Source organism: Streptomyces sp. NPDC029674, assembly GCF_044903205.1.
Classification (GTDB): Bacteria; Actinomycetota; Actinomycetes; order Streptomycetales; family Streptomycetaceae; genus Streptomyces.
Genome location: NZ_JBJDPY010000002.1, coordinates 392,531 through 505,038, shown reverse-complemented (window position 1 = coordinate 505,038; position 112,508 = coordinate 392,531). Strand labels below are relative to the sequence as shown.

The 112,508-nt window shown below is 71.7% G+C and carries 101 protein-coding genes, 2 pseudogenes and 1 riboswitch (1 of these 104 cut by a window edge); of the genes and pseudogenes, 38 read left to right on the top strand and 65 right to left on the bottom strand.

What is annotated here, in order from left to right; all coding sequences use genetic code 11:
• The first annotated feature begins 58 nt into the window (after positions 1-58).
• Complete coding sequence (locus ACI2L3_RS06245; protein WP_404751118.1) at positions 59-943, top strand: LysR family transcriptional regulator; 885 nt, start codon at positions 59-61, stop codon at positions 941-943.
• Between the two features lie 111 nt (positions 944-1,054).
• Here ACI2L3_RS06245 and ACI2L3_RS06240 read toward each other — a convergent pair whose 3' ends face one another.
• The 19 genes from ACI2L3_RS06240 to ACI2L3_RS06150 form a co-directional block, all read right to left on the bottom strand.
• The gene (locus tag ACI2L3_RS06240; protein WP_404751117.1) at positions 1,055-1,642 is read right to left on the bottom strand and encodes an HPP family protein; all 588 of its coding nucleotides are present in this window, start codon (positions 1,640-1,642) and stop codon (positions 1,055-1,057) included.
• A 77-nt stretch (positions 1,643-1,719) separates the two neighbouring features.
• Positions 1,720-2,259, bottom strand: coding sequence for a flavin reductase family protein (locus tag ACI2L3_RS06235; protein ID WP_404751116.1), 540 nt, complete (start codon positions 2,257-2,259; stop codon positions 1,720-1,722).
• A complete protein-coding gene (locus ACI2L3_RS06230) occupies positions 2,252-3,799 on the bottom strand; it encodes an amino acid adenylation domain-containing protein (RefSeq protein ID WP_404751115.1) in 1,548 nt (515 codons plus the stop codon). The genes ACI2L3_RS06235 and ACI2L3_RS06230 overlap by 8 nt, the downstream gene beginning before the upstream one ends.
• Positions 3,796-4,794 (bottom strand): hypothetical protein, encoded by a 999-nt coding sequence (locus tag ACI2L3_RS06225; RefSeq protein WP_404751114.1) that lies wholly within the window; start codon positions 4,792-4,794, stop codon positions 3,796-3,798. Before ACI2L3_RS06225 ends, ACI2L3_RS06230 begins: the two co-directional genes overlap by 4 nt.
• Positions 4,791-5,471 carry a 4'-phosphopantetheinyl transferase family protein gene (locus tag ACI2L3_RS06220; protein ID WP_404751113.1) on the bottom strand — a complete coding sequence of 227 codons (681 nt, stop codon included), beginning with the start codon at positions 5,469-5,471 and terminating at the stop codon, positions 4,791-4,793. Before ACI2L3_RS06220 ends, ACI2L3_RS06225 begins: the two co-directional genes overlap by 4 nt.
• A complete protein-coding gene (locus ACI2L3_RS06215) occupies positions 5,468-6,607 on the bottom strand; it encodes an acyl-CoA dehydrogenase family protein (RefSeq protein WP_404751112.1) in 1,140 nt (379 codons plus the stop codon). The genes ACI2L3_RS06220 and ACI2L3_RS06215 overlap by 4 nt, the downstream gene beginning before the upstream one ends.
• The gene (locus tag ACI2L3_RS06210) at positions 6,600-7,787 is read right to left on the bottom strand and encodes an acyl-CoA dehydrogenase family protein (RefSeq protein ID WP_404751111.1); all 1,188 of its coding nucleotides are present in this window, start codon (positions 7,785-7,787) and stop codon (positions 6,600-6,602) included. The genes ACI2L3_RS06215 and ACI2L3_RS06210 overlap by 8 nt, the downstream gene beginning before the upstream one ends.
• The gene (locus tag ACI2L3_RS06205) at positions 7,784-8,035 is read right to left on the bottom strand and encodes an acyl carrier protein (RefSeq protein WP_404751110.1); all 252 of its coding nucleotides are present in this window, start codon (positions 8,033-8,035) and stop codon (positions 7,784-7,786) included. Before ACI2L3_RS06205 ends, ACI2L3_RS06210 begins: the two co-directional genes overlap by 4 nt.
• On the bottom strand, positions 8,035-9,339 hold the full coding sequence (locus ACI2L3_RS06200) for an alanine racemase (protein WP_404751109.1): 1,305 nt from the start codon (positions 9,337-9,339) through the stop codon (positions 8,035-8,037). Before ACI2L3_RS06200 ends, ACI2L3_RS06205 begins: the two co-directional genes overlap by 1 nt.
• On the bottom strand, positions 9,323-10,915 hold the full coding sequence (locus ACI2L3_RS06195; protein ID WP_404751108.1) for a class I adenylate-forming enzyme family protein: 1,593 nt from the start codon (positions 10,913-10,915) through the stop codon (positions 9,323-9,325). The genes ACI2L3_RS06200 and ACI2L3_RS06195 overlap by 17 nt, the downstream gene beginning before the upstream one ends.
• On the bottom strand, positions 10,912-12,093 hold the full coding sequence (locus ACI2L3_RS06190; RefSeq protein WP_404751107.1) for a hypothetical protein: 1,182 nt from the start codon (positions 12,091-12,093) through the stop codon (positions 10,912-10,914). Before ACI2L3_RS06190 ends, ACI2L3_RS06195 begins: the two co-directional genes overlap by 4 nt.
• Complete coding sequence (locus ACI2L3_RS06185; protein WP_404751106.1) at positions 12,083-12,355, bottom strand: acyl carrier protein; 273 nt, start codon at positions 12,353-12,355, stop codon at positions 12,083-12,085. Before ACI2L3_RS06185 ends, ACI2L3_RS06190 begins: the two co-directional genes overlap by 11 nt.
• A complete protein-coding gene (locus ACI2L3_RS06180) occupies positions 12,352-13,095 on the bottom strand; it encodes an alpha/beta fold hydrolase (protein WP_404751105.1) in 744 nt (247 codons plus the stop codon). The genes ACI2L3_RS06185 and ACI2L3_RS06180 overlap by 4 nt, the downstream gene beginning before the upstream one ends.
• Entirely contained in the window at positions 13,092-14,390 is a 1,299-nt protein-coding gene (locus ACI2L3_RS06175) for an MFS transporter (protein WP_404751104.1), read from the bottom strand. Before ACI2L3_RS06175 ends, ACI2L3_RS06180 begins: the two co-directional genes overlap by 4 nt.
• A complete protein-coding gene (locus ACI2L3_RS06170; protein ID WP_404751103.1) occupies positions 14,387-15,691 on the bottom strand; it encodes an acetyl-CoA carboxylase biotin carboxylase subunit family protein in 1,305 nt (434 codons plus the stop codon). Before ACI2L3_RS06170 ends, ACI2L3_RS06175 begins: the two co-directional genes overlap by 4 nt.
• A gap of 8 nt (positions 15,692-15,699) precedes the next feature.
• The gene (locus ACI2L3_RS06165) at positions 15,700-17,031 is read right to left on the bottom strand and encodes an O-acetylhomoserine aminocarboxypropyltransferase/cysteine synthase family protein (protein ID WP_404751102.1); all 1,332 of its coding nucleotides are present in this window, start codon (positions 17,029-17,031) and stop codon (positions 15,700-15,702) included.
• A 55-nt stretch (positions 17,032-17,086) separates the two neighbouring features.
• Entirely contained in the window at positions 17,087-18,229 is a 1,143-nt protein-coding gene (locus ACI2L3_RS06160; protein WP_404751340.1) for a homoserine O-acetyltransferase, read from the bottom strand.
• A gap of 292 nt (positions 18,230-18,521) precedes the next feature.
• Positions 18,522-18,920: an ArsI/CadI family heavy metal resistance metalloenzyme gene (locus tag ACI2L3_RS06155; RefSeq protein WP_404751101.1), complete on the bottom strand. Its 399-nt coding sequence runs from the start codon at positions 18,918-18,920 to the stop codon at positions 18,522-18,524.
• Between the two features lie 38 nt (positions 18,921-18,958).
• Complete coding sequence (locus ACI2L3_RS06150) at positions 18,959-20,356, bottom strand: NAD(P)-binding domain-containing protein (RefSeq protein ID WP_404751100.1); 1,398 nt, start codon at positions 20,354-20,356, stop codon at positions 18,959-18,961.
• 300 nt (positions 20,357-20,656) lie between these two features.
• On the opposite strand from ACI2L3_RS06150, the gene ACI2L3_RS06145 reads away from it, so the two are divergent.
• Positions 20,657-21,040 carry an ArsR/SmtB family transcription factor gene (locus ACI2L3_RS06145; protein WP_404751099.1) on the top strand — a complete coding sequence of 128 codons (384 nt, stop codon included), beginning with the start codon at positions 20,657-20,659 and terminating at the stop codon, positions 21,038-21,040.
• A gap of 54 nt (positions 21,041-21,094) precedes the next feature.
• Here the strand turns inward: ACI2L3_RS06145 and arsB are convergent, their stop codons facing one another.
• Both arsB and ACI2L3_RS06135 read right to left on the bottom strand, forming a co-directional pair.
• Entirely contained in the window at positions 21,095-22,213 is a 1,119-nt protein-coding gene (gene arsB / locus ACI2L3_RS06140; RefSeq protein WP_404751098.1) for an ACR3 family arsenite efflux transporter, read from the bottom strand.
• The gene (locus ACI2L3_RS06135) at positions 22,210-22,518 is read right to left on the bottom strand and encodes an ArsR/SmtB family transcription factor (RefSeq protein WP_404751097.1); all 309 of its coding nucleotides are present in this window, start codon (positions 22,516-22,518) and stop codon (positions 22,210-22,212) included. Before ACI2L3_RS06135 ends, arsB begins: the two co-directional genes overlap by 4 nt.
• Before the next feature lie 345 nt (positions 22,519-22,863).
• On the opposite strand from ACI2L3_RS06135, the gene ACI2L3_RS06130 reads away from it, so the two are divergent.
• Positions 22,864-23,361: an arsenate reductase ArsC gene (locus tag ACI2L3_RS06130; RefSeq protein ID WP_404751096.1), complete on the top strand. Its 498-nt coding sequence runs from the start codon at positions 22,864-22,866 to the stop codon at positions 23,359-23,361.
• A 52-nt stretch (positions 23,362-23,413) separates the two neighbouring features.
• Here the strand turns inward: ACI2L3_RS06130 and ACI2L3_RS06125 are convergent, their stop codons facing one another.
• Complete coding sequence (locus ACI2L3_RS06125) at positions 23,414-24,331, bottom strand: LysR family transcriptional regulator (RefSeq protein ID WP_404751095.1); 918 nt, start codon at positions 24,329-24,331, stop codon at positions 23,414-23,416.
• Positions 24,332-24,494: 163 nt separating this feature from the next.
• Here ACI2L3_RS06125 and ACI2L3_RS06120 point away from each other — a divergent pair, with 163 nt between their 5' ends.
• The 9 genes and pseudogenes from ACI2L3_RS06120 (at position 24,495) to ACI2L3_RS06080 (ending at position 31,965) form a co-directional block, all read left to right on the top strand.
• The gene (locus ACI2L3_RS06120; protein WP_404751094.1) at positions 24,495-25,508 is read left to right on the top strand and encodes a fumarylacetoacetate hydrolase family protein; all 1,014 of its coding nucleotides are present in this window, start codon (positions 24,495-24,497) and stop codon (positions 25,506-25,508) included.
• Positions 25,505-26,485, top strand: coding sequence for a cyclase family protein (locus ACI2L3_RS06115; protein WP_404751093.1), 981 nt, complete (start codon positions 25,505-25,507; stop codon positions 26,483-26,485). The genes ACI2L3_RS06120 and ACI2L3_RS06115 overlap by 4 nt, the downstream gene beginning before the upstream one ends.
• Before the next feature lie 43 nt (positions 26,486-26,528).
• A pseudogene (locus tag ACI2L3_RS06110) lies at positions 26,529-26,939 on the top strand (FAD-dependent monooxygenase); the annotation flags it as partial.
• Between the two features lie 384 nt (positions 26,940-27,323).
• A pseudogene (locus ACI2L3_RS06105) lies at positions 27,324-28,037 on the top strand (FAD-dependent monooxygenase); the annotation flags it as partial.
• Between the two features lie 137 nt (positions 28,038-28,174).
• Positions 28,175-29,182, top strand: a complete 1,008-nt coding sequence (locus tag ACI2L3_RS06100; protein WP_404751339.1) for an amidohydrolase family protein — start codon at positions 28,175-28,177, stop codon at positions 29,180-29,182.
• Between the two features lie 5 nt (positions 29,183-29,187).
• Positions 29,188-30,126 (top strand): VOC family protein, encoded by a 939-nt coding sequence (locus ACI2L3_RS06095; protein WP_404751092.1) that lies wholly within the window; start codon positions 29,188-29,190, stop codon positions 30,124-30,126.
• A 37-nt stretch (positions 30,127-30,163) separates the two neighbouring features.
• Positions 30,164-31,177 carry a fumarylacetoacetate hydrolase family protein gene (locus ACI2L3_RS06090; protein WP_404751091.1) on the top strand — a complete coding sequence of 338 codons (1,014 nt, stop codon included), beginning with the start codon at positions 30,164-30,166 and terminating at the stop codon, positions 31,175-31,177.
• A gap of 102 nt (positions 31,178-31,279) precedes the next feature.
• The gene (locus ACI2L3_RS06085) at positions 31,280-31,570 is read left to right on the top strand and encodes a hypothetical protein (protein WP_404751090.1); all 291 of its coding nucleotides are present in this window, start codon (positions 31,280-31,282) and stop codon (positions 31,568-31,570) included.
• The gene (locus ACI2L3_RS06080) at positions 31,567-31,965 is read left to right on the top strand and encodes a type II toxin-antitoxin system VapC family toxin (RefSeq protein WP_404751089.1); all 399 of its coding nucleotides are present in this window, start codon (positions 31,567-31,569) and stop codon (positions 31,963-31,965) included. The genes ACI2L3_RS06085 and ACI2L3_RS06080 overlap by 4 nt, the downstream gene beginning before the upstream one ends.
• Positions 31,966-32,035: 70 nt before the next feature.
• Here the strand turns inward: ACI2L3_RS06080 and ACI2L3_RS06075 are convergent, their stop codons facing one another.
• The 3 genes from ACI2L3_RS06075 to ACI2L3_RS06065 all read right to left on the bottom strand — a co-directional run bounded on the left by ACI2L3_RS06075 (position 32,036) and on the right by ACI2L3_RS06065 (position 37,978).
• Entirely contained in the window at positions 32,036-33,397 is a 1,362-nt protein-coding gene (locus tag ACI2L3_RS06075; protein ID WP_404751088.1) for a class I SAM-dependent RNA methyltransferase, read from the bottom strand.
• A gap of 132 nt (positions 33,398-33,529) precedes the next feature.
• The gene (locus ACI2L3_RS06070) at positions 33,530-35,599 is read right to left on the bottom strand and encodes an APC family permease (RefSeq protein ID WP_404751087.1); all 2,070 of its coding nucleotides are present in this window, start codon (positions 35,597-35,599) and stop codon (positions 33,530-33,532) included.
• Between the two features lie 60 nt (positions 35,600-35,659).
• Positions 35,660-37,978: an MMPL family transporter gene (locus tag ACI2L3_RS06065; protein ID WP_404751086.1), complete on the bottom strand. Its 2,319-nt coding sequence runs from the start codon at positions 37,976-37,978 to the stop codon at positions 35,660-35,662.
• Positions 37,979-38,165: 187 nt separating this feature from the next.
• Here ACI2L3_RS06065 and ACI2L3_RS06060 point away from each other — a divergent pair, with 187 nt between their 5' ends.
• The 4 genes from ACI2L3_RS06060 to ACI2L3_RS06045 all read left to right on the top strand — a co-directional run bounded on the left by ACI2L3_RS06060 (position 38,166) and on the right by ACI2L3_RS06045 (position 40,253).
• Complete coding sequence (locus tag ACI2L3_RS06060) at positions 38,166-38,516, top strand: ArsR/SmtB family transcription factor (protein ID WP_404751085.1); 351 nt, start codon at positions 38,166-38,168, stop codon at positions 38,514-38,516.
• The gene (locus ACI2L3_RS06055; protein WP_404751084.1) at positions 38,516-38,755 is read left to right on the top strand and encodes a hypothetical protein; all 240 of its coding nucleotides are present in this window, start codon (positions 38,516-38,518) and stop codon (positions 38,753-38,755) included. The genes ACI2L3_RS06060 and ACI2L3_RS06055 overlap by 1 nt, the downstream gene beginning before the upstream one ends.
• 161 nt (positions 38,756-38,916) lie before the next feature.
• On the top strand, positions 38,917-39,585 hold the full coding sequence (locus tag ACI2L3_RS06050; protein ID WP_389316060.1) for a potassium channel family protein: 669 nt from the start codon (positions 38,917-38,919) through the stop codon (positions 39,583-39,585).
• On the top strand, positions 39,585-40,253 hold the full coding sequence (locus tag ACI2L3_RS06045; RefSeq protein WP_362992296.1) for a TrkA family potassium uptake protein: 669 nt from the start codon (positions 39,585-39,587) through the stop codon (positions 40,251-40,253). The genes ACI2L3_RS06050 and ACI2L3_RS06045 overlap by 1 nt, the downstream gene beginning before the upstream one ends.
• A gap of 200 nt (positions 40,254-40,453) precedes the next feature.
• On the opposite strand, the gene ACI2L3_RS06040 is transcribed toward ACI2L3_RS06045, so the two are convergent.
• The 11 genes from ACI2L3_RS06040 to ACI2L3_RS05990 form a co-directional block, all read right to left on the bottom strand.
• Complete coding sequence (locus ACI2L3_RS06040) at positions 40,454-41,182, bottom strand: DUF3159 domain-containing protein (RefSeq protein WP_404751083.1); 729 nt, start codon at positions 41,180-41,182, stop codon at positions 40,454-40,456.
• 3 nt (positions 41,183-41,185) lie between these two features.
• Positions 41,186-41,584, bottom strand: coding sequence for an OB-fold nucleic acid binding domain-containing protein (locus ACI2L3_RS06035; protein WP_404751082.1), 399 nt, complete (start codon positions 41,582-41,584; stop codon positions 41,186-41,188).
• 106 nt (positions 41,585-41,690) lie between these two features.
• Entirely contained in the window at positions 41,691-42,374 is a 684-nt protein-coding gene (locus ACI2L3_RS06030) for a response regulator (RefSeq protein WP_404751338.1), read from the bottom strand.
• Positions 42,375-42,430: 56 nt separating this feature from the next.
• Complete coding sequence (locus ACI2L3_RS06025; protein ID WP_404751081.1) at positions 42,431-44,977, bottom strand: ATP-binding protein; 2,547 nt, start codon at positions 44,975-44,977, stop codon at positions 42,431-42,433.
• Positions 44,978-45,136: 159 nt separating this feature from the next.
• Entirely contained in the window at positions 45,137-45,805 is a 669-nt protein-coding gene (locus ACI2L3_RS06020) for an ABC transporter ATP-binding protein (protein ID WP_404751337.1), read from the bottom strand.
• 4 nt (positions 45,806-45,809) lie between these two features.
• Positions 45,810-46,793 carry an ABC transporter ATP-binding protein gene (locus tag ACI2L3_RS06015; protein ID WP_404751080.1) on the bottom strand — a complete coding sequence of 328 codons (984 nt, stop codon included), beginning with the start codon at positions 46,791-46,793 and terminating at the stop codon, positions 45,810-45,812.
• Positions 46,786-49,542 (bottom strand): hypothetical protein, encoded by a 2,757-nt coding sequence (locus ACI2L3_RS06010; protein WP_404751079.1) that lies wholly within the window; start codon positions 49,540-49,542, stop codon positions 46,786-46,788. Before ACI2L3_RS06010 ends, ACI2L3_RS06015 begins: the two co-directional genes overlap by 8 nt.
• Before the next feature lie 56 nt (positions 49,543-49,598).
• Entirely contained in the window at positions 49,599-52,886 is a 3,288-nt protein-coding gene (locus ACI2L3_RS06005) for an FtsX-like permease family protein (RefSeq protein ID WP_404751078.1), read from the bottom strand.
• A gap of 145 nt (positions 52,887-53,031) precedes the next feature.
• On the bottom strand, positions 53,032-53,814 hold the full coding sequence (locus tag ACI2L3_RS06000) for a DUF3710 domain-containing protein (protein WP_404751077.1): 783 nt from the start codon (positions 53,812-53,814) through the stop codon (positions 53,032-53,034).
• A 1-nt stretch (position 53,815) separates the two neighbouring features.
• Positions 53,816-54,355 (bottom strand): dUTP diphosphatase, encoded by a 540-nt coding sequence (gene dut / locus ACI2L3_RS05995; protein WP_404751336.1) that lies wholly within the window; start codon positions 54,353-54,355, stop codon positions 53,816-53,818.
• Positions 54,356-54,384: 29 nt separating this feature from the next.
• Positions 54,385-54,969, bottom strand: a complete 585-nt coding sequence (locus ACI2L3_RS05990; RefSeq protein WP_404751076.1) for a PaaI family thioesterase — start codon at positions 54,967-54,969, stop codon at positions 54,385-54,387.
• Between the two features lie 58 nt (positions 54,970-55,027).
• Here ACI2L3_RS05990 and ACI2L3_RS05985 point away from each other — a divergent pair, with 58 nt between their 5' ends.
• Positions 55,028-55,480, top strand: coding sequence for a DUF3093 domain-containing protein (locus tag ACI2L3_RS05985; protein WP_404751075.1), 453 nt, complete (start codon positions 55,028-55,030; stop codon positions 55,478-55,480).
• A 75-nt stretch (positions 55,481-55,555) separates the two neighbouring features.
• Here ACI2L3_RS05985 and ACI2L3_RS05980 read toward each other — a convergent pair whose 3' ends face one another.
• From ACI2L3_RS05980 to ACI2L3_RS05965, 4 genes are all read right to left on the bottom strand, one after another.
• Complete coding sequence (locus ACI2L3_RS05980) at positions 55,556-56,497, bottom strand: hypothetical protein (protein WP_404751074.1); 942 nt, start codon at positions 56,495-56,497, stop codon at positions 55,556-55,558.
• Positions 56,498-56,510: 13 nt separating this feature from the next.
• Entirely contained in the window at positions 56,511-56,807 is a 297-nt protein-coding gene (locus ACI2L3_RS05975) for a DUF4193 domain-containing protein (protein WP_055544889.1), read from the bottom strand.
• A gap of 393 nt (positions 56,808-57,200) precedes the next feature.
• Positions 57,201-58,448, bottom strand: coding sequence for a sensor histidine kinase (locus tag ACI2L3_RS05970; protein WP_404751073.1), 1,248 nt, complete (start codon positions 58,446-58,448; stop codon positions 57,201-57,203).
• A gap of 6 nt (positions 58,449-58,454) precedes the next feature.
• A complete protein-coding gene (locus ACI2L3_RS05965; RefSeq protein ID WP_062780089.1) occupies positions 58,455-59,108 on the bottom strand; it encodes a response regulator transcription factor in 654 nt (217 codons plus the stop codon).
• Between the two features lie 311 nt (positions 59,109-59,419).
• Here ACI2L3_RS05965 and ACI2L3_RS05960 point away from each other — a divergent pair, with 311 nt between their 5' ends.
• On the top strand, positions 59,420-59,593 hold the full coding sequence (locus ACI2L3_RS05960; protein WP_361731879.1) for a hypothetical protein: 174 nt from the start codon (positions 59,420-59,422) through the stop codon (positions 59,591-59,593).
• A gap of 87 nt (positions 59,594-59,680) precedes the next feature.
• Here the strand turns inward: ACI2L3_RS05960 and ACI2L3_RS05955 are convergent, their stop codons facing one another.
• Both ACI2L3_RS05955 and ACI2L3_RS05950 read right to left on the bottom strand, forming a co-directional pair.
• Positions 59,681-60,487 (bottom strand): inositol monophosphatase family protein, encoded by an 807-nt coding sequence (locus ACI2L3_RS05955; protein WP_404751335.1) that lies wholly within the window; start codon positions 60,485-60,487, stop codon positions 59,681-59,683.
• 29 nt (positions 60,488-60,516) lie between these two features.
• Positions 60,517-61,644 (bottom strand): ferrochelatase, encoded by a 1,128-nt coding sequence (locus ACI2L3_RS05950; protein WP_404751072.1) that lies wholly within the window; start codon positions 61,642-61,644, stop codon positions 60,517-60,519.
• Positions 61,645-61,829: 185 nt separating this feature from the next.
• Between ACI2L3_RS05950 and ACI2L3_RS05945 the strand changes: the two genes are divergently transcribed.
• Both ACI2L3_RS05945 and ACI2L3_RS05940 read left to right on the top strand, forming a co-directional pair.
• The gene (locus ACI2L3_RS05945; protein WP_404751071.1) at positions 61,830-63,074 is read left to right on the top strand and encodes an MFS transporter; all 1,245 of its coding nucleotides are present in this window, start codon (positions 61,830-61,832) and stop codon (positions 63,072-63,074) included.
• Positions 63,028-64,353: a D-arabinono-1,4-lactone oxidase gene (locus ACI2L3_RS05940; protein ID WP_404751070.1), complete on the top strand. Its 1,326-nt coding sequence runs from the start codon at positions 63,028-63,030 to the stop codon at positions 64,351-64,353. Before ACI2L3_RS05945 ends, ACI2L3_RS05940 begins: the two co-directional genes overlap by 47 nt.
• 21 nt (positions 64,354-64,374) lie before the next feature.
• On the opposite strand, the gene ACI2L3_RS05935 is transcribed toward ACI2L3_RS05940, so the two are convergent.
• On the bottom strand, positions 64,375-65,574 hold the full coding sequence (locus ACI2L3_RS05935) for a hypothetical protein (RefSeq protein ID WP_404751069.1): 1,200 nt from the start codon (positions 65,572-65,574) through the stop codon (positions 64,375-64,377).
• A gap of 481 nt (positions 65,575-66,055) precedes the next feature.
• On the opposite strand from ACI2L3_RS05935, the gene sepH reads away from it, so the two are divergent.
• Entirely contained in the window at positions 66,056-67,156 is a 1,101-nt protein-coding gene (gene sepH / locus ACI2L3_RS05930; RefSeq protein ID WP_404751068.1) for a septation protein SepH, read from the top strand.
• 59 nt (positions 67,157-67,215) lie between these two features.
• On the opposite strand, the gene ACI2L3_RS05925 is transcribed toward sepH, so the two are convergent.
• Positions 67,216-68,043 (bottom strand): sulfurtransferase, encoded by an 828-nt coding sequence (locus ACI2L3_RS05925; protein WP_404751067.1) that lies wholly within the window; start codon positions 68,041-68,043, stop codon positions 67,216-67,218.
• A 444-nt stretch (positions 68,044-68,487) separates the two neighbouring features.
• Here ACI2L3_RS05925 and ACI2L3_RS05920 point away from each other — a divergent pair, with 444 nt between their 5' ends.
• Positions 68,488-69,213 (top strand): VOC family protein, encoded by a 726-nt coding sequence (locus ACI2L3_RS05920; protein WP_404751334.1) that lies wholly within the window; start codon positions 68,488-68,490, stop codon positions 69,211-69,213.
• On the opposite strand, the gene ACI2L3_RS05915 is transcribed toward ACI2L3_RS05920, so the two are convergent.
• The 4 genes from ACI2L3_RS05915 to ACI2L3_RS05900 all read right to left on the bottom strand — a co-directional run bounded on the left by ACI2L3_RS05915 (position 69,196) and on the right by ACI2L3_RS05900 (position 74,607).
• Positions 69,196-69,876: a thymidine kinase gene (locus ACI2L3_RS05915; RefSeq protein WP_404751066.1), complete on the bottom strand. Its 681-nt coding sequence runs from the start codon at positions 69,874-69,876 to the stop codon at positions 69,196-69,198. The two genes, ACI2L3_RS05920 and ACI2L3_RS05915, sit on opposite strands and share 18 nt — an antisense overlap.
• 52 nt (positions 69,877-69,928) lie before the next feature.
• The gene (locus tag ACI2L3_RS05910) at positions 69,929-71,116 is read right to left on the bottom strand and encodes an alkaline phosphatase family protein (protein ID WP_404751065.1); all 1,188 of its coding nucleotides are present in this window, start codon (positions 71,114-71,116) and stop codon (positions 69,929-69,931) included.
• Entirely contained in the window at positions 71,116-71,703 is a 588-nt protein-coding gene (locus tag ACI2L3_RS05905) for a DUF5998 family protein (RefSeq protein WP_362992738.1), read from the bottom strand. Before ACI2L3_RS05905 ends, ACI2L3_RS05910 begins: the two co-directional genes overlap by 1 nt.
• A 69-nt stretch (positions 71,704-71,772) precedes the next feature.
• Complete coding sequence (locus ACI2L3_RS05900) at positions 71,773-74,607, bottom strand: GNAT family N-acetyltransferase (RefSeq protein ID WP_404751064.1); 2,835 nt, start codon at positions 74,605-74,607, stop codon at positions 71,773-71,775.
• A 153-nt stretch (positions 74,608-74,760) separates the two neighbouring features.
• On the opposite strand from ACI2L3_RS05900, the gene ACI2L3_RS05895 reads away from it, so the two are divergent.
• Positions 74,761-75,042 carry an HPr family phosphocarrier protein gene (locus ACI2L3_RS05895; protein WP_404751063.1) on the top strand — a complete coding sequence of 94 codons (282 nt, stop codon included), beginning with the start codon at positions 74,761-74,763 and terminating at the stop codon, positions 75,040-75,042.
• A 127-nt stretch (positions 75,043-75,169) separates the two neighbouring features.
• On the opposite strand, the gene ACI2L3_RS05890 is transcribed toward ACI2L3_RS05895, so the two are convergent.
• From ACI2L3_RS05890 to ACI2L3_RS05875, 4 genes are all read right to left on the bottom strand, one after another.
• Entirely contained in the window at positions 75,170-75,856 is a 687-nt protein-coding gene (locus ACI2L3_RS05890; protein WP_404751062.1) for a GntR family transcriptional regulator, read from the bottom strand.
• A gap of 191 nt (positions 75,857-76,047) precedes the next feature.
• The gene (locus ACI2L3_RS05885) at positions 76,048-76,851 is read right to left on the bottom strand and encodes a M23 family metallopeptidase (RefSeq protein WP_404751061.1); all 804 of its coding nucleotides are present in this window, start codon (positions 76,849-76,851) and stop codon (positions 76,048-76,050) included.
• A 12-nt stretch (positions 76,852-76,863) separates the two neighbouring features.
• Positions 76,864-77,026: riboswitch (cyclic di-AMP (ydaO/yuaA leader) on the bottom strand.
• A 194-nt stretch (positions 77,027-77,220) separates the two neighbouring features.
• Positions 77,221-78,606, bottom strand: coding sequence for a M16 family metallopeptidase (locus ACI2L3_RS05880; RefSeq protein WP_404751060.1), 1,386 nt, complete (start codon positions 78,604-78,606; stop codon positions 77,221-77,223).
• A complete protein-coding gene (locus ACI2L3_RS05875; RefSeq protein ID WP_404751059.1) occupies positions 78,603-79,958 on the bottom strand; it encodes a M16 family metallopeptidase in 1,356 nt (451 codons plus the stop codon). Before ACI2L3_RS05875 ends, ACI2L3_RS05880 begins: the two co-directional genes overlap by 4 nt.
• A 213-nt stretch (positions 79,959-80,171) precedes the next feature.
• On the opposite strand from ACI2L3_RS05875, the gene ACI2L3_RS05870 reads away from it, so the two are divergent.
• A complete protein-coding gene (locus ACI2L3_RS05870; RefSeq protein WP_404751058.1) occupies positions 80,172-82,625 on the top strand; it encodes a DNA topoisomerase (ATP-hydrolyzing) subunit A in 2,454 nt (817 codons plus the stop codon).
• 8 nt (positions 82,626-82,633) lie between these two features.
• On the opposite strand, the gene ACI2L3_RS05865 is transcribed toward ACI2L3_RS05870, so the two are convergent.
• Positions 82,634-83,695, bottom strand: a complete 1,062-nt coding sequence (locus tag ACI2L3_RS05865) for a CobW family GTP-binding protein (RefSeq protein WP_404751057.1) — start codon at positions 83,693-83,695, stop codon at positions 82,634-82,636.
• 328 nt (positions 83,696-84,023) lie between these two features.
• On the opposite strand from ACI2L3_RS05865, the gene ACI2L3_RS05860 reads away from it, so the two are divergent.
• A complete protein-coding gene (locus ACI2L3_RS05860; RefSeq protein WP_404751056.1) occupies positions 84,024-84,578 on the top strand; it encodes a DUF6082 family protein in 555 nt (184 codons plus the stop codon).
• A gap of 291 nt (positions 84,579-84,869) precedes the next feature.
• Entirely contained in the window at positions 84,870-85,109 is a 240-nt protein-coding gene (locus tag ACI2L3_RS05855; RefSeq protein ID WP_404751055.1) for a hypothetical protein, read from the top strand.
• Between the two features lie 71 nt (positions 85,110-85,180).
• On the opposite strand, the gene ACI2L3_RS05850 is transcribed toward ACI2L3_RS05855, so the two are convergent.
• Positions 85,181-86,371 carry a citrate synthase/methylcitrate synthase gene (locus tag ACI2L3_RS05850; RefSeq protein WP_404751054.1) on the bottom strand — a complete coding sequence of 397 codons (1,191 nt, stop codon included), beginning with the start codon at positions 86,369-86,371 and terminating at the stop codon, positions 85,181-85,183.
• A 120-nt stretch (positions 86,372-86,491) separates the two neighbouring features.
• Between ACI2L3_RS05850 and ACI2L3_RS05845 the strand changes: the two genes are divergently transcribed.
• Genes ACI2L3_RS05845 through ACI2L3_RS05830 form a run of 4 tightly spaced genes read left to right on the top strand, consistent with a single transcriptional unit; the run spans position 86,492 to position 91,124 of the window.
• Positions 86,492-87,766 (top strand): citrate synthase family protein, encoded by a 1,275-nt coding sequence (locus ACI2L3_RS05845; RefSeq protein WP_404751053.1) that lies wholly within the window; start codon positions 86,492-86,494, stop codon positions 87,764-87,766.
• Between the two features lie 10 nt (positions 87,767-87,776).
• Complete coding sequence (locus ACI2L3_RS05840; RefSeq protein ID WP_404751052.1) at positions 87,777-88,757, top strand: sucrase ferredoxin; 981 nt, start codon at positions 87,777-87,779, stop codon at positions 88,755-88,757.
• A gap of 28 nt (positions 88,758-88,785) precedes the next feature.
• Positions 88,786-90,426: an ATP-binding protein gene (locus ACI2L3_RS05835; protein WP_404751051.1), complete on the top strand. Its 1,641-nt coding sequence runs from the start codon at positions 88,786-88,788 to the stop codon at positions 90,424-90,426.
• Between the two features lie 20 nt (positions 90,427-90,446).
• Positions 90,447-91,124 (top strand): response regulator, encoded by a 678-nt coding sequence (locus tag ACI2L3_RS05830; protein ID WP_404751333.1) that lies wholly within the window; start codon positions 90,447-90,449, stop codon positions 91,122-91,124.
• 48 nt (positions 91,125-91,172) lie between these two features.
• Here the strand turns inward: ACI2L3_RS05830 and ACI2L3_RS05825 are convergent, their stop codons facing one another.
• The 3 genes from ACI2L3_RS05825 to ACI2L3_RS05815 form a co-directional block, all read right to left on the bottom strand.
• Positions 91,173-92,765 (bottom strand): cation acetate symporter, encoded by a 1,593-nt coding sequence (locus ACI2L3_RS05825; RefSeq protein WP_404751050.1) that lies wholly within the window; start codon positions 92,763-92,765, stop codon positions 91,173-91,175.
• Complete coding sequence (locus ACI2L3_RS05820) at positions 92,762-93,307, bottom strand: DUF485 domain-containing protein (protein WP_404751049.1); 546 nt, start codon at positions 93,305-93,307, stop codon at positions 92,762-92,764. The genes ACI2L3_RS05825 and ACI2L3_RS05820 overlap by 4 nt, the downstream gene beginning before the upstream one ends.
• Positions 93,308-93,496: 189 nt before the next feature.
• Positions 93,497-95,620: a type IIA DNA topoisomerase subunit B gene (locus ACI2L3_RS05815; RefSeq protein ID WP_404751048.1), complete on the bottom strand. Its 2,124-nt coding sequence runs from the start codon at positions 95,618-95,620 to the stop codon at positions 93,497-93,499.
• 443 nt (positions 95,621-96,063) lie between these two features.
• On the opposite strand from ACI2L3_RS05815, the gene ACI2L3_RS05810 reads away from it, so the two are divergent.
• Positions 96,064-96,294 (top strand): hypothetical protein, encoded by a 231-nt coding sequence (locus ACI2L3_RS05810; protein ID WP_362992703.1) that lies wholly within the window; start codon positions 96,064-96,066, stop codon positions 96,292-96,294.
• A 315-nt stretch (positions 96,295-96,609) separates the two neighbouring features.
• Here the strand turns inward: ACI2L3_RS05810 and ACI2L3_RS05805 are convergent, their stop codons facing one another.
• On the bottom strand, positions 96,610-98,268 hold the full coding sequence (locus tag ACI2L3_RS05805; protein WP_404751047.1) for a protein kinase: 1,659 nt from the start codon (positions 98,266-98,268) through the stop codon (positions 96,610-96,612).
• 306 nt (positions 98,269-98,574) lie between these two features.
• On the opposite strand from ACI2L3_RS05805, the gene ACI2L3_RS05800 reads away from it, so the two are divergent.
• A complete protein-coding gene (locus tag ACI2L3_RS05800; RefSeq protein WP_404751046.1) occupies positions 98,575-100,143 on the top strand; it encodes a protein kinase in 1,569 nt (522 codons plus the stop codon).
• A 26-nt stretch (positions 100,144-100,169) separates the two neighbouring features.
• Here the strand turns inward: ACI2L3_RS05800 and ACI2L3_RS05795 are convergent, their stop codons facing one another.
• Positions 100,170-100,592 carry a pyridoxamine 5'-phosphate oxidase family protein gene (locus ACI2L3_RS05795; protein ID WP_404751045.1) on the bottom strand — a complete coding sequence of 141 codons (423 nt, stop codon included), beginning with the start codon at positions 100,590-100,592 and terminating at the stop codon, positions 100,170-100,172.
• Positions 100,593-100,670: 78 nt separating this feature from the next.
• On the bottom strand, positions 100,671-101,333 hold the full coding sequence (locus ACI2L3_RS05790) for a response regulator (RefSeq protein WP_404751044.1): 663 nt from the start codon (positions 101,331-101,333) through the stop codon (positions 100,671-100,673).
• A 381-nt stretch (positions 101,334-101,714) separates the two neighbouring features.
• Here ACI2L3_RS05790 and pdhA point away from each other — a divergent pair, with 381 nt between their 5' ends.
• From pdhA to ACI2L3_RS05775, 3 genes are read left to right on the top strand one after another with little or no spacing between them, the layout of a single operon-like run.
• Entirely contained in the window at positions 101,715-102,914 is a 1,200-nt protein-coding gene (pdhA, locus tag ACI2L3_RS05785) for a pyruvate dehydrogenase (acetyl-transferring) E1 component subunit alpha (protein WP_404751043.1), read from the top strand.
• 2 nt (positions 102,915-102,916) lie between these two features.
• Positions 102,917-103,897, top strand: a complete 981-nt coding sequence (locus tag ACI2L3_RS05780; protein ID WP_404751042.1) for an alpha-ketoacid dehydrogenase subunit beta — start codon at positions 102,917-102,919, stop codon at positions 103,895-103,897.
• A 12-nt stretch (positions 103,898-103,909) separates the two neighbouring features.
• The gene (locus ACI2L3_RS05775; RefSeq protein WP_404751041.1) at positions 103,910-105,346 is read left to right on the top strand and encodes a dihydrolipoamide acetyltransferase family protein; all 1,437 of its coding nucleotides are present in this window, start codon (positions 103,910-103,912) and stop codon (positions 105,344-105,346) included.
• A gap of 66 nt (positions 105,347-105,412) precedes the next feature.
• Here ACI2L3_RS05775 and ACI2L3_RS05770 read toward each other — a convergent pair whose 3' ends face one another.
• Positions 105,413-106,309, bottom strand: coding sequence for a D-alanyl-D-alanine carboxypeptidase family protein (locus tag ACI2L3_RS05770; RefSeq protein WP_404751040.1), 897 nt, complete (start codon positions 106,307-106,309; stop codon positions 105,413-105,415).
• Positions 106,310-106,488: 179 nt separating this feature from the next.
• On the opposite strand from ACI2L3_RS05770, the gene ACI2L3_RS05765 reads away from it, so the two are divergent.
• Entirely contained in the window at positions 106,489-107,217 is a 729-nt protein-coding gene (locus tag ACI2L3_RS05765) for a GntR family transcriptional regulator (RefSeq protein ID WP_404751039.1), read from the top strand.
• Positions 107,214-108,521 (top strand): nitrate/nitrite transporter, encoded by a 1,308-nt coding sequence (locus ACI2L3_RS05760; protein ID WP_404751038.1) that lies wholly within the window; start codon positions 107,214-107,216, stop codon positions 108,519-108,521. The genes ACI2L3_RS05765 and ACI2L3_RS05760 overlap by 4 nt, the downstream gene beginning before the upstream one ends.
• Before the next feature lie 23 nt (positions 108,522-108,544).
• Here ACI2L3_RS05760 and ACI2L3_RS05755 read toward each other — a convergent pair whose 3' ends face one another.
• Positions 108,545-109,369 (bottom strand): maleylpyruvate isomerase family mycothiol-dependent enzyme, encoded by an 825-nt coding sequence (locus ACI2L3_RS05755; RefSeq protein ID WP_404751037.1) that lies wholly within the window; start codon positions 109,367-109,369, stop codon positions 108,545-108,547.
• Positions 109,370-109,504: 135 nt separating this feature from the next.
• Here ACI2L3_RS05755 and ACI2L3_RS05750 point away from each other — a divergent pair, with 135 nt between their 5' ends.
• The gene (locus tag ACI2L3_RS05750; protein WP_404751036.1) at positions 109,505-110,311 is read left to right on the top strand and encodes a carbon-nitrogen family hydrolase; all 807 of its coding nucleotides are present in this window, start codon (positions 109,505-109,507) and stop codon (positions 110,309-110,311) included.
• 321 nt (positions 110,312-110,632) lie between these two features.
• On the opposite strand, the gene ACI2L3_RS05745 is transcribed toward ACI2L3_RS05750, so the two are convergent.
• The 3 genes from ACI2L3_RS05745 to ACI2L3_RS05735 form a co-directional block, all read right to left on the bottom strand.
• Positions 110,633-111,130, bottom strand: a complete 498-nt coding sequence (locus tag ACI2L3_RS05745; protein WP_404751035.1) for an LURP-one-related/scramblase family protein — start codon at positions 111,128-111,130, stop codon at positions 110,633-110,635.
• Positions 111,131-111,175: 45 nt separating this feature from the next.
• Positions 111,176-111,406, bottom strand: coding sequence for a DUF6458 family protein (locus ACI2L3_RS05740; protein WP_404751034.1), 231 nt, complete (start codon positions 111,404-111,406; stop codon positions 111,176-111,178).
• 77 nt (positions 111,407-111,483) lie between these two features.
• Positions 111,484-112,508, bottom strand: the 3' portion of a protein-coding gene (locus ACI2L3_RS05735) for a M18 family aminopeptidase (protein WP_404751033.1). Its footprint extends 274 nt past the window's final position; the window shows 1,025 of its 1,299 coding nt (coding positions 275-1,299); its start codon lies off the right edge, out of view — the gene reads right to left on this strand; its stop codon occupies positions 111,484-111,486.

Here is a 112,508-nt window from a genome sequence, read left to right as displayed (position 1 = left end):
AGAATGGGCCGATATATCAATGGCCGGAGGGGCGACCATGGAAATTACGCTGTACCAGGTGAGAACTTTCCTGGAGGTGGTGCGCACCGGCAGCATCACGCGGGCCGGACGGAATCTGGGATACTCGCAGTCGACCGCGGCGGCCCATATACGCGCGCTGGAATCACAGGTCGGCACCTCGCTCTTCCAGCGCCTCTACCACGGGGTGCGCCCCACGCCGGACGGCGAGACCTTCCACGGCTACGCGGTACGGCTGCTCGGCCTGGTCGACGAGTTGACGACGTCCCTGGCCGGCGGCCGCGAGGTCAGCGGGCGGGTGTCCGTGGGCGCTTCACCGCTCTCCGTCGACCAGGAGCTGACCCGGCTCGTCTGGGAATGCAGATACCGCTATCCGAAGCTGGAGCTCGCGCCGGCGGGAATGGATTCGCAGCGCATCACGGAAGAGATAACCGCCGGACGCCTCGACATGGGCCTCATTCTCGAACCGCCGGACCGCGGCGCGAATGTACCGGCCGGTCTGCACACCGAGGATCTGCGCTCCGTCGACGTGGTGGCGGTGGCCGGACGTGAACTCCTCGGAATACTCGAAGAAAACCGGCTGAGCACCGTGCGACTGCTGCACGTGGATTCCGACGACCAGTCTCTCGGAAGATTCCGGGCGGCCATCGAACGCGCCTACTCGCTGCGTACCGAGTTCATGTCGATAGCGTCCGTGCAGGGCGCGCTCGAACTCCTCCGCAACGGTCCGTGCATCGCGGTCCTGCCGCGGGAATCGGTGGGCCGGGAGTTCGAGAACGGCGAAGTGGGCGTGGTCAAGGGGGTGCCCGGTGAACGCCACGTCGTGCGCATGGTCTGGAACCAGCAGGCCTGGCTCCCGCCGGCTCTCGCGGCCACCCTCGAACTGGCCCGGCGGATCGGCTCACCGGCGGCCACCGTCACCTGATCTCGCCTGGTCCATCGGCCGCCCACACACCGAATCCCGCACCGCGAGTGACGCGGTGCGGGATTCCTGGTTCCTGGGATACGTGAACTGGTTCCTGGACTGGCTCCTGGGCTACCACCAGTAGGACGGGTAGGAGGGTGCGGTCCGGTTCAGGCCCGCCGCCATGCCGATGACGACCAGCACGACCGCCGCCAGGGCCAGCAGCGCCAGGAAGGGCAGCACCGCCGGCTCCGTCAGGACGACGATCACCGCGGTGGCCGCGGCGGGTGAGTGCGGAGTACGCGCCACCACCATCACGCCGAGCGCGAGGCCCCCGGCCACCGCCGCGGCGGCCATCGAGCCACCGCCCACGGCGAGTACGACGAAACCGGTTCCGGCGGAGAGCAGTTGGCCTCCCACGACGCTGCGCGGCTGCGACAGCGGGAGCGCCGGGGCGCCGAAGATCAGCGCGGCACTGGCGGCCAGCGGCGGCACGAGCAGCACCTGATCCGTCAGGGCGCCGAGACCCACCAGGGCCAGCAGCGCGGCCACGGCGCACAGGGTCGCGGGGATCACCCCCTTCCAGGCCGGCCTCGGAGGCGCCTTGCTGGTCAGGATCCTGACCAGCGGGCGGTCTGCTCGGGGGGACGGGTCGACGCCCCGCGTCTCGGTCACGGTTGGGGTCGGGGGTTCGGTCACGGCCGGGGTCTCTGTTGCCATGCGCATGACGCTAAATTCCGGCGGGGCGGCGACAGAAGCAGCACCGCGTCACTTAGTCAGGTCAGTCCGCTAGCAGGTCAGTCCGCAGGCCGCAGCGCGCGCAGCTCATTGCCGTAGTACACGGCCGGGTCCGCCTCGCCCGCCTGCGCCCAGGCGACCGTGCCGACCACGAGCGTGTGGTCGAACAGAGGCACCAGCTCGCGCACCTCGCACACCATCGCCGCGGCGGACCGGCTGAGGACGGGGACCTGGTGCATGAGGTCCCAGCCGACCCCGGCGAACCGTTCGGCCGCCGTACCGGTGGCGAACTTCCGCGTGAGGGCGCGGTCGGACCAGGTCAGCACGTTCACGGCGAAGGAGCCCGCCGCCCTGATGCGGTCCAGGGTGGCGCTCCGGCTGCCCAGGGAGACGAGGAGGCTCGGCGGGTCCAGGGAGAGCGACATGACCGCGTTGGCCGTGCAGCCCACCGGGCCGTCGGGGCCGCTCGCGGTGATGACGGTGACTCCGGTGGGCAGCCTGGAGACGGCGGCGCGGTAGCCGTCCGCGGTGACCGCGTGCGAGGCGTCGTCCAGGAGCGCGAGCGGCGGGCCGCCGGAGACCAGCGCGGGTTCAGCCATGACGGGCCCCCAGGCTCGCGGTCAGGGCCTTCCGGTCGATCTTGCCGTTGGCGTTGAGCGGGAGTTCGGCGAAGACGGCGATGCCGCGCGGCACCATGTACGCGGGCAGCCGCGCCCGCAGCGCGCGGGCCAGGTCGTCCGGGTCGAGGCCGCTCCCCGTGCAGACCGCCTCCAGTACGGTCTCGCCGCCGCGCCCCGCGACCGCGATGACGACCGCGTCGCCCACCCCGGGCCGGGCGCGCAACACGGCCTCGATCTCGCCGAGTTCCACCCGATAGCCGCGCACCTTGACCTGCTGGTCGAGCCGGCCGAGGTGGACGAGACCGGTTCCGGGGCCGGCGCGGCGGACCCGGTCCCCGGTGCGGTACCAGTGCTCGTCGGTCAGCGGCCCCTCACCGTCGTAACTCCGCGCGACCACCGGACCGTCCGGGGCGTACCGCACGAACCGGCCCGCGTTGTCGGCCGGATCGAGGTAGCCGGGAAACCGCTGGGCGCCGCGCACGACCAGCTCGCCCTGTTCGGCGGGCCGGCCCCGCTCGTCCAGGATCCGGTGTTCGAGCCCCGGATAGAGCTGCCCGACGGGGACGGTGCCGTTGCCGGTGACCGGCCACGTGTCGGGGTCGTCCGGGAGCCTGAACTGGGCGCAGCTGATGGTCAGTTCGGTCGGCCCGTACAGGTTCTCCAGCGTGCTGTTCGGCGCCGCGTCGGCCCAGGCCCGGGCCTGCTGCACGGTCAGTGGTTCGCCGCAGAAGAGGCTCCAGCGCAGGGAGGGCAGCCGGTCGGGGCCCAGGGAGCGCATGCGGCTCGCGTAGGAGACCATCGACGGGACGGAGAACCAGTGGGTCAGTTCCTGCCGGGCGGCCCAGCGCACCGGCGCCATGAGGTCCTCGCGGTCCGGGACCACCAGAGTGCCGCCGCCGCCCCAGGCGGTGAACATGTCGAAGACCGAGAGGTCGAAGGTCAGGTCGAAGGTCTGCGAGACACGGCTGCCCGGCCGCACCTCGTACCGCTCCACGACGTGCGAGAGGTACGCGCACACCTCGCGGTGCCTGATCGGCACGCCCTTCGGCCTGCCCGTCGAGCCGGAGGTGAACAGCACGTACGCGACGCCGTCCGGGTCGGCGCGGTACCGCGGCGGCTCCGGCGGGGCGGCGGCGCGCGGCGCCCTCGGGTCGGGCACGAGGACGGGAACGGAGAGGCCGGCCGTGCTCCCCCGCTCCTCGGCGAGTACGAGGTCGAGGCGGCCCGCCGTCACCACGGCCCCGGTGCGGGCCGCCGGGAAGGCGGGGTTGAGGGGGACGACGGTGGCGCCGAGGCGCTGCACCGCCAGGTATCCGGCGTACGCCGTGGCGCTGCGCTCGGCGAGCAGCCCGACCCGGTCGGGCACACCGCCGTGGGCCGCGACCAGTTCGGCGGCGAGGCGCTGGGCCAGCGCGTCCAGTTGCCCGTAGGTCAGGGTGTCCGTGCCCACCTCGAGGGCGGGTTCGTGCGGGTGCGCGGCGACCGACGCCGCGAACCACTCGTACAGGGTCTCCTTCACTGCTGTCCTTCCAGAGGGTGCGGGGGTATCGGGGTCGGGGTCTGCGATGCGTCCGGGAGCGGTGCGAGTGCGTCGAGCAGCCTGTCGAAGGCCGCGCCCACCAGCCCCACGCGCGGGCGTCCGCGTTCGGCGGAGTGGGCCGCGAAGCGCAGGGTGCGGGGCAGTTCGGCCCAGAGGGCGGTCAGCGTGTCCGCGTCCTCGCGGCGCACGGCGCCGGATGCGGCGAGCACGGTCAGCCGGTGGGCGTGGTGACAGGAAGCGGCCCACAGGTCGTCGGCGTACCGGCCGGGCGCCGTGGGGTCGGCGACGAGCACGTCACGGACGTACGAGAGGACGTCGGGCAGGTCGAACAGCCAGTCCCCCTCGTCGGGAGCGGTGGCTGTCGCGGCACCGGAATCGGTCGCCGGCTCCCGCGCCAGCCACCGGTAGTGGCCGGGGGCGGGTACGGGGACGGCGCTGCCCAGGGCGAGCCTGTCCCGCAGCGCGACCTCCGGCGCCGGATCGGGCACCGGCGTGAGGGCCAGGGCCAGTTCGTCATCGTCCAGCCGGCCCACGTAGGGCTCCTGCGGGCCGTGCGGCGTGAGGGCGGTGAAGTGGTCGGCGACCAGCCAGGACGCGTCGCGGCGGTCGTGCAGGAGCAGCCAGTGCGGTGCGTCGGCGCGGCCGTACCCCGGCGACCAGGGCAGGTGGCGCGTGTTCCCGACCGCGAGGACCCGGCCGTGCCGGGCGAGTTCGCGGGCGAGTCCGACATGGGCCTGCTTCCGGCCGGTGGCGCTCCGGTAGGTGAGCGGGCCGAGGCCCGGCGCCGTGTCCACCCGAGTGAGGTGGGAGAAGGCGAGCCGGCCGGGCGGCAGACCGGTGCGGACGGCGAGTCGTACGGAGTCGGCGAAGTGCCGTCGGGCGTCGGGCAGGTCCGCGGACAGGTAGGCGACCAGGTTCGTGGTGTAGCAGCTCAGGCGCGGTGGCGCGGCCGCGAGGGTGGTCGTCGTCATCATCGCTCCAGGTCCGTCTCCAGGTCCGTCTCCGGGTCCGTCTTCAGGTCCGTCTTCAGGTCTGTGAAGGCACAGCTCAGAGGGATCGGCGAGCGGCGCAGGCTCACCCAGCGGTAGGGGCCCCAGCGGCCCCTGGCCCGGCCCGGTTCCACGTCGATCGTCCAGGGGCTGCCTGCGAGCCCGGTGCCCTCCGCCTTCACGCAGGCCTCCTGCACGGTCCAGACGCGGGCGAACTCGGTGGACCTGCCGGGTTCCGGCAGGGCGGACACCTGGGGGGCTCGGTCCCGCAGACACCGGCGTATCAAGGCGTCCGGCAGCCGCTCGGGCGGCAGTTGTACGTCGACGCCGACGCGCCGCCCCGGCCCCACGGCGGCGGCGATGGTGCCGCCGTCGTGGGAGACGCTGATCCCGACGCCGGGGTACCCGTCGAGGACCGGCCGCCCGCGCCGGTCCTTGCGCACCGCCGCGTCGACGAGGTCGGCGCGCACCTGGCGCAGCAGGCGGCGCAGCACCGCCCGGCTCGCGGTGAACTCCTCTGCACGCCAGCGGGGCAGCCCGCGCGCCTGCCGCAGGTCGTCCTCGGTGGGCACGGCCCCGGCGGGGAGGTCGTCCTGCGGGCCGCTGAGCACCCAGGTCCCTTCGGCCACCTCCTCGGCCCGCCAGGCGGTGGTGGCGGTCATGCCCGCAGCCTCTCCAGGAGCGGTTCCGCGCCGTCGGCGACGTTGCCGAGCAGCAGCCCGGTGACGCCGCCGCCGATGCCGAGGACGGCGGCCTCGGCCCGGATCTGCTGTGCGCGGCCGCGCAGGAACCCGTCCGCGCCCTGGAGCTGTGCGCAGCAGGCGAGCACCTCGTCCGCGGCCAGGCCGACGGCGGACTTCAGGAGGGCCGCGGCGGCCAGGTCCTGCTCCTCGACGATGCGTCGCGCGTGCGTCTCGTACAGGGCGCGCAGGCCGGAGACCTTGACCAGGCAGGCCGCGAAGTCGCGGCGCACCACGTCGTTGTGCCACAGGGGTGCGCCGTCGACGCTGCGGTTCTGGAGCACGTCGAGTGTCTGGGCGAGGACTCTGCCGGTGAGGGCGACGGCCCACTGCGCGCCGGCGAGCCGTTCGGTGCCCATGTGCCGGGCGAACGCGGCCATTCCGCGTCCCTGCCTGCCGATGACGTGGTCGGCGGGGAGCCGCACGGAGTCGAACCGGATGTGTCCGGTGGCCGATCCGGTCAGCAGGTCCGTCGCCGCGTCCACGACCTCGACGCCGGGGGCGTCCGCGGGGACGAGTACCCAGGTGAAGCTGGTGAAGTGGCGGCCCGGCCGGTGCCTGGCGAGGACCAGGAGGTGGCCGGCCACGCGGGCTCCGGTGGCCCAGCGCTTCCCGCCGGTGAGGGTCAACTCGCCGTTGGAGAGGGTGACTTCGGTGCCGAGGGCGGCGAGGTCCGAGCCGGGGGCCGCGGCGTCCGTGGCGGCGAGGGCCACGGTCGTCGCTCCCCGCAGCGCCTCCTCGTACACCTTCGCCGCGGGCGATCCCTCGGGCGCGGTTCCGAGCAGGGGTACCGCGCTCGCCGTCTGCACCAGTACGCCGAGGGTGACGCCGTTGTCGCCGCGGGCGTCCGTGGCGGCCAGCAGCGCCCCGAGCCGTCCGGGGTCGGCGACGGGTCCGTCGCGGCCCGTGCGGCGGTAGACCCCGGCGAGGAGACCGGCGGCGCCGAGCGCGCCCCACACCTGAGGGAGCGCGGCGTCCTCGGGCAGCGGCTCCAGGGCCCGCCCGACCGCCGCCCGGAAGCCGTCGCGGAGGGGCGGGCGGGTTCCGTCGTCAGACAAAGCGCACCTCCGGGTCGAGGAGGGCGAGCCTGCCGTCGGCCAGGTGCAGGCGGTCGTTGCTGTAGTTCAGGGCGGCCGAGCGCAGATCGCGCAGCGCCTGTTCCAGGCGGGTCGGCGAGTTCTTGAGGTAGCCGTGGCGCATGCCGACCGCGGTCACCAGTTCGTCGACGGCGCTGTGGCACAGCTCGGCCGCGGTGATCTTGAGGGCGTTGAGCTGGAGCTGCACGCGCGGCACACTCAGGTCCGTGCTGTCCAGGACGGTCTGCTGCGTCCTGAGGAGCAGGGCGTGCACGGTGTCCAGGCGCTGGCGGACCTTCGAGAGCCGGGTGAGCAGCAGTTCGGAGGACAGGTCCGTGCCGCCACGGCCCTGCGGGGAGCGGAGCAGCTTCAGGACCCGCGAGAGCGCTCCGGCCGCCGTGCCCAGCCAGCACGCCGACCAGCCCAGGTGCGCGAGCGGCCCGAACACGGTGGCCGCGACGGTGTGGAACTGCCCGTGCTCGCCGATGACGTGGTGGGCCGGCACGGTGCCGGTCAGCTGGAGCGCTCCGCTGTGGCTGGCCCGCATGCCCAGGGGCTGCCACTCCCCGGAGGGCCGGATGTCGAGCTGTGTCCGGTCCGCGTAGACGAGGGAGACCTGGCCGGGTCCCGTGGCGCCGGGGGCGAGCATGGTGACCAGGAATCCGTCGGCGTGGCCGCCGCCCGTGACGATGGGCGCGAAGCGGTCGATGACGAGGTCGTCACCCGCGCTGGCAAGCGCCGCATGTGAGGTGAGCAGGTGGCCGCCCTTGCCCGCCTCGGTGGTGACCGAGGCGAGGTAGACCTGGCCCGCGGCGATCCGCGGCAGGAGTTCGGCGCGCAGCCGTGCGCTGCCGTGGCGCACCACGGCCTCCGTCTGCTGGCAGTGCATCGCGAAGATCATCGCGACGGAGGTGTCGGCCCTGCCCAGCGTGACGGCCGCCTCGACCAGGTCGGCGACGGTGCCGCCGAGTCCGCCGTACTCCCGGGGCACCAGCAGGCCGAGCAGCCGGGTGCGGCGCAGCTCGGTGAGGGCTTCGAGGGGGAAGGACGCGTCCTGGTCGCGGCGCGCCGCGTGCTCGGCGGCGACGGCTGCCACGGCGGCGACCCGGTCGGCCCACCGCACGTCGGCGTCGGCGAGCTCTTCGATGCCGGTGAGCGTCACGCCGCCACGCCCTGGGCCGTGAGCGCCGCGTCGACCGCCTGCCAGAGGCTGCCCGCCGTGGCGAACGTCGCGTCGTTCATGTCGTCGTCCGGGAGCGTCACGTCGAAGGTGTCCTCGATCGCGAAGAGCAGCTCGATGGCCTGCATCGAGTCGAGTCCCAGATCGCGCAGGGAGGAATCCGCGCCGATCTCGTTCTCGCCCAGGAACTTGAGGAAGGGGGTGAGCAGTTCGACGAATCGTGTGTCCATCAGTCCATGACTCCTTGCCTGATAAGGGTGGTACGGGATATCTCGGGGGGCGTGCCGGGCCGGTCGCTGTCGACCACGGCCTCGGCGGGCAGCGGATGCCCGAGGAAGGCGACGAGGCTGGCCGACAGTCCGTAGGCGCCGACGTTGGGTACGGCGACCAGGTCGTGCGGGCGCAGCGCGGGCAGCCGCGCGGCACGTGACCAGGTGTCGAGGGGGGTGCACAGGGGGCCCGCGACGAGCGCCGTCAACTCCCCTTCTCGCACCGGCTCCTGGGCGGCGACCAGGGTCGGGTTGAGCGGCGGGAGCCGCCGCATCCCCGCCATGCCGCCCAGGTGGTTGATGCCGGATTCGAGGATCACGATGTCCTTGCCGTGCGAGCGCTTGACGTCGAGTACGGCCGTGAGCAGGGTGCCCGCGGTCCCGACGAGGTGGCGCCCGGACTCGAAGACGACCTCGGGGCCGCCGTCGCGCCAGCCGGGTATCTCCTCGTCGAACAGCGCCTCCAGGCGGGGCCGCAGGGCCCGCAGGTCGGGGGCGCGGCCTGCGGTTGCGAAGGGCGCCCCGAAGCCGCCGCCGAGGTCGAGCACTTCGCAGCGCACCCCGTGTGCGGACAGGGTGTCGGCGACGGTCCGCGCGGTGCGCAGGGCGCGGGTGAACTGCGCCTCCAGGGCGTCCACTTCGCCGAGGTTGCTGCCCATGTACAGGTGCAGGCCGACGACGCGCGCGTGCGGCCGGTCCGCGAACCGGGCCGGTTCGGCGAGGACCCAGCCGGCGTCGGCGCCGAACTGCGAGGCCACCCCGGTCATCGCGAGGCCCTGCCCCGGCACCGGCTCGTCGTCGTTGATCCGCAGCAGGCAGCGGGCGGTGGCCCCGTGCTCCCCCGCGAGGCGGCTGAGCTGTTCGATGGCGTGCGGCGAGTCGACGGAGAAGAACCGTACGCCGCGGTCCAGCGCGTCGGTGATCTCCGCGTCACGCTTGCCGGGGCCCGTGTAGAGCACCGTGTCCGCGGCCCAGCCCGCCTCCAGCGCGGCGGTGAGTTCGCCGGTGGAGCACACCTCGGGCCTGGCGCCGCCTTCGCGCAGGGTGCGCAGCAGTGCGGGGTGCGGGTTGGCCTTCAGCGAGTAGTACAGCCCGGTCCGCCCGGGCAGCGAGGCTCGCAGCCGTTCCTGGTTGCGGCGGACTTCGGCGAGGTCGTAGACGTAGGCGGGGGTCGGTACGCCCGCGAGGTCGGCCGGCGGGACGGGCAGCACGGCCGCGCCCTCCTGCGGGGCGAGCCGGGACGGGGCGTCAGCGGACACGGACACGGCCGGCTCCTTCCTCCAGGGCGGCGAGCGCCTTGCGGTCGGTCTTGCCGTTGCCGGTCAGCGGCAGGGCGTCGATGACCAGGCAGTCGCGCGGAATCTTGAACTCCTCGATCTGCTCCCGCATCCGCAGCAGCACTTCGGCGCCGGTGAGGTCGTCGGTGAGGTCGCTCGCGACCTGGACGAAGAGCCGTGCGCCCCGGCCGCCCTCCGGGGCGAGCACGGCCGCGGCCTCCACTCCGGGCACCCGGCGCGCGGCCGCCTCCACCTCGGTGGCGCTCACCCGGAAGCCGTTCGTCTTGTAGATGTCGTCGCGGCGTCCGCTGAAGTACAGGAAGCCGTCCTCGTCGAGCCAGCCGTAGTCACCCGTGCGCAGCTCAGGGAAGAGGCCTTCGGCGCGGTGGAACCGCTGGGCGGTCAGCTCGGGGCGGCGCCAGTACCCGGCCATGACGTGCGGGCCCCGTACGGTGATCTCCCCGATCTCGCCGGGCGGCAGGCGGTGGCCCGCGTCGTCGACGACGAACACCTCGGTGCCCGGCAGCGCCCGGCCGCTCGCACCGGGCCGTACGAGGTCCTCGTCCGCGGGCATGATGGTGGCGCGCTTGCACTCGGTGAGGCCGAACATCAGATGCACTTGGAGCCCGGGGACGGCCTCGCGCAGCGCGGCGAGGGCCTGCTGGGGCATCGCGGCGCCGGTGTTCGTCAGCATCCGAAGGCGGGGGGTGCGGTCCGCGCCGGCCCGGCGCAGCAGCCGGGCCAGGGCGTCGGCCACGGCGGGGACGGCGGGCAGGACGGTCGCTCCGGCGCGCAGCAGGTTCGTCAGGAGCCGCGGTCCGACCTCGGCCGGCCGGCCGAGCCAGAGGTGCGCACCGCTGCTCGTGGCGAGGAAGAGCTGGTAGAGGCCGTAGTCGAAGGACTGCGGCAACGGGCTGTAGATCACGTCGTCGGGCCGGTAGCCGAGCACCTGCTGTATCGCCCGCACGGCGAACACGGCCTGCTGGTGGGTGCTGACCACGGCCTTCGGCAGCGCGGTGGTGCCGGAGGTGTAGATCAGGCAGAAGGGGTCGACGGGCAGCGGTGCGGCCGGCAGCGGGCCGAGCGGTGCCCGCGGGTCGAAGGCGCGGCGGGCGACGTCGTCGGCGTGGTGGGCGCGCACTCCCCGGAGCGTGGCGGCGGCCAGTGACTCGCTGTCGTCGCTCACCAGGAGCGCGGGCTCACAGTCGCCGAGTACGTGGTCGAGGGCCGCGCCGCGCACCTGTTCGTGCAGCAGCGAGAAGGCGACGCCCGCCCGGGAGGCGGCGTACACGAGGACGGACTGCAGCACTCCGGGGCCGCCGGCGATGATCAGGCGCTCGCCCCGGCGCAGCCCCAGCTCGTGGAGCCAGACGGCGAGCCGGCGGCTGGCCGCGTCCAGCTCGGAGTAGCTGACGCGGTGCTCGCCGCTGGTGACGGCGGGGGCTTCGGGGTGCAGCCGGGCCGCGGTGTCGAGCAGTTCGTGCATGGTGGTGGCGCTCGGCGGGGCCGCCTGCGCGGTGGACATCGAGTGGTCCTGCGCGGTGGACATCGAGTGGTGGTTCATCGGCCCTCTCCGTCAAGGGCGAGCGCACGGGGTGCGCCGCCGTCGTTCGATCGATGGATGACGCGGCAGACGGCGTCGACATGGTGCAGGTTCTCGGGGGCCAGGTCGTCGGCGGCGAACTCGATGCCCAGTTCGCTCTCCAGCCGCTCGACGATCTCCACGACCCGGAAGGAGCTGAAGGACGGCACGGAGTCGAAGGCCGCACCGGCGAGCAGGGTGGCCTCGTCGGTGCCGAGCACCCGGGCGGCCGTGGCGGCGACCGCGCGCCGCAGCTCCTCCGGGACGTCAGGGGCCGGTTCCGGTGTCCCGGCGGCCACGGCGACCGGCCCAACCCCCTTGCCGTGCCCGAAGATTCGCAGGTCGGCGTGGAGGAGCGCGGTGAGCCGGCCGGTGAGGCCCTGGGGCTCCGGGCGGCCGCGCTCCACCCTGCGGTGTGCGAGGTAGACCTGCTCGGTCAGCTTCTTCCAGGCCGCGAGATGCCCCGGGAGCGCGTCGCCGTCCGGGAGCCGCCCGGTGTGGCGCAGGTGGGCGGCGTGCAGTTCGCGGTCCCTGGCGAGCAGCCAGGTCTCCAGGGTCAGCTGCCGCAACGCGGCCGTACGGTCGGGGTGTTGCAGGTAGGCGTCGGCGTAGGCATCCACCGCGTGCGGGTCCGCGAAGTCCGCCTCGGGCGTGGCCGCGTCGGGCGGGCCGCCGGGTGCCGCTCCCAGCCGTACCGCCAGCGCGGGGCCGGGGACGGCGGCGGCGAACTCCTGCCGGGTCAGCGTCCACCGGCCCGGTCTGGCGATGCCCCAGGGCGTCTCGTTGTGGTAGCTGTCGCGGACGAGCACGCCGTCCGTACCGTCGTTCTCCAGCAGGAAGCTGTGTTCCATGTGGCGTTGCCGGTAGTACGGCACCCACGGCAGGTGGAAGGCGTCGGCGACGACATAGCAGCTGTCGGCAGGGGTGAGGTCCGCCGCCGAGGAGGCCAGGTACGCCTGGTCCGCCACGAGTCCGAGGCGCCGGGTGGCCTCCGCCAGCTGCGCGCGCACGCCGCGCTCCACCGTCGGAAGCCCCAGCGGCCCCGGCGCGGGCCGGAACCGCAGAGCGGCTCCGAGCAGGAGATGGGTGCCGGCACCGTGCAGCCGGTCGGCGTGTGCCGCCAGGTTGACCTGGAGGCAGTCGAAGAGTTCAGCGTCCATCGCGGGCCCCGGTCAGCACGATGTCGATGAGATCCCGCACCGTCTCGAACCAGCGCCCGACCAGCACGTCGTCCGTGAACTGGACCCCGAGCTCGTCCTCCAGCTCCACCAGCACGCTCAGTACCGCGAGGGAGTTGAGCTGCAGCACCTCACCCACCAGCGGTTCGTCCTCACGGACCGCACCCACGTCGGCCGGGATCCGCTGGGCCAGGATCCGTCGCACGCACGCGGCGACGGAGTCACGCGTCAGTAGGGCGCTCATCGTGTTCCTTCTGGGTCGAGGTGGTGGGCGTCGGGCACGCCGACGGAGGCGTCGACGAAGGTGTCGAGGTGGCGGAGGACCGTGCTCGTGTGGCCGGTGCCGAAGGTCTCGAAGTGGCCGCAGTCCAGCTCGGCCACGGCCAGCCGGGGCGTCCGCCGCCGCCAGTCGGCGATCTGCCGCTCACGCTCCGGGCCCGCACAGGACATGAGCAGCACCGCTCCGGTGTGACGGCTCGTCACCCGGTGGGCGGCGCACGCGTCGAGGTGGGCCTCGGCGGTGCGGCCCGCCGCCTCGGCGGCCGCGGGGCCCATCGGGACCAGCGCGCCGCGTCGGATGTCCGCGAGGAGCCGCTCGCGCGGTTTCCCGTACGCGGACCAGGGTTCGGCGAAGCTGTCGACCATGACGACCGCGGGGGCGGGACCGTCCACGGCGAGCCGGGCCGCGGTCTCCCAGGCGAGCAGCCCGCCGAGCGACCAGCCGACCAGCAGGTTCGGGCGGTCCGGCAAATCGCGGACGAGCCCGAGATAGCGCTCGGTCATGGTGTCGACCGTGCGGTCCGGTTCCTCACCCGGTACGAGTCCCATGGCACGCACCCCGTGGACGGGGCCGCGCCGGGCCAGCCGGGAGAGGAGGGTCACGTACTGGCCGAGGCCACCGCCCGCGGGGTGGAACACGACGGTGTTCAGTGCTCCGGGCCGCCGGCCGAAGGGGGTGAGCACCGGCTGTGCAAGAGCAGTCATACGGCGCTCACCTCCTGCGCGGCGGGAGCCTTCGCGGGCCGCACGGACACGGGCCGCACCTTCAGGAGGATTTCGAGGGCGATCCCCGCGGCGACGGCGAGGGCCGCGTACAGCAGGCCGACTGCGGAGAGCGCCAGGACGTCGAAGAGCGCTCCGGCGAGCAGGGTGCAGACGATCAGCAGGCCGGTGCCGAGCGCGTTGGTGAAGCTGGTCAGCGCCACCAGGTCGGTGGCCGGGCACTTCTGCACGACCTCGCCCTGCGCCGCCGTGAAGGCGAACTCGAAGAGGAAGAGGAAGCCGAAGTACGCGGCGTACAGGCCCCACGGCTGCGCGGTGAGACAGACCAGGAACATCACGGCGGCGGTCAGGGCGTTGAGCGCGAGCCCCTGGTACGTGCGGGCCGTCGTGCGGCGCAGCACCACCGGGACGGTGACCGCGCCGAGGACGAGCGCGATGCCCGCGACGATCTGCAGGTTCATCACTCCGCTCCCGCCCTGCCCGAGCACCCGTACCGGCACCACCGTGCGGGCCGCGCTGTGGAACCCCTGGAACACCCCGACCGCGATGACGAGGTAGACCACCGCGCGGAGCAGTCCGCGCCGGCCGCTCAGCGTGGCCCGGACCTGGGCGGGCAGTCCGCGACGCGTCGCGCCCTCGGCGCGGGGCACCGAGACGGCCGGCAGCCACCGGTAGCAGCAGGCGGAGAGGGTGAAGGTGACCGCGTCGACGGCCCCTGCGGTGACGACCGACACCTCACCGACGAGCAGGCTGCCGAGGACACCGCCGGCCGCGCTGCCCAGGTAGTAGGAGTTGTTGAAGGTGTACGAGGCGAGCTTGAGGTCCGGCCCGTCGAAGAGTTGGCGTGCGTACACCACGCGGGCCGTCTTGGTGATGCCTTCCAGGAGTCCGCGGACCAGGAAGCAGCCGAGCACCGCGACGATCAGGTCCGCGCCGAGGAAGACGCCGATGGCCAACGAGACGGCGGCGCCGCCCAGTTCGGCGTACACGACCGTGCGGCGCAGCCGCGGCCCTTCGCACACTTTCCTGACGACGCCGACCAGCAGGACGGGCAGAATCCACTGGAAGCCGAAGACGGCGGCCGCGCCCAGGCCGGAGCCGCCCTCGGTGAGCAGCCAGGAGGAGGCGGTGAGCAGCAGGAAGAACGTACCGGCGGAGCTGATGAGCATGGCCGCCCAGAGCACCAGGAACCGGCGTGAGGTGAAGAGCGCGCGCCGCGCGGCAGCGGTGTCCGGCGCCGTGTCGTCCGTCGCGTCCTCGGTGGGCCGTGCGCTCATGAGCAGGCCTCCAGCAGGCCGGGAGCCAGCGGCACCATCGGGAAGCCGAGGAGTTCCGAGATCTCCTCGCGCAGCTCCGTGCAGGCCGCCTCGGCGCGCGCGGCGTCCTCGGCGACCACGCGGATCACGCCGTACGTGGTGGTGTTGCCCTCCATGCCGAGCAGGCGGGAGCCGGGGCCGATGCTGGTGGACCCGGAGTGCAGCCGGGGACGGAACGCCTCGAACCAGTCGGCGGGCAGGTCGTCGCGGACGACGCAGTCCTCCTGGGCCGCCAGGAAGGTGTGGCTCGCGGCCGTCTCGACGGGGAAGGGTTCGGGTGACAGCGGCTCGCCGGCGTACAGGTCGACGAGGACTTCGAAGAGGCCGCGGCCGGTCGCCGCCCGGATGACCTCGGGCACGGTGCCGCCCGCGATCCGCGGGTTGACCTCCACCAGGCGGGGGCCGTCCGCGGTGCCGATCACCTCGACGTGGAAGAGGCCCAGGTCCAGGCCGAGCGCCCGGCACGCGTCGACCGCGTAGGCACCGAGTTCCCGCTCGGCGGCCGGTGACAGGCCGCAGGGCACGGTGGAGCCGAGTTCGAGCACCGGGTTGCCGAGGCCCAGCTTGCGGCGCACGGTGACGAGCGGCGTGTAGGTGGTGCCGTCCGTGGCCACCTCGACCGAGTAGAGCGGTCCGACGGCCACTTCCTCGAGGATGTAGCGGTCGTCGAGGTCGACGGCGAACCCCTGCTCCAGGGAGTCGAGGCGGGTGCCCGCCTCCTGGAAGTGACGCTCGATGTCCTGGGGCGACCGGGCGAACGTGGTGACGTTCTTGCCGACGCCGCGGACCGGCTTGACGACGACCGGGTAGCCGATGTCCGCGGCCGCGGCGAGCGCCGCTCCGGCCTCGGTGACCTCGGCGTACCGCACGTTGGGCAGGCCGTGCTCGTCCAGGACGCGGCGGCAGGCCGCCTTGTCGCGTGCGGCGGCCACACCGCGGAGCGAAGGGCCCCGGGCGCCGGTCAGTTCGGCCAGCCGCGCGGCCGTCCCGGCCAGCATGTGCAGGGTGGCTATCACCCCGTCGATGCCGTCAGCGCGCACACCGGCGGCGCGCAGGGCCCGCAGCGCGGCCCGCGGGTCGTGGAGCTCGGTGACCTCGATGGCCCGGTCGGCGAGGGCGCGGGCCCGCGCACGGCTGGCGGGGGTGTGCATGAAGTCGTACCGCGGCGACCACAGGAGGGTGACGGTGTCCCCTCTCTCCTTCGCGTACTCCATGGCCCGCAGGCCCAGGACGCTCGAATCGACAAAGACCAGATGCTGCACGGCTGCCCTCACTGCTTCGTTGCTCGGCCGGGTGCCGAGGTGGCTGCCGCCAGTGCGGTCGCCAGGTCGGATGTGATGTCTTCGATGCCTTCGATGCCGGTCGAGAACCGGATGAGGCCGGGCGCCACTCCCGCCGCCCGCTGCTGTTCGGGGGTCAGCTGGTAGTGCGTCGTACTGGCCGGGTGGATGGCGAGGCTGCGTACGTCGCCGATGTTGGCGAGATGGCTGACGAGTTCGAGCCCGTCGATGAACCGCGCGCCCGCCTCCCGCCCGCCGGCCAGCTCGAAGGAGACGACTCCCCCCGCTCCGCGCGCCAGGTACGTCCGCGCCAGTCCGTGCCAAGGGCTGGACGGCAGCCCGGGGTAGTGGACCGCCGAGACTTCGGGGCGTGCCTCCAGCCAGCGGGCGAGCTCAAGGGCATTGCTCACGTGCCGTTCCATGCGCAGCGAGAGTGTCTCCAGGCCCTGGAGCACCAGGAAGCTGGTGAACGGTGTGGTGGCGGGGCCGAGGTCGCGCAGCAGCCGCAGCCGCAGCCTGCGGGCGTACGCGCCGGGACCGAACTCGTCCCAGAAGCGCAGCCCGTGGAAGCTCGGGTCGGGCTCGCCGTACTTCGGGAAACGGTCGGCGTGCGCGCCGAAGTCGAAGGTGCCGTTGTCGACGACGACACCGCCGATGACCGTGCCGTGCCCGGAGAGATACTTCGACGTGGAGTGCACCACCACGTCGACGCCGTGCTCGGCGGGCCGCAGCAGGTACGGCGTGAGCCCCGTGTTGTCGAGCACGAAAGGCACACCGGCCGCGTGCGCGACATCGGCCACCGCGCGGATGTCCAGGAGATTGTTGCGGGGGTTCCCGACCGTCTCGCCGAACACCACCTTCGTGGTGGGCCGCAGCGCCCGCCGCCACGAGTCGGGGTCGTCGGGATCGTCGACGAACGTCGTCTCGATCCCGTACTCGGGCAGCAGATGGCGCAGCAGGTTGTACGTTCCGCCGTACAGGGTCGCGCTCGACACGACGTGGTCACCGGCACCGGCCAGATTCAGGATGGCCAGGGCAACGGCCGCGTGCCCGGAAGCCACGGCCACGGCGTCGACGGCGCCTTCCAGGGAGGCGATGCGCCGTTCGAGCGCTTCGTGCGTCGGATTCTGGATGCGCGAGTAGATGTTGCCCTTCTCCTCCAGGGTGAACAGGCGCGCCGCGTGGGCGGTGTCCTGGAAGGCGAAGGCTCCGGTCTGGTAGATCGGCACGGCGCGGGCCAGCGTCGTCGGGTCGGGCGCCGTTCCCGCGTGGATCTGCCGGGTCTCGAAGGACCAGGCCTCGGGCGCCATCACTTCCGTCATTGCGTCGTTCCTTGCTCTCTCGGTCCTGCTTGCCGGGGGGCCGTCGGGGGTCCGTTCACCGCAGTGCCTGCCGGATGACAGCACCGACCTGCTCGTGTTCGACGAGGAATCCGTCGTGCCCGGTGGGCGATTCGACGACGGAGAAGTGCGCGCAGCGCGGCAGTCCGCGGGCGATCCTGTGCTGCTCGTACGGGGGAAACAGCCGGTCGCTGCTGAACCCGACGACGAACGCGTCCGCCCGCACGCGCCGCAGCGCCGCGTCCACACCGCCGCGGCCGCGGCCGATGTCGTGCCGGTTCATCGCGTCGGTGAGCACGGCGTAGCTGCCCGCGTCGAAGCGGTGCACGAGCTTGTGGGCGTGGTGGTCGAGGTAGGACTCGACGGCGTAGCGGGCGTTGGGTGGGGTGGGGGCGGCCGGAGCGGCGGTGGGGGTGGCTGTGGGGGTGGCAGTGGCTCCACTCCCACCCCCACCCCTCTCGAACCGCCTGCCGAAGCGTTTTTCCAGCTCGGCGCCGCCGCGGTAGGTGATGTGCGCGATGCGGCGGGCGTTGCCGAGGCCGCGGTGGGGGCCACGGCCGGCCGGAGCCCCGTAGTAGTCGCCGCCCCGCCAGTGGGGGTCGCTGCGGATGGCGTGCAGTTGGGGAACGGACCAGGCGATCTGGTCCGCCGTGGCCGCCGCGGAGCAGGCCAGCACGCCCAGGGTGCGCACCCGGTCCGGCCGGCCGACCGCCCATTCCAGGGCGCGCATGCCGCCCATCGATCCGCCGACGACGGCCGCCCAGGTACGTATTCCGAGGGCATCGGCGAGACCCGCCTCGGCGGCGACCTGGTCGCGGATCGTCAGCGCCGGGAAGCGTGATCCCCAGGGGTGGCCGTGCCGGGTCGTCGAGGCGGGCCCGGTGGAGCCCTGGCAGCCTCCGAGGACATTGGGCGCGACGACGAACCAGCGGTCCGTGTCCAGCGCCCGGCCCGGCCCGACAAGGGCGTCCCACCACCCGGCGGTGGGGTGCCCCGGCATCGCCGGGCCGCTCGCATGGCTGTCCCCCGTGAGCCCGTGCAGAACGAGCACCGCGTTCGACGCGTCGGGGGCGAGCCTGCCCCAACTCTCGTAGGCGAGCCGCACATCGGGGAGTACGCCACCGCCCTCGAGCCGCAGCGGAGCGGGCAGCCCGACCCACTTGCGCCGCCCGGCCGCCATCCCCGGCAGCCAGGCACCGGTGACGGGCGGCCCCCGGCGGACGTCGGCCTCCGCATCCGCATCCGCATCCGCATCCGCATCCGGACCTTGGAACACGGCCGGACGCATGCCCCCGGCCCTACGAAGCCCCAGGGCCAGAACGCTGTCTGTATCCATGGCGGAGAACCTAGAAGCGCACCTCCGCGGCCCGGCACGGCCGACCGGCTACTTCGTCATCTCCCTGCGGGCCCGGGGGTGCAGGGGCCCGCAGTAAGTCAGGTTGCCCTCCGTTTCCCCTCGATGAAGCCGCCGATCAGCGACAGCGCGGCTGTTTCGTGAGGCTGCCGGCGTCGGCCTTGACCACATACACCTCCCAGGGCTCCTCGCCGGGGCCGTGCACCCAGACCTTGTCCTGGAGGGCGTAACAGCAGGTGGTGTCGTTCTCCTCGGTGGTGGCCAGGCCCGCCTCACTCAGTCGGCCGGTGGCCGTGTGGACCTCGGCCGTGGTGCCGACCTCGACGCCGAGGTGGTCCAGGCGGGTCGGTTCCCCGGTGGCGCCCTCGATCAGGACGAGCTTGAGCGGGGGCTCGGTGAGCGCGAAGTTGGCGTAACCGTCGCGGAGTTTGGCCGGCTCGGCCCCGAACAGCTTGCTGTAGAACGCGACGGACGCGCTCAGATCCGGGACGCGCAGGGCGAGTTGGACACGGGACATGACGTACCTCCTGCGGGGTGAGGTGGAACGGGAGTGCGTCAGCAGCCTCCGGAGGTGCTGGGGGCGCCGACGCCGAACTGGATGACGGACGGCGTGGCAGGGGTGGCGCAGCAGCCGACGTCCTGCGACTGGTCCGCTTCAGGGGCGGCGTCGAAGAGGCCGGCGCCGCCGCACACCCCGGTCTCGGGCAGCGTCAACTCCACCCGAGCCGCCGCCTCCTGGTCCCCGGCGAGGGCGGCGGCGACCGAGCGGACCTGCTCGTAGCCGGTCATGGCGAGGAAGGTGGGGGCGCGGCCGTAGGACTTCATGCCGACCAGGTAGACGTCCTTCTCCGGGTGGGAGAGCTCGTTCGCGCCGTGCGGGTAGACGGTGCCGCAGGAGTGCTGGTTGGGGTCGATCAGCGGGGCGAGTTCGACGGGGGCCTGGAGGCGCTCGTCGAGGCCGAGGCGGAGTTCGTCGAGGAAGGACAGGTCGGGGCGGAAGCCGGTCAGGACGATGACCTCGTCGACCGGGTCGAGGCGGCGGCCGTCCTCGGCGACCAGAACGAGCCGGCCGTCCGCGGCCCGCTCGACGGCATCGGTGCGGAAGCCGGTGACCGCGTCCGCGTGACCGTCGTCCACGGCCGCCTTCGCGGCCAGGCCGAGGGCGCCGCGCGCGGGCAGCTGGTCGGCCTCGCCGCCGCCGAACGTCGAGCCGCTGATGCCGCGTCGCAGGATCCACACGCCCTTGGTGCCCGCGCCGTCGTCGGCCTTGGCGAGGCCGGCCAGGTAGGCGAGGGCGGTGAACGCGGAGGCGCCGGAGCCGATCACGGCGGTGCGCTTACCCGCGTAACGGGCGCGTACGGACGGGTCGTCGAGGTCGGGCACGCGGTACGCGATGTGGTCGGCGGCCGCCTTCTCACCGAGGGCGGGCAGGCCGCTGCCGCCCGCCGGGGACGGGGTGGCCCAGGTGCCGGACGCGTCGATGACGGCGCGGGCGAAGATCCGCTCCTCGCGGCCGTCGGCGTGAGTGACGTGGACGACGAAGGGCTGGGCCTCCCGGTCGGCGTCCACGATCCGGTCGCGGCCGGAGCGGGAGACGCCCGTGACGGTGGCACCGGTACGCACCTTGTCGCCGAGGACGTCGGCGAGCGGCTGGAGGTAGCCGTCCGCCCAGTCACCGCCGGACGGGTAGGTGCCGGCGTCCGGCTTGGCCCAGCCGGTGGGCGCGAGGAGCTTCTCGGCGGCCGGGTCGACGACCTCGCCCCAGGTGGAGAAGAGCCGCACGTGCGCCCACTCCCGCACGGCCGTCGCGGGGGCCGGCCCGGCTTCCAGGACGAGCGGTTCGATGCCCCGGCCGACGAGGTGGGCCGCGGCGGCGAGACCGATGGGCCCTGCGCCGATCACGACGACGGGCAGTTCGGCGGTGGCGGGCGGGTGGTGGATCGGCGCGGTCACGGTCGGCTCCTTGGTGATTCGACATCTGTCGATGTCTCGTACGGCCAGCATCACACCTGCTTCGACAACCGTCAACATAGACGTTCACCTATTCAGGGGGATGCTTCGCGAGCGTCACTGTCGCCGCGATCGGTGGCGCGGCCCGCCCCCCTCGAAGGCGGCGAACGGGCAGCCGACTCGCGGCCGCGCCACTGCGGGACCGCCCCATCCCGCTCCCGGCGCCCTCCTCGCATCGCCCGCCACCTGACACCGGACCAACCGACTCACCCACCCTGCTTCGACATGTGTCAACATAGACGCATGTCGAATGCGAAGGCGTCACCGCCGCCGTTGCCGCTGCTCGAACCCGCCGGCCAGGGCACCGCACCCTGCTGCCCGCCGCTGACCGAGCGGCCGTTCTCCGCCGAGGAGGCGGAGACCGCGGCCCGGATGTTCAAGGCGCTGGGCGATCCGGTGCGGCTGCGCCTGTTCTCGGCGGTGGCCTCGCACGAGGGCGGAGAGGCGTGCGTCTGCGACATCTCCGACGTCGGCGTATCTCAGCCGACCGTCTCCCACCACCTGAAGAAGCTCAAGGACGCCGGCCTGCTCACCTCCGAGCGGCGCGGCACCTGGGTCTACTACCGGGTCGAGCCCTCCGTGCTGGCAGCCATGGGACAGCTGCTGACCCTGCGCTCCACCGCATGACCGGCACGGACCACCACACCATCACGTCGAGCACGTCCCTCAGCAGGGGTTTTCCTACAGCGCGCCCTGCGAGGCGGGGGCGTACTTCTTGCGCCGGGCGAGCGCCACGTAGACGAGCCCGATCAGGACCGGCACCTCGATGAGCGGCCCGACGACGCCCGCGAGGGCCTGCCCGCTCGTCACCCCGAAAGTGGCGATGCAGACCGCGATGGCCAGCTCGAAGTTGTTGCCCGCGGCCGTGAACGCGAGGGTCACCGTGCGGTCGTAGGCCAGGCCGAGCGCCTTGCCCAGGGCGAAGGAGCCGAAGAACATGATCGCGAAGTAGACGAGTAGCGGCAGCGCGATCCGGACGACGTCCAGCGGCTGCGAGGTGATGGCGTCGCCCTGGAGCGCGAAGAGGATGACGATCGTGAAGAGGAGTCCGTACAGGGCCCACGGGCCGATCCTCGGAAGGAAGCCGGACTCGTACTTCGCGCGGCCCGCCCTCCGCTCGCCGATCCGGCGGGTGAGGAAACCCGCGAGCAGCGGGACGCCGAGGAAGACGACGACGTTCAACGCGACGTGCCAGACCGGGACGTCGAGGCCCTGGCCGTCACCGAGGCCCAGCCACTGCGGCAGCAAGTCGAGGTAGAACCAGCCGAGCAGGCTGAACGCGACGACCTGGAACACCGAGTTGAGGGCGACCAGGACGGCGGCGGCCTCGCGGTCGCCGCAGGCCAGGTCGTTCCAGATGATGACCATGGCGATGCAGCGGGCCAGGCCGACGATGATGAGGCCGGTGCGGTACTCGGGCAGGTCCGGCAGGAAGATCCAGGCGAGCGCGAACATCACGGCCGGGCCGGCGATCCAGTTGATGACCAGCGACGAGACCATGAGCTTCTTGTCGCCGGTGACCGTGTCCAGGCGGTCGTAGCGGACCTTGGCCAGGACCGGATACATCATCACGAGCAGGCCGACGGCGATGGGCAGGGAGATGCCGCCGATCTCGACCTTCGACAGCGCGTCGCCCAGCCCTGGGACGAGGCGCCCGAGGCCGAGCCCGATGCCCATCGCGAGCAGGATCCACACGGCGAGGTACCGGTCGAGGGTCGACAGCTTCGCGATGATCGAGGATTCCTCGCCCGTCGCGGGGGCGGGGACAGGGCCGGGGGCGGGGGTGTCGGTGCGGGTCACGGGCAGGCCCTCTTGTTGTCGGCGGCGGCACGGGCGGATTCGGCCAGGTCGGCGAACTGGCCGGCCAGGGTGGCGATGACGTCCGGGCGCAGCTTGTAGTAGGTGAAGCGGCCGCACGGCTCGGTGTCCACGACCCCCGCATCGCGCAGCACCTTGAGGTGGTTGGAGAGGTTGGTCTGGCGGGCCCCGGTCTCCTCCACCAGGTGGGTGGTGCACAGCGTCTCGCGGGCGAGCAGGGTCACGATCCGGAGCCTGAGCGGGTCGGCGAGGACTCGCATCAGGTCAGTGTCGACTGACGTCATCATGGACTGATACTTTCACATCAGTCGGTGCTGATACCAGCGCGGGGTGATCTCATGGTGGGTGCTCTCATGGTGGGTGCTCTCATGGTGGGCCTCTCACGGTGGGTGCTCTCACGGTGGGTGCTCTCACGGTTGGTGCTCTCACGGTTGGTGCTCTCACGGTTGGTGCTCCCCCGGCAGGTGCTCCTACCGGGGGCGCTCCCACCGCCGGTCAGATCACCGCGGGTGCTCCCACCGCGGGTACTCCCACCGCCGGTCAGATCACCACGGGCGCTCCCACCGCGGGTACTCCCGCCGCCGGTGATCTCACCGCCGCACCTGTTGCCACACCCATGAAGGAAGAAACCCATGCCCGCCGCCCCGCCCAGCCCCGACCAGCCCACCCCCGGCCAGCCCACCTCCGGCCCGCCCGCCTCCACCCCGCTCGCCTCCGCCTCCGCCTCCGTCCTGTTCGTCTGCGTCCACAACGCGGGCCGCTCGCAGATGGCCGCCGGATTCCTCTCCCACCTCGCCGGCGACCGCGTCGAGGTCCGCTCCGCCGGATCCGTCCCCGGCGACCGGGTCAACCCCGCCGCCGTCGAGGCCATGCGGGAAGCCGGCGTCGACATCTCCGCCGCCACTCCCAAGGTCCTCACCCCCGAGGCGGTCCAGTCGTCCGACTACGTCATCACCATGGGCTGCGGCGACGCCTGCCCGGTCTTCCCCGGCAAGAAGTACCTCGACTGGGCCCTCGAAGACCCGGCGGGCAAGGGCGTCGAGTCCGTCCGCCCGATCCGCGACGAGATCAGGACCCGCGTCGAGGCCCTGATCGCCGAGATCGACGCGGAACAACGACGAGGGGCGTGACCCCCGCACCACGCCTTCGCTGGGGGCCGCCGGAGCCCGTCGGACGGCCGGTTCACCCGCCGTCCGACGGGGCCAGCCGCGCACCGACGCGCGCGGCCGTCTCCCGCAGCCAGATGTGCCCGGCATCGTGCGTGTGCACGGGATGCCACCACAGCGCTTCCCGGAGGGGAACCGCCTCGTAGGGAGGTTCCACGACCCGCACGGCGGCGATCGGTGCGAGCAGGCGGGCGAGCCGGGCCTGGACCATGGCGATCCGGCGGGTGCCGGCCACCAGCAGCGGCAGCAACTGGAAGCTGTCGACGGACACCTCCACACGCGGCTCCACCCCGAGCATCCCGAGCTGCCGGACGGCCGGTGCGTCATAGGTGCGCTGGTAGGTGACCCACGGCAGTTCCGCGAGGTCCTGGCGGGTGAGCCGGTCCGTGACGGACGGATGGTCGTCGGCGAGTACGAAGACCCACCGGTCGTCGTAGAGGTCGGTGGCGGGGAAGTCGCTGATGACGCCGTGCGGCATGAGCAGTCCGTCGACGGCGCTGAGCAGGGTGGCGGTGTCGTCGACCACGCTGGTCGGGGTCTGGGTGAAACGCAGTCGGATGCCGGGGGCCTCCTCGTGCACGGCGCGGGCGAGTTCGGCGCCGAAGACGGAGACGGCGTAGTCGGAGGCCACCAACCTGAACTCGCGGCTCTCCCGGGCAGGATCGAACTCGGCCTGGCTGGCGAAGAGCCGTTCGAGGACGTCGTAGGCGGTCGAGGTGCGGTCGAGCAGGACCTGCCCGAGGGCGGTGAGTTCGTAGTGACCGCCGACGCGGGCCAGCAGGTCGTCGTCGAAGTGGCGGCGCAGCCGGGAGAGCGCGGCGCTCATGGCCGGCTGGCTCAGCCCGACGCGCTGCCCGGCGCGGGTGACGTTGCGCTCCTCCAGCAGCGCGCGCAGCGCGACGACGAGGTTGAGGTCGAGGCGGGCCAGATTCACGGTCTTTCCCTTGCTGTACGGCTGTTGTGCGGCGTAGGCGGCACGGGGACATCGGCGGCACTGAGCAGGAGTGATCCATCGGACAGATGACTCCCATCCACACAATCGATTTCCCTGATCGCTTGTGGCGGGTCCAGATTAGACCCATCGCCATCAGGAGGACATGTCCGTGAAACCCGCTCCCGCTTCCCCGCCCTTCGCAGGCCCCTTCGCCCTCGCGACGCTCTCCGCCCCGACAGGCCCGACGTTCCCCGCCCTGGTCACGGCCGACCGGCACGTCGTCGACCTGCGCGACGCCCTCGGCGACGAGCAGTTGACCGTCCGCCGTCTCCTGGAGGACTGGCCGACGGTGCTACCGCGGCTGCGGTCCCTGGCCGGCGACGGTGACGGTGACGGTTCCGCGGAGCGCGAGCCGCTGGCACGGTTCCGGGTGCACGCGCCGGTCGAGCCGCGCCAGGTGTTCCAGTCCGGCGCCAACTACCGGCAGCACGTGATCGATCTGCACGTCGCGCACAAGGCGCCGGGGGACGAGCGCCCCGAGGCCGAGCGGCGCGCCGAGGCCGCCGAGATCATGGACCGGCGGGCGGCGGAGGACCTCCCGTACGTCTTCATCGGGCTGCCGAGCGCGATCACGGGTCCGTACGACGATGTCGTACTGCCCGGCTGGTCCGAAAAGCCGGACTGGGAGCTGGAGTTGACGGCCGTCATCGGCAGGCCCGCGCACCGGGTGTCCGTGGCGGAGGCCCTGGAGTACGTCGCCGGGTACACGATCGCCAACGACCTCACCGACCGGGCCACCGTCTTCCGCCGCGACATGCCGCAGATCGGCACCGACTGGCTGCGCAGCAAGAACGCGCCCGGTTTCACCCCGCTCGGCCCGTGGATCGTACCCGCCGAGTCGATCGCCGACCCCGACGATCTGCGCCTGGTGCTGAAACTGAACGGCGAGACCATGCAGGACGAGTCCACCAAGGACATGATCTTCAACGTGGCCCGCATGGTGTCCTACGTATCGCAGTCCGCTCAACTCCTCCCCGGCGACCTGGTGTTGACCGGCTCCCCGGCCGGGAACGGCATGCACTGGGGCCGCCTGCTCCGCGACGGCGACCTGATGGACGGCTCCATCACCGGCCTCGGCGCACAGCGCACCCGCTGTGTGACGGAGACGGCGTCGTGAGCACCGGCTCCCCGGATCGGAACGATCCCGAGGGTGCGATCGCCGAGGCCGCCAAGGCGTACTCGAACTGGGAGCGTTGGGGAGCGGACGACCGCCTCGGAACCCTCAACTTCCTGGACGAGGCGAAGCGCCGCGAAGGCGCGGCCCTCGTGCGGCGCGGCGTCAGCTTCTCGCTCTCCCAGCGGTTCGACATGGACGGCCCGCAGAAGGGCTGGCGGCGGCGCACCAACCCCGTGCACACGATGCTGGACACCGGCACCGACGCGGCCCTCGGCAGCCAGGGCTTCCCGCACGGGCTCGGCGGCGCCGACGACGTCATCTCGATGCCGCTGCAGTGCTCCACGCAGTGGGACGGGCTCGGCCACATCTTCGACCACGGCAAGGCGTGGAACGGTCGGCCGGCCGAACGGGTCGTCACCTCCGACGGCGACCTGGTCACCGGCATCGAGCACATGGCTCCGTACGTCGCCGGGCGCGGCGTGCTCCTCGACGTCGGCAGCGTCGTCGGCGAGGACGGCGAGGACGGCGAACTGCCGGACGGATTCGCCATCAAAGAGGAGCACCTGACCGCCACGGCCGGGGCGCACGGCGTGACCGTCGGCCGCGGCGACATCGTCCTTGTGCGCACCGGGCGGCTCACGCGGGCGCGGCGCGAGGGCTGGGGCGAGTACGCCGGCGGGCCCGCGCCGGGCCTCTCGTTCACCACGGCGGGCTGGCTGCACCGCACCGAGATCGCCGCGATCGCCACCGACACCTGGGGCTTCGAGGTCCGCCCGAACGAATTCGAGCACGCCTTCCAGCCCCTGCACCAGGTCGCGATCCCCAACATGGGCCTGCTGATAGGTGAGATGTGGGACCTCGACGCGCTCGCCGCCGACTGTGCGGACGACGGTTCGTACGCCTTCTGGCTCACCGCCGCTCCCCTGCCCATCACCGGCGCCGTCGGCTCACCGGTCAACCCGATCGCCGTCAAGTAGTCCCGACCTTCCTGAGGGACACACAGGGACACAGGAGTTACTTATGAGCAGTACGAGCACACCCCGCACGGTCCTCGTCATCGGCGGCGGCGCGGCCGGCAACGCCGCCACGATCCTGCTGCGCCGCGCCGGGATCACAGTCGACCTGATCGAGGCGAAGGACGACTGGAACGCCACCGCGGGCTCCGGCATCACCCTCCAGGGCAACGCCCTGCGCGTGCTGCGCGAACTCGGCGTCTGGGACGAGGTGGAGAAGTCCGGCTACGGCTTCAGCTCGGTCGGCATCACCGCCCCCGACGGCACGGTCCTGCACGTCGCCGAGGACCTGCGCACCGGCGGCGACGACCTGCCCGCGACCGTCGGCATGCAGCGATCCCACTTGCAGCGCATCCTGATCGACGCGGTCCGGGCGAGCGGGGCGACGGTCCGCCTCGGTGTCCGCGCCACGTCCCTGGAACAGTCCTGCGGTGGCGGGGCCGGGGTCACGGGTGCCTCCGTCGGCGGGGCCGGTGTCGCGGATCCCTCCGGTGACGGGCTCGGTGCCACGGGCTCCCCCGGTAGCGGGGCCGGCGTCACGGAGCCCTCCGGCGGCGAACCCGGCATCACGGACTCCTCCGATGACGGGCCCGGTGTCACGGACTCCCCCGATAACGGGGCCGGGGTCACGGAGCCCTCCGGCGGCGAACCCAGCGTCGCGGACTTCCCCGGTAACGTGCCCGGCGTCACGACGCCCTCTGGTGGCAAGCCCGGCGTCACGGACTCCCCCGGTGACAGGCCCGGTATCACGACGCCCTCCGGCAACGGGGCCGGTATCACGACACCCCCGGGCGACGAGCCCGGCGTCACGGTGTCCTTCGACGACGGCACCGTCTCCCGCTACGACCTGGTGATCGCCGCCGACGGCCTCGGCTCCGCCACCCGCGCGGCCATCGGCATCACGGACGAGCCGCAGCCGACCGGCATGGCCATCTGGCGCGTGGCCGCGCCCCGCCCCGCCGGCATGACCCGCGCCGATCTCACCTACGGCGGCACCGCCTACATCGCCGGTTACTGCCCGACCAGCGACAGCACGCTCTACGCGTTCGTCGTCGAGGCCAACCGCGACCGGGCCGCCATACCGGCCGGCTCGTACGCGGACGAGATGCGCGCCCTGGCCCAGCACTACGGCGGCCACTGGCCCGAGATCACGGCACACATCACCGACCCGTCCCAGGTCAACTACACCCGGTTCGACCGGCTGTTGGTGCAGGGCTCCTGGCACCGCGGCCGGGTCGTCCTCATCGGCGACGCCGCGCACTGCTGCCCGCCCACCCTGGCCCAGGGAGCGGCCCTGTCGCTGGAGGACGCCTGGGTGCTCACCCAGATGCTGACCGCCACCGACACCTGGGACGACGCGCTCCTCCAGGCGTACTACGAGCGACGCGTCGCGCGCGTACGACCCGTGGTGGAGGCCTCCGTGCAGATCGGCCAGTGGCAGCTGGACGGGGTCCGTAACGCGGACGTACCCGGCCTGATGGGCCGCACGATGACCATGCTGCGGGAGCTGCCGTGACGACGCCGACGGGAGCTGCCCGGCCCACACCGACGAGAACTGCCGCGACGACCCCGGCGGGAGCAGGCGAGACCACGCCGCCAGTAACTCCCGAGACCACCACCTCAACGCGAGCTCTCGAGACCCCACCGCCCACCATCGACGTCCACGCCCACATTCTCCTGCCCGAGATCGAGGCACTGCTGGACGGCCTGCCGGGCCTCGCCGAGGCGCGAGCCCTGGACGCCCGGCGCAACGGGCCGGACGCGCTGAAGGTCAACGGCCCGATGATCGGCGAGCGGATCCCCCGCCTCACGGACCCGGCGGCCCGGCTCGCCGCGATGGACGCGCAGGGCGTGGACGTCCAGCTGGTCAGCCCCTCCCCCTCGCACTACCACTACTGGGCGGACGAGGAGACGGCCGAGAAGGTGTACCGGCTGGCCAATGAGGCGACGGCGGCACACTGCTCGGCCGCGCCGGCCCGACTGCGCGGCCTCGGCCTCGCACCGCTCCAACACCCGCACACCGCCGTACGGGCCCTGGAACACGCCTTGGACCAGGGCCTGTTGGGGGTGGAAATCTCCAGCCACTCACCAAACCGCGAGCTGTCCGACCCGGCGTACGAACCGCTGTGGTCGAGAGCCGAGGAGACAGGAGCGATCATCTTCCTGCACCCCTTCGGCTGCACCCTCGACGAGCGCCTGGACCAGTGGTACCTGTCCAACACGGTCGGCCAGCCGACCGAGAACGCGGTCGCCATCTCGCACCTCATCTTCTCCGGCGTCCTGGACCGCCACCCCGGCCTGAAGATCATCGCGGCGCACGGCGGCGGCTACCTGCCGACCCACATCGGCCGCTCCGACCACGCGTGGTCGGCCCGCCCGGACGCGGCCGCGGGCTGCGCACACCGCCCGAGCAGCTACCTCAAGCGCCTGTACTTCGACTCACTCGTCCACGACCCCAACGCACTGCGTGAGTTGGTGAGGTCGGCCGGCACATCCCAGATCCTGCTCGGCTCCGACTTCCCCTTCGACATGGGCACCGACGACCCGGTCGACGCCCTGCGCGCCGCCCAGCTCCCCGACACCGACTTCCACGCCGTACGGGGCGGCAACGCGACCACCCTCCTCCGCCTCCACCCCCGCCCCCACCCCCGGAAGGACTGATCCCCATGAGCGGACGCCTGCTCACGCACCTGCGGCACGTCGACCTGGCCGTGCCGGACTACGACAAGCAGCTCGACTTCTACTCCGGCATCTGGGGCCTGACCAAGGTCGCCGAGGACTCCGGGATCTCCTTCCTCGCCGCGGAGGGCAGCCCCGAACAGTACGTCGTACGACTGCGCAAGGCCGAGGAAAAGCGCCTGGACCTGGTCGCGTACGGTGCGGCTTCCCCTTCGGACGTAGACAAACTGGCCGAGCAACTCACCGTCGGCGGCGTCCAGTTGCTGACACAACCGGGCAAGATCGACACCCCCGGCGGCGGATACGGCTTCCGCTTCTTCGACATCGACGGGCGCACCATCGAGGTCTCCGCCGACGTCGAGGTGCGCCGCCACCGGAAGATCGAGGAGAAGGAGGCCATCCCGGTCAAGCTCTCCCACGTCGTCCTCAACTCCCCCGACCTGAACCGGACCCGGGAGTGGTACGAGCGCCATCTCGGCTTCGCCCTCTCCGACACCCTCAGCTCACCGCACATGGGCGAGGTCATGCACTTCATGCGGATCTCCAACCAGCACCACTCCATGGCGATCGCGCAGGGTCCGCACACCGCCCTGCACCACGTCTCCTTCGAGATGCGCGGCCTCGACGAGTACATGCGCGGCTCGGGCCGGGTGATGCGGGCCGGGTTCAAGAAGCTCTGGGGCCCGGGCCGGCACATGGCGGGCGACAACACCTTCACGTACTTCCTCGACCCGCACGGCAACACCGTCGAGTACACGACGGAGCTGGAGCTGCTCGACGAGGACACCTGGCACCCGCACGTCTACGACTTCTCGCAGCCGGAGGTCACCGACCAGTGGGGCACGGCCAACCCGATGAACGAACTCGTAGCCAAGGAGTCGTTCAACGACCCCGACCGCGGCGTCTTCGTAGCCCCACCGGTCTGACCCACCGACCCCCACCCCCGTCCGCGCCAGGAGCCCCATGCGATTCACCACCTACAAACCCCAACACGAACACCCGCACCACCTCCAACCCCAACACCGCACTCGGGCCGCCGTCGTCTCGGCCGACGGCACGCTGCACCCCCTGCCCGACACCACCTCCTCACTCACCGAACTGGTGCGCTCCGGTGGCGGCCTGCCGGCCCTCCTCGACGCGGGCGCCGCCGCACTGGACGCGCCACCCGGCCCGCACGTCTCCCAGGTCCGGCTGCTGCCCCCGCTCCAGCCCACCTCCATACGGGACTTCGTCACCTTCGAGGAACACGTGGAGGGCGTCCGCCGCTCGATCGACGGCGAAAGCGGCGCCAACGGCGTACCCGACCAGTGGTACGCGGCGCCCACCTTCTACTTCACGAACCCGCACGCGATCTACGGCCCAGGCGACGACATCCCCATGCCGCCCGGCTCCACCGCTCTGGACTACGAGCTCGAGGTCGCCGCCGTCATAGGCCGCGAGGGGTCGGACCTCACGCCCGAACAGGCCCGCGACCACATCGTCGGCTACACGATCTTCAACGACTGGTCCGCCCGCGACCTCCAGTCCGCCGAGATGAAGGTGGGCCTGGGCCCCTGCAAGGGCAAGGACACAGCCACCACCCTCGGCCCGTACCTCGTCACGGCCGACGAGCTGGAACCTCACCGCGACACCGACGGCTTCCTGCGCCTGACCCTGACCGCCGAGGTAAACGGCGAGACGATCGGCAAGGACCTGCTCTCCAACATGAGCTGGACCTTCGAGGAAATGACCGCCTACGCCTCCCGCGGCACCCGCATCGTCCCCGGCGACATCCTGGCCTCCGGCACCTGCGGCAACGGCGGCTGCCTGGCAGAACTCTGGGGCCTCCACGGCACCCACACCCCACCACCCCTGAGGCCCGGCGACACAGTAACCCTCACCGCCGAAGCCCTCGGCACACTCTCCAACACGGTAGTAACCGGCCCCGCCCCGATTCCCCTGCCCCCGGCCCGACGCCGCTCCCGCGAACGACCGTAACCACGTGCGCCGACGTACGAGCCCCGCCGGCTCGCCCCAAGGAGTTCGACAGGGACTCGGCAAGGCGTCGCCGTATAGCATTCGAAATGCCATACTCGTGTCATGGCTGATGACGACACCGCCGCCTTCCTGCCCGGCGACGGGCCCAGCAGCGGCATCTCCGTCTCCCTCACCGCCGGCACCCTGCAGGCAATCCGGGAGCGGGTCGGCAAGCGCGGCGTATCCGCGTACCTGGAGAAGGCCGCACAACGCCAGATCGAGCGAGACAACCTGGACGAGCTGATCGCCGACTTCGACCAGGCCAACGGACCGGCCGACCCGGAGGCCGTGGCCGCCAAGCGAGCCAAGCTCACCGGAACCACCCCCGCTTCCGGTGCCGGGGCCCCCGCGTGAGCGGCGCCCTCGTCCTTGACAGCGAGGGCTTGGCGAAGGCCGTTCAACGCGACCGAGAGGTCCACGAGTGGCTCACCGCCGCCCGCGACGCGGACCTGCCGGTGGTCACCTCCGCCGCAGTGCTGGTCGAGGTGATCCACCCCAGAATCAATGACGCGGCACTGAAATGGACTCTGTCCCGACTACGCGTAGAGCCGGTCACCCAGGCCCTCGCCCAGTCCGCCGCCACCCTGCTGCGCACGGCCGGGTTGCACGGCCACAAGTACGCCATCGACGCCATGCTCTGCGCCACGGCACCCACCCACCACGGACGCGTGACGATCCTGACGTCAGACGTCGAGGACATCGCCCTGCTCACCGCCGACCACTCACGCATCGCGACCGAGAAGGTGTAGCGCCACCAGAGCAAGCATCCCCCCGGACTCAGCGCTTTGGGCCGGAAGGCACACTCGGCGAATCCCCAGATCAGCGGCCCTTCTCAACAGGCTCCAAAATCGCGACGCACTCCACATGATGCGTCATAGGAAACAAATCAAACGCCCGAAGAGTCCGCACCCGATACCCCCCATCCCTGAAGTACCCCAGATCCCGCGCCAACGCCGCCGGATCGCAAGCCACGTAGGCGATGCGTCGCGCGCCCAGTGCCGCCAGCTGGCGGACCGTCTGCTTGCCGGCGCCTGCGCGCGGGGGGTCCAGGACGATGAGGTCGACCTCGGTGATGCCTGTGCGGGGGAGGACCGATTCGACCTTGCCCTGTTCGATGCGGACGCGGTCGAAGGACGCGAGGTTGTGGCGGGCGTCCTCCACCGCGCGCTTGCTGGACTCGATGCCCAGCACCGCGCCCTTCTCGCCGACGCGGTCGGCCAGTGCGCCCGCGAAGAGGCCGACGCCGCAGTAGAGGTCGAGGGCCGACTCGCCCTTGCGGGGGGTCAGGCCCTGCATGACGGCCAGCATGAGGGTCTCGGCGGCCTTCGGGTGGACCTGCCAGAAGCCGCCGCTGCCGACGCGGTACGTGCGGCCGTCGGCGCGTTCGCGGACGAAGGGGCGGCCGTGGACGCGGTGCGTTCCGCCGTCCTTCTCGCCGACGCGCATCACCGAGACCGGCTTGTCCAGTTCGACGATGGGGAGGCGGGCGCCGGGGAGAGGGGAAAGGATCACCTGGCGGTCCTGGGAGCCGCTCGCCGCGATCGCCTCGACCGATGCCATGCCCGTCCAGTCGCGCTGCTCGATGCCGAGTTCCGAGACGCCCTCAGCAGCGATCATGCAGTGCTCGATCGGCTCGACCTCGTGCGAGCGGTGGCGGCGCAGGCCTGCCTTGCCGGTCGAGGTGTCCACCGCGTACTGGACGCGCGTGCGCCAGGACGGGACCTCGCCGGCCGGGACCTTGTCGCCCTCCGCCGGCATGACCGTGCCGTCCCAGCCCGCCTCCTCGGGGGTCAGACCGGCGAGCCGCTTGAGCTGCTCGGCGATGACCTCGCCCTTGAGGCGGCGCTGCGCGCCCGGCTTGGCGTGCTGCCAGTCGCAGCCGCCGCAGCGGCCGGGACCCGCGTAGGGGCAGGGGGCCTCCACGCGGTCCTTGGACGGGTCCAGGACCGTGACCGCGTCGGCGCGGAGGAAGCGTGCGCCCTCCTCGCCCTCGGTCACGCGGGCGACGACCTTCTCGCCGGGCAGCGCGTGCCGTACGAAGAGCACCTGGCCCTCGGCGGTACGGGCGATGCAGTGGCCGCCGTGCGCGACGGGGCCGATCTCGACCTCGTACTCCCGGCCGACCAGTGACACGGCCGCCTGAGCGTTCCCCGCCTGCGGATTGTTCGGTTCTGCCTGCATGGCGGGGTGACTCCACAACGTAAGGGTAAAAAACGTAAGGGTGAAAAGGGGGACGGCCGGACTACAGCCCACCAGTCTACGTGGGTGTCGTCCGGCCGCCTTACCAAGACGGACCTGAGGGCCTCAGGAGTCTCAGGCCTTCTTGCTCGGCTCCTTCTTGCTCGGCTCCTTCGTACGCTTCGGCTTCTCCACAGGCCCCCGCCGCACCGCACCCGGCGCGTTCCACTCCGAACGCTTGCGCGCCCGCTTCTTCGCGGCCTCGGAGGAGTCGAGCTGGTAGGGGACGGAGGTCACCATCACGCCGGGCGTGAAGAGCAGGCGGCCCTTGAGGCGCAGGGCGCTCTGGTTGTGGAGCAGGTGCTCGTACCAGTGGCCCACCACGTACTCGGGGATGATCACGCTGACGACGTCGCGCGGGCTCTCGCGGCGCAGGTTCTTGACGTACTCGATGATCGGGCGGGTGATCTCGCGGTACGGCGAGTCGAGGACCTTCAGGGGGACCGTGATGCCGCGGCGCTCCCACTCCTCCTTGAGGGCCTTGGTCTCCGCCGGGTCCACGTTGATGCTGAGCGCCTCCAGCGTGTGGGAGCGCATCAGCTTCGCGTAGGCCAGCGCGCGCAGCGTCGGGCGGTGGATCTTGGAGACCAGGACGATCGAGTGGACCCGGGAGGGGCGCATGCTGTCGTCGCTGGGGGTCTCCGGGGCGGCGATCTCCTCGGCCACGCGGTCGTAGTGGCGGCGGATCGCCGTCATCGTCGCGTAGAAGATGCACATGCCGAGCAGCGCGACCCAGGCGCCGTGCGTGAACTTGGTGACGAGGACGACGACGAGGACGAGGCCCGTGAAGAACGCGCCGAACGTGTTGATCGCGCGCGAGCGGACCATGCGGCGGCGCTTGTTCTGGTCCTTCTCGGTGGCCAGGTGGCGGTTCCAGTGCCGGACCATGCCGATCTGGCTGAGCGTGAAGGAGACGAAGACGCCGACGATGTAGAGCTGGATGAGGCGGGTCGAGTCCGCGCCGTAGATGACGACGAGGAGCGCGGCCGCGCCGGCGAGCAGCACGATGCCGTTGGAGAACGCGAGGCGGTCGCCGCGGGTGTGCAGCTGGCGCGGCAGGTAGCGGTCCTGCGCCAGGATCGAGCCGAGCAGCGGGAAGCCGTTGTACGCCGTGTTGGCCGCGAGGAAGAGGACCAGCGCGGTGGCGGCCGCCAGGATGATGAAGAGGAAGCTGCCGTGGCCGAAGACGGCCTCGGCGACCTGGGAGATCACCGGGTTCTGTACGTAGTCGCTGCCGACCGCCACGCCGTTGTCGAGCAGGTCGTGCGCCGGGTTCTCGGCCATGTGGACGTTGGTCGCCATGGCGAGGCCGATGATGCCGCAGAACATCGTGACGGCCAGGCCGCCCATGAGGGCGAGCGTCGTCGCGGCGTTCTTGGACTTCGGCTTGCGGAACGCCGGGACGCCGTTGCTGATCGCCTCGACGCCGGTGAGCGCCGCACAGCCCGAGGAGAAGGCCCGCAGGAGCAGGAAGACGAGGGCGAAGCCGGCGAGGCCCTGGTGCTCGGGCTTGATCTCGTAGTCGGCGGTCGGCGAGTCCATGGTGTCGCCGAGGACGATGCCCCGGAAGGCGCCCCACGCGATCATGATGAAGACGCCGGCCACGAAGACGTACGTCGGGATGGCGAAGAGCTTCCCGGACTCCTTCACACCGCGCAGGTTCATCACGGTGAGGAGCAGGATCACGGCCGACGCGCAGAGCACCTTGTGCTCGACCACGAACGGCACCGCCGAGCCGAGGTTCTCGATGCCCGAGGAGATCGACACGGCCACGGTCAGGACGTAGTCGACGAGCAGGGCGCTCGCGACGGTGAGGCCGGCGCGGGGTCCGAGGTTGGTGGTGGCGACCTCGTAGTCGCCACCACCGCTCGGGTACGCGTGCACGTTCTGTCTGTAGGACGCCACGACCGTGAACATCAGCACGACGACCGCGACGGCGATCCAGGGGCTGAAGTGGTAGGCCGACACTCCCGCGATGGAGAGGACGAGAAGGACCTCTCCCGGCGCGTACGCCACGGACGAGAGCGGGTCGGACGCGAAGACGGGGAGTGCGATGCGCTTCGGCAGGAGAGTCTCTCCGAGCCGGTCACTGCGCAGTGCGCGCCCGATGAGGATCCGTTTGGGCACGTCGGTCAGTTTGGACACGGAGAGGATCGTAAGCGTTCGAATGGGGGTGCGCCCACCCACCACCCCCAACTGCTCCGCTTATCGGCCTTGTGCGATCCTGCGCCCCTCCGGATGGGCGGCGCGCTCCGGTGCGGGAGTGCGGCGCGCCTCCGCGGCCCGTGCCTCGGCGCGGCGGATCGCGCCGGACGGCCACCACGTGGCGCGGCCGAGCAGGAGGAGCGCGGCGGGCAGGATCATGACGCGGATCACGAACGCGTCGAGCAGGACGGCCACCGCGAGGACGAGGCCCATCTGCTTCATCTCCAGGATGTGCAGCATCACGAAGCTCGCGAAGACGGTGACCATGACGATCGCCGCGCTGGTGACGACCTTGGCGGAGGAGGTGATGCCGTCGATGACCGCCTGCCGCGTGGGCATGCCGTTCAGGGCGGCCTCGCGGATCCGGCTGACCACGAAGACCTGGTAGTCCATCGAGAGCCCGAAGAGGATCACGAAGAGGAAGAGCGGCACGCGCGAGGAGATCCCGCCGAGCGAGATGAAGGAGAGCAGCTCCTCGGCCCAGTCGCCCTGGAAGACGAGGACGAGGATGCCGAGCGCCGACGCGGCGGAGAGCAGGTTGAGGACGACGCCGAGCAGTCCGAGGACGACCGAGCGGAACGCGAGGACCGTCATGACGAACGTCATCAGGAGCAGGAAGCCGAGGACGAGCGGCAGCTTCTCGTTCTGGTGGCCCACGTAGTCGACGCCGCGCGCCACCTCGCCGGTGACGGCCGTCTCGACGCCGGGCAGCTTGCCGACGGTCGCGGGCAGGTGCTCGTGGCGGATGCGCTCGAGCGAGTCTTCAGCGTTCTTCGAGTACGTCGGGTGCGGAGCGTTGAGTTCCAGGGTCGTCGTCCGCCGGTCATCGGAGGTGCGCAGGAGCGGAGCGGGCGAGGGGTGCGAGAGGAGGGGGTCGCTCTGTGCCCTGCGGTCCAGCTTCTCCAGCGCCGCCCGTACGTCGGCGGCCCGCGAGGCCTCGGCCCGGACCACGACCACGTGCCGGACGCGCTGCTCCGGGAAGGCGGCGAGCAGCCGGTCGTACCCCCGCATCGCCGGGATCTCGCGGGAGAAGCTGTCCCGCGCCGGGTTCTTCAGGTTCATGTCGAGGGCGGGGAGCGCGAGGCCCAGCATGGCGAGGACCGCGAGGCAGAGGGTGAGCGCGGGGCGCTTGCGGGCGGGGGCGAGCAGGGCGTTCCAGACGCGGCCGGGCTTCTTTTCGCCGTACGACTCGTGCGACTCATACGACCCGTGCGACCCGTGAGACTCGTGCGACGCGTACGACCGGACCGGCTTCCCCCGCGCCGACCGCTTCGCCGCGCGGCGCTCGGCCCGTCGCCCGAGCTTGACCAGGAGCGCGGGCAGCACGGTCACCGAGCTGACCACGGCGACGGCGACGACCAGGATGGTGCCGGTGGCCAGTGAGTCGAAGATGACGTCACGGGCGAGGAAGAGCGCGGTGGTGGAGACGATCACCGCGAGCCCGGAGACCACGATCGCGCGGCCCGCCGTCGCGGCGGCGGCCTCGACCAGGGCTTCCGAGGTGAGGCGACCGCCCGCGCGGGCCCGCTCCTCACGTTCGCGCTTGAGGTAGAAGAGCGTGTAGTCGACGCCGACCGCCATGCCGATGAGCAGGATCATGCTCATTCCGACGCCGGTGTCGGGCAGCAGGTGCGAGGCCACCATCGCGAGGCCCATCGTCGCCATGATCGAGGTGATGGCGAGCAGCAGCGGTACGCCGACCATGACGACCGAGCCGAAGACCACGGCGAGCGTGATCAGCGTGACCGGCAGGGTGATCGCCTCGCTGAACTTCAGGTCCTTGTCGCGCTGACCGTCGACGCCCTTGCTCACGGAGGCGTCGCCGGTCTCCTCGATCACCAGTTCCGGGTGGGCCTCGGCGGCCTTCGCGGTCTGGGCCTGGAGCGGCGGGACGCGGTCCTGGTCGTCCTGCTCGGAGCCGGTCAGCTCGACCGGGACCCGCAGGACGCGTCCGTCGGTGGAGCGCACCGGGGCCTTGACGGCGGCGACCTCCGGCAGCGCCTTCATGCGGGCGGTGACGTCCTTGACGGCGGCGCCGGCCGCGGCCTCGTCCAGCGGTCCCGGATCGTCCCAGGAGCCCGCCGCGGCGCGGATCAGTATGTGTTCCGTGGACCGCATCGGTATGCCGCCCTCGGCCGCCAGGGCCTCGGCCCGGCCCGCCTCGCCGACGCGGAAGTCCGCCGAGGTCGCGCTGTTCATCCCGGCGGCGATGCCGCCGCCCAGGCACAGCGCCACGAAGAGCAGCCAGCCGGTGATCGCCCGCCATGGGTGCAGCGCGCTCCACCGGGCCACGCGCACCGTGACCGATCGCTTTCTCATGTCCGTCCCCCGCCCCTTCACCATCATCCTGTGCTTCAACGCTTCAGCGCTTCATGTGTAAGTGGAGACTGACAGGTGATGGAACGAACCGTCAACTGTCATTGGTTTGACAGCGGTTCCCGCCGTACGCGAGCCTTGGCCGACAGATTTCTGATTTCCGGCTTCCGGAAGAGCGCGAAGGCGGACCATGGACAGCGAGGAACTGCTCGCTTTTCTCGCGGCGGTCGGCCATGCGCAGCGGATCCGGATCATCACCGAGCTCGCGCCCGGCCGGCTGTACGTCAGCGAGCTGGCCCGACGGCTCGGGGTGTCCCGCCCCCTGCTGTACATGCACCTCGAACGCATGGAGAAGGCAGGCCTCGTCGTCGGTCACCTGGAGCTCTCCGACGACGGCAAGGCGCTCAAGTACTTCGAACTGGCGCCGTTCGACGTGCAGTTGAACGTGGATACGATCGTCGCGGCCGTCCGCCACGACCAGTCGGACCAGACAGGTCGGCCGGGCGACGACGGACAGCACTCAGCAAAGGGGACGCCCTAGTGGACGACGTGATCATTCCCGTCGCTTTCTTCCTGATACTCGCCGGTGCGATCGTCGCCGTCGCGTACTTCCAGACGCAGCGCAACCGCGAGCGCGACCGGCAGTACGCCGAAGCCATGCACGAATACCGTGAGGCCGTCGAGCGCGCCAGGTCCGAGCAGGAGTCGACGCGCCTCCAGCTCGTCGAGCTCGGCCACCGCCTGGAAAACGTCGAGGGGCTGCTGCGCAGCGTGGACTGAGTTCTCACCGCGTGAGTGCGCGGACCCGGTTGCGGCTTAAGCTCGTCTCTTGGCAACGCCGCACGCTGTTGCCCCGTTGTTGCCGGCAGAGTGAGAGAGAAGAGTGAGCGGGATGTTTTCGCAGGTCAGCGGGATGACCAGGAGTGCGGGGTAAAGGACAGGTGCACATCGTCATCATGGGCTGCGGAAGAGTCGGGTCCGCTCTCGCCCAGAACCTGGAACAACAGGGGCACACGGTCGCCGTCGTCGACCAGGACCCCACCGCCTTCCGCCGCCTCGGCTCCGGCTTCGGCGGCCGCCGCGTCACCGGCGTCGGTTTCGACCAGGACACCCTGCGCGAGGCCGGCATCGAGGAGGCGGGCGCCTTCGCCGCCGTCTCCAGCGGCGACAACTCGAACATCATCGCCGCCCGCGTGGCCCGCGAGATGTTCGGCATCGAGAACGTCGCGGCCCGCATCTACGACCCGCGCCGCGCCGAGGTCTACCAGCGCCTGGGCATCCCGACGGTCGCCACGGTCCGCTGGACCGCCGACCAGATGCTGCGCCGGCTGCTGCCCTCCGGTGCCGAGCCGCTCTGGCGCGACCCCACCGGCGGCGTGCAGCTCGCCGAGGTGCACGCGTCGCCGGCCTGGATCGGCCACAAGATCAGCCAGCTGCAGGAGGAGACCGGCGTCCGCGTGGCCTTCCTCACCCGGCTGGGCGAAGCCGTCCTGCCGACCTCGCAGACGGTGCTGCAGGAAGGTGACCTGGTGCACGTCATGATGCGTACCGACCAGGTCGACAAGGTCGAAGCGGCGTTCGCCGAAGGCCCCGAGGAAGGCGGTCACTGATGAGGGTCGCCATTGCCGGAGCCGGCGCGGTGGGCCGTTCCATCGCCGGTGAGCTCCTGGAGAACGGGCACGAGATCCTGCTCATCGACAAGGCGCCGACCGCCATCTCGGTCGAGCGCGTCCCGCAGGCCGAGTGGCTGCTCGCCGACGCCTGTGAGATCACCTCGCTCGACGAGGCGGCGCTGCAGCGCTGCAACGTCGTGATCGCCGCGACCGGCGACGACAAGGTCAACCTCGTCGTCTCGCTGCTCGCCAAGACCGAGTACGGCGTCCCGCGCGTCGTCGCCCGGGTGAACAACCCGAAGAACGAGTGGCTCTTCAACGAGTCCTGGGGCGTCGACGTCGCGGTCTCCACGCCGCGTCTGATGTCCGCGCTCGTCGAGGAGGCGGTGAGCGTCGGCGATCTCGTGCGGCTGCTGCGCTTCAGCCACGGCGACGCGAACCTCGTCGAGCTGACGCTGCCGCCCGAGTCGGCCCTCGCGGGCACGCAGGTCGGCGACGTCCAGTGGCCCGAGGACACCTCGCTGGTCACGATCATCCGCGGCACGCGTGTTCTCGCGCCGACCGCGGACGACTCCCTGGAAGCGGGGGACGAGCTTCTCTTCGTCGCGGCGCAGGCGCGTGAGGAGCAGCTGGAGGATCTGCTGTCGGTGCGGCGCGAGAGCTAGCCCCGGGGCTTTACGCGGATGGGGGGGGGGGGGGGGGGGGCGGGGGGCCCCCCCCCCCCCACACCAGAGGGGGGGGGGGGGGGGGGGGGGCGGCGGGGCCCCCCCCCCCCCCCCCCCATCTCGTACGTACGTCTGCTGCGGGTGCGTCGTGGCTTGTCGCGCCCACGCGGCGGAGCCGCACATGTCACAGCCCCGCGCCCCTACGGGGCTCGGTACTCCGCCTTGCGCTCCTCCTCCGCCTTCTCGGCGGCCTCCATCTCGGCGAACACGTCGATCGGCGGTGGGGCCTTCGCCAGGAAGACCCAGGTCAGGTAGACGGCGAGCAGGAAGGGCGGGATCTTCAGGGCGACCAGGACCCAGCCGAACTGCGTCGTGTCCGCCCACCAGTACAGCGGGAAGAGGATCGCGCACTTGGCGAGCAGGATGAGGCCCCAGGCCCAACTGGCCTTCGCGTACGCCTTCTTGCGGCCGGGGTTGCGGGTGCGCCAGGAGAGGTTCTCCTTGAAGACCGGGCCGAGGATGAGGCCGATCAGCGGGACGCCCGCGAGGGTCGTGATCATGTACGCCAGGGCGAGGCCCAGAGTGTAGAGCATGCCCGGCAGGTAGAAGTCCTTGGCGTTGCCGGTCATCATCGCGAAGACCACACCGAAGGCGACACCGAAGACGCCGCTGAAGGCGTGCTTGACGGTGTCCTTCATGACCAGGCGGACCACGACGAGCACCAGGGACACCGCGAGGGCCGCGATGGCCGACATGTGCAGGTCCTTGTTGATCGTGAAGATGGTCACGAAGAGCAGGCCGGGAACGACCGTCTCCACCATGCCCCGCACGCCGCCGAAGGCTTCGAAGAGCGCTGCCTCGGTCACGGCCCTGGAATCGGCGTCCTGATCGGCGCTCCCGTGGTCCGTCGGCTTGTCGAGGGACGTCACCGGTTACTCCCGTCCGAGGGGTCTGAGTTCGTACTTCGGGTTGAAGAGCACCCGGCGGCCGCGGCTCATCGAGATCCGGCCCGATGCGATCAGCCTGCGCCCCGGTTCGATCCCTACGATGGAGCGCCTGCCGAGCCACACCACGTCCAGCGCCGCCGAACCGTCGAACAGCTCGGCCTCCAGGGCGGGAACCCCGGCGCGTGGCCGCAGAGTGACCGTGCGCAAGGTACCAGTAACGGTGACTATCTGGCGGTCGTGGCAGTCGCCGATGCGGACGCAGCCCGCTGTCTCGGCGTCCTCCCGCAGCTCTTCCGACTCCAGATCCTCCTGGGAGGAGGAGAGCCGGTCGAGCATGCGCCGGAAACGGCCCGCCGGCTTGTCGGAACCAGAAACAGCACTCATACAAGAAGCGTACCGGGGGGCGCCGACACCCGGGTAAGGGGTGCGCTCACCTGTGCTTGTCTCCGCTCAGTACCCGCTGGGCGCCCCGCTGAAGCGACCGATCCGGTCACTTCTCGAACCGGTATCCCATTCCCGGCTCCGTGATGAAGTGCCGCGGGTGCGCCGGGTCGGCCTCCAGCTTGCGGCGCAGCTGCGCCATGTAGACGCGGAGGTAGTTCGTCTCCGTGCCGTACGAGGGCCCCCAGACCTCCTGGAGCAGCTGCTTCTGGCTGACCAGGCGGCCGGTGTTGCGCACCAGGACCTCCAGGAGGTGCCACTCCGTGGGGGTGAGGCGTACGTCGCGTCCGCCGCGGTTGACCTTCTTGGCGGCCAGGTCGACGGAGAAGTCGCCGGTGTCGACCAGTACATCGCCCTCGCCGGGGCCGGTGGGCTCCGCCCTGCGGACGGCGGCGCGCAGCCGGGCGAGGAGTTCGTCCATGCCGAAGGGCTTGGTCACGTAGTCGTCGGCGCCCGCGTCCAGGGCCTCGACCTTCTCGTCCGAGCTGTGCCGGGCGGAGAGGACCAGGATCGGGACGCGCGTCCAGCCGCGCAGGCCCTTGATGACCTCCACGCCGTCCATGTCGGGCAGCCCGAGGTCGAGCACGATCACGTCGGGGTGGCGGGCCGCGGCGACCTGCAGCGCCGTGGCGCCGTCGGGGGCCGAGTCCACTTCGTACTTGCGCGCCTTCAGGTTGATCACGAGGGCGCGTACGATCTGCGGCTCGTCGTCGACCACGAGCACCCGGGTCATGCGTACCTGCCTTTCGGGCTGCTGGTTCTTGAGCACGGCTTCCGGCCGGTCCTGGATCACGAGGTGACCCGGGACGAGAGCTCGGGGCGGACCGGCGGCCGGCCGGCCGCCGCCCGCAGGGTGAGGACCATGGTGAGGCCGCCGCCGGGGGTGTCCTCGGCGGCCAGGGTGCCGCCCATGGCCTCGACGAAGCCGCGGGCGACGGCGAGGCCGAGGCCCACACCGGCACCCCGAGGAGCGTCACCGTAGCGCTGGAAGGGCGCGAAGATGCGGTCCTTGGCACTGTCGGGGACGCCGGGGCCGCGGTCCACGACCCGGATCTCGACGCGCTCGCCGAGGGCGCTGGCGGATACCTTCACGGGCGCGCCCTCGGGGGCGTACTTCACGGCGTTCTCGACGATGTTGGCGACCGCCCGCTCCAGGAGGCCCTTGTCGACGGCGACCATGGGCAGCGTCTCGGGGATGTCCAGCTCCGCGCTGCCGTCGGGTACGCCGCCGAGGGCCATGGGGACGACCTCGTCGAGGTCGATCTCGCGGATCAGCGGGGTGACGGTGCCGGTCTGGAGCCGGGACATGTCGAGGAGGTTCCCGACGAGGTGTTCGAGCCGGTCGGCGCCCTCCTCGATGCCCTCGAGGAGCTCGGCCTCGTCCTCCTCGGACCACTCCACGTCGTCGGAGCGCAGGGAGGAGACGGCCGCCTTGATGCCCGCGAGCGGCGTGCGCAGGTCGTGGCTGACGGCGGCGAGCAGGGCGGTGCGGATGCGGTTGCCCTCGGCGAGGGTGCGGGCCTGGTGGGCCTCGGACTGGAGGCGCTGGCGGTCCAGGACGACGGCGGCCTGCGCGGCGAACGCGGCGAGGACGCGGCGGTCCGCGGCGGGCAGCACCCGGCCCGACAGGGCGAGCGCCATGTGGTCGCCGACGGGCATGTCGACGTCGGCGTCCTCGGGGCGCTCCATCGGGCGGCCGTCGCCGACGCTGCCCGCGCAGGTCCAGGGGTCGGTGTCGCCCGCGCGCTCCAGGAGGGCCACGGACTCCATGGCGAAGGTCTCGCGGACCCGCTCCAGGAGGGCCTCCAGGCTGGTCTCGCCGCGCAGCACGCTGCCGGCGAGGAAGGAGAGTATCTCCGCCTCGGCGCGCAGCCTGGCGGCCTGGTGGGTGCGCCGGGCCGCGAGGTCCACGACGGAGGCCACCGACACCGCGACGCCCACGAAGACCGCGATGGCGACGATGTTCTTGTTGTTGGAGACGGTCCAGAGGTGGAGCGGTGGCGTGAAGTAATAGTTGAGGAGCAGCGATCCGACGGCCGCCGACGCGAGCGCCGGGAACAGCCCGCCCACCAGCGCGGCGGCGACCGTGAGCGTCAGGAACAGCAGCATGTCGTTGGCGAGGCCGAGGTCGGCGTCGACGTGGGTGAGCAGCAGCGTCAGGAGCGTGGGTCCCGCGACGCCGACCAGCCAGCCCCAGATGACCCGGGAGCGGCCGAGGCGCGCCCCGCGGGCGACGGGCAGCCCGCGCCCCTTGGCGACCTCGCCGTGCGTGACGATGTGCACGTCAAGGTCGGGCCCCGAGTCGCGGGCGACGGTCGCGCCGACGCCGGGCCCGAAGACGTACTGCCAGGTCTTGCGGCGGGAGGAGCCGAGGACGATCTGGGTGGCGTTGACGCCGCGCGCGAAGTCGAGGAGCGCGGCCGGTATGTCGTCACCTATGACGTGGTGGAAGGTGCCGCCGAGGTCTTCGACGAGGGTGCGCTGGACGGCGAGTTCCTTGGGGGACGCGCCGGTCAGGCCGTCGCTGCGGGCTATGTAGACGGCGAGGATCTCGCTGCCGGAGCCCTTGGCGGCCATCCGGGAGGCGCGCCGGATCAGCGTGCGGCCCTCGGGGCCGCCGGTCAGGCCGACGACGATGCGCTCGCGGGCCTGCCAGGTGGAGCGGATGTTGTGCTCGCCGCGGTACTGCTGGAGGTACTCGTCGACGCGGTCGGCGACCCAGAGCAGCGCGAGCTCGCGCAGTGCCGTGAGGTTGCCCGGCCTGAAGTAGTTGGAGAGGGACGCGTCGATGCGGTCGGACTTGTAGATGTTGCCGTGCGCCATGCGGCGGCGCAGCGCCTGTGGCGACATGTCGACCAGTTCGATCTGGTCGGCGCGGCGCACCACCTCGTCGGGGACGGTCTCCTTCTGGCGCACTCCGGTGATCGACTCGACGACGTCGCCGAGCGACTCCAGGTGCTGGATGTTGACCGTGGAGACGACGTCGATGCCGGCGGTGAGGAGCTCCTCGACGTCCTGCCAGCGCTTGGCGTTGCGGGATCCCGGGACGTTCGTGTGGGCGAGTTCGTCGACCAGGGCGACGGCGGGGGCGCGCTCCAGGACCGCGTCGACGTCCATCTCGGTGAAGGCCGTGCCGCGGTACTCCAGGTCCCTGCGGGGCACCTGCTCCAGGCCGTGCAGCATCACCTCGGTGCGCGGCCGGTCGTGGTGCTCCACGAAGGCGACCACGCAGTCGGTGCCGCGCTCGATGCGGCGGTGGGCCTCGGAGAGCATCGCGTACGTCTTGCCGACGCCCGGTGCCGCACCGAGGTAGATCCGAAGCTTGCCGCGTGCCATGGCCTCATTGTCTTCCCGAAACTGCTGTGTACGCAGCGTCGACCTTACGGCCAACAATTCCGGCATTACGGGCGAGGGGGTACCGGGGTGGTGTCCTTGACACAACCCTGATGCCGAGCCGCCGGACGGCCTCCCAGCCCGTCGGTGCGCCGCGTGGGCTCAGTTCGCGACGATCTCTCCGTCGCGCAGTTCCAGGACCCGGTCGGCCAGGTCGAGCAGAGCCGCGTCGTGCGTGGCGACCAGGGCGGTGACGCCCTCGCTGCGGACGACCGCGCGCAGCAGCTCCATCACGGCGAGCCCGGTCTCGGCGTCGAGCTGTCCGGTGGGTTCGTCGGCGATGAGCAGTGCGGGGTTGTTGGCGAGGGCGCGGGCGATGGCGACGCGCTGCTGCTGCCCTCCGGAGAGCTCGCCGGGCCGCTGTCCGGCGTGGTCGGTGAGGCCGACCAGGGCGAGCAGGAGGGCGACCCGCTCCTCACGCGCGCGTGGCTCGGTCCTGCGGAGCCGCAGGGGGACGCCGACGTTCTCGGCGGCCGTGAGGATGGGGATGAGCCCGAAGGACTGGAAGATGAAGCCGAGCCGGTCCCTGCGCAGCTCGAGCAGCCCCTTCTCCCCCAGGCCCGCGAGCCCCACGCCGTCCACGGTGACCTCGCCACGGCCCGGGGTGTCCAGCCCGCCGACGAGGTTGAGCAGCGTCGTCTTGCCGGACCCCGAGCGCCCCTTGAGGGCGACCAGTTCACCGCGCGGCACGGTGAAGGAGACGCCCCGCAGGGCGTGCACGGCGGAGGCGCCGCTGCCGTAGGTCCGGTGCAGGTCCTCGACGACGACCATGGCCTCAGCCACCCGCACCACTCTCCTCGGTCTCCTCGGTCTCCCCGGTCTCCCCGGTCTCCCCGGGCGTGTCGGGCCACACCCCCACGTGATCCGGCTCCGCCGTAAGGCGTACCCGCCCCCGCAGTCCGTACCGCTCCACGTACTCCCCCGGCAGCTGCAACCGCCCCGTCCGGTCCAGAACCGTGAACTCCTCACCGGTGCCGCCCTGTTCGCGGAGCGTCTCCGTCGACGTACGGCCGTCGCGGATACGCACGGTACGGCGGACCTGCTCCGAGACGAGAGGGTCGTGGGTGACGACCAGGACGGTCGCGCCGAGCTCTTCGTTGGCACGGCGCAGGGCCGCGAAAACGCCCTCTCCGGAGACCGTGTCGAGTTCACCGGTCGGCTCGTCGGCGAGCAGCACGCGCGGTGCGTTGGCGGTGGCGACGGCGACGGCCACGCGCTGCTGTTCGCCGCCGGAGAGTTCGGCCGGCCGCCGGTCGCGGCAGTGCGCGACGCCGAGCACGCCGAGCAGTTCGGCGGCTCTCTCCTGGCGGGCGCGGCGGGGCACGCGCGTGTACTTCATCGGCAGCGCCACGTTCTCCAGAGCGGTCAGGTACGGCAGCAGATTGCGCCCGGTCTGCTGCCAGACGAAGCCCACGGTGCTCCTGCGGTAGCCGAGGCGTTCGCGGCGTCCCATCGCGAGCAGGTCGTGGCCCGCGACCTTCGCGCGCCCCGCGGTCGGCAGATCGAGGCCGGAGAGGATCGACAGGAGCGTGGACTTGCCCGACCCCGAGGCGCCGACCAGCGCCACGCACTCGCCTTCCGCGACGACCAGGTCCAGGCCCTGGAGCGCCTGCACCTCGACCTCCTCGGTGCGGTAGACGCGGACGAGGTTGTCGCAGACGACGAGACCCTCGTCGTCCGCGGTACGCCCGGCGGCGCGGGCCCGTGCCTCCAGCTCGGCCAGTTCGGTGGTCGGCTCCCCAGTCGGCTGTTCAGTCATCCGCTCTCCCGAGTCGCAGGACGGCGCCGAGCCCCCGGCGCCGCCCGAGCCAGCTCTCCACGCCCACCGCCGCGGCGACCAGGACACAGAGTCCCGCGCCCAGGGCCGCGGTGAACAGCGCGTCGACGTGCCGGTCGGGCGCGGCGGGCCCGCCGGTGAACTCCCGCAGGTCCAGGGCGGGCCCGAGCAGCGAGGGCAGTACGAGGCCCAGCGCGACGCCGCCCGCCACGGCCGCGAGGACCAGGGGCAGCAGCTGCAACAGCTGCAGCGCGGCCGCGGCACGCCCGCCGAGGCCGAGGGTGCGCAGGTACGCGGTGGTGCGCCCACGGGCGGGCGCGGACAGGAGCAGTTCGAGGACGAGGGCGATCAGCGCGAGGAGCACGGCGAGCGCGGTGCAGGCGGTGTGTGCCGCGGTCACGGCGGCGATCAGCCGGTCGTCGGCGGCCTCGGCCTGTTCCTCCGCGCGGATGCGGAGCTCCCCGCCGGCCGTCCCTGGGGCGGCCCGCGGCACGAGGGAACGCAGCGCCCCGGTGTCCAGCCGCGCGCCGTACAGGAGCAGCGCGGACTCCTCGAAGTCAGAGGCGGCGAAGGCGCGCAGGTCCCGGTCGTCGGCGAGGAGGAGGCGCTGCCGGGACTCGGTGGCGCCGCGCACGGGGCCGAGCGCGGCGTCGCGCGGCACGCTCTCGGGCAGCGGTCCGACGACCCTCAGCCGCATCTCCTTGCCGCGCAGGGTGAAGGTGAGGAGGTCCCCGGTGCGCCCTTCGGAGGCGAGCACCCGGATGTCCCGGCCGCCTGCGCCCCGGGTGAGGCCCGCGTCGGCCAGCGCGCGGGCGGCGGCCGAACTCCCCGCCGCCGCGCGCAGCTCCGCCCCGTCCACCCCCACCAGGCTGGAGATCCCGTACCGCCCCCCGTCCGTCCCGCTCACCGGATCGACGCGCAGCTGCCGCACCGTCACCGTTTTCCGCACTCCACGCGCGCGTGCCAGCCGTTCCGCCGTGCCGGGGTCGCGGTCCGCCCCCAGGAAGGAGGCGTCGGCGCCGACCTGCCAGGCCGCCGTGGCGCGCCGCCCCTCCACCAGCGTCCCGGAGACGAGTCCTCCGAAGACGGCGCCGGCGAGCGTCACCACCAGGACGAGCAGTGCGAGGCCGCGCGCCGGGGCCTCCTTGGCGGCACGGGACAGCGCGACGAGCGCCACGGCGCCCCGCCCCCGTGCCGACCACCGCGCCACCGCGCGCACCGGCCAGGGGTAGCACCGCACAAGCACGGCGACCGTCGCGAGCCCCAGCAGCACCGGCACCGCGGCGAGCAGCGGATCCGGCCCCGCCGTCCCCTCCGTACCCCGGGCCCGCAGCGCCAGGACCCCGCCCGCGGCGAGCAGCAGCACCAGCGCCTCCGCCACGAGACGGCGTCCGGCACCGCGCGGTGCCCGCTCCCGCAGCACGGCCCGGTCCCGCACCGCCAACCAGGTCAGGGCGGGCAGCAGCAGCCAGCAGAGGACGGCGACGGCCAGCCCTTCGCCGTACGCGGGTGAGCTCCCCGGCGCCCGCGCGTGCACCAGTTCCGCGGCCGCGCAGCCGAGCCCGAGGCCGAGCACCGCGGCGGGCGCGCCGTCCGCGGCGCGTCCCAGGGCGAGCCCGGCGGCCGAAGCACCGCGGGCCCGCAGCAGCCGGTCCCCGTCGAGCCGCCGCCGCACCACGAGGAGCGAGGTCACGACGGCGGTGGCGAACCCGACGCCGAGCAGCGAGGCCAGCGCGAACGACATCACGACGCTCGCCTGCCGCCACTGGCGCCCGAACTCCTCGAAGGTGTCGGTCAGTTCGGTGTCGGTGTCCAGCTCGGTCGCGGGGTGGGTCCCGAGGACGCACCACTTTCCGCCGTACGTCTGGATGTCGCAGAAGGCCCCTTTGGCCGCAGGCTGGTAGCGGGCCATGAGCCGCTGGAAGTCCCGCGCCCCGCTGTCGCCCACGAACCGGCCCGCCGCCTCCGTCCCCAGGCGCAGCCGCATGTTCCATTCGACGGTGAGTTCGGCGTTCGCCTGGTTCTGCAGGATCTCGGCGCCGCGGGGTGCGATGAGGGCGCCGACAGCCGGGGCGGCCCCTGCCACGCCGGGCAAGGGGCGGGCCAGCAGCGGCTGTTCGCTCCACAGCCGCGCCCCCGCGCCCGCGCCCGGGCCCGTGCTCCCCGCCGCCCGGAAGACCCCGACGAGCCGCCCCGCCGCACGGACGTTCTCCATGGCGCCGCCCTGCAACGCGATGCGCTGCCCGACGCGCAGCCGGAGCGTGTCACGCGTGCGCTCGGAGACGGCGAGCTCGACCACCTGCCCGCGCTCGCGGGGCGCCCGGCCTTCGACGTACGCGCTCCGCTTCGGGGCGTCGGACGCGTACACCAGGGACAGCGAGACACCACCGGCCACATCCCCGTCCACCGTGGGCAGTTCGATCCGGGTCGAGTCGTGTACGAGGCTGCCGCGCAGTCGGCCCGGCGCGGCGTTCTCGATGGTGGTCGCATACCTCGCGAGATCGGCTCCGAGATCGCTCTCCTCGCCCGGGCGCAGTTCCTCCGGGTCGATCCGGGCGCTGTGCACCACGCCGGGCGCCGCACGCTGCGTCTGCTCGAACCGGCCCGCCAGCGCGTCCCCGCCGAGCCGTACGAGCAGCCCGGGACCGGCGGCGGCGACGGCCACGAGCACGCCGATCACCGCCCCGAGCCCCACCATCAGCGGCACGCGCCGCCACCACTCACGCCTCACAGCGGCCCCCCCGACCCCACCGGTCACGACACGGGCCCACCTCGCCCGGCGCGCCTTCACAGGTCCTCCCCCGCCCGGAGCACCCGCGCCAGATCCACCCGTCCAAGGAGGCGCGCGGCCACCGTCACCACCGCGCAGATCACCGCCGCGGTCACCCCGGCCGTCGCCGTCACCCGCACCCACGGCACGGAGGCGACCAGCTCTGGGAAGACCGGCTCCCCCTCCGCGTCGACCGTCACCACCGGCATGATCAGCGAGGCGAGGGCGGCCCCGAGCACCGTGCCGAGCGCCGCCGCCACCCCGGCCAGCGCCAGCTGCTCCGTCCACAGGTACGCCGCCAGCTGCCCCCTGCGCGTCCCGAGCGCCCGCAGCAGCCCGAACTCCCGTTCCCTGGCCCGTGCGGAGACCACGGTGTGCAGGGCGAACGCGATGACGGCGAAGGCCGGGGCGAGCACCAGACACAGCACGAACGCCCCGCGCGCCCCGCGCCGCAGCGGGTCGGCGGCCAGCTCCTTTCGGACGTGCGGCACGTCGACCGCGTGCCCCAGCCGGGGAGCCGCCCGCACCGCCGCCGCGGCCGCCGACGCGTCCGTGCCCCGGCCCCCCACCCACCAAGCGCTCTCCGCCCCCGGCAACGCCCCGCTCAGCACCCATTGGGCGGCCATCGCACGGGAGTCGGCGAGCAGCCGCGGCCGGTCGCGCGGCATCCCCGGCACCGCCGCGAGCCGGCCGACGATCTCGACCCGCGCGCTCCCGCCCGAGCTGCCCCGCACCGTCACGGTGTCCCCGACCCGGACTGCCCCGGAGGCCAGCAGCGCGTCGTCGGCGAGCGCGGGCGCGGCCGGGCGTCCCTTGGCGCGGTCCGCGCCGAGCCGCACGCCCCACGTGGGGTGCTTCAGCCGTCCGTCGGGGCCGCGCAGCACCGCGTCGATGAGCTTTCCGGTGCCGGGCCGGTCGGCGCAGAGGACGGGTCCCGGCGCCTCTCCGGAAGGCGGCCGCCCCCGCTCGCGCCCCCGCTCCTCCGCACGCTCCCGCGCGGCCCCCGGGCACCCCGCCGCAAGCCGGTCGGGCGGGTCCATCCGCAGATCGCGCCAGCGCGCCTCACGGGACAGCCCCGGCACCTGATCGATGGTCAGGCGGTACGTCCGCCGCACCCGCTCACCGGCCATGCTCAGATCGATCTGCACGACGCGCACGTCGCCGCGCGCCCCCACCTTCAGGGGCACGGTCCTGGCGCGGCCCTCCTCGATCACCGCGGAGCTCGCGTGCACCAGCCCGTCACCGTCTTCGAAGAAGACGGTGAGTCGCACGGGTACGACGGTGCCGCCCCCGCTCGCGGACATCCGCACGCGCAGCGGCAGTTCCCCCTTCGCCGCCTCCGGTCCCCGTCCGGCCCGCCGCACCGGCAGACCGTGTTCGGGGACCCCCTCGCCCAGCGGTGCGACCAGCTCCCGCAGGGGCCGGTCCGCGAGGTCGCCGCGCAGCGAAGGCACCGGCCCACGCCCGGTGTTCACGGCGGTGACGGCCACCGCGTCCTGACCGACGTACCCCTCGGAAGTGACCACGGGCGTGACGGACTCGGCCCCCTGCAGCGCCTCGTACGCGGCGCGCCGCTCGCCCGCCGGCACCCCGTCGCCCGGCTCGACGCGCAGCTCCGCCCCCACCTGGAAGGCGGCCTGGTCCCGGTCGCCCCGGTCCAGGACGGCCAGGGCGGTACTGCTGAGCGCGGCGACCGCCAGGGCGAGCGTCACCACCAGGGCGGGTCCGGCGTGCAGGGTGGCGCGCCGGCCGAGCTGCCAGCCGCCGAGCGGCAGCACGAGGCCGCGGCCGCGCCGGGCGAGCGGGTCGACGACGCGGGCGAACAGCGGCAGGAACCGCAGCACCAGCAGTGCGGCGGCCACGGTCATCGCGACGGGCGCGAGCACGAGGACGGGGTCGACGCCGCCGACGCCGCTGCCGCCGGTCACCGGCGAGCGGTACTGCCGCAGCTGCAGCCAGCCGAGCACGGCGACCGCGGCGAGCGCCAGGTCGGCCCCGAGCCGCTGCGCCCCCGCGAACCGCGCGAGTCGCAGCCGGAGCCTGGCCACCGCACGCCGGTCCCGCACCACCTGCACGGTCGGCACGAGCACCGCCAGGCCGTGCACGGCCAGCGCACCCGCGGCGGCCGCCCACCCCAGGCCGGTCGCCGCCGACGCGGGCACCTCGCCCTCGACGAGCCCGGCCCCTTCGAGTACGCGGAGCAGCGGCCCCGCGAGGAACGGCGCGGCCAGCCCGGCGGGCACGGCGACGCAGGCCCACTGCCCGGCCGTCGACAGGGCGATCCGGCGGGTGCCCGCCCCGCGCGCGGCCAGCAATGCCAGCTCGGGGCGCCGGTGTTCGGCGAGCCGGCGCGCGGTGAGCACGAGGGCGGCCACGGCGAGCGCGGCGAGGAGCGTCGCGGGGACGTAGAGCCCGGCGCGGGCCACGGCGATCGGCGTGGTGAGCCGGTCGAGCGCCCTGCGCAGCCCGCCCGACAGGGTGAGATCGTCCCCGCCCGCCTCTCGCGACACGGAGCGCGAGGCGTCGCTGCCCGCGAACCGCTCGGCCCGCTCCTGGAGCGGCCCGATGGCGCCGAGCCGCAGCCCGCGCGTCTCGGGCACCCCGAGCCACAGCGCCGCGGCGTCCCCGGCGAGCCCGCCGCGCCCGGCGAAGGCCCGGCGCGGCACGACCGCGATCGAGTCGGGCGTCCCGAACGTACTGCTCAGGGAGGCCCACACGGCGGGCGCCCGCTTCCCGGCGGCGTACAGCCCGACGACCCGCAGCGGCACCGGCCGTTCGTCCGCGCCCCGCACCGTGATCCTGTCGCCGGGCCGCACGGCGAGCTCCGCGGCGGCGGTCTCGGTCAGGGCGGCCTCGACCGGCCCGGCACCGGGGCGCGGCCACCGCCCGGCCGTCGGCGCGGCGTGCCGCTCCGCGCCTTGCAGGGCGACGACGGAGAGGGTGGCGTCCTCGCGCGGGCGGCCCGCCGCCTCGGTGACGGCGAGTTCGTCGTTGCGGGCCGCGGGTGCCCGCAGCGCGGACCAGGTGCGGTGGGGTACGTCGCCGTACGTGCGGTCGAGCGCGGCACGTACGTCCCGGTCCAACCGCTCCGCGCCGTCCGCCCGGTGGGGCCCGGCGACCTCGACGACGGCATCACGGTCCGCGCCGAGCCTGCGCTGCACCCCGCCCTCGACGGCCTTCTCGGACAGCGCCGCGAGAGCGGCCAGCACGGTGGCGGCGAGCAGCACGGCGAGTCCCGCCGCGCCCAGCACAAGTCCGTGGTGCCGGCTTCCCCGCACCGCCGCGGGCAGGCGTCGTCCGCTCACCGCACCGGTCTCCCCCCGAGTGACCGGCACAGTATGGGCTCACACGAAAGTGGCCCGCAATGGTCCGGACGAACCGGAACCACCGCGGGCCACCAGGCAGTTGATCACCTGTCAGCGCATCACGCCTGTCATCACATCGCGCGGGTCAGCGCACCTCGGTGATCTCGGGGCCGCGCTGCAGCTGCCCCATGCCTCCGGAGAAGCGCGAGCCCTCCTGCTGCTCCTGCTGGACGCTGCCCTCGGCGACCATCTGCGCGTCGTCCGGCAGCTTCAGGACGATCGGGTCGCGCGGCGCCATCGGGCCGTCGCCGCGCACGACGACGGTGTCCCGGAAGATCTGCTCCAGGAGGCCGGCGGCCTGCGGCTGCACCGCGCCCTGCCCGGAGATCACACCGCGCAGGAACCAGCGCGGGCCGTCGACGCCGATGAAGCGCACGACCTGCACGCCGCCCGTGCCGTCCGGCAGCTGCACCGGCACCTGGGCGCGCAGCTCCCAGCCGAGGGGGCCCTCGACCTCGTCGATGACACCGCCCTGCTGGGTGATGCCGGAGGCGATCTCCTCGCGGACCTCGCCCCAGATGCCCTCCTTCTTGGGGGCGGCGAAGCCCTGCAGCTGGATGGCGCTGTCCTGGAGGACCACGGTGGCCGCGACGATCGCGTCGCCCGCGACCTCCACCCGCAGCTCCATGCCCTCGACACCGGGCACGAAGAGCCCACCGAGGTCCACGCGGCCCTCGCCGGGCTCACGGACCTCGGAGAGGTCCCAGGGACCGTCGGGACGGGGCTCCGGCTCGAGCCTCACCCGCGACCGCGCGACGCCGGCGTCAGCGGAGTCCGCGGACTCGTCGCCGTGCACGCCGTCGACGACCTGCTCGTCCGCGCCCGCCGCGTCCTCGGCGGCACTGTCCTTCTTGCGACGTCCGAACACGTCACTGTCCTTCCCGGTCGGATACGACCGATGCGTATCGATTCCCACCCGTTTGTTCACCCGGGCTCACGCCCGGGCCGCTGCCCACGGCGGCATGACCGCCGGTGGACCCGAAGCCCCCCTCGGCCCGCGCCGATACGGGAAGCTCCGCCACCTCCTGGAAGCGAACCTTCTCGACCTGCTGGACGACCAGTTGGGCAATCCGGTCGAAGCGCTCGAACCGCACGCTCTCGCGCGGGTCGAGATTCACCACGATCACCTTGATCTCCCCACGGTACCCGGCATCCACCGTCCCCGGGGCATTCACCAGAGCGACACCGCAGCGGGCGGCGAGCCCGGAGCGGGGGTGTACGAAGGCCGCGTACCCCTCCGGGAGCGCGATCGACACTCCGGTCGGCAGAACGGCCCGCTCACCGGGAGCGAGTTCGTGGGATTCCGTCGTCCGCAGATCGGCGCCCGCGTCCCCGGGCTGCGCGTACGCGGGCAGCGGCACATCGGGATCGACACGCCTGATCAGTACGTTCAGCTCATTGGAAGGCATCTCGTTGGAGGGCGTCTCGTCGGAGGGCATCACGGGTTCACCTCGAAAGCGCGGGCACGCCGGACCTGGTCCGGGTTGTTCATGGCGGCCCGGATCTCCTCCGGGCGGCCGTTGTCGATGAAGTGCTCGACCTTCACCTCGATGAAGAGAGCGTCGGCGCGGACCGCGACGGGCCCGTCGGGGCCGCCGATCCGCCCGGTGGCGGTCGAGTAGATCTTCCGTCCGGCGACGGCGGTGACCTCGGCCTCCAGATACAGCACGGTGCCCAGCGGCACGGGCCGCACGAAATCGGTCTCGAGCCGTCCGGTCACGGCGATCACCCGCAGCAGCCAGTTCAGCGAGCCCAGCGTCTCGTCGAGCGCGGTGGCGAGCACGCCGCCGTGGGCGAGGCCCGGCGCGCCCTGGTGCGCCTCACGCACGGTGAACTCGGCAGTGATGGCGACGCCCTCGCCGGCCCGCGCCGCGAGGTGCAGTCCGTGCGCCTGCCCTTCGCCACAGCCGAAACAGTGCTCGTAATGGGCACCGATGAGCTCACCGGGGGCGGGCGCGTCGGGGTGGCGGACGGGCGCTATCGCGTCGGCCGGGGGCGTCAGAGCTGCAGATGTACCACTCACAGGCGCAGACCTTACCTCCGCGTCAGCGCGGCAACCGCACCGTGCCAAGCTTGGTTCCATGCAGCCTTACGAAGAACGCCTGACCGCGCCCCGTTCGTGGTGGTTCGCCTCGATCCTGGTGGGCGTCGCGATGGCCCTGATCCTGCTGCCGTTCGGCACCCTGCCGCTCCTCGGCGGCCTGGTCGGCGGCACGGCCGTGGCGGCCGTCGTCACCAGTGCGTACGGCGGTGTGCGGATCCGCGTGGTGGCGGGCTCGCTGGTCGCGGGCGACGCGAAGATCCCGGTGTCGGCCCTGGGCGAGGCGGAGGTACTGACCGGCGAGGAGACCCGCGCCTGGCGCAGCTACAAGGCCGACCCGCGCGCGTACATGCTGCTGCGCGCCTACATCCCCACGGCGCTGCGCATCCCGATCACGGACCCGGCCGACCCGACCCCGTACGCGTACGTCTCGACGAGGCACCCCGAGGAACTGTCGAAGGCACTGGACGCGGTACGCCACAGCAAGGCTTAGTCGGGGGAGCGCCCCGTTCAGGGGCGCGGGGAACTGCGCGACAAGCCCTGTACGGCCCGCAGCCCCCGTCCGGGCTCAGCTCCCGAGCTCTTTCGGGAAACCGCCGTCCACCCGCAGGGGATCGTCCGGCCGCTCCAAAGGCGGCAGCTCAGGCAACGCGTCCCACGGCACCTGGCTCCTGCGGAGATCCGCACGGACCTTCGCGGCCAGCTTCTTCGTGTCCCGGCGGTTCATGACCGCCCCCACCGCGGCGCCCACCATGAAGGGCATGAGGTTCGGCAGGTTCCGGACCATCCGCTTCATGATCTGCTGCCGCAGCTCCCGCTTCATCTGGCCGCCCAGCGCGGAGTTGAAGGTCGCCGGCTTCGTGACGTCGACGCCGCGCTCCTCCGACCAGGCGTTCAGATACGCGGTGCTGCGCTGCTTCAGATTGCCGTCGGGCCGACGTCCGTAGACCTCGTGCAGCTCGGCGATCAGCTTCAGTTCGATGGCGGCGACGCCGGTGATCTCCGCCGCGAGTTCGGCGGGCATCGCGGGCGGTACCGGCATCATCGCGGCGGCGCCCACTCCCGCGCCCACGGTGGACGTGGCGTTGGCGGCGCCCGCGACGAGCTTGTCCGCGAGCTGCTCGGGGCCGAGGCCCGGGAACTGCTTGCGGAGGGTCGCGAGATCGCGGACCGGGATCCGCGGGGCGTTCTCGATGAGCCGGTCGGCGAGATATCCGATGCCGGCCCTGGCGCTGCGCCCGCCCTTGCGCACGCCTTCCTTCACTCCGTGCGTGACGGCGGCAACGCGGCCCGTCCTGGACCCGCCCCCCGCTTTCCGAGTGGCCCTGGGAGCCTCGTCGGCCGCCGTCGCGTCCTCCACCGCCTCCAGGGCGTTCGCCGGTTCGAGCGAGGCTTCTCCGGTGGTGGAAGAGCCTCGCCCGTCGTCACGTACACCGGCGTCCTGGACGCCGGCCTCGTCCGCTCCGCCCTTGCGGAAGCGGCGCTTCCAGGACGGGGTCGAGCCAGTCACGGCCGACCCCGCCTCAGTCGCAGTCGCGGCAGATCGGCTGGCCGTTCTTCTCCCTGGCCAGCTGGCTGCGGTGGTGGACCAGGAAGCAGCTCATGCAGGTGAACTCGTCCTGCTGCTTCGGGAGCACGCGCACGGCGAGCTCCTCGTTGGAAAGGTCCGCGCCGGGGAGTTCAAGGCCTTCCGCGGCCTCGAACTCGTCGACGTCTACGGCCGACGTCGACTTGTCGTTCCGACGTGCCTTGAGTTCCTCGATGCTGTCCTCGTTGACGTCATCGTCGGTCTTACGTGGGGTGTCGTAGTCCGTTGCCATGTCGCTCTCCCCCTCTGGGTGTCTGCGGTGTCTCCAGCGCACGTAACGCGTGAGAGGCCGGACTTGTGCCCGACCCGAGGCGGAGATTTTGCCTCACATCAAGGTCTGTTACTCAATCGACACCCAACCGCACCCCCGAAGAGGTGCTCGGGTTGGATGGCGATCGGACCGTACACGGTCCGAATGTCGCACTCCACGGGCGCCACCCCGTGTACTTCCCGTGATCAGGACCCCCGAAAACCCGCATTTTCCCGGCTTTCCGACGACTTTCACGATCACAGAGAGTAGATGGCCGAAAAATCGCCCCTGTGATCGATCGCACACTTCTTCCCCGGGGTGGACCCCCGAAAATTCCGCGCAAAGCGAACACAGCGACGCCTCCGCGCCGGCTTCTCAGAGAGGCAAGGTGACTCGCATCACGAGCCCACCCCCCTCACGCGGCTCCGCGATGATACGGCCCCCGTGGGCCCGCGCCACCGACCGGGCGATCGACAGGCCGAGTCCCACGCCCTTGTCGCTGCCCGTCCGCTCGGTCCGCAGCCTGCGGAACGGCTCGAAGAGGTTGTCGATCTCGTACGCGGGCACCACCGGGCCCGTGTTCGACACCACCAGGACCGCCTGCCCGTGCTGGGCCTCCGTGGTGACCTCGACCCAGCCCTCGTCCGGCACGTTGTACCTGACGGCGTTCTGGACGAGGTTCAGGGCGATCCGCTCCAGGAGGACGCCGTTGCCCTGCACGACGGCCGGGCCGCGCTCGCCGCGGATCTCCACTCCCTTGGCCTCGGCCTCGGCGCGCACCTGGTCGACGGCGCGGTCGGCGACCTCGGCGAGGTCGACCGGTTTGCGCTCCACGATCTGGTTGTCGCTGCGGGCGAGCAGCAGCAGGCCCTCCACGAGCTGCTCGCTGCGCTCGTTGGTGGCGAGCAGCGTCTTGCCCAGCTGGTGGAGCTCGGGGGGCGCCCCGGGGTCGGAGAGGTGCACCTCGAGGAGCGTGCGGTTGATCGCCAGGGGCGTGCGCAGCTCGTGCGAGGCGTTGCCGACGAACCGCTGCTGGGCGGTGAAGGCGCGCTCCAGGCGGTCCAGCATCTCGTCGAAGGTGTCCGAGAGCTCCTTCAGCTCGTCGTCCGGGCCGTCCAGCTCGATGCGGCGGCTCAGGTCGGTGCCGGCCACCCTGCGCGCGGTGCGGGTGATCCTGCCGAGCGGCGAGAGCACGCGGCCCGCCATCGCGTACCCGAAGGCGAAGGCGATCACGGCGAGGCCGAGCAGGGCGAGCAGGGAACGGCTGAGCAGGTTGTCGAGGGCGTTCTGGCGCATGCGGTTGACGCATTCGTTCAGCGCGGCGTTGAGCTGCACCTCCGTCGGGCGCTCCGGGAGTCCCTGGAAGTTGGTGCAGGTGCTGCTGCTGACCGACGAGTTGCCGGTGACCTTGAACGGCAGGTCACTGCCCACGTTCAGCGCCTGGGCGGCGAGCAGGTAGATGATCGACAGGAGCAGGATGCCCGCGATCAGGAACATGCCGCCGTACAGCAGCGTGAGCCGTATGCGGATGGTCGGGCGCAGCCACGGGAACGGCGGCTCGGCCTTCCTCGGGTCCCACGTCGGCTTCGGGGGCGCGGCTGGTGGCGCCGGGGTCGCGGCCACCGCCGGTCAGATCCGGTAGCCGGAGCCCGGCACCGTCACGATGACGGCGGGCTCACCGAGCTTGCGGCGCAGGGTCATGACGGTGACCCGGACGACGTTCGTGAACGGGTCCGTGTTCTCGTCCCAGGCCTTCTCCAGGAGCTGCTCCGCGGAGACGACCGCGCCCTCGCTGCGCAGCAGCACTTCGAGGACGGCGAACTCCTTGGGCGCCAGCTGGATCTCCCTGCCCTCGCGGAAGACCTCGCGGCGGTTGGGGTCGAGCTTGATCCCGGCGCGCTCCAGGACGGGCGGCAGCGGCACGCTGGTGCGCCGCCCGAGGGCACGCACGCGTGCCGTGAGCTCGCTGAACGCGAAGGGCTTGGGGAGGTAGTCGTCGGCGCCGATCTCCAGGCCCTCGACGCGGTCGCTGACGTCGCCCGACGCGGTGAGCATCAGGACGCGGGTCGGCATGCCGAGCTCGACGATCTTGCGGCAGACGTCGTCGCCGTGGACGAGCGGGAGATCCCGGTCGAGCACCACCACGTCGTAGTCGTTGACACCGATGCGCTCCAGGGCGGCCGCTCCGTCGTACACGACGTCGACGGCCATGGCCTCCCGGCGCAGTCCGGTGGCCACCGCATCGGCGAGCAGCTGCTCGTCCTCGACGACGAGTACGCGCACGTGGCTGTCCTTCCTCTGTGCCCCTGCGGGCAGGTCTGTCTCGGGTAGGCCTCCATCCTGCCCCTTTCGGCCATAAACCGGCTGTAAGGCGGCTTGGCCCGGGGTACGGGGCCCGGGAATGCGGGATTTTCTCCGCCGGTTGAGGTTTCTGCGGAACGGAGCCAGGGGAGGACGGCCTTACACCCGCGATCACGCTTTGTATGTGGCGCGCCACGAACCGCTTTCCAGGGCGGCTCGAGACGTGATCGCCCCACTCTTTGAGGGCACACCCCCGTGCCATCGACCCACGACCCAGCCGAGGGGGCGCAACCATGGACGCATTCACCGCAGGTCTCCTGCAGCGCATAGAGGCCACGGAGTCCGACCTCACGAAGGCCCGTGAGACGGGAGACGACTTCCTTGCCGAGGTCGAGCTGGCGGAGCTGGAAGATCTCCACCGCCTGGCCGCCGAGCACGGCGTCGAGGTGGGCGCACTCCACGCCTGACCGACACCTCAGGACATGAGCGGAAGGGCCCCGGCACCTGCGGATCAGGTGCCGGGGCCCTTCCGTGCGCGCGGGGCTCGCCCCGTGTCAGTCGTGCCAGGCGCCGAGCTCTTCCAGGCGGCCCTGGAGCGTCTCGAAGAGGGTCGGCGGGGCAGCGACGGTCAGCTCGCCCGACAGGGCCTCTCCGGGGCGGCCACCGGTCAGGGCGCCCGCTTCCCGCGCCACGAGGTCGCCCGCCGCGAAGTCCCAGGGGTTGAGCCCCCGCTCGTAGTACGCGTCGAGGCGGCCCACCGCGACGTCGCACAGGTCGATCGCGGCCGACCCGCCGCGCCGGATGTCCCGCACCTCGGGGATCAAGTGGCGGGCCACTTCGGCCTGCTGGGCTCGGCGCTCGGCGACGTATCCGAAGCCGGTGCCGATCAGTGCCTGCCCGAGCGGCGGCGCGGGGCGCACGCGCGCGGGCAGGTCGTTGATGTGGGCGCCCTCTCCGAGGACCGCGCGGTACGTCTCCCCGCGCATCGGGGCGTGCACGACGCCGACGAGCGTCTCGCCGTCCTTGCGGGCGGCGATGGACACGGACCATTCGGGGCGTCCGTACAGGTAGTTCACGGTGCCGTCGATCGGGTCGATCACCCACTGCACACCGCTGGTGCCTTCGGAGCTCGCGCCCTCCTCGCCGAGCACGCCGTCGGCCGGCCTGTGCTCGGCGAGGAAGTCGGTGATCAGCTTCTCGGAGGCGATGTCCATCTCGGTGACGACATCGACGGCGCTGGACTTGGTGGCGGCGACACCCAGGTCGTCGGGGCGGCCCTCACGCAGGAAGGTCCCGGCGCGGTGCGCGGCCTCCAGGGCGACGGCGAGAAGTTCTGCCTTGAGGTCGGTCGTGTCGGTCATGTCGGTCACTGCGGTCACCTCGGGGACTCTTACGCGTACGGGCTGTCGGCACCCGCGGCGGCGGGCTTCGGGGCGCGGGCGGGGCAGCAGCCCACCGGACACAGGTCGTGGCTCGCACCGAGGGACCCCAGGGCGCACGGCGTGACGGGGGTGCCGCTCTCGGCGGCGGCCCGCTCCAGGACGAGCTCCCGGATGCCCGCGGCGAACCGCGGGTCGGCGCCGACGGTCGCCGAGCGGCGCACCGGCAGGCCCAGCTCCGCCGCCTTGGCCTCCGCCTCGGTGTCGAGGTCGTACAGGACCTCCATGTGGTCCGAGACGAAGCCGATGGGGACCATGACCACGGCGGGCGCCCCCGCCGCGTGCCGCTCCTCCAGGTGGTCGCAGATGTCGGGCTCCAGCCACGGGATGTGCGGGGCGCCGCTGCGCGACTGGTAGACGAGCTGCCAGGGGTGCTCGACACCGGTCTCCTCGCGGACGGCGTCCACGATGAGCCGCGCCACGTCCAGGTGCTCCCTCACGTACGCACCGCCGTCGCCGTGCTCCTCCACGGGGCCCGAGGTGTCCGCCGCGGAGTTCGGGATCGAGTGCGTGGTGAACGCGAGGTGAGCGCCCTCCCGCACGTCGTCGGGGAGGTCGGCGAGGGACTTCAGGACGCCGTCGATCATCGGACGTACGAAACCGGGGTGGTTGAAGTAGTGCCGGAGCTTGTCGACCTTCGGCAGGTCCAGGCCCTCGGACTCCAGGACGGCGAGGGAGTCCGCGAGGTTCTCGCGGTACTGGCGGCACCCCGAGTACGAGGCGTACGCGCTCGTGGCGAGAACCAGGATGCGGCGGCGGCCGTCGGTGACCATCTCGCGCAGGGTGTCGGTCAGGTAGGGCGCCCAGTTGCGGTTGCCCCAGTAGACCGGCAGGTCCAGGCCGTGCTCCGCGAAGTCCTTGCGCAGGGCGTCGAGCAGGGCGCGGTTCTGGTCGTTGATGGGGCTGACCCCGCCGAACAGGAAGTAGTGCTGCCCTACCTCCTTGAGCCGCTCCTTGGGGATGCCGCGACCACGCGTCACGTTCTCCAGGAACGGGACGACGTCGTCCGGGCCTTCGGGGCCGCCGAAGGAGAGCAGCAGCAGGGCGTCGTACGGAGTGGGATCCAGCGCATCGGGCATGTCTCCGATCCTGCCACCCGCCACTGACATGCGGAGAACGGCCTCCGCCGACCGGAAAAACACGGTGCGGCGGGACCCTCCGGAGCCGTAAGCTGTATTGGCCATCTTCACGCCTTACCGGAGCCCCTCTCCCGCGAGCCCTCCTTCGCGGGACGAGCCGCTCCGGCCCCTCAGCGGAGTCCCACGTGCCCAGCCCCTACCGCGCCATCTTCGCCGCCCCCGGCACCAAGGCCTTCTCCAGCGCCGGGTTCCTCGGCCGCATGCCGCTGTCGATGATGGGCATCGGCATCGTGACCATGGTGTCCCAGCTCACCGGGCGGTACGGCCTCGCGGGCGCCCTGTCGGCGACCGTCGCGCTGTCCGCCGCGGCGATCGGGCCGCAGATCTCCCGCCTGGTGGACCGGCACGGGCAGCGGCGCGTGCTGCGGCCCGCGACGCTGGTGTCGCTGGCCGCCGTCGCCGGGCTGTTGCTCTGCGCGAAGTTCGAGGCGCCCGACTGGACGCTGTTCGTCTTCGCCGCCCTGGTCGGCTGCGTGCCGAGCGTGGGCTCGATGATCCGGGCGCGCTGGGCCGTCCTGTACCGCGGCACCCCGCAGCTCCACACCGCGTACTCGTTCGAGTCTGTGGTGGACGAGGTGTGCTTCATCTTCGGACCGATCATCTCGATCGGCCTGTCCACGGTGTGGTTCCCCGAGGCGGGACCGCTGCTCGCCGGCGCCTTCCTCGCCGTGGGCGTCTTCTGGCTGACCGCCCAGCGGGCCACCGAACCGGTGCCGCACCCGCGCGAACACCACACCAAGGACTCGGCGCTGCGCTCCGGGGGCCTACAGGTGCTCGTCCTCACCTTCGTCGCGACCGGCGCGATCTTCGGGTCGATCGACGTGGTCACCGTGGCGTACGCGGAGGACCAGGGCCACAAGTCGGCGGCGAGCCTGGTCCTTGCGGTGTACGCGCTCGGCTCCTGTCTGGCGGGCGCGGCCTTCGGCCTGCTGCACTTCAAGGGGGCGCCCGCCCCCCGGTGGCTGCTGGGTGTCTGCGCGATGGGCGTGAGTATGATCCCGCTTCAACTGGTCGGGAACCTTCCGTTGCTGGCCGTGGCGTTGTTCGTAGCGGGCCTCTCCATCGCACCGACAATGATCACGACGATGGCCCTCGTCGAGCAGCACGTACCACGCGCGAAACTGACCGAGGGCATGACCTGGGTGAGCACCGGACTCGCGGTCGGCGTCGCGCTCGGCTCCTCCGCGGCCGGCTGGGTCATCGACGCCGCGGGGTCGGAGGCGGGGTACGGGGTACCGGGGGTCTCCGGAGCCGTCGCGGTCGCGGTCGGGTTCCTTGGGTATCGCCGGCTGAAGAGGCCGGTGCCGCAACGGGGAGGGACCCATGAGTACGGGCACGGGCAGCGGGCGGAACACAGCGACGTGGCGTAACTGGGCGGGCAACGTCACCGCACGGCCGGCCCGGGAGGTCACTCCCGCCTCGGTCGGCGAACTGGCGGCCGCGCTGCGCCGGGCCAAGGACGACGGCCTCAGGGTGAAGCCCGTCGGCTCCGGCCACTCCTTCACGGCGACCGCCTCGACCGACGGCGTCCTCATACGTCCCGACCTGCTCGCCGGCATCCGCGGCATCGACCGCGCGGCGGGCACGGTCACCGTCGGGGCGGGCACTCCGCTGAAGCGCCTGAACGCGGCGCTGGCCCGCGAGGGCCTGTCGCTCACGAACATGGGCGACATCATGGAGCAGACCGTCTCCGGAGCCGTCAGCACCGGCACCCACGGCACGGGCCGCGACTCGGCCTCGATCGCCGCCCAGATCACGGCGCTCGAACTGGTCACTGCGGACGGCACGGTCCTGACCTGCTCGGCCGACGAGAACCCCGACGTCTTCGCCGCCGCCCGCGTCGGCCTCGGCGCGCTCGGCGTGATCACCGCGGTCACCTTCGCCGTGGAGCCGATCTTCTTCCTCACGGCCCGCGAGGAGCCGATGGCCTTCGACAAGGTCACCAGCGACTTCGACGCGCTCGTCACCGAGAACGAGCACTTCGAGTTCTACTGGTTCCCGCACACCGGCAACTGCAACACCAAGCGCAACAACCGCAGCCCCGGCCCCGCGGAGCCGCCCGGCCGGATCAGCGCCTTCGTAGAGGACGAACTGCTCTCCAACGGCCTCTTCCAGGTGGTCAATTCCCTCGGCCGCGCCGTCCCGGCGGCCATACCCGGCATCGCCAAGATCTCCAGCAAGGCACTCTCCGCGCGTACGTACACGGACATCCCCTACAAGGTCTTCACCAGCCCGCGCCGCGTGCGGTTCATGGAGATGGAGTACGCCGTCCCGCGCGAGGCCCTCGTCCCGGCCCTGCGCGAGCTGCGGGCGATGGTGGAGCGCTCGCGGCTGCGGATCAGCTTCCCCGTGGAGGTCCGCACGGCGCCCGCGGACGACATGGCGCTCTCCACGGCGTCGGGCCGGGAGAGCGCCTACATCGCCATCCACATGTACCGGGGCACGCCCTACCAGGCGTACTTCACGGCCGCCGAGCGGATCTTCACCGCGCACGAGGGGCGGCCGCACTGGGGCAAGGTGCACACGCGCGACGCGGAGTACTTCGCCAAGGCCTACCCCCGCTTCGGCGAGTTCACGGCCCTGCGCGACCGCCTCGACCCCGACCGCCTGTTCGGCAACGACTACCTGCGGCGGGTCCTCGGCGCCTGACCCCCTTCTACGGAGTGGTCTCTACGGAGCAGGGGTTCCGCCCTGCTGGGGGTCACCGTCCGTACCCGTGCCCGTGCCGCTCGACGGCGTGGGCGTCGGGGTCGGCGTGGGCGTCGGATCCGTCTTGGAACCGTCGTCTCCGGAGTCGTTGCCCTGGTCCTTGTCGGGGTCCGTACCGGTGCCGTTGTCCTGGTCGTGCTTCGAACCGGAGTCGTTGCCGTTGCCCGTTCCGTTGCTCTGACCAGTGCCCGGGGTCTCGCCGCCGGTCCCGTTCGGGTCCTGCGTGGCGTCGCCGTCACCCTTCTGGGAACCGTCGTCCGGCTCCGTGGTGCCGTTGCCCGAGGGCTGTCCGGAGGGTTCCACGGAGGGCGTGGACGGCTTCTCCGGAGAGGAGTTGCGACCCGAGAAGCCATTGCCGATCGTGGTGCCCTTGCCGCCGCTCAAGTCCTTCCCGGAGACCACTTCGTACGTCGTGATCCCCGCCATGGCGACTCCGAAGACGACGGCCGCGGCGATCAACGGCCGCTTCCAGCTGCGGATCCGCGCGCGGTGCGTGGTGCCCTCGGTGAACTCGTCGGACGGGAGCGGCGGTTCGAGGGCGGTCGTCGGCGCCGGGTCCTGGCCCGTGGTGCGCAGTACGCGCGTGGCGTCGTCCCGGGGCACCAGCTGCGTGGCGTCCAGCTCCGCGGGGTCCACCGATCCGAGGAGCTGCGTCCTGTCGGCGTCGGCGTCGAGCCCGGCCGCCACGGAGGGCAGCACCGTCGTGGGGTCCGCGTCTCCCGCCGTCGGCAGCACCGTTGTCGCGTCGGCGTCGGCGTCCGTGCCGGTCGGCTGTGGCCTCCCCCACGTCGTGGTCACGGGACCCGTCCCGCCAATGGCGCCCGTGTAGGCGGAGGTTCTGAACGTCTCGGGCACCTGCCGCGCGGCCGGCACCGGAACCTGCCGCGCCTTCGGCTTGGCCTGCACCGTGACGTCACGTATCTGCTCGCCCGTGCGCTTGAAGAAATGCTGGAAGACGGTGCCGCCACAGGTCGCGATCGCGCTGACGACGCCGGCGCCGAGGATCGTCCCGTAGACACCGAGGTTCGAGGCGAGCTTCGCCGCCACGACCGCGGCGATGGCGCTGCCCGCCACCTGCGGCACACTCAGATCGAGGCGCCGCTTCTCCTCCGGCTCCTCCTGGCCCTTCGACTCCTTGCCGGAATCCGGCTTTTCACGCATCTCCGACCCTTGCCTGCTTTCTCGCTCTTCTCAACCTTTTCTCGGCCGACTGCACGAGACAGGGACGTATGGGCGAAGCGATTAGTTCCGTTTCTGGCTTTTCCGTGAAGTGCGCCACGCGTACGCGGGCGCGACGGAGCGGGGCGGCCGCCAACTCCCTTCCGCCACGAGAACTTCGGCGGCGCGGCGGTCCACCCGCGTGGCCCGAATGGAGTACTGTTGCGAGCCCTGGGTCCGGTCTCCCGCCAGGGTGCCCGGGGCCTTCCAGAACCGCCGGGTGGGGGGCTGGCCGCACAGGGTGGCGAAAGTCGTCACTTAGCGTTGCAAAATGGTAACCGTGCCATAACGGCGATCCAGGGCCCCTGCCCGACACGCCGGGCAACTCGGCAAGGTTGTGGCAGGCTGCACCCGGGCAGGCCACACTCGACTAGCGGAAGCAGCGACGCACGTGACGTCGGCAGGCACCACCCGGGAGGTCCCCATGCCCGAACTGCGTGTCGTGGCCGTCAGCAACGACGGCACACGGCTGGTGCTGAAGGCTGCGGACAGCACGGAGTACACGCTTCCGATCGACGAGCGGCTGCGTGCGGCCGTCCGCGGCGACAGGCCCCGACTCGGCCAGATCGAGATCGAGGTGGAGAGCCACCTCCGACCGCGCGACATCCAGGCGCGGATACGTGCGGGCGCCAGCGCCGAAGAAGTGGCCCAGCTCGCGGGCATCCCCGTCGACCGCGTCCGCCGCTTCGAAGGACCCGTGCTCGCCGAGCGCGCCTTCATGGCGGAGCGCGCGCGGAAGACCCCCGTGCGCCGCCCCGGTGAGAACACCGGCCCCCAGCTCGGCGAGGCCGTGCAGGAGCGGCTGATGCTGCGGGGCGTCGACAAGGACACCGTGCAGTGGGACTCCTGGCGCCGCGACGACGGCACCTGGGAAGTCCTGCTCGTCTACCGCGTCGCGGCCGAACCGCACTCCGCGTGCTGGACGTACGACCCGCCCCGGCGGCTCGTCCAGGCCGTGGACGACGAGGCGCGCTCGCTGATCGGCGAGACCGACGACATCTCCGCGCCCGAGCCCAGCTTCCCGTTCGTGCCGCGCATCGCGCGGCTCCCCCGGGACCGCCCCGCGGACCGGCCGCTCGACCGCGCCCTGGACCGTCAGCTGGACCGCCCGAGCATCCCCGCTCCCCCCGCCGACCCGCCGGAGGAGAGCACCGGGGCGGGCGGCGCGGTCGCCGAGCAGGAGCGCGACTCGCTGACCAGCCTCCTGGAGGCGGTGCCCAGCTTCCGCGGCGACATGGTCGTGCCCGAGCGTCCCTCGGCCGCGAGCACCGCGGAGCTGCCGCCGCCCGCGCAGGAAGAGCCCGAGCAGGAGCCGGACGCGGAGGAGCCCCCGGCGGCGTCCGCCGGTGCCGGCGCGGCCTACGCGGACGTGCTCATGCCGCGCTCGGTGGCGAGCCACCGCGACCGCCTCGTCGGTTCCACGGACCGGCAGGCCGAGGCCGATGGGGTCAGGCCGGGCCGCCGCGCGGCGGTGCCCAGCTGGGACGAGATCGTCTTCGGCACCCGCCGCAAGAAGCAGGAGTAACCGGGCAACGGTCGGCCGGACGGGCCCCGCACCTCATGGGTGCGGGGCCCGTCCGCGTCCTACTGAGGGTCCGGGCCCGTCGCCACGGGACGCGAGGAGTCGGCCGACCACTCCGACCACGAGCCGACGTACAGCGCGGCCGGAATCCCCGCCACCGCGAGGGCGAGCACCTCGTGCGCGCCCGAGACGCCCGAGCCGCAGTAGACGCCGACCTCCGTAGTGGCCGACGTGCCCAGCGCCTTGAAGCGGTCCGCCAACTCGTCGGCCGGCTTGAAACGGCCGTCCGCCGCGACGTTCTCCGTGGTCGGCGCCGAGACCGCGCCCGGGATGTGGCCGGCCACGCTGTCGATCGGCTCGACCTCGCCGCGGTACCGCTCGGCCGCGCGGGCGTCCAGGAGGAGGCCCGAGCGCGCCAGGGCCGCCGCGGAGTCCGCGTCCAGCAGGTCCCTGCTGTTCGGCGCCGGTTCGAAGGTGCCCTCGGCCGGGACCGTGCCCGCGCCCTGCTCCAGCGGGCCCGTCCAGAAACCGATGCCGCCGTCGAGGACCCGGACGGACGCGTGGCCCGTCCAGCGCAGCATCCACCACAGGCGTGCCGCCGCCCAGTTCTGGCCACCGTCGTACACAACGACGTCCCGGTCCTGCGAGACCCCGGCCGCCCGCATCACGGCACCGAAGCGGTCCACGTCGGGCAGTGGGTGGCGGCCACCGGCACCGGCGGGACCGGCCAGGTCAGCGTCCAGATCGATGAAGACAGCCGACGGAATGTGCCCTTCCTCGTATGCGGAGCGCTGGGAGCCCTCGTGCTGCCAGCGGACGTCGAGCACGACCGGCGGGTTCTCGCCCGCCAGGTCGCTCGCGAGCCGGGATGCGGAGATGATGGCGTTCATGGCCCCATCCTTGCGCACGGGGTGGTCGTGTCGCCAAGGTCGGGCTACCCTGCCCGCCGGACGGCGCCGGCCACGCGGCGTACGGAACCGGGCACGCCCTGTACGGCCACTGCTCACCGTCGCATGATCACGTGTTCACGGATGAGAAGCGGGAAATCGGGCATCTACCGCGAGAAGCCGGACAGTGCGGCGCCGTCGGGGCGCGCGGGGCGGCAGGCGGTGCGAGCATCTGCACGGGCACGAGTCCGCGCGACATCGCACGCGTATTCGACAATAAAGCTGAGCGGTCGCACGAAGACCGAGGAGAGGGTGACGATGACCGAGGCGCGGGCGAATGGGGTCTCCCCTGAACAGAGCTCGTCGGAGCCCTTCGGGAAGGTGCGGCGGGACGGTGCGTGGACCGGCCTGCGGGACAAGCCAGGGACGCCCTGCTGGGTGAGCCTGATGACGCACGACCTGCCCGCCACCCAGGAGTTCTACGGGTCACTCTTCGGGTGGGAGTTCCGGCCCGGTCCGCAGCAGCTCGGTCCGTACGTGCGGGCCCTGCTCGACGACCAGGAAGTGGCGGGCATCGGCCAACTGCCCGCGGGGCGCCGGCTGCCCATCGCGTGGACGCCCTATCTGGCGACGGACGACGCGGACGCGACGGCGGAGGCGGTGCGGGCCTGCGGCGGCACGGTCGGCGTCGGTCCGCTCGACGCGGGCGAGGCCGGGCGGCTGATCATCGCGTCGGACCCGATGGGTGCCGTGTTCGGCGTCTGGCAGGCGGCGGCCCACCTGGGCACCGCGGTGATCGGCAGACCCGGCACACCGACCTGGAACGAGCTCGTGACGCTGGAGACGGCGAGCGTCGTCAAGTTCTACCAGACCGTGTTCGGCTGCACCGTGGAGGCCGTCGTCTCGGCCGACTTCGACTACGTGACGCTGTGCGTGGACGACCGGCCGGTGGCGGGCGTGCACGGGGTGGGGCAGGCGCTCCCGCGTGACCGGGGCCCGCACTGGATGACGCACTTCGAAGTGGCCGACGTGGACGAGGCGGTGGAGCGGGTCCTCGACCTCGGCGGTCAGGTCGTCAGGCCCGCCTGGGCCGGCAGCTACGGCCGGATGGCGACGGTCGCCGACCTGGAGGGCGCGGCCTTCACTCTCGTACGCTCACACACGGACGGCTGAGGCAGGCGCCGCGGCTGCCTCGTCGACCGGCAGCACGTCCGGCGACAGGGCGCCCGCGCGTGCGGTGGCCGCCGTCGTCCTGCGCCGGTGGTGGCGGCGGCACAGCACTTCGTAGCCCACCTCGTCCGCCGACTGGTTGACGTCGCCGACGACGACCTGGGCACCCTCGACGACCATCTCGCCGCCTATGGTGCGGGCGTTGTGCGTGGCGCGGGCCCCGCACCAGCAGAGCGCCTCGACCTGGAGGACCTCGACGCGGTCGGCGAGCTCGACCAGGCGCTGCGAGCCCGGGAAGAGCTTGGAGCGGAAGTCCGTGGTGATGCCGAACGCGAAGACGTCCAGGCCGAGGTCGTCGACGACCCTCGCGAGCTGGTCGATCTGGTCCGGGGCCAGGAACTGCGCCTCGTCCGCGATCACATAGTCCGCGCGGCCGCCCTGCGAGAGGTGGTCGACGAGGTGGGCGTAGAAGTCGAAGTCGTCCGCGGCCTCGGTCGCGTCGGTGACGAGGCCGAGGCGGGAGGAGAGCTTGCCCTCGCCCGCGCGGTCGTCCCGCGTGAAGATCATGCCCTGGAGTCCGCGGGCGGAGCGGTTGTGCTCGATCTGCAGAGCCAGCGTGCTCTTTCCGCAGTCCATCGTTCCGGAGAAGAACACCAGCTCGGGCATGGGGGGTCTAAGACCTTTCGAGGCTTGGGGAGCGGTTGGCGGGCGGGGCCGGTCAGGAGCGTACTTCGAGGAGCGGGACGAGCTGCTCGACGGGGGTCATGGAGCCGTGCATGCCGACCAGCGCGGACTCCTTGGGCTCACGCTCCGAGGCGATGATCGCCACGTCCGCGTGGGCCGCCGCGACGACATCGCCGATGCGCCCGTACACACGTTGATCAATGTGTGGACCGAACCAGCCGGCCTCGATCGCCTCGTCACGTCCGGCCACCCAGAACTGTTCGCCGAGGACCTCGCGCCAGACCGTCAGGACGTCGTTCTCGGCGCCCGGCACCGCGTAGACGTGGCGGGCGCGCCCCTCGCCGCCGAGGAGGGCGACGCCGGCGCGCAGCTCCCAGTCCTCGTCGAAGTCGATGCGGGACGCGTCGTCGAAGGGGATGTCGAGCATGCCGTGGTCCGCGGTGACGTACAGGGCGCTGCGCGGCGGCAGCTGCTCGGCGAGGCGCTGGACGAGCCGGTCGACGTACATGAGCTGGCCGCGCCAGGCGTCGGAGTCGACGCCGAAGCGGTGCCCCTTGCCGTCCACTTCCGAGTAGTACGTGTAGACCAAGGAGCGGTCGCCCGCGGCGAGTTGCTCCGCGGCGAGGTCCATGCGGTCCTCTCCGGAGGCCCTGCCCCGGAAGGAGCCGCCGCTCAGGGCGACCTTGGTGAGCGGCGTGTGCTCGAAGGTCGGCGAGGAGACCTGCGCGGTGTGCACGCCGGCGTCGTGGGCCCGCTGGAAGACGGTGGGGTGCGGCTGCCACGCGTGCGGGTCGGTCCACGGGTTCCAGCGGAGCTGGTTCATCAGCTGGCCGGTCGCCGGGTCGCGGACGGTGTAGCCGGGCAGGCCGTGCGCGCCGGGCGGCAGGCCCGTGCCGACCGAGGCGAGCGAGGTGGCGGTGGTGGCGGGGAAGCCGGCGGTGATGGGCTGCCCCGTGCCGCCGCGCGAGCTCTGCAGCAGCGAGGTCAGGAAGGGCGCCTCGGCCGGGTGCGCCTTGAGCTGCTGCCAGCCCAGGCCGTCGATCAGGAAGACGCAGTTCCGGTCGGCCGGGGCGAGTTCGGGGATGACGGGCGCGAAGCCGTCGACGCCCTGGTGGGCGACGAGCGTGGGCAGCAGGTCGGCCAGCGAGCCGGTGCCGTACGCGGGCACGGGTGCGGTGTCGAGGGCGAGCGGTTGTACGTCGTCCCAGGCGGGCAGCGACATCAGCGGGCGGTGTCCGCGGTCGCTTCGGACAGGGCCTGGGCGAAGGCGAGGGTCTGCCGGACGGCGTCGGGGCCGTCACCCGCCTCGCTGACGCGCAGGCTCAGGTCGTCGGCGGTCGAGCTGCCCGTGTACCCGTGGTCCGCCTCGCAGTTGGGGTCGCCGCAGGCCGCGGGCTCCAGGTCGAGGCGCGCGACGGCGCCCCAGCCGATGGTCAGGACGACCTCGCGGGGCGGGGTACCGGGAACGTACTTCTCGGGGTTGCCGACGACGCGGCTGACCACGACGGAGGAGATGCGGCCGATCTTGACCGACTCGGTGGAGGTCGTCGCGTACGGCGTCGGGGAGGTGCTGTCCGCCGCCTGCTCGTCGGTGTGGCTGACGATGAAGCGCGTGCCGGTCAGGACGAGGACGGTGACGTGCCGGCGCACCTCGTTGGCGTCGAACGTCGTCTCCTGGTGGACCAGGTAGGACCCGATGGCCTCGCCGCCGATCGCGGCCTCCACCGCCTCGGCCACGAGGGCCGGGTAGTAGCCGCTGCGCTCGATCGCCGCGCGCAGCCCCTGGGTCGTCGTACCGGTCTTTGCCATGCCGCCCATCCTACGGCCCGGCGCGGGGCGCACGGTGCCCCGCGGCCGCCCCGGTCCCGGGAAGCGCTCTCAGTAGCCGGGAAGGGTGCGCGGGCCGAGGTCGTCGCGGGCGGGCGGGGGCGCGAGGCGGACGGACGCGTCGAGTACGGAGAGGCCGCGCTGGGCGACGACCACCGGCTCCAGGGAGACGGCGACCACTTCGGGGTGGTCGTCGACGAGCCGGGAGACCCGCTGGAGCAGCTCTTCGAGGGCCGGGGTGTCCACGGGGGCGGAGCCTCGCCAGCCGAAGAGGAGTGGTGCGGTCCGGATGGACCTGACCATGGAGCCCGCCTCCCGGTCGGTGACGGGGACGAGGCGGTGGGCGGTGTCGCCGAGCAGTTCGGAGGGGGCGCCCGCGAGGCCGAACGAGAGCACCGCTCCGGCGGCCGGGTCGATGACCGCGCGCACGACGGTGTCGACGCCGCGCGGCACCATGCCCTGCACGACGGGGCGCAGCTCGGCGGGGCTGCCGAAGGCGTCCGTCAACTCCTGGTACGCCCGGCGCAATTGTTCCTCGTCGGCGAGGTCGAGCCGCACCCCGCCGAGGTCGGCCCGGTGGCGCAGGTGCGGGGCCGTGGTCTTCAGGGCGACCGGATAGCCGAGGGTGCGTGCGGCCTCCGCCGCCGCGTCGGGGCCGGGCGCGGGCAGGGCCTGTCGTACGGGGATGCCGTACCGCCGGAGCAGTTCGTGGGCGTCCGCCGGGGCGAGGGTCAGACCGCGCGGGTCGTCGTCCTTGGCGAGCAGTTCCGCGATGCGCCCGGCGGCCCCGCTCTCGTCGATGTCGTCGTACTCGGGCACCCGCCCCGGCTCGGCGGCCTCGCGCCGCCACTGTGCGTACTTGACGGCTTCGGAGAGGGCGCGGACGGCACGCTCGGCGGCGGGGTAGGCGGGGATGCGGTACTGCTCGGTGGCGGCTGCCGGCTCCTCCGGGGCGTCCGGCGCGGCCGCCTCCGCGGGCTGCCTGCTGGTCGGCGGGGCGGGGGCGTCGGGGCGGGTGCTGGCCGCGGCGGCCAGTGCCTCGGCGAGCCCGCCGAGCTCGACGTGGACCACGGCGACGGGCTTCGCGGGGCATCCCGCGGCGGCGGCCCGCAACTCCGTGGCCAGCGTCTCGGGGTCGGTGGTGGCCCCGTCCTCCCCCACCCAGGGGATCGCGTTGACGATCACCGCGTCGCAGCCGTCGTCCGACAGTGCCTCGGTGAGCGCGGTACGGAAGTCGGCCGGGGTGGCTCCGGTCGTGAGGTCGCGCGGCGGCAGGGGCCGCAGTCCGTCGGCGACACACGCGTCGTACGTGAGGAGGCCGAGGGACTCGGAGTTCCCGAGGATGCCGACACGGGGCCCGGAGGGCAGCGGCTGCCCGGCGAGCAGCAGGCCCGCGTCGACCATCTCGGTGACGGTGTCGACGCGGATGACGCCGGCCTGGCGCAGGAGCGCGGAGACGGTGGCGTGCGGCAGGCGGGTGGCCTGTACGGCGTGACCGGTCGGTGTGATGCCGCTGTGGCGGGCGCCCTGGACGACGACGAGGGGCTTGGTGGCGGCCGAACGCCGTGCCAGGCGGGTGAACTTGCGCGGGTTGCCGATGGTCTCCAGGTACATGAGCGTGACGTCGGTGTCCGGGTCCTCGAACCAGTACTGCAGGAGGTCGTTGCCGGACACGTCCGCGCGGTTGCCGGAGCCGACGAACGTGGACAGTCCCGCGCCCCGTCGGTGCAGCCCGGAGAGCAGGGCGATACCGATGGCGCCGGACTGGGTGAACAGGCCGATGCGTCCGCGCGCGGGGGACTGCGGGGCGAGGGAGGCGTTGAGCCGCGTCTCCGGAGAGGTGTTGATGACTCCGAAGGCGTTCGGGCCGATGATGCGCATGCCGTACGAGCGGGCCTGGCGCACCAGTTCCCGCTGCCGCTCGCGGCCGAGCCGACCGCTCTCTCCGTAGCCTGCCGACAGCACCACGAGGCCACGCACTCCGCGCTCGCCGCACTCGGCGACGGCCTGCGGGACGCGCTCGGCGGGCACGGCGATCACCGCGAGGTCGACGGGCTCCTCGATGGCCGCCACGGAGCGGTGCGCGGGCACTCCGTCGATGTGCGCGCCGTCGGCCTCTTCTCCGAAGGCGCTGTTCACCGCGTACAGGCGCCCGGTGAAGCCGGACTCCCGGAGGTTGGTCAGCACGCTGCGGCCCACGCCGCCGACGGCCCGGCCCACGCCGATCACCGCGACCGAGCCCGGTGTGAGGAGGCGCTGCACGGACCGTCCCTCGGCGCGCTGTTCGCGGGCGCGCTGCACGGCGAGCGAGCGGTCGGTGGGCTCCAGGTCGAACTCCAGGCGGACGACGCCGTCCTCGAAGCTGCGCTTCTGCTGGTAGCCCGCGTCCGTGAACACCTTGATCATCTTGGTGTTGGCGGGCAGCACCTCGGCGGCGAAGCGCCGGATGCCGCGCTCCCTGGCGACGGCCGCGATGTGTTCGAGGAGCGTGGAGGCGACGCCCCGGCCCTGGTGGGCGTCCTGCACGAGGAAGGCGACCTCGGCCTCGTCGGCGGGCGCGCTGGCGGCCATGCCGCGCTCGTCGATGCGGTCGTAGCGCACGGTGGCGATGAACTCGCCGCCCACCGTGGCCGCGAGGCCCACCCGGTCCACTTGGTCGTGGTGGGTGAAACGGTGCACGTCCTTGGCGGACAGCCGCGGATAGGGCGCGAAGAAGCGGTAGTACTTCGACTCGTCCGAGACCTGTTCGTAGAAGCTGACCAGGCGGTCCGCGTCCTCGGCCGTGATGGGCCTGATCCGGGCGGTGCCTCCGTCGCGCAGCACCACATCGGCTTCCCAGTGGGAGGGGTAGTCGTGCCGATCCTGCTGATCCGACGGGGTCTGCATGGGGCCAGGGTACGGGTCGCGCGGCCGTCGGGGCCGGGGCAAGCTGGGACGGGTCGAAGGCGGCCGGGACCGGACGTACGTCCGACAGAGCACCCGTGACGGCATGAGACACTGGTCTAGACAAGTGTGAGTCACCTGGAAGGGCAGCAACACATGGCTGAGCGCCGCGTCAACGTCGGCTGGGCCGAGGGCCTTCACGCCCGACCCGCCTCCATCTTCGTCCGCGCGGCCACGGCCGCGGGCGTCCCCGTGACGATCGCCAAGGCCGGCGGCAACCCGGTCAACGCCGGCTCGATGCTCGCGGTGCTCGGCCTGGGCGCCCAGGGCGGCGAGGAGATCACCCTCGCCTCCGACGCCGAGGGTGCCGACGCCGCCCTCGACCGTCTGGCGAAGCTGGTCTCGGAGGGGCTCGAGGAGCTGCCGGAGACGGTCTAGGACACGTTCCTCGCATTACGTGAATGGGGTCACCCGGAATTCCGGGTGACCCCATTCACGTATTCTCGTTTTCCATGGAGTCTTTTGGCGCCGCTCTTTTCTCTTGTCTTTGTATACGGCACCTCCGTTAATTCCGGAGGCTCACCGTGTTTACGGCATGTTGCGAATCCCTCACACGGCCGGCCCGTCGCGCCGAGCGCAATCGGTGGGCGGCCGTCGTCCGTTCGGCGTGCGCGGTGGTGAGCGCCCTGGCCCGCTCCGGGTCCCGGCGGACGACCGCGTCGAGGATCGCGGCGTGCTCCGCCCAGGACTCGGCCGGTGCCGCCGGGCTCTCCACGACGTACATCCAGGCGATCTTGTGCCGGAGCTGGGTGAGCAGCGCGCTGAGGCCGGGGCTCTGGGAGGCCTGGGCGAGCGTCTCGTGGAACCAGCCGCCCAGTGAGCGCAGATCCTCCCCCAGGCCGCTCCTGGAGCGCTCCTGACCCAGCCTCACGAGTCCGCGCAGCACCTTCAGGTGCGCGTCCGTGCGGCGCTGCGCGGCGCGCGCCGCGGCGAGCGGTTCGAGCAGCGTCCTGACCTCCAGGAGGTCGGCGGCCTCCTGCTCGGTCGGCTCGGCGACGCACGCGCCCGCGTGCCTGCGCGTGACGACGAAGCCCTCGGCCTCCAGCGTGCGCAGGGCCTCGCGCACGGGCACCCGGGATACGCCGTAGCGGCGCGCGAGGAGTTCCTCGGTGAGCCGCCCGCCCCTTTCGTGGACGCCGGCGACAATATCGTCCCGAATGGCCGTGCATACCGAGTGCGCGGGAACGCGCATGTCCGGACCTCCGCCTTAATCCCCGCGAAACGCGGTCGACCGACGCTCATTCAGTGACTCTATTGCAGAACGCCGGGATTTCCGACGGCGGGCCGGAATCCATGGATATCTTTTGGCCAGGGGCGGAACGACGGCAACGCGAAAGCCCCGGCTCTGGGCGAGCCGGGGCTTTCGGAGCTGTACGGGGTCCGTCAGACGTTGACGCCGTGCGAGCGGAGGTAGGCGACCGGGTCGATGTCCGAGCCGTACTCCGCGCCGGTGCGGGCCTCGAAGTGGAGGTGCGGGCCGCTGGAGTTGCCGGTGGAACCGGAGAGGCCTATCTGCTGGCCCGGGGTGACCGCCTGGCCCACGGTGACGCTGAGGGACGACATGTGGCCGTACTGGGTGTACGTGCCGTCGTTCATCTTGATGACCACGTTGTTGCCGTACGCGCCGCCCCAGCCGGCCTCGACGACGGTGCCGGAGCCGACCGCGTGGACCGAGGTGCCGGACGCCGCGTGGAAGTCCACGCCGGTGTGGCTGCCGGAGGACCACATGGCGCCGCCGGTCTGGTAGCCCGTGGAGACGTACGAGCCGCTGATCGGGGAGACGTAGGTGTTCAGGCGCTTGCGCTCGGCCTCGCGCGCGGCGCGCTCCTTGGCCTCGCGCTCCTTCTTGGCCTTCGCCTTGGCCTCGGCCTCCGCCTTGCGCTTCTCCTCGGCGGCCTTCTTCTTGGCGGCCTCTTCGGCCTGCTTGGCGGCAGCGGCGTCGTCGGCGGCCTGCTGCTGCGCCGCGGCCTGCGCGTCGATGCTCGCGGCGAGCGAGTCGCCCACGGAGACCGCCTGGGTCAGACCGGTGTGCTCCATCGCCGCCTCGTCGGGGGCGGCGAGAGCGGGGGCCGCGAGGCCGCCGATGACACCGGTGGTGGTGAGCGCCGCGACGCCGGCGACGTTCGCGGTGGTACGCGTGAGGCGGCTCGGACGACGGTGCTTCCCGGTGGCACGGGTGAACGCCATGTGGCGGGTGATCCTTTCCTTCCTTCTCGCCTACCGGGTTAGCTGACGGGTTCGGAGCAGGAAGGTCTCCTACGGACCCCTCACCTCGCGGCAAGGTGCCCGATTCACCCCAGGGGACATGTGGGTCCCCGGCTCCCCTGGCTCGCGCCGTACGGGGACTCGGCGATGACTGTCCGGTGCCGCGGATGCGGCGTACTGCGCGACGGACAGCCGGGTCGACGCTAAACGGGCCGACTGCAATCGACAAACAGAAGTCATATTTTGTAGCGCACGCCACACGGCAGACAGGCAACCACCGTATGAAATCGGGCATATAGGGGCCCCGGCACCTCAAGCGGTCACCGGGGCCCCACAGGTCCTGACTGTCACTCAGCTGGTGACCACGCTCACTTCGCCGATGCCGAGCGCCCTGACGGGCTCCTCGATCTGCGCGGCGTCCCCGACGAGGACCGTCACCAGACGGTCCTCCGGGAAGGCGTTCACGACGGCGGCGGTGGCCTCCACGGTGCCGGTGGCGGCCAGCTGCCGGTACAGCTGCGCCTGGAAGTCGTCCGGCAGGTTCTGCTCGACCTGGTCGGCGAGGGTGGCCGCCACGGAGGCCGCCATCTCGTACTTGAGCGGGGCGACGCCCACCAGGTTCTGCACGGCCACGTCGCGCTCGGCGTCCGTGAGGCCCTCGGCGGCGAGCACCCGCAGGACCTTCCACAGGTCCTCGAGCGCCGGTCCCGTGTTGGGGGTGTCGACGGAGCCGCTGATGGCGAGCATCGCGGCGCCCGACCCGTCCGGCGCCGAACGCAGGACCTGGCTGAACGCCCTTACACCGTAGGTGTATCCCTTCTCCTCGCGAAGGACACGGTCCAGACGCGAGGTGAGGGTGCCGCCCAGGCAGTACGTGCCGAGGACCTGGGCCGGCCAGACGCGGTCGTGCCGGTCGGGACCGATGCGGCCGATCAGCAGCTGCGTCTGGACGGCGCCGGGGCGGTCCACGATGACGACGCGGCCGCGGTCGTCGGCGGTCACCGGCGGCACCGGGCGCGGCTCGCCCGGGGAGCCCGTCCAGGCGCCGACGGTGTCCGCGAGGACGGCGTCCAGGTCGGTGCCGGTCAGGTCGCCGACCACGACGAGGGTGGCCGTGGCGGGGCGGACGTACTTCTCGTAGAAGGCGCGCACCGCCGCCGAATCGATGGCCGCGACCGTCTCCTCGGTGCCCTGGCGGGGCCGCGACATGCGCGAGGTGGCCGGGAAGAGCTGCCTGGAGAGCTCCTTGGCGGCGCGGCGCGCCGGGTTGGCGGCCTCGTGCGGGATCTCGTCCAGGCGGTTGCGGACGAGCCGCTCGATCTCGCTGTCCGCGAAGGCGGGGGCACGCAGCGCGTCGGCGAGCAGGCCGAGCGCCTTGGGGAGCCGGGAGACCGGGACTTCGAGGGAGACGCGTACGCCGGGGTGGTCGGCGTGCGCGTCCATGGTGGCGCCGCAGCGGTCGAGCTCGGCGGCGAACTCCTCAGCGGAGTGCTTGTCGGTGCCTTCGTTGAAGGCCCTCGCCATGATCGTGGCGACGCCGTCGAGGCCCTCCGGCTCGGCGTCCAGGGGCGCTTCGAGGTTGATCTCGACGGCGACGACCTGCTGGCCGGGGCGGTGGCAGCGCAGCACGGTGAGGCCGTTGGGCAGCGTGCCGCGCTCGGGCGCCGGGAAGGCCCAGGGCTTGGCGGTGCCGGCCTGTGGCTGGGGGTGGAACTGCATCGTCGCGGCCTCGGTCACTTCGCCGCCTCCTCTTCTTCCTCAGCGTCCTCTGCGCCCTCGTCGGCGGCAGTCACGGGTTCGTACACGAGCACCGCGCGGTTGTCCGGGCGCAGCCGGGCCTTGGCGACCTCCTGGACCTCTTCCGCCGTGACGTCGAGGACGCGCTGGACGGCGGTCAGGGCGAGCTGCGGGTCACCGAACAGGACGGCGAACCGGCAGAGTTCGTCGGCGCGGCCCGCGACCGTGCCGAGCCGGTCCAGCCACTCGCGCTCCAACTGCGCCTGGGCGCGCTCCATCTCCTCCGGAGTGGGGCCCTCCGCGGCGAAGCGGGCCAGCTCCTCGTCGACGGCGGCCTCGATCACGGGGACCTCGACGTCGCCGGACGTCTTCACGTCCAGCCAGCCGAGCGAGGGCGCCCCGGCCAGCCGCAGCAGGCCGAAGCCCGCGGCGACCGCGGTGCGGTCCCGGCGCACGAGCCGGTTGTAGAGCCGGGAGGACTCGCCGCTGCCGAGGACGGTGAGGGCGATGTCGGCCGCGTCGCACGCGCGCGTGCCGTCCTCCGGGAGGCGGTAGGCGGCCATCAGGGCGCGGGCCGGGACGTCCTCCTCGACGACCTCGCGCAGCTCCTCGCCGATGCGCTCGGGCAGGGACCCGTCGCGCGGCGGCTGCTTGCCGTCGTGCCCGGGGATCGAACCGAAGTACTTCTCGATCCAGGCGAGCGTCTGCTCCGGGTCGATGTCGCCGACGACCGAGAGGACGGCGTTGTTGGGCGCGTAGTACGTACGGAAGAACGCGCGTGCGTCGTCCAGGGTGGCCGCGTCCAGGTCGGCCATGGAGCCGATCGGCGTGTGGTGGTAGGGGTGGCCCTCCGGGTACGAGAGGGCGGTGAGCTTCTCGAAGGCAGTGCCGTACGGGACGTTGTCGTAGCGCTGGCGGCGCTCGTTCTTGACGACGTCGCGCTGGTTCTCCATGGACTCTTCATCCAGGGCGGAGAGCAGCGAGCCCATCCGGTCGGCCTCGAGCCAGAGGGCGAGCTCCAACTGGTGGGCGGGCATCGTCTCGAAGTAGTTGGTGCGCTCGAAGCTCGTCGTGCCGTTGAGCGAGCCGCCCGCGCCCTGGACCAGCTCGAAGTGGCCGTTGCCGTGCACCTGCTTCGAGCCCTGGAACATGAGGTGCTCGAAGAGGTGCGCGAGGCCGGTTCGCCCCTTGACCTCGTGGCGGGAGCCGACGTCGTACCAGAGGCAGACCGCGGCGACGGGGGTCAGGTGGTCCTCGGAGAGCACCACGCGCAGGCCGTTGGCCAGCCGGTGCTCGGTCGCTGTCAGGCCGCCGGAGCCGGCCTCGGCTGTGGCCGTGTGACCCATGGGCATGTACGTCCCTTCGATCGCTAAAACATTGCTGGTTCTGCCAGTCCTGCCACTGTATGCAAGCGTGTGGACACCTGACGAAGTTCCCGGTCCGCCCTCGGCGTAGTCCCGGCCGACACCGCCGGTGCACGGGTCGTGGTCGGCGTTGTCAGTGGGACAGTCCACAATGGTCGGCGTCAGTACCCGCACTTGCTTGGTGAAGGAGCCGCAGCAGCGATGGCCCGCCGCAGCACGAAGACCCCGCCGCCCGACGACTCGTACGAGGAGAAGATCCTCGACATCGACGTCGTCGACGAGATGCAGGGCTCCTTCCTCGAGTACGCGTATTCGGTCATCTACTCCCGTGCCCTGCCGGACGCCCGCGACGGCATGAAGCCGGTGCACCGCAGGATCGTGTACCAGATGAACGAGATGGGCCTGCGCCCCGACCGCGGCTACGTGAAGTGTGCCCGTGTCGTCGGCGAGGTCATGGGTAAATTGCACCCGCACGGAGACGCGTCGATCTACGACGCCCTGGTGCGCATGGCCCAGCCCTTCTCGATGCGCCTCCCGCTGGTGGACGGCCACGGCAACTTCGGCTCGCTCGGCAACGACGACCCGCCTGCAGCCATGCGGTACACCGAGTGCAGGATGGCCGACGCCACCTCGCTGATGACGGAGTCGATCGACGAGAACACCGTCGACTTCGAGCCGAACTACGACGGCCAGGAGATGGAGCCGACCGCCCTCCCGGCGGCGTATCCGAACCTCCTGGTCAACGGCGCGTCGGGCATCGCCGTCGGCATGGCGACGAACATGCCGCCGCACAATCTCGGCGAGGTCATCGCCGCCGCCCGCCACCTGATCAGGCACCCGGGCGCCGACCTCGAGACCCTGATGAAGTACGTGCCGGGCCCCGACCTGCCCACGGGCGGCCGGATCGTCGGGCTGAACGGCATCAAGGACGCTTACGAATCGGGCCGCGGCTCCTTCAAGATCCGCGCCACGGTCTCCGTGGAGAACGTGACGGCGCGCCGCAAGGGCCTCGTCGTCACCGAACTGCCCTTCACGGTCGGCCCCGAGAAGGTCATCTCCAAGATCAAGGACCTGGTCGGCTCGAAGAAGCTCCAGGGCATCGCCGACGTCAAGGACCTCACCGACCGCTCGCACGGCCTGCGCCTGGTCATCGAGATCAAGAACGGCTTCGTGCCCGAGGCCGTCCTGGAGCAGCTCTACAAGCTGACGCCGATGGAGGAGTCCTTCGGCATCAACAACGTGGCGCTGGTCGACGGCCAGCCCCTCACCCTCGGCCTCAAGGAGCTCCTGGAGGTCTATCTCGACCACCGGTTCAACGTGGTGCGCCGGCGCAGCGAGTTCCGCCGCGGCAAGAAGCGCGACCGCCTGCACCTGGTCGAAGGCCTCCTGGTCGCCCTCCTGGACATCGACGAGGTCATCCGCCTCATCCGCTCCAGTGACAACTCCGCGCAGGCCAAGGAGCGCCTGATCGAGCGCTTCTCGCTCAGCGACATCCAGACGCAGTACATCCTGGACACCCCGCTGCGCCGCCTGACCAAGTTCGACCGCATCGAGCTGGAGTCCGAGCGCGACAAGCTCAACGGCGAGATCGACGAGCTGACCGGCATCCTCGACTCGGACGCCGAGCTTCGCAAGCTGGTCTCCTCCGAACTGGCCGCCGTCGCCAAGAAGTTCGGCACCGACCGGCGCACGGTGCTCCTGGAGTCGGCCGGCTCCCCGGCCGCCACGGTCTCGCTCCAGGTGGCGGACGACCCGTGCCGGGTGCTCCTGTCGTCGACGGGTCTCCTGGCCCGTACGGCCAACGGCGACCCCTTCGCCGACGGCGACACCAAGCGCGTCAAGCACGACGTGATCGTCTCGGCGGTACCGGCGACGGCGCGCGGCGAGGTGGGCGCGGTCACCTCCCAGGGGCGGTTGTTGCGCCTGTCCGTAGTGGACCTTCCCCAGCTGCCGGAGACGGCGAGCGCGCCCAACCTCTCCGGAGGAGCGCCCGTCGCCGAGCTGCTCTCCCTGGAGAAGGACGAGAAGCTGATCTGCCTGATGACGCTCGACGAGTCCTCGCCGGGTCTCGCGCTCGGCACCGAGCAGGGCGTCGTCAAGCGCGTGGTCCCCGACTATCCGTCCAACAAGGAGGAGTTGGAGGTCATCACCCTCAAGGACGGTGACCGGATCGTCGGCGCGGCCGAGCTGCGCACCGGCGAGGAGGACCTGGTCTTCATCACGGACGACGCCCAGCTCCTGCGCTACCAGGCCTCGCAGGTCCGCCCCCAGGGCCGTCCCGCGGGTGGCATGACGGGCATCAAGCTCGCCGACGGCGCGAAGGTCATCTCCTTCGCGGCGGTGGACCCGGCGGTGGACGCGGTGGTCTTCACGGTGGCGGGCTCGCGCGGCACCCTCGACGACTCGGTGCAGACGACGGCCAAGCTCACGCCGTTCGACCAGTACCCGCGCAAGGGCCGCGCCACGGGCGGAGTGCGCGTCCAGCGGTTCCTGAAGGGCGAGGACTGTCTGAGCTTCGCCTGGGCGGGCCCGACGCCCCCGCACGCGGCGCAGCGGAACGGGTCGCCGGCCGAGCTGCCGGAGATCGACCCGCGCCGTGACGGTTCGGGCGTCTCCCTGGCGAAGCCGGTGGCTGCGGTGGCGGGACCGGTGTAGCGCCGCGGCTAGACCTCTTCGGCCGGCTCCTCATCCGGCTCCTGGACCTCTTGGACGTACCGCAGTACGCCCCACATGGCCCGTTCATCGGCCTGTGGGGCGTACTCGCGACAGGCCGCCAGCTCCTTCTCCAGGGCCGGTACGTCGATGTGCGACCCGATCAGCACGAGCTGGGTCAGCCGCGGCTCGTCCGGGCCCCACGGCTCCGGGTAGAAGCGCAGGAACCGCCCCACGGCGTGCACCTCGTACCGGTTGCGCGGGTCGGCGGCGCCGAAATCGACGTACCCCTTGATGCGGTAGAGCCCTTCGGGCCTGCTGTCGAGCAGGGCCATCAAGGGGCGCGGGCCCATGGGCACTTCGGAGGTGAAGGCGAGGCTTTCGTAGGCGGAGTGCATGTGGTCGTGGTGCTCGCCGTCCGCTTCGTGGTCCCGCAGATCGTCGAACGAGAGCTGCCCGATCCGCTCCCCCACCGGCGCGCGGTCGAAGAACAGCTCGACGTCGACGCGGCCGTAGGAGGCGGCGGCGACGGCCGCGCGACCCGCGAGCCCACGCACGACATCGAGGACGCGCTCACGCTCCTCGGCGGGCACGCGGTCGGTCTTGTTGACCACGACGAGATCGGCGATGCCCAGGTGCCGGTCCACCTCGGGATGCCGCTCCCTGGTGGCGTCGAACTCGGCGGCGTCGACGACCTCGACGAGCCCTCCGTAGACGATGTGCGGGTTCTCGCTGGCGAGGAGCATCTTCACGAGCTCCTGCGGCTCGGCGAGTCCGCTCGCCTCGATGACGATGACGTCGATCCCGGCGGCGGGCCGGGCGAGCCGCTCCAGGTACTCGTCGAGCTCACTGGCGTCCACGGCGCAGCACAGACACCCGTTGCCGAGGGAGACGGTCGAGTCGCCGAGCCGGCCCGCGACCGACATGGCGTCGATCTCGATCGAACCGAAGTCGTTGACGATCGCCCCGATCCGGCTGCCGCCGCTGCGGTGCAGCAGATGGTTGAGCAGGGTCGTCTTGCCCGAGCCCAGGAACCCGGCGAGGACGACGACCGGAATCTGCTGCTTGTTCAACGCGGACCTCTCGTGCCGACGCTGGTACGGACCGCGGCGGATCCCGTACGACGAATGAAGACCGGCCCAGGATAGGCACGCGTGGCCGGGCCGCGAAGTGAACGATTGTTAGCGGCGCTCGCGGGGCACACGTTAGGCACGGCGCCGGGACGCACGACCGCTTCTGCCCCCCGTGCGCCGCCGTGCCACCTCCCCGCCGATCAGAGCCGCTCGGCAGTCTGGGAGACGGCAAGCGCACCGCCCACCGCTCGCCGGTCCGCTCCCTGTCGACCCGCATCCGACGACCGGCGGACGGTCGCCCGAATCGGGGGTTGACATGTTCACAAAGATGCACGCGGCAGAAATGCTGCGCTGCGTTGTCACAGCAGGGCTCGGCATCGCCGCGGGGGCCGTCGCCACCACGGCCGCGCAGCGACGCGCCATCGACGCGCTCGACGAGCGGCTCAAGTGCTTGGAGCGGACAGCGCGAGCCCAGCGCCACACGAACCTCACCTGCCAGCAGCGGTTGCACTGGGAGCTGCTGAGCAAGGCCATGGACGACGCGGACCTCGCCGAGGTGCTCGACGCCTACGGAGAGGGCGTCTCCGCCAAGCGGCAACGGCAGTACCTCTACGCCAACGCCATGTACACCAACATGGTGCTCAACTACCGCATCGGGAACTTCACCAGGGAGCAGTTCTACGGTTACGCCCGCGGCATGCTCCAGAACCCCATCGTCCGGGAGTACTGGCACGCGACCCAACCTCACCGCGCGACACTGGACGGTGCCACGGAGGAGGCACAGCTGGGCCTGTTGGTCGACGATCTCCTACGTCAGTTGGAGGAGGCGGACATCGACGAGTGGTGGGTGGTGGGCGAGCCACCGCCGCCGGAGCCCGCGTGAGTCCACCTCGGTCCATCCGAGTCCACCTGGATCCACCTCAATCCATATGAGTCCACATGGGCGAACGCACAGACGTCCCGGCCGTGTCGCGGACACCGCCCGTAACCAAATTCGGCACTGTGACGTTCTGCAGTGCCAGACGGTGAACGCCAGATTCACGCGCGTTCATCCGCGCGGGACTTCACCACCACAAGAGCGCCGGTGTTCCGCCCGTTTGTCTGCGAGCCCTTCCGGACCCGGGTCTCACGGTGCGGCAAAACGCGTCGGTCGCGAGATCAAAGGGAAACGACAGTGAGCCAGATCATCCGTCGGATCGGGGCGTCTCCTCGCGCTCGAGGCTGCGCGACAGGCCAGAACTGCCCGGACATCTTCGAACTGTCCGACGGAAGTTTCGCTGTCATCGGCACCGACGTCACAGCCACACTGGACGCCACTCTCCCCACGGACGCCTCGCGCGCCGACTACGAGCGCATCGTCACGATCTCCCGTGAGACTCTCATCCGGGCCAAGGCCGACATTCCCGACGCCTGACGGTCGGCGCCCCTCCTCCACACCCAGGGTGCCGACGCTCTCGGGGCGCCCGCACCCTGGAGTGATCCCGGTCAGCCGCGCGCGGGAACCGGCGCCGGAGGAACCGGTACCGGAGGAGCCATCCCCACATAGCGCGCCGCCGGCCGAATGATCTTCGAATCCCGCGCCTGCTCCAGGATGTTGGCGCTCCAGCCGACCACGCGCGCCGAAGCGAACGTGGGCGTGAACATCTCGCGGGGCAGCCCGCACAGCTCCATGACCACTCCCGCGTAGAACTCCACGTTCGTGTGCAGCTCACGCCCCGGCTTCAGCTCCGCCAGGATCGCCTCGACGTGCCGCTCGACCTCGACGGCGAACTCCACCAGGTCGCCGCCGAACTGCTCGGCGATGCCCCGCAGCATCCGCGAACGCGGGTCCTCCGTGCGGTAGACGGGGTGGCCGAAGCCCATGATGCGGTCCCCCGCGAGGACGCGCTCACGGACCCAGCCGTCGATGCGGTCGGGGGTGCCGATCGCGTCGAGGGTGTCGAGTGCCCGGCTGGGCGCACCGCCGTGCAGGGGGCCCGACAGCGCACCGACCGCGCCCACCAGGCAGGCCGCCACGTCCGCGCCGGTCGAGGTGATGACGCGGGCGGTGAACGTGGACGCGTTGAAGCCGTGGTCAATCGTTGAGATCAAGTACTGCTCGATCGCCCGGGCGCGGGCCGCGTCCGGCTCCGCACCGGTGATCATGTAGAGGTAGTTGGCGGCGTACGACAGATCGTCCCGGGGTTCGACCGGTTCGAGGCCCTGGCCGAGCCGGTGCAGCGCGGCGAGCAGGGTCGGCACCACGGCGGAAGCGGCCAGGGCGTCCGCGCGGCGCCGCTCGTCGTCGATGTCGTACACCGGGCGGAAGCCCTTCGACGCCCCGAAGAGCGACAGGGCGGTGCGCAGTCCGGAGAGCGGGCCCGACAGCACGCTGGCGCGGGCCACGGCGGGCAGTGCGGCGCTCACCTCCATGGGCAGGTGGCGCAGCGAGGCCGTGTGCGCGGCGAAGGCGGTGCTCTGCCCGGCGTCCGGCAGCTCGCCGTGGAACATCAGGTGCCATACGTCCTCGAAGCTGCGGCTCCGGGCGAGCTCGACGGCCGAGTACTGGCGGTAGTGGTAGAAGCCCTCGTATCCCCTGACGTCTCCGACTTCGGTCTCGGTGACGACGACGCCCGCGAGTCCTCGTGGGACCTCTACGGGCTCGGCGGGGGTGGTGGCGGAGCCATTGATCGGCATGGTGTTCCTCGACTTCCTCCCTGGACTTGTTCCGACTGTCCATGCTTGATTGGCGTTCCGTCAATATTGATTGGATCAATGTACGTATACATGCGTCGAGATGCGGATACGGTGACGCCTATGACGGATCAAGGAACCGCGTACGAAGGCCGGCGGCTCACTACCAAGGAAGCCGCCGAGCTGCTCGGCGTGAAGCCCGAGACCGTGTACGCGTACGTGAGCCGCGGCCAGTTGAGCAGCCGCCGCGGCCCGGGGGCGCGGGGCAGCACGTTCGACGCCAAGGAGGTCGAGGCGCTGGCCCGCAGGAACAGGCGGGAGCCCGCCTCGCCCACCACGGGCAACGAACTCTCCGTGCGCACCCGCATCACGCTCATCGACGAGGACCGCTACTACTACCGCGGCGTCGACGCCGCCGAGCTCGCCCTGAACCACTCCTACGAAGAGGTCGCCGAGTGGCTGTGGACCGGTGTCCTGCGCCCCGGCATCACCTTCACCGCCCCCGAGGAGACGGCCGCCGCGGCCCGTCGCGCCGTCAACGCGCTGCCCGAGCACAGCGGACCGACCGACCGGCTCCGCGTCGCCGCCATCTCCGCCGCGGCCGCCGACCCCCTCCGCTTCGACCTCTCCGAAGAGGCGGTCATCGGCACCGCGCGCACCCTCATCCCCACCCTCGTGGCCGCGCTCCCGCCGGTCCTGCCCGGCCACCGCGACGAGGGCCCCCTGGCCCGCCGCCTGTGGGCCCGGCTGACCGGCACGAAGCCCGACGAGGCCGCACTGCGCGCCCTGGACACGGCGCTCGCGCTGCTCGTCGACCACGACCTGGCCGCTTCGACGCTCGCCGTCAGGGTCGCGGCCTCGGCGCGGGCCCATCCCTACGCCGCGGTGTCGGCGGGGCTCGGCGTCCTGGAGGGCCCCCTGCACGGCGCGGCGAGCGGCCTCGCCCACCGCATGCTGCTCGACGTGCTCGACCGGGGCAGCGCGAGCCCCGTGGTCGCCGACGAACTCCGCGCCGGCCGCCGCGTTCCCGGCCTCGGCCACCGCCTCTACGCGGGAGAGGACCCGCGCGCGCAGGCGCTCTTCGCTCTCCTGGAAGTGATGCCGAAGGCGGGGCCCGCCCTCGCGGCGGCCCGCGACGTGGTGGCCACCACCGCCCGCCACACCGACCTGCGCGCCAATGTCGATCTCGCGCTGGCCGTCTTCACGGCCTCCTCCGGCATGCCCGCGGAGGCGGGCGAGACGATCTTCGCGGTGGCGCGCACGGCGGGCTGGATCGCGCACGCCCTGGAGGAGTACGAGGAGCGGCCGATGCGCATGCGTCCCAGCGGCCAGTACGTGGGGCTGCGCCCGCCACAGCCGATGCCTTGGGTCGAACGAGCCGAGATGGGGGCAGGTTAGGCTCACCTGCGTGAGTACGTGCGCGACCGCTTCGCGGGATCTGGCCGAGCCTCTCGCGGGGACCGCCGCCACCGCCAGGACATGGCTCCTGCTGGAACAGCCGGGCCCCTGGGGCGCCAAGGCGCTGACGTCCAGCCACCTCGACCCGGACGTGGGCCGCGCCCTGGAGAAGGCCGCCGAGGGAACCGGCGTGCGCGTCGCCCTCATCCGCCGCCCCGGACGCCATCCGGGCCGTCACCCGGACCAGCACCCGGACCAGCACCCGGAGGCCCGGTACCAGGTGTACCTGGGGCACACCGTCCCCGGTCGCACCTGGCTGCACGGCGCCGTGCTCGACGACCCGCGGCAACTGCTGGACCTCGACTTCGCGGCCCTCGGCGCGGGCGACCACGGTGGCTTCGGGACCCCGCACGCCGGCGCCCCGCTCGCGTTCGTCTGCACGAACGGCAAGCGTGACCGCTGTTGTGCCCTGCTCGGCAGGCCGCTCGCCGCCGCACTCACCGCCGCAGGGGAAGAAGGCGTTTGGGAGATCACTCATCTGGGTGGTCATCGGTTCTCGCCGACGCTGCTCGTGCTGCCCCACGGATACGCGTACGGGCGGATGGACGTGCCGGCCGTCAAGGAGGTCCTCGAGGCGGCGCGCACTGGGCACGTCGTCGCCCAGGGCTGCCGGGGCAGTTCGGCCTGGGACCGGCCCGGGCAGGCCGCCGAACTGGCGGTGCGCACGGCGACGGGAGAGGGCGCGGCCGGAACGCTCAGCGTCGTCGCCACCGACGGCACGGGCCCGCGTCGGGAGGTGACCGTCGCCCACACCGACGGCCGCCGGTGGCAGGTCACCGTCGCGCAGGGTGCTTCGCTGCCGCCCCGCCCGGAGAGCTGCGGCGCGGCTCTCGCGTCGCCCGCGCGGATGGACGTGGTGGCGATCCGCGCGTTCCCCGAGGGCCCCGACGGGCCCGGGTACGAGATCCCCGCCACACTGACTTCGGAGTAGCCCGCTCGCGGCCGTACCGTTCGTACACATGAGCCCGACCTCCCCTGCGCGACGCCTCCGCCTCGGTCTGCCGCGGCGTGTGTTCTCGCAGGTGCTGCTGATGCAGCTGGCCATCGCCGCCGGGGTCGCGGTCCTCGCCACCGGCCTCTTCCTCGCACCGCTGAGCGACCAGCTCGACGACCAGGCGATGCGCCGCGCGCTCGCCATCGCCCAGACGACGGCCGCCCAGCCGCAGATCGCCGAGGAGCTGTCGGCCTCACGGCCCACGGCCGACGGGCCGGTCCAGGCGGCCGCCGAACGGATCCGGCGGGCCAGCGGCGCCGAGTACGTCGTGATCATGAACAAGGACGGTGTGCGCTGGTCCCACACCGACCGCGCCCAGATCGGCAAGGTCGTCTCGACGGACCCGAGCGACGCTCTCGCGGGCCGCGACGTCATGGAGATCGACGACGGCACTCTCGGGCGCTCCGCCCGGGGCAAGGTGGCGCTGCGGGACACGCACGGGGACATCGTGGGTGCCGTCTCCGTAGGCATCGAGTACGACAGTGTGCGGGCCCGCCTGGTCCAGGCGATCCCTGGGCTGCTCGCCTACGCGGGCGGGGCGCTCGCCGTCGGCGCGCTGGCGGCGTATCTGATCTCCCGCAGGGTGCAGCGGCAGACCCGTGATCTGGCCTTCTCGGACATCTCCGCCCTGCTCGCGGAGCGCGAGGCGATGCTGCACGGCATCCGTGAGGGCGTCGTCGCCCTGGACCGCGCCGGCCGGATCCGGCTGCTCAACGACGAGGCGCAGCGTCTCCTCGGCCTCGGCACGGAAGTGATCGGGCAGTCGCTCGACGAGGCGTTCGGCCCGGGTCGTACGACCGACGTGCTCGCCGGCCGGGTCACCGGCACCGACCTGCTGACGGTGCGCGGGCAGCGTGTCCTGGTCGCCAACCGCATGCCCACCGACGACGGGGGCGCCGTCGCCACCCTGCGCGACCGCACGGAGCTGGAGCAGCTCGGCCGCGAGCTCGACTCCACCCGCGGCCTCATCGACGCCCTGCGCGCCCAGGACCACGAACACGCCAACCGCATGCACACCCTCCTCGGCCTGCTCGAACTGGAGATGTACGAGGAGGCGGCGGAGTTCGTCGGCGAGGTGGCGGGTGCGCACCGGGTGACCGCCGAGCAGATCACCGAGAAGATCCACGATCCGCTGCTCGCGGCGCTGCTGGTGGGCAAGGCCACGGTCGCCGCCGAGCGGGGCGTCGCGCTCTCCGTGCCGCGCGAGACCGCTCTGCCGGACCGGCTCGTCGACCCGGGCGGGCTCGTCACCATCGTCGGCAACCTCGTCGACAACGCGCTCGACGCCGCCGCGGGCACCCGCCACGCGCGCGTGGAGGTCGATGTGCGGACCGAGGGACGAACCGTGGTCCTCCAGGTCTCCGATTCCGGCCCGGGAGTCCCCGCCGAGCAGCACGAGACGATCTTCACCGAGGGGTGGACCACCAAGGAGCCCCCGGCTCACGGCAAGCGCGGCATCGGCCTCGCACTGGTCCGCAGGCTCGCCGAGCGGCAGGGCGGCAGCGTACGGGTCGGCGAAGCGGCGGACGGGGGCGCGGAGTTCACCGTCGTCCTGCCCGAGGCGCTCACACGCCCCGAACTCGCCGCCCCGGAGGAGGCACGATGATCGAGGGATTGATCAACGGGATGATCGAGGTTCTCGTCGTGGACGACGACGTCCGCGTCGCGGACGTCAACGCCGCCTACGTGGCGAAGATCCCCGGCTTCCGGGTGGCGGCGAAGGCCCACAACGCCGCCGAGGCCCTGCGCCTCGTCGAGGACGTCCCCGTCGATCTGGTGCTGCTGGACCACTATCTGCCGGACGACACGGGTCTCTCGGTCGTACGCAGTCTGCGTGAGCGCGGCCACCAGACCGACGTGATCATGGTGACCGCCGCACGCGACGTCGCCACGGTGCAGGCGGCGATGCGGCACGGCGCACTCCAGTACCTGGTCAAGCCGTTCTCCTATGCGGGCCTTCGCGCCAAGCTCGACGCGTACGCGACGCTGCGCCGCACTCTGGACGGCGGCGGCGAGGCGGAGCAGGCCGAGGTCGACCGCATCTTCGGCGCCCTCTCGGCGACTCCGGCGCCCGAACTGCCCAAGGGCCACTCCCCCACCACGGCGGAGCTGGTGCGGCGGGCCCTGATGGCCGCTGAAGGGCCGCTCTCGGCCCAGGAGCTGGCGGACCGCACCCGGTTGAGCCGGCAGACGGCACAGCGCTATCTGAAGCTTCTGGAGCGCACGGGCCGGGTCAGGCTCAGCCTCAAGTACGGTGACACGGGCCGCCCGGAGCACCGCTACGAGTGGGCGGCCAGCGTCTGAGCGTCCGGAGCCGCAGGAGCGACGGAACTCCGCGTCGCGGGGGAATCGTTACGCCGCTCCCGCACCGGTGAGCGACCGCACCTCCGTCTCCGCGTGCTTGGCCTCGTCGGCCGCCTCACGCGAGGTCATCGTGCCGAGCCAGCCCGCGAGGAAGCCCAGCGGGATGGAGACGAGGCCCGGGTTCTCCAGGGGGAAGTACTGGAAGTCCACCCCGGGGACCAGGGAGCCGGGCCCTCCGGAGACCACGGGCGACAGGATCACCAGCGCGAGTGCGGGCAGCAGTCCCCCGTACACCGACCACACCGCACCGCGCGTGGTGAAGTTCCGCCAGAACAGGGAGTAGAGCAGCACCGGCAGGTTGGCGGAGGCGGCGACAGCGAATGCGAGGCCGACCAGGAACGCGACGTTGAGGTCGCGGGCCAGCAGGCCGAGGCCGATGGCGACCACGCCGATCCCCGCCGCGGCGAGGCGGGCGACCGCCACCTCGCTGCGCGGCTTCGCGTTCCGGCGCCGCAGGGACGCGTACAGGTCGTGGGCGACGGACGCCGAGGAGGCGAGGGTGATGCCGGCGACCACGGCGAGGATCGTGGCGAAGGCGATGGCGGCGACGATCGCGAACAGAACCGTTCCCCCTGTGGAGTGGGCACCGCCGCCCAGGTCGAGCGCGAGGAGCGGAACCGCCGTGTTGCCCGCGGCGTTCGAACCGCGCACCGCGTCCGATCCCACGATGGCCGCCGCGCCGAAGCCGAGCACGATCGTCATCAGGTAGAAGCTGCCGATGAGACCGATGGACCAGATGACCGAACGGCGGGCGGCCCGCGCGGTCGGCACGGTGTAGAAGCGGGACAGGATGTGCGGCAGCCCGGCGGTGCCGAGCACGAGCGCGAGTCCGAGGCTGATGAAGTCGAGGCGCGCGGTCCAGTCGCCGCCGTACTTCAAACCGGGGGCGAGGAACCGGTCGCCGTGGCCGCTCCGGTCCGCGGCGGTCCGCAGCAGTTGGTCGAAGTCCCCGTGGAAGCGCACCAGGACGAGCACGGTCAGCGCGATCGCCCCGGCCATCAGGAGGACCGACTTGACGATCTGGATCCAGGTGGTGGCCCTCATCCCTCCGAACGACACGTAGATCACCATGAGCGCGCCGACGCCGATGACCGTCCAGGTCTGCGCCGCCCCGCTCGTCTCGCCGAGCAGCAGCGCCACCAGTGAGCCCGCCCCCACCATCTGCGCCACCAGGTAGAGAACGGACACGGTCACCGAGGACGTTCCCGCGGCGATCCGCACCGGGCGCTCCCGCATCCGCGCGGCGACGACGTCCCCGAGCGTGAACCGGCCGCAGTTGCGCACCAGTTCGGCCACGAGGAACAGCACGACCAGCCAGGCGACGAGGAAGCCCACCGAGTAGAGCAGCCCGTCGTATCCGAAGAGGGCGATCAGGCCGGAGATGCCGAGGAAGGAGGCGGCCGACATGTAGTCACCGGCGATGGCGAAACCGTTCTCCATGGGGGAGAAGAGCCGCCCGCCCGCGTAGAACTCCTCCGCCGTGCCACGCCGGTTGCGGCTCGCCCAGGTAGTGATCGCGAGGGTGACGGCCACGAAAACGCCGAACAGCAGGAGCGCCAGGCCCTGGTGATCACCTGTCATCGCTCGGCCCTCTGCTCCCCCGCCACGGCCGGCTCCCGCCGCTGCTCCCGCTCCTGCTCGAAGACGGACCAGCGCAGATCGAGTGCCGCCCGGTCCCGCCGCAGCCTCGCGTGTCGCGCGTACGCCCAGGTCAGCAGGAAGGTCGTGAGGAACTGCCCGAGCCCCGCCAGCATCCCCACGTTCACGGCTCCGGCGACGGGGTGTGCCATCAGGCCGGGCGCCGCCGTCGCGGCCACCACGTACGCCACGTACCAGGTGAAGAAGAAGACGGAGGCCGGTACCACGAACCGCCGGTACCTGCCGCGGACTTCCTGAAAGGCGTCGCTGCGCTGTACTTCCAGGTAGATGTCGGCCGGGCGCGCGCTCCGCTGCCGGGCGGGCGCAGCGCGCGGCGCCACCACGGAAGCCGGCGCTCCCGTACCGGCAGGCTCTCCCCAGCCGGACGCGAACGCGTCGTACCAGGGATCGCTCAGATCTCCGGACCGGTCCCGGCCGGCATCGGCCCGGCCCGGCGCCACATCGGGCCCGTCGTGCTTCTCCACCGAACTCTCCTTAGCCCGCGGCCCTGTTCGGCCACGTGCCCAAGGATGGACAGAACGGGAAGATCCCTGACTCTCCTACCAGCGCTCTTCACCCCATCAGGTGAAGGCACCTCGTAGGGGGGCCGTGCTCTCCACCCGTGAGTGGAGAGCACGGCCCCCTATGAGGTGTCCGCTATGAGGTACTCGCGCCTACGCGTCGATGCGCGAGCGGTCGAGCGTCGCCGCGGAGCTGGTGATGAACTCCTTGCGGGGCGCGACGTCGTTGCCCATCAGGAGGTCGAAGACCTGCTCGGCCGAGTCCAGATCGGAGATGTTGATACGGCGCAGGGTCCGGAACCGCGGGTCCATCGTCGTCTCGGCCAGCTGGTCGGCGTCCATCTCGCCCAGACCCTTGTACCGCTGGATGGAGTCCTTGTAGCGCACGTTCTTGCGCTGCAGCTCGAGCAGCGTCTCCCGCAGCTCGCGGTCCGAGTACGTGTAGATGTACTTGTCCTGGCCCTTCTTCGGCTGGCTGAGCTCGATGCGGTGCAGCGGCGGCACCGCCGCGAACACCCGGCCCGCCTCGACCATGGGCCGCATGTAGCGCTGGAACAGCGTCAGCAGCAGGATCCGGATGTGCGCGCCGTCGACATCGGCGTCCACGAGCAGGATGATCTTTCCGTAGCGCGCCGCGTCGATGTCGAAGGTCCGGCCCGACCCGGCTCCTATGACCTGGATGATCGCCCCGCACTCCGCGTTCTTCAGCATGTCCGTCACGGACGCCTTCTGAACGTTGAGGATCTTGCCCCGGATCGGCAGCAACGCCTGGAACTCGGAGTTCCGCGCCAGCTTCGCGGTGCCGAGCGCGGAGTCGCCCTCGACGATGAAGAGCTCGCTGCGCTCCACGTCGTCGCTGCGGCAGTCCGCCAGCTTCGCGGGCAGCGACGAGGACTCCAGGGCGGTCTTGCGCCGCTGGGCGTCCTTGTGCTGACGCGCCGCGATCCGCGTCCGGGCAGCCGCGACCGCCTTGTCCATGACCGCGCGGGCCTGCGCCTTCGCGTCGCGCTTGGTCGACGTCAGGAACGCCTTCAGCTCCTTGGCGATCACATTGGCGACGATGCGGTTGGCCGCGGAGGTGCCGAGCACCTCCTTGGTCTGGCCTTCGAACTGCGGCTCCGCCAGACGTACGGTGACGACCGCCGTGAGCCCCTCCAGGGCGTCGTCCTTGACGATGTCGTCCTCGGCGACACGGAGCACCTTCTGGGCGCGCATCGCCTCGTTCATCGTCTTGGTCAGCGAGCGCTCGAAGCCGCTGACGTGGGTGCCGCCCTTGGGGGTGGCGATGATGTTGACGAACGACTTGACCGTCGTGTCGTAGCCGGTGCCCCAGCGCATCGCCACGTCCACGCCGAGCTCGCGGGTGACCTCGGTCGGCGTCATCTGGCCGTGCTCGTCCAGCACGGGGACGGTCTCCTTGAAGCTGCCCTGGCCGGAGAACCGGAGCACGTCGCAGACCGCCTTGTCCTGCGCGAGGTACTCGCAGAACTCGCTGATGCCGCCGTCGAAGCGGAAGGATTCCTCACCCTTCGTGCCGCCCTCGCCCAGACCGAACTCGTCCCGCACGATGATGGTGAGCCCCGGCACCAGGAACGCGGTCTGCCGGGCCCGCTGGTGCAGGTTCTCCAGGGAGAGCTTGGCGTCCTTGAGGAAGATCTGGCGGTCGGCCCAGTAGCGGATCCGGGTGCCCTGGCGGTTCTTCGGGACCTTCTTGGTCTTGCGCAGCTTGGCCGACGGATCGAAGGGCGCGTCGGCCCCCTGCTTGGCGAAAGCCCCGGGGACGCCGCGCCGGAAGCTGATCGCGTGGGTGTGGCCGGCGCGGTCGACCTCGACGTCGAGGCGCGCGGAGAGCGCGTTCACCACGGAGGCGCCCACGCCGTGCAGACCGCCGGAGGCGGCGTACGAACCACCGCCGAACTTTCCGCCCGCGTGCAGCTTGGTCATGACGACCTCGACTCCGGAGAGTCCCGTCTTGGGCTCGACGTCGACCGGGATGCCTCGCCCGTTGTCCCGGACCTCTACGGAGGCGTCGTCGTGGAGGATGACCTCGATGTGGTCGCAGTACCCGCCCAGGGCCTCGTCGACGGAGTTGTCGATGATCTCCCAGAGGCAGTGCATCAGGCCTCGGCTGTCCGTCGACCCGATGTACATGCCCGGACGCTTGCGGACCGCCTCGAGCCCCTCCAGGACGAGCAGGTGCCGCGCGGTGTAGTTGGAACCGTCCCGGTCTGCTCCTGTCAGCAATGCTGTGGACGGCACGGACGTCTCGGCGGTCACGCGGTTCGCTCCTCGCTGAATTTCAAGGGGAGTCCTTTGGGGTAAGGACGCGGCTTCGGTTGCCGGTCCGAGGGTACCGAGGCCTGGTAGAGCCGTTGTCACGCCACCCTCGTCTCAACTCAGACTAGTCCAGACTCGCATACCTGTTCGATCCCTCGATGGAGTGAAGCGCACGTCACGTTCCCTTCGAGGCATGAACCATTTAGGCTCCGGGCACGTCCTCATGAACAACCGGCAAGCCAGCCGGGGAGGATCTGACCCTGACAGACAGCGCGAAACCGTAAGACACGTAAGAGACGCAATACGGCACATTCGCCGCCAACCGGCAACGGACAACCTCCTCGGAAAGAAACATTCGAGGAAAAGCCACGAGCGGGAACGTTTTCGGCCTGGTTGGATGTTGACCCTGGTACGACAGCTCGTCGAGCTAGAGAAGAGGCGACGTGACTACTGTTCTGACCCCCGCGAGCCCCCTGACGGCCGCTGATCGCTGCGACCGCTGCGGCGCCCAGGCATACCTGCGCGTCGTCCTGTTGAGCGGCGGTGAACTGCTCTTCTGCGCCCACCACGGACGCAAGTTCGAGCCGGAACTCAAGAAGATCGCCGCTGAGATACAGGATGAGACGGAGCGACTGACCGCCGTTCCCGACAGCAGCACCGAAGAGGAACGCTGACACCTCGCATCCACGACGAGCCAGCTCCGGCACACCAGGCCGGTGAACGGGCGGGGGGGGCCGCCCCCCCCCCCCCGGGGGGGCCCCCCCGCCCGGCCGCGGGGGGGCCGCCCCCCCCCCCCCCCGGCCGGGCGCCCCCCCCCGCGCCCCCCCCCCCCCCCCCCCCCCCCCCCCCCCCCCCCCACCCCCCCCCCCCCCCCCACCCCCCCCCCCCCCCCCGCCCCCCCCCCCCCCCCCCCCCCCCCCCCCGGCCCCCCCCCCCCCCCCCCCCCCCCCCCCCTCGGCGTAGCCTCTCGGCGTAGAAAAAGAGAACCGCTAGGCCGGGTTGCCCGTCGAGACGTCGAACTGGATCTCCAGGCCCTTCGGGTCGACCTCCGTGCCTTCCTTCGGGGTCTGCCGCATGACCGTGTCCTCGCCGTAGGCGTTCTCATTGATCTTGCGCTTGTCGTAGCTCCAGCCGGCCGCCTGCAGGCACGAGAGGACGGACTTCCAGTCCTTGAACGTGAAGTCCGGGACCTTGATCTTTTCCTCGTCGTTGTAGCCCACCTCGGGCTCGCTGCACTCGTCGGTCTCCATCGTCATGTTCCGGTTGGGGCCCTTGTGCCCCGCCACCGGCTGCTTCGACTTGTCGCCGCCGGCTTCCTTGCCGCCGTCGTCACCGCCGCTCAGCGACAGCGCGGTGATCAGGCCTCCGACGGCGAGAAGCGCGACGACGATCGAGCCGACGATCACCGGCATGTTCTTGCGCTTGCCGCCTCCCGGGGACGACGGGGACGCCGTCGTGGCCGGCTGCGGCGAGAGGTTGTACGGCGGCGGGGTGTGCGCCCCCTGCTGCGGCGCGTACGCGTTGGCGGGCGGCGGGGTCTGGTAGCCGCCCTGCTGCGGGTAGCCGTAACCCGGCGTGGGCGTGGGCGCCGGGGTCGACGGGCCGTAGGGGCCCGGCGCCGGACCCGGCTGGTACGGCGTCTGGACGCCGCCCGACTGCTGCGGCATCGACGCGTCGACCGGCGGGAAGACCGCCGAGCCGACGCCCGCGCCGCTCGCCGTCTGCGCGCCCGGCACGATGCTGGGAGCCTGAGAAGGAGCAGCCTGCAAGGACTGGGCGACGCGCAGGCACTCGTCGCGCATGGCCTCGGCGGTCGGGAAACGCTCGTTCGGGTTCTTCTTCAGCGCACGGGCGACGATCGCGTCGACCGCGGGCGGCAGCGAACGGTTGATCGAGGAGGGGGCGACCGGCTCCTCCTGCACGTGCGCGTACGCGATGGCCAGCGGCGAGTCCGCCTCGAACGGCAGCCGTCCGGTGGTCAGCTGGAACAGCATGATGCCGACGGAGTACAGGTCGGAGCGCGCGTCGACGCCGCGGCCGAGCGCCTGCTCCGGGGAGAGGTACTGCGGGGTGCCGACGACCATGCCGGTCTGCGTCATGGAGGTGACGCCGGACTGCATGGCGCGGGCGATGCCGAAGTCCATGACCTTGACGACGTTGCGCTTCGTCATCATCACGTTGCCGGGCTTGATGTCGCGGTGGACCAGGCCCATCTCGTGGCTGATCTCCAGGGCGGCCAGCACATCGGCGGTGATCTTCAGCGCCTGGTCGGTGGGCATCGCGCCGAACTGCGTGACGGACGTGTCGAGCACGGAGCCGAGCGGCTGGCCCTCGACGTACTCCATGACGATGTACGGCATCGTCGCGCCGTCAAGGTCGTCCTCGCCGGTGTCGAAGACCGACACGATGTTCGTGTGAGTGAGCTTCGCCACCGACTGGGCCTCACGGCGGAACCGCTCGCGGAAGGACTGTTCGCGGCCGAGCTCGGTGTGCAGTGTCTTGATCGCGACCTGGCGGTCGAGCACGGTGTCGTAGGCGAGGTGCACCGACGCCATGCCGCCCTCGCCGAGCAGATCACGCAGTTGGTAGCGGCCACCGGCCAGCGAACGACCCGCGTACCGCCCCTGTGCGCCGTCCTGGCTGCTCATCTCGTGCGTCCCCCATTGGCGCGGCCGCCGGACGGCTCCGCGGCTGGTGATCGATTACCGCTATTCCAGGCCAAGTCTGCCCCAGGACGATGACGCGTCAAGCTCGGTGCCCGTTCCGTGACCGTACGCGCAAGAAGCGTCTCGGAAGCGTTACAAGTTTGCGCACGGGACCCCGGGACGGCTTTGATGTCCGGTCCACCTCGAACCGGCGGGTGGCGCGAAGGCTGTAGCGTGGCCCGTCGGAGTACCCCGTACCGCGACGTACTCAGTACCAAGTACCACGACCAGAAACGACGGCGAGGACTGATGGCACAGACGCAGCGCGCTCAGGGCCCGTCCGACCCCGAGGCGACTGGCGGCGGTATGTCAGACGCGCCTGAATTGTGGGGCAACGGCGGGCTCGTGGGCGATGGCCGGTACCGGCTGACGCACAGACTCGGCCGGGGCGGCATGGCCGAGGTCTTCGCGGCCGAGGACGTGCGCCTCGGGCGTACGGTCGCGGTCAAGCTGCTCCGCTCCGACCTCGCCGAGGACCCGGTCTCCAAGGCCCGTTTCACGCGTGAGGCGCAGTCCGTCGCGGGTCTCAACCACCACGCTGTGGTCGCGGTGTACGACTCCGGTGAAGACGTCGTCGGGCCGAGCGTCGTCCCGTACATCGTCATGGAGATCGTCGAGGGCCGGACGATCCGCGATCTCCTGCTCAACGCGGAGGCGCCGGGTCCGGAGCAGGCCCTGATCATCGTGTCGGGCGTGCTCGAGGCGCTGGCGTATTCGCACCAGCACGGCATCGTGCACCGCGACATCAAGCCCGCCAACGTGATCATCACCCACAGCGGCGCGGTGAAGGTGATGGACTTCGGCATCGCGCGCGCCCTGCACGGCGCGCAGTCGACGATGACGCAGACCGGCATGGTCATGGGCACGCCCCAGTACCTGTCGCCCGAGCAGGCGCTCGGCAAGGCCGTCGACCACCGGTCCGACCTGTACGCGACGGGCTGCCTCCTCTACGAACTGCTCGCGCTGCGGCCCCCGTTCACCGGTGAGACGCCGCTCTCCGTGGTTTACCAGCACGTCCAGGACCAGGCCGTGCCGCCGTCCGAGGTCTCGGACGCGGCGCCGCCGGAGCTGGACGGGCTCGTCATGCGCTCCCTCGCCAAGGACCCGGACGACCGGTTCCAGACCGCGGAGGAGATGCGCGGCCTCGTCCAGTACGGGCTGCAGATGCTGAACGAGCAGGGCAGCCACACGGGCACCTGGAACACCGGGCCCGTCGCCATGCACGAGGGCGGCGGCACCTCGGCCATGGGCGTCGCCGGCACCAGCGCGATGGCGCACCCGGACTCCGGGACCGCGCAGATCCCGAGCCCCATGCTGCGTCCGCCGGGCGACGACGGCGGCTTCGACGGCGGGCCGCGCGGCGGCAGGGGCGGCCGCGGCAAGATGTGGCTCTTCGCCGTGCTCGCGGTCATCGCGATCGCGGTGGGCGTCGCCTTCGCGCTGAGCGCGACCGACGACAAGGGGAAGAAGAACCCGCCGAAGCCTCCCGCGACGAAGCAGTCGCAGTCGAAGGAGCCGAGCAAGAGCGCGGACGACGAGACGGCGGACGAGACGGAGGACCCGGGCACCGGCACCGGCGGCGAGACGGACTACGACCCGCCGACGAACCGGCCGACGAACCCGACGTATCCGACGAACGGTCCGACGGAGCCGAGCGACGATCCGACGACGCCGACCCAGGATCCGACGACGCCCACGCAGGACCCGACCGAGCCGACCACGGACCCGACCACGCCCACGGATCCGACGGAGGACCCGGGCGGTGACCCCGAGGGCGCCGAGAACGGCGGGGGCGACAACGGGGGCGGCGGTCTCTGACCCCTCCCTGAGGGGCGCGTCGCGGCCTACAGCGCGTGCTGCAGGTGACGGTCCTCGCCCGCCCGCAGGGTGTGGACCGTGCAGAACTGCGGCTTGACGCGCAGGTAGACCGGGTCGAAGAGTTCGCCGTCCACGAAGCGCGGCCCGCGGCCGAAGAGCTCGAGCTCCGCCGTGGTCGGCTCGACCGCCTCGCAGAGGCCGATGAGCTGCACGGTCCAGCGCAGGTCGAGCGCGGTCGTCACATTGAGGTTGTCCGCGCCGTACGCGACGACGCTGCCGACGCACGCCTGGTGGTAGCCGGCGCCCTTGTGCATGCGGAGCAGGACCTTCTGGTCCACCACGATGTGCCGTGACGCCGCGAGGAAGGGCAGCGCGCGCATGCTCGTCGCCACTCGGCCGTAGTCGGTGCGGCTGAGCAGTTCGAGGGCGAGCTGTTCGTCGGTGGGCATGTTCCCACCTTGGTTCATGGCCGGGGCGTCGGAAAAGGGGACCCCGGCCCCATGAAAAGAGGACGTAAGTCCCTGCTCCTAGTGCTGCTTCTCCGCCTGCATGCGCGCCACGTACGCCGCGGCCTGCGAGCGTCGCTCCATGCCCAGCTTGGACAGCAGGCTGGAGACGTAGTTCTTGATCGTCTTTTCGGCGAGGTGCAGGCGCTCGCCGATCACGCGGTTGGTCAGGCCCTCGCCGATCAGGTCGAGGATCTTCCGCTCCTGGTCGGTGAGGTTGGCGAGCCGGTCGTCGCCCTTGGCGTTGTTGCCGTCGCGCAGCCGCTCCAGGACCCGGGCCGTGGCGACGGGGTCGAGCAGGGACTTGCCGGCGGCCACGTCGCGTACGGCGGTGAGGAGCTCATTGCCGCGGATGGCCTTGAGGACATATCCGGAGGCACCGGCCATGATCGCGTCGAAGAGTGCCTCGTCGTCGGCGAACGAGGTGAGCATCAGGCAGTGGATGTCCTCGTTCTGCGAACGGATCTCACGGCACACCTCGACCCCGCTGCCGTCCGGCAGGCGCACGTCGAGCACGGCCACGTCCGGCCGGGTCGCCGGGATCCTGACCAGGGCGTCTGCCGCGGTACCCGCCTCGCCGACGACCTCGATGTCGGACTCCACGGAGAGCAGCTCATGGACTCCTCGCCGGACCACCTCGTGATCGTCGAGGAGAAATACCGTAATTTTTCCCTGTTCGCGCACGGAGCCAGTCTCACACACGATCTCTTCGCATGCCCGGGCGGAACCCTTCCAATGCCCGGGGTGGCCGGGATAACGTGCCGGTGTTCCGGCCCCCTGCCAGGCTGTGATCAGTGCTGTGACCAGTAAGTGTTCCCCCTTTTCTCCGTGTACTCGGAAATCCGAGCATTCAGGTACTTGGATTTCCGAGTAAATTCGCAGGTCAGATGGGGTTTCACAGAAATGGGAGGCACTGGGTAACGTGCTTTGTGCAGGGCGCTCGCCGGGGCACCTGTCACGCCTGTTCCCGGCCGAGCCGCACACACCCCGTGCGCGGGCACGGACCAGGCGAGCCGCACTGGTTTTCCCGGTAATCCCGGGGGCCGGACCGACGGAGGAGCACACGTGACCGTGGAGAGCACCGCCGCGCGCAAACCGCGCCGCAGCAGTACGAGCGGCGCCAAGCGCGCAAGCGCCAAGAAGTCCGCGCCGCAGAAAAGCACCGAGCCCGAGCTCGTACAACTGCTGACGCCCGAGGGCAAGCGGGTCAAGAACGCGAAGAACGCGGTGTACGACGCGTACGTCGCGGACATCACCGCCGAGGAGCTGCGCGGCCTCTACCGCGACATGGTCCTCACCCGCCGCTTCGACGCCGAGGCCACGGCCCTCCAGCGCCAGGGCGAGCTCGGCCTGTGGGCCTCGCTGCTCGGCCAGGAGGCCGCCCAGATCGGCTCGGGACGGGCCACCCGTGACGACGACTACGTGTTCCCCACGTACCGCGAGCACGGTGTCGCCTGGTGCCGCGGCGTCGACCCGACGAACCTGCTCGGCATGTTCCGCGGCGTGAACAACGGCGGCTGGGACCCGAACGGCAACAACTTCCACCTGTACACGATCGTCATCGGCTCGCAGACCCTGCACGCCACCGGCTACGCGATGGGCGTGGCCAAGGACGGCGCGGACTCGGCCGTGATCGCGTACTTCGGGGACGGCGCCTCCAGCCAGGGCGACGTGGCCGAATCGTTCACCTTCTCCGCGGTCTACAACGCCCCGGTCGTGTTCTTCTGCCAGAACAACCAGTGGGCGATCTCCGAGCCCACCGAGAAGCAGACCCGGGTGCCGCTCTACCAGCGCGCGCAGGGCTACGGCTTCCCCGGTGTGCGGGTCGACGGCAACGACGTGCTGGCCTGTCTCGCGGTCACCAAGTGGGCGCTGGAGCGGGCGCGTGCGGGTGAGGGCCCTGCGCTCATCGAGGCGTTCACGTACCGCATGGGCGCGCACACCACGTCCGACGACCCGAGCAAGTACCGCAACGACGACGAGCGGGTGGCCTGGGAGGCCAAGGACCCGATTCTGCGGCTGCGGGCCTACCTGGAGTCCGAAGGTCACGCGGATGAGGGATTTTTCGCGGAACTCGACGACGAGAGCGAAGCGTTGGGCAAGCGAGTGCGAGAGGTGGTGCGGGCGATGCCGGATCCGGATCTGATGGCGATCTTCGAGAACGTCTACGCGGACGGGCACGCGCTCGTGGACGAGGAGCGCGCCCAGTTCGCCGCCTACCAGGCGTCGTTCGCGGACGCCCCCGCGGGCGGGGAGGGCAAGTGACCATGGCTGTCCAGAAGCTTCCCATCGCCAAGGCGATCAACGAATCGCTGCGCACCGCGCTGGAGAACGACCCCAAGGTCCTCATCATGGGTGAGGACGTCGGCAAGCTCGGCGGCGTCTTCCGCGTCACGGACGGGCTGCAGAAGGACTTCGGCGAGGACCGGGTCATCGACACCCCGCTCGCCGAGTCCGGCATCGTCGGCACGGCCATCGGCCTCGCGCTGCGCGGGTACCGCCCGGTGGTGGAGATCCAGTTCGACGGATTCGTCTTCCCGGCGTACGACCAGATCGTCACGCAGCTCGCGAAGATGCACGCCCGAGCGCTCGGCAAGATCAAGATGCCGGTCGTCATCCGCATTCCGTACGGCGGCGGAATCGGCGCGGTCGAGCACCACAGCGAGTCCCCCGAGGCGCTCTTCGCGCACGTGGCGGGCCTGAAGGTGGTCTCTCCGTCGAATTCGGCGGATGCCTACTGGATGATGCAGCAGGCCATCCAGAGCGACGACCCGGTGATCTTCTTCGAGCCGAAGCGGCGGTACTGGGACAAGAGCGAGGTCGACAAGGACGCCATCCCGGGGCCCCTGCACAAGGCCGTCGTCGCCCGCGAGGGCAGCGACCTCACGCTCGCCGCGTACGGCCCGATGGTCAAGGTCTGCCTGGAGGCGGCCGCGGCCGCCGAGGAGGAGGGCAAGTCCCTGGAGGTCGTCGACCTGCGCTCCATGTCGCCGATCGACTTCGACACCGTGCAGGCGTCGGTCGAGAAGACGCGGCGGCTGGTCGTCGTGCACGAGGCCCCGGTCTTCCTGGGCACGGGCGCGGAGATCGCGGCGCGCATCACCGAGCGGTGCTTCTACCACCTGGAGGCGCCCGTGCTGCGGGTCGGCGGCTACCACGCCCCGTACCCGCCGGCGCGCCTCGAGGAGGAGTACCTGCCGGGCCTCGACCGGGTGCTCGACGCAGTCGACCGCTCGCTGGCGTACTGAGGGGAGAGGGTCGTGACGACGATGACAGACACTGCTCTTGCCGAGTTCAAGATGCCCGACGTGGGCGAGGGGCTCACCGAGGCGGAGATCCTCAAGTGGTACGTGGCGGTGGGCGACACCGTCACCGACGGCCAGGTCGTGTGCGAGGTCGAGACGGCCAAGGCCGCGGTCGAGCTCCCCATCCCGTTCAACGGTGTCGTACGTGAGCTGCGGTTCCCGGAGGGGACCACGGTCGACGTCGGCCAGGTGATCATCGCGGTGGACGTGTCGGGCGGGACGGGCGCCCCGGCGGCGCCGGTACAGGAGACGACGCCCGAGCCCGCGCCCGAGGCGGAGCCCAAGGCTCCGGAGGGCCGGCAGCCCGTGCTCGTGGGGTACGGCGTCGCGGAGTCCTCCACCAAGCGGCGTGCGCGGAAGGCCGCCCCGGGAGAGACCCCGGTCGCGGCCGCCGAGCCGGAGCCTCAGCCGGAGGCTCAGCACGACCGCCCCCTGAACGGGCACACCGGCACCCGGCCGCTCGCCAAGCCGCCGGTCCGCAAGCTCGCCAAGGACCTCGGCGTCGACCTCGCGACGGTCACGCCGTCCGGCCCCGACGGGATCATCACCCGCGAGGACGTGCACGCGGCGGTGGAGGCCGCGGCCCCGGCCGCCGCACCCGCCCCGCAGCAGGCCGAAGCGCCCGCCCCGCAGGTGACCGAGGCGCCCGCCCCGGCCGTCCCCGCCCCCGCGGCCGCGGGGAGCACGGACGCCCGCGAGACCCGTATCCCCGTCAAGGGCGTCCGCAAGGCCACCGCGCAGGCGATGGTCGGCTCGGCGTTCACGGCGCCGCACGTCACGGAGTTCGTGACGATCGACGTGACGCGGACGATGAAGCTGGTCGAGGAGCTCAAGCAGGACAAGGCGTTCGAGGGGCTGCGGGTCAATCCGCTGCTGCTCATCTCCAAGGCGCTGCTGGTCGCGATCAAGCGGAACCCGGACGTCAACGCCGCCTGGGACGAGGCGAACCAGGAGATCGTCCAGAAGCACTATGTGAACCTGGGCATCGCCGCGGCCACCGCGCGCGGTCTGATCGTGCCGAACATCAAGGACGCGCACGCCAAGACCCTGCCCGAACTGGCCGAGGCGCTCGGCGAGTTGGTCGGCACGGCACGGGCGGGCAAGACCTCGCCCGGCGCCATGCAGGGCGGCACGGTGACGATCACGAACGTCGGCGTCTTCGGCGTCGACACGGGCACGCCGATCCTGAACCCCGGCGAGTCCGCGATCCTCGCGGTCGGCGCGATCAAGCTCCAGCCGTGGGTCCACAAGGGCAAGGTCAAGCCCCGTCAGGTGACGACGCTGGCACTGTCCTTCGACCACCGTCTGGTGGACGGCGAGCTGGGCTCGAAGGTGCTGGCCGACGTGGCGGCGGTCCTGGAGCAGCCGAAGCGGCTGATGACCTGGGCGTAAGGACGGAACGAGAAGGGCCCTGCCGCGACCGTCGCGGCAGGGCCCTTCCTTGTGCCCACGGGGGCGTTACGCCACCTTGAAGCCGTAGTCCAGGAGCTTCTTCGCGTCCTTGGTGCGGTTGTCCAGGGAGGAAGAGGTCAGGACCGTGCCGACGACCGTCTTGCCGTTGCGGGTCGCCGCGAAGACGAGGCAGTACTTCGCCTCCGGGCCGGAGCCCGTCTTCACGCCGATGGTGCCGCGGTAGGAGCCGAGCAGGTTGTTCGTGTTCGACCACGACATGTTGCGGTAGCCACCGTTCGACGTGGTGACCTTCTGCGTGGTCGACTTCGTCTTCACGACCGTGCGGAACGTGGAGTACTTCATCGCGTTGCTCGCGAGCTTCGTCAGGTCGCGCGGCGTCGAGTAGTTGGCGCCGTGCCCGATGCCGTCGAACGAGTCGAAGTGCGTGTTGGACAGGCCCAGGGACCTGGCCGTCGAGTTCATCTGGCCGATGAAGTTCTTCACGCGCTTGGCCCGGGTCGTGCCCTTGCCGAACTTGTCCGCGAGCGCGTACGCGGCGTCGCAGCCGGACGGCAGCATCAGCCCGTACAGGAGCTGGCGGACGGTGACCTTGTCGCCGACGATCAGGCGGGCCGACGAGGCGTAGTTGTTGCGGACGATGTAGTCGCTGTACTCCTTCTGGACCTTGACCTTGGAATCCAGGTTCAGGTTCCGCTGGCCGAGCACCACGCGCGCCGTCATGATCTTCGTGGTGGAGCCGGTGGAGCGACGGGTGTCGGCGGACTTGGTGAAGAGGGTCTTCCCGTTGCCGTTGTTCATCACATAGCCGCCCTTGGCGACGATGGACGGCTTCGGGGGTGCGGCCGCGTGGGCCGTGGTGGTGAGGGCGCCGCCGGCCAGTACCGCGCTCGCGGTGACGAGGACGGCTGATGCGCGACGTACGCCCGTAATGCCGGTATTCAAGTTAAGTACTCCAAATGCCCCTGGGCTGCGGCTGCATGAGGGTGCCGCTCACTCAGTAGACGAGTGAGGAGGCCGGATGGATGTGCCGGAACGTCGGTGAATTCCGGTACGAGTGCTACGAGTGCCCGCCATGTGGACGTGGGATTCCGGCGTATACCTGTTGTATCTATGCTGTGCGCATGCCAGCCGCCACCGCGACCCCCTCGGTCACCCCCGCCACCTCGGCCACCCCTGCCACCTCGGCCTCCCCCACCGCCCCCGTCACCTCCATCAAGCCGCCGCCCGCCGCCGAGCGCGTCTACACGCACGTCAAGCAGGCCGTGCTCGAACGCCGCTACGAGGGCGGCACGCTCCTCACCGAGGGCGAGCTCGCCGAGGCCGTGGGGGTCTCCCGCACCCCGGTGCGCGAGGCGCTCCTGAAGCTGGAGGTGGAGGGGTTGCTGCGGCTCTACCCCAAGAAGGGCGCGCTCGTCCTGCCCGTCTCCGCCCAGGAGATCGCGGACGTCGTCGAGACGCGGCTGCTCGTCGAGACACACGCGGTGCGCAAGGCGGTGCCCGCGCCCGCCGGACTCATCGGCCGCCTGGAGGAGCTCCTCGCCCGGCAGCGGACGCAGGCCGCCGCCGGGGAGCTGGCGGAGGCCGCCGTCACCGACCGGTGCTTCCACGCGGAGATCGTCCGCAGCGGCGGCAACGAGATCCTGTCGCGCCTCTACGACCAGCTGCGCGACCGGCAGCTGCGGATGGGCGTCGCCGTGATGCACTCGCACCCCGACCGGATCGCGAAGACCCTCGCCGAGCACGAGGAGATCCTCGACGCGCTGCGCCGCGGCGACGCGGAGGCGGCGGTCGCCGTGGTCACCCGGCACGTCGGCTGGTTCCAGAACCTGGCGCGGGGCGAGGTCCGATGAGCTCCGCCACCGCCCCGGTCTCGCTGCCCGGGGATCCGCCCGGCGGCCGGAAGGCCGTCCTCGTCTGGTCCATCGGCGTCGCCGTCTACTTCGTCGCCGTCATCTTCCGGACGTCCCTCGGCGTCGCCGGGCTCGACGCCGCCGACCGCTTCCACGTCAACGCGTCCGCGCTGTCGACCTTCTCCATACTCCAGCTGCTCGTCTACGCGGGCATGCAGATACCCGTCGGCCTGATGGTCGACCGGCTCGGCACCAAGAAGGTGCTGACCATCGGTGTCGTCCTCTTCACGGTCGGCCAGCTCGGCTTCGCGTTCTCGCCCACGTACGGGATGGCGCTCGTCTCCCGCGCCCTGCTCGGCTGCGGTGACGCGCTCACCTTCATCAGCGTCCTGCGGCTCGGCACGCGCTGGTTCCCGGCCCGGCGCGGCCCGATGGTCGCCCAGCTCGCCGGCCTCGTCGGCATGGCGGGCAACCTCGTCTCGACCCTCGTCCTGGCCCGGCTGCTGCACTCCGTCGGCTGGACCGCGGCCTTCGCGGGCAGCGCGCTCTGCGGTGTCGTCGTCCTCGTCCTGATGACGCTGTTCCTGAAGGACCACCCCGAGGGGCACGAGCCGGAGCCGGTGCGGCACACCGGTGCCGCCTACGTCCGCAAGCAGATCGCCCTGTCCTGGCGGGAGCCCGGCACCCGGCTCGGTCTGTGGGTGCACTTCACCACGCAGTTCCCCGCGATGGTGTTCCTGCTGCTGTGGGGCCTGCCGTTCCTCGTCGAGGCGCAGGGCCTGTCCCGGGCGACGGCCGGTGAACTGCTCACGCTCGTCGTGCTGTCCAACATGGCCATCGGCCTCGTCTACGGCCAGATCGTGGCCCGGCACCACGCCGCGCGCCTCCCGCTGGCGCTCGGCACCATCGGGACGACGGCCGCCGCCTGGGCGGCCACCCTCGCCTACCCCGGGGACCATGCCCCGATGTGGCTCCTGATCGTCCTGTGCACGGTCCTGGGCGCCTGCGGCCCCGCCTCCATGATCGGCTTCGACTTCGCGCGGCCCGCCAACCCGCCGGAGCGGCAGGGCACGGCCTCGGGCATCACCAACATGGGCGGCTTCGTCGCCTCCATGACGACGCTGCTCGCGATCGGCGTGCTGCTCGACGCGACCGGCGACAACTACCGGGTCGCGTTCTCCGCGGTCTTCGTGCTTGAGGCGCTCGGGCTCTGCCAGATCCTGCGGCTCAAGTCGCGGGCGGTGCGCAGGGAGCGGGAGCGGCTGGTCTCCAGCCGGGTGGAGGCCGTGCACGTGCCGGTCTGACTCATACTCATACGGCTACGGCGTCACGGCGTCACCGCGAAGTTGCGCAGGATCGCGTCCGCCAGGTCGTGGTCGCCCTCGACCTTGATCCGGTCCGCGACCGACGCGTACGTCACCCTGCCGCACGCCAGCTTGAAGTACGTCTCCCAGTCGAGACCGAAGGTGGCGAGCGGGCCCAGCGAGGGCGCGCCGTCGACCGTGCCCTTGCCGTCGGCGTCGATGCGGACCGTGCGCAGGAACTCGACGGGGCCGCTCACGTCGAAGACGACGGCCGAGTTCGCGGGCGCGCCCGCCAGCTTGGCGACGACCTTCGGGAGGCCCTGGAGGAGCAGGTCCCGGGCGACGTACGCCCCCGGGGAGTCGAGGTTGCCGGGCTTGCGCAGCGTCGTACGAAGGTCCTGCTCGTGCACCCACACGTCGAACGCCCGCATCCGCATGGCCAGTTCGAGGGTCTGCTCGGTGCCGAGCGGGCCGCGGATCTTGGTGCTCGGGTCCCGCGACTCGTTCCGCAGCTGCCGCGTGCGGCGGATGATCGTGTACTCCAGCTCGGAGGTCATCTCCGGCGCGGTGTGGTGGCGCCGCACGTCGACCTGCATCTCCATGTACCGCTGGCCCTCGGTCTGCACGTGGAACAGGTCGCGGGGCAGGGTGTGGATCGGGCGGGGGTCGCCCAGCATCTCGCAGTCGAGGCCTATGACATGGGAGACGATGTCGCGCACCGACCAGCCGGGGCAGGGGGTGGCCCAGTTCCACTCTCCCTCGGCGAGGGGCGACACCAGCTCGGATATCGCCTCAACGGAATGCGTCCAGGCATCGGCGTAGTTCTGCAGGCTGGGATGGAGACTCACGGGACCCCTTGCGGTCGTACGCGGGCGGTGGGTGTCTGAGACGTTAAGTTACGCTGCCCACAGGCACCCCGGCAGTGCTTTCGTGTGACGATCGTAGGCCCGTGTTGACGGCTCGAATGCCAGGACGGTGGTAGTGTGCGCGCCTCCCTCATCCAGATCGCCGTAGACGAGGACGAACCGGTCAATTCCCGTAGGTCGCGGGTCGCTTCGCTGGTACGCGAGGTGAGCGCCCGGGAGGGCTCGGATCTGGTCGTTCTTCCGGAACTGTGGACCACGGGCGCCTTCGCGTACGAGTCCTTCGCGGGCGAGGCGGAGCCGCTGGAAGGTCCGACGTACGACGCGATGTCGAAGGCGGCGAGCGACGCGGGTGTGTGGCTGCACGCGGGCTCGATCCCCGAGCGTGACCCTGATGGCTCCCTCTACAACACCTCGCTCGTCTTCTCCCCGGCCGGTGAACTCGCCGCCTCCTACCGGAAGATCCACCGCTTCGGCTTCGACAAGGGGGAGGCCGTCATGATGGCGGCCGGCTCCGAGCTGACGACTGTCCGCACGCCGGAGGCCACGGTGGGTCTTGCGACCTGCTACGACCTGCGCTTCCCCGAGCTCTTCCGGGGGCTCGTCGACGCGGGCGCGGAGATGTTCGTGGTGCCGGCGGGGTGGCCGGAACGGCGGCGCGAGCACTGGTTGTTGTTCGCGCGGGCGCGGGCGGTTGAGGACCAGGTGTACGTGTTGGCGTGCGGGACCGGGGGGACGCACGCGGGGGTTCCCCAGGCGGGGCACAGTGTTGTCGTCGATCCGTGGGGTGAGGTGCTCGCGGAGGCGGGGGGTGGTGAGGAGGTCCTCACCGTCGATCTTGACCTCGGGAAGGTGGGGGCTGTCCGGGAACAGTTCCCGGCGCTGAAGGATCGCCTCCTGGGGCAGGCCCCGCCGCCCCGCCCCTGAGCCGCGGCTCCGCCGCGAGTTTGCCGTGGTCTCTTCGGCTGCGGGTGCGTGGTGGCTGGTCGCGCAGTTCCCCGCGCCCCTGGGGGCGCGGCTGCGCCGCGGTGCTCGGGTGCGGGTGCGGCTGCGGGTGCGTGGTGGCTGGTCGCGCAGTTCCTCGCGCCCCTGGGGATGCGGCTGCGCCGCGGTGCTCGGGTGCGGATGCGGCTGCGGGTGCGTCGTGGCTGGTCGCGCAGTTCCCCGCGCCCCTGAGGACGCAGCTTCGCCGCAGTCCTCGCGCGCAGCTTCCGCGCGCAGCTTTCGCACGAGGACCGCGCCCAAGACTCAATCCTCGGCCTCCCGCTCCTTCTCCGACAGGCGGATTACGCAGACCGTGACCGCGAGGAGCAGGGCGGGGTCGGCGTCGTCGCGGGTGATGTGCAGGCCGTAGGTGTCGCGGACGCGGAACCAGCGGCGGGAGATGTCGGCCAGGAGTTCGCCGTCGTATTCGATGGCGAACTCGCGGTCGAGGATCTTGCCGCTGACGTCCAGCTCCGTGCCGTCGACCAGCTCGACGCGGTAGTGGTTGCGCAACAGGGACAGCCGCTTGCGCTTCACTGTGGCGAGCGGGTCGCCCGCTCGCTCGATGACCATCGTGTCGCGCAGCGCCAGCATCTTGGCGTGGATGTCGATGACGACGTTGCCCTGCGTGTCCTTCAGCTCGAAGGTGTCACGCAGGCGCATCGCCTTGCCGTCGACGAGGAAGACCTTGCGGCCCCGGTCGTCCTCGATCCAGTAGTCGTCGCCGATGCCGAGCACGCGGTCGCGTACGAGAAGTCTCATGACGGCATGACTACCCCGTACCGTCGCACATCGGACAAGTCCGGGTCAGTAGGTGCGCGGCGGCTGGTCCGGGTCGACGACGGTCGTCTGGGTGGCCGGCGGGACCACGGCCCGCCTGCGCCGGGCGATGCTGGTGAAGACGGCGACACCGATGAGGCCCACCGCCATCATGATGAGACCGGTGACGGTGACGTTGAGCCCGTCCACTTCCCAGTCGGTCGCGAACGTGAGGATGGCACCCACGGCGATCAGGATGATGCATCCGCCGAGGCCCATAGGAACCGCCTCCCTGCTTAGTGGCTACGAAGCCTCCGGGTACCCGGGACCTTCGTAGCCACACAGGCATTCGGAGTTCAGCCCTCCAGGAACGCCACCAGCGCGTTGGCCAGCATGTGCGGGTCGTCGGCGCCGCACAGTTCGCGCACGCTGTGCATGGAGAGGATCGCGACGCCGATGTCGACGGTCTTGATGCCGTGGCGGGCGGCGGTGATCGGGCCGATGGTGGTGCCGCACGGCATCGCGTTGTTGGAGACGAACGACTGGAACGGCACGCCCGCCTTCTCGCACGCGGCGGCGAAGACGGAGCGTCCCGAACCGTCCGTGGCGTAACGGTTGTTGACGTTCACCTTGAGGATCGGGCCGCCGTTGGCGCGCGGGTGGTGCGTCGGGTCGTGCCGCTCCGCGTAGTTGGGGTGCACGGCGTGGCCGGTGTCGGAGGAGAGGCAGACGGTGCCGGCGAAGGCGCGGGCCTTGTCCTCGTACGAACCGCCGCGCGCGAACACGGACCGCTCGAGCACGCCGCCGAGGAGCGGCCCGTCGGCGCCGGTGTCGGACTGCGAGCCGTTCTCCTCATGGTCGAAGGCGGCGAGCACGGGGATGTACGGCAGCTCCTCCTGGGCGGCGACGGCGGTGAGGGCGGCCGTCGCGGCGTGCACGGAGAGGAGGTTGTCCATGCGGGGGCCCGCGACCAGTTCGCGGTCGCGGCCGAGGAAGGCGGGCGCCTCGACGGCGTACGTCATGAGGTCCCAGCCGGTGACATCGCCCTCGCCGAGCCCGGTCTCGTCCTCCAGGAAGCGGATCAGGTCGCCCTCGTGGACGTCGTCGCCCAGGCCCCAGATGGGCTGCATGTGCTTCTGCTTGTCGAGCTTGAGGCCGTCGGTGTGCACGGACCGGTCCATGTGGATGGCCAGTTGGGGCACGCGCAGCAGCGGCCGGTCGATGTTCACGAGCCGCGTGGTGCCGTCGCGCAGGGAGAGGCGTCCGGCGAGGCCGAGGTCCCGGTCGAGCCAGGAGTTGAGGAGCGGCCCGCCGTAGATCTCCACGGCGACCTGGCGCCAGCCGTGGGCGGCGGCGTCGGGCTGCGGCTTCACGCGCAGGT

Bases quoted from the DNA above. Each gene is read 5' to 3' on its own strand.
- ACI2L3_RS05835 (WP_404751051.1), top strand. From the start codon at position 88,786: ATGAGCCCGACCTCCCCTGCGCGACGCCTCCGCCTCGGTCTGCCGCGG.
- ACI2L3_RS05905 (WP_362992738.1), bottom strand. From the start codon at position 71,703: ATGGCAAAGACCGGTACGACGACCCAGGGGCTGCGCGCGGCGATCGAG.
- ACI2L3_RS06065 (WP_404751086.1), bottom strand. From the start codon at position 37,978: ATGAGAAAGCGATCGGTCACGGTGCGCGTGGCCCGGTGGAGCGCGCTG.
- ACI2L3_RS06180 (WP_404751105.1), bottom strand. From the start codon at position 13,095: ATGACTGCTCTTGCACAGCCGGTGCTCACCCCCTTCGGCCGGCGGCCC.
- ACI2L3_RS05860 (WP_404751056.1), top strand. From the start codon at position 84,024: ATGCACGCGGCAGAAATGCTGCGCTGCGTTGTCACAGCAGGGCTCGGC.
- ACI2L3_RS05975 (WP_055544889.1), bottom strand. From the start codon at position 56,807: ATGGCAACGGACTACGACACCCCACGTAAGACCGACGATGACGTCAAC.
- ACI2L3_RS05960 (WP_361731879.1), top strand. From the start codon at position 59,420: ATGGACGCATTCACCGCAGGTCTCCTGCAGCGCATAGAGGCCACGGAG.
- ACI2L3_RS05985 (WP_404751075.1), top strand. From the start codon at position 55,028: ATGCAGCCTTACGAAGAACGCCTGACCGCGCCCCGTTCGTGGTGGTTC.
- sepH (WP_404751068.1), top strand. From the start codon at position 66,056: ATGCCCGAACTGCGTGTCGTGGCCGTCAGCAACGACGGCACACGGCTG.
- ACI2L3_RS05895 (WP_404751063.1), top strand. From the start codon at position 74,761: ATGGCTGAGCGCCGCGTCAACGTCGGCTGGGCCGAGGGCCTTCACGCC.
- ACI2L3_RS05955 (WP_404751335.1), bottom strand. From the start codon at position 60,487: ATGACCGACACGACCGACCTCAAGGCAGAACTTCTCGCCGTCGCCCTG.
- ACI2L3_RS05925 (WP_404751067.1), bottom strand. From the start codon at position 68,043: ATGAACGCCATCATCTCCGCATCCCGGCTCGCGAGCGACCTGGCGGGC.
- ACI2L3_RS05845 (WP_404751053.1), top strand. From the start codon at position 86,492: ATGACGGATCAAGGAACCGCGTACGAAGGCCGGCGGCTCACTACCAAG.
- ACI2L3_RS05870 (WP_404751058.1), top strand. From the start codon at position 80,172: ATGGCCCGCCGCAGCACGAAGACCCCGCCGCCCGACGACTCGTACGAG.
- ACI2L3_RS06160 (WP_404751340.1), bottom strand. From the start codon at position 18,229: ATGGCGGCCGGGCGGCGCAAGTGGGTCGGGCTGCCCGCTCCGCTGCGG.
- ACI2L3_RS06190 (WP_404751107.1), bottom strand. From the start codon at position 12,093: ATGGACGCTGAACTCTTCGACTGCCTCCAGGTCAACCTGGCGGCACAC.
- ACI2L3_RS06220 (WP_404751113.1), bottom strand. From the start codon at position 5,471: ATGACCGCCACCACCGCCTGGCGGGCCGAGGAGGTGGCCGAAGGGACC.
- ACI2L3_RS05935 (WP_404751069.1), bottom strand. From the start codon at position 65,574: ATGCGTGAAAAGCCGGATTCCGGCAAGGAGTCGAAGGGCCAGGAGGAG.
- ACI2L3_RS06075 (WP_404751088.1), bottom strand. From the start codon at position 33,397: ATGCAGGCAGAACCGAACAATCCGCAGGCGGGGAACGCTCAGGCGGCC.
- ACI2L3_RS05915 (WP_404751066.1), bottom strand. From the start codon at position 69,876: ATGCCCGAGCTGGTGTTCTTCTCCGGAACGATGGACTGCGGAAAGAGC.
- ACI2L3_RS05760 (WP_404751038.1), top strand. From the start codon at position 107,214: ATGAGCTCCGCCACCGCCCCGGTCTCGCTGCCCGGGGATCCGCCCGGC.
- ACI2L3_RS05825 (WP_404751050.1), bottom strand. From the start codon at position 92,765: ATGACAGGTGATCACCAGGGCCTGGCGCTCCTGCTGTTCGGCGTTTTC.
- ACI2L3_RS06030 (WP_404751338.1), bottom strand. From the start codon at position 42,374: ATGACCCGGGTGCTCGTGGTCGACGACGAGCCGCAGATCGTACGCGCC.
- ACI2L3_RS06025 (WP_404751081.1), bottom strand. From the start codon at position 44,977: ATGGCACGCGGCAAGCTTCGGATCTACCTCGGTGCGGCACCGGGCGTC.
- ACI2L3_RS06035 (WP_404751082.1), bottom strand. From the start codon at position 41,584: ATGAGTGCTGTTTCTGGTTCCGACAAGCCGGCGGGCCGTTTCCGGCGC.
- ACI2L3_RS05795 (WP_404751045.1), bottom strand. From the start codon at position 100,592: ATGCCCACCGACGAACAGCTCGCCCTCGAACTGCTCAGCCGCACCGAC.
- ACI2L3_RS06120 (WP_404751094.1), top strand. From the start codon at position 24,495: ATGTCCGTGAAACCCGCTCCCGCTTCCCCGCCCTTCGCAGGCCCCTTC.
- ACI2L3_RS06095 (WP_404751092.1), top strand. From the start codon at position 29,188: ATGAGCGGACGCCTGCTCACGCACCTGCGGCACGTCGACCTGGCCGTG.
- ACI2L3_RS05890 (WP_404751062.1), bottom strand. From the start codon at position 75,856: ATGCGCGTTCCCGCGCACTCGGTATGCACGGCCATTCGGGACGATATT.
- ACI2L3_RS06145 (WP_404751099.1), top strand. From the start codon at position 20,657: ATGTCGAATGCGAAGGCGTCACCGCCGCCGTTGCCGCTGCTCGAACCC.
- ACI2L3_RS06185 (WP_404751106.1), bottom strand. From the start codon at position 12,355: ATGAGCGCCCTACTGACGCGTGACTCCGTCGCCGCGTGCGTGCGACGG.
- ACI2L3_RS06235 (WP_404751116.1), bottom strand. From the start codon at position 2,259: ATGGCTGAACCCGCGCTGGTCTCCGGCGGCCCGCCGCTCGCGCTCCTG.
- ACI2L3_RS05920 (WP_404751334.1), top strand. From the start codon at position 68,488: ATGACGCACGACCTGCCCGCCACCCAGGAGTTCTACGGGTCACTCTTC.
- ACI2L3_RS05780 (WP_404751042.1), top strand. From the start codon at position 102,917: ATGGCTGTCCAGAAGCTTCCCATCGCCAAGGCGATCAACGAATCGCTG.
- ACI2L3_RS06020 (WP_404751337.1), bottom strand. From the start codon at position 45,805: ATGGTCGTCGTCGAGGACCTGCACCGGACCTACGGCAGCGGCGCCTCC.
- ACI2L3_RS06175 (WP_404751104.1), bottom strand. From the start codon at position 14,390: ATGAGCGCACGGCCCACCGAGGACGCGACGGACGACACGGCGCCGGAC.
- ACI2L3_RS06135 (WP_404751097.1), bottom strand. From the start codon at position 22,518: ATGATGACGTCAGTCGACACTGACCTGATGCGAGTCCTCGCCGACCCG.
- ACI2L3_RS06045 (WP_362992296.1), top strand. From the start codon at position 39,585: ATGAGGGTCGCCATTGCCGGAGCCGGCGCGGTGGGCCGTTCCATCGCC.
- ACI2L3_RS06155 (WP_404751101.1), bottom strand. From the start codon at position 18,920: ATGTCCCGTGTCCAACTCGCCCTGCGCGTCCCGGATCTGAGCGCGTCC.
- ACI2L3_RS05740 (WP_404751034.1), bottom strand. From the start codon at position 111,406: ATGGGCCTCGGCGGATGCATCATCCTGATCGCCGTGGGTGCCATCCTC.
- ACI2L3_RS06085 (WP_404751090.1), top strand. From the start codon at position 31,280: ATGGCTGATGACGACACCGCCGCCTTCCTGCCCGGCGACGGGCCCAGC.
- ACI2L3_RS05745 (WP_404751035.1), bottom strand. From the start codon at position 111,130: ATGAGACTTCTCGTACGCGACCGCGTGCTCGGCATCGGCGACGACTAC.
- ACI2L3_RS05950 (WP_404751072.1), bottom strand. From the start codon at position 61,644: ATGCCCGATGCGCTGGATCCCACTCCGTACGACGCCCTGCTGCTGCTC.
- ACI2L3_RS06060 (WP_404751085.1), top strand. From the start codon at position 38,166: ATGGACAGCGAGGAACTGCTCGCTTTTCTCGCGGCGGTCGGCCATGCG.
- ACI2L3_RS05875 (WP_404751059.1), bottom strand. From the start codon at position 79,958: ATGCCCATGGGTCACACGGCCACAGCCGAGGCCGGCTCCGGCGGCCTG.
- ACI2L3_RS05800 (WP_404751046.1), top strand. From the start codon at position 98,575: ATGGCACAGACGCAGCGCGCTCAGGGCCCGTCCGACCCCGAGGCGACT.
- ACI2L3_RS06195 (WP_404751108.1), bottom strand. From the start codon at position 10,915: ATGAACCACCACTCGATGTCCACCGCGCAGGACCACTCGATGTCCACC.
- ACI2L3_RS05830 (WP_404751333.1), top strand. From the start codon at position 90,447: ATGATCGAGGTTCTCGTCGTGGACGACGACGTCCGCGTCGCGGACGTC.
- ACI2L3_RS06090 (WP_404751091.1), top strand. From the start codon at position 30,164: ATGCGATTCACCACCTACAAACCCCAACACGAACACCCGCACCACCTC.
- ACI2L3_RS05910 (WP_404751065.1), bottom strand. From the start codon at position 71,116: ATGTCGCTGCCCGCCTGGGACGACGTACAACCGCTCGCCCTCGACACC.
- ACI2L3_RS05940 (WP_404751070.1), top strand. From the start codon at position 63,028: ATGAGTACGGGCACGGGCAGCGGGCGGAACACAGCGACGTGGCGTAAC.
- ACI2L3_RS05850 (WP_404751054.1), bottom strand. From the start codon at position 86,371: ATGCCGATCAATGGCTCCGCCACCACCCCCGCCGAGCCCGTAGAGGTC.
- ACI2L3_RS06165 (WP_404751102.1), bottom strand. From the start codon at position 17,031: ATGACGGAAGTGATGGCGCCCGAGGCCTGGTCCTTCGAGACCCGGCAG.
- ACI2L3_RS05765 (WP_404751039.1), top strand. From the start codon at position 106,489: ATGCCAGCCGCCACCGCGACCCCCTCGGTCACCCCCGCCACCTCGGCC.
- ACI2L3_RS05805 (WP_404751047.1), bottom strand. From the start codon at position 98,268: ATGAGCAGCCAGGACGGCGCACAGGGGCGGTACGCGGGTCGTTCGCTG.
- ACI2L3_RS05900 (WP_404751064.1), bottom strand. From the start codon at position 74,607: ATGCAGACCCCGTCGGATCAGCAGGATCGGCACGACTACCCCTCCCAC.
- dut (WP_404751336.1), bottom strand. From the start codon at position 54,355: ATGCCTTCCAATGAGCTGAACGTACTGATCAGGCGTGTCGATCCCGAT.
- ACI2L3_RS06130 (WP_404751096.1), top strand. From the start codon at position 22,864: ATGCCCGCCGCCCCGCCCAGCCCCGACCAGCCCACCCCCGGCCAGCCC.
- ACI2L3_RS06225 (WP_404751114.1), bottom strand. From the start codon at position 4,794: ATGATGACGACGACCACCCTCGCGGCCGCGCCACCGCGCCTGAGCTGC.
- ACI2L3_RS05885 (WP_404751061.1), bottom strand. From the start codon at position 76,851: ATGGCGTTCACCCGTGCCACCGGGAAGCACCGTCGTCCGAGCCGCCTC.
- ACI2L3_RS06240 (WP_404751117.1), bottom strand. From the start codon at position 1,642: ATGGCAACAGAGACCCCGGCCGTGACCGAACCCCCGACCCCAACCGTG.
- ACI2L3_RS06015 (WP_404751080.1), bottom strand. From the start codon at position 46,793: ATGACTGAACAGCCGACTGGGGAGCCGACCACCGAACTGGCCGAGCTG.
- ACI2L3_RS06205 (WP_404751110.1), bottom strand. From the start codon at position 8,035: ATGGACACACGATTCGTCGAACTGCTCACCCCCTTCCTCAAGTTCCTG.